Origin of the sequence: Catenovulum maritimum, from assembly GCF_001050375.1 — a bacterium.
Classification (GTDB): domain Bacteria; phylum Pseudomonadota; class Gammaproteobacteria; order Enterobacterales; family Alteromonadaceae; genus Catenovulum; species Catenovulum maritimum.
The window spans coordinates 57,672-173,014 of record NZ_KQ130483.1 but is presented as its reverse complement, the minus strand read 5'-3'; the positions used below and the strand labels follow the sequence as shown (position 1 = coordinate 173,014).

Sequence of the window (115,343 nt, the reverse complement as noted above, 5' to 3'; positions counted from 1 at the left end):
TTCATACAGTTCAGTACGATTTCACCAGCGCCCATCTCTTGAACTTTTTTGATCCAGTCAAAAGTGGTCCAGCTGGTTTTTTGAGTTCGGCTTTCATCACCTGTGAATTGGTAAACTTCGTATTGGTTCGTTTCTTTATTGTAAAAAGAATCGATACCAACCACGATGCATTGTTGGCCAAAACGTTGGTTTAATTCTGTAATTAAGCCTGGGTTAGCTAGTGCAGGGGAGTTAATTGAAATTTTATCTGCACCCATTTCTAAAATAAGGCGTGCATCTTCAATTGTTTTAATACCACCAGCGACGCAAAACGGAATATCAATTTTTTCGGCAATGCGAGACACCCAGCTTTTATCGACCACTCGGCTATCACTTGATGCCGTGATGTCATAAAAAACTAGCTCATCTGCGCCCATTTCTGAATACTTTTCAGCTAAAGGTACTATATCGCCAATAATTTCGTGATTACGGAATTTAACACCTTTAACGACTTTACCATCTTTTACATCCAGACAAGGGATTATGCGTCTTGCCAGCATGCAATCGCCTCCTCAATGGTAAATTTACCTTCTAATAAAGCACGGCCTAAAATCACGCCGCTCACTTCAGTTGGTTTTAAGGCTTTAATATCGTCAATTGAGCCGATACCGCCTGACGATTGCCAGTGTATATTTGGATATTCTTTAACGACTTCTGCATATAAGCTCACATTTGAGCCAGCTAAAGTACCGTCGCGGCTAATATCAGTACAAAGTACGTGTTTTAGGCCAACAGATGCATAATCAGCTAATAAGTCTTCAATTTTCACGCCTGAATTTTCTTGCCAGCCGTGTGTTGCGATAAACTTATTACCGTCTTCATCTATATTTAAATCAAGCGCTAAAACAATCGCGTCTGGGCCATAAGTATCAATCCAGTTTTTGACAACTTCAGGTTGTTTAACGGCAAGTGAACCTATCACAACACGCTCAACACCTGCAGCTAATAATTGTTCTACTTCTTGCTTACGGCGAATACCGCCGCCAGCTTGAAAACGCATTAAACCAGTATCAACCATAGTTTTGATTAATTCGATTTGGCGTTTATCTGTATCTTTAGCACCGGTTAAATCAACTATGTGAAGCCATTTAGCGCCACCTTTAGCGTAAGTTGTTAATACTTCAACTGGGTCTAATTTATATTCGGTCTTTTGGTTGTAGTCGCCTTGGTATAAACGAACGACTTTACCTTCGATTAAATCGATAGCAGGGATGATCATGATTTCATCTCCAAGAAATTTTTAATAATTTGAGCGCCTGATTTACCAGAACGTTCAGGGTGAAATTGTACGCCCATAAAATTGCCATTTTGTAGCGAAGCAGAAAAAGCTTGGCCATATTCACAAGTGGCAAGTGTGTATTCAGAAGGCGCAACACATAGACTATGAACAAAATAAAAGTAGTCTTGTTTAGTGATACCTGCAAATAAAGGATGATCTGAAATTTCAGTTAAGGTATTCCAGCCCATATGCGGTAAACGTAAGCCATCCGCTTTAATTGGTTTAACTTGACCAGGTATTAAACCTAAGCAGTCGACATTACCTTCAGCTGAAAATTCAGTCATTAACTGCATACCTAAACATATGCCAAGTACGGGTTGGGTTAATTCTTTAACGATTTCAGGAATGCCTTTGTCGTTGATAATTTTCATTGCCGCACCAGCCGCACCAACGCCAGGTAAAAATACTTTATCGGCGGCTTTAATCTTTGCCGGATCATCTGTTACCGATACTGCATAGCCAGCTCTTTCTACCGCAAATTTTAGCGACGATAAGTTTGCACAGCTGGTATCTATGATAACGCAATCAACTGTGTTAGAAATCGAGTCAGACATTATAAAACACCTTTACTGCTTGGTAATTCGTTGCCTTCAATTCTAATTGCTTGACGTAATGCTCGGCCAAATACTTTAAATAAGCTTTCAACTTTATGATGATCGTTATCGCCATCTGTAGACAAGTGTAAGGTAATTAACATGCTATCAGCTAAAGAACGGAAGAAATGAGGCACCATTTCAGTTGCCATTTCACCGACTTTTTCTGTTGTGAAATCAGCTTCAAATTTGCAGAAAGGGCGACCAGAAATATCTAACGAACACTGGGCTAAACATTCGTCCATAGGTAAGCTAAAACCAAAACGACCTATGCCACGTTTGTTACCTAAAGCTTGTTTAAGCGCTAAGCCTAATGCAAGTGCTGTATCTTCTACTGAGTGATGATCGTCTATATGTAAATCACCATCTACTTTGATATTCATGTAGAAGCCGCCGTGGGTTGAAATTTGATCTAGCATGTGGTCAAAAAAGCCAACACCTGTTGCTATATCTGCTTTAGCTTGTTTGTCTAAATTTACCTCAACCGTGATTTGAGTTTCGCTGGTGTTGCGCTCAATTTTAGCGGTTCTTGCTTTAACCGTTAATGCTTCAACTATGCTGTCCCAGTTAATATCAGGCTGACCATATTGGAAACTTTTTATGCCCATATTGTCGGCAAGCTGAATATCTGTTGCTCTGTCACCAATAACATATGAATTTTCGAAGTCTACTTTACCTTGTTGTAAATAGTCTTTTACCATGCCTAATTTAGGTTTACGGCAGCTGCAATTGTCGGCTTCAAAATGTGGGCAAATTAAAACGTCATCAAACACAACGCCTTGAGATGCGAAGATATCCATCATCTTGTTATGAGCAAGTTCAAAATCCGCGGTAGGGAAGCTATCTGTGCCTAAACCATCTTGGTTTGTAACCATTACAAGTTGGAAACCAGCTGCTTTTAACTTAAGCATGGCTGGTATTACATTTGGTTCAAAGACCAGTTTTTCTAATGTATCTAATTGATAGTCTACAGGTGGCTCTGCGACTAATGTGCCATCTCTATCAATAAATAATATTGCTTGTCTTGCCATTTTAGTTTCCTGAAAAATTAGTCATTACGTTAAGTAATGCTTGGGTTTCGGATTCGCTACCCACTGAAATTCTTAAACTGTCATCAAGCATAATTTGGCTTGAGTAGTCTCTAATTAATATGCCATTTTCAACTAAAGCTTTAAATAAAGCTTGCTTGGCTTTAGTGCGGAACATGACAAAATTGGAGTCACTCGGCACCTGCTCATAAACATAGTCAAGCGAGTCTAATGCATCGACTATAATTTGTTTTTGCGCGTTAATCTGTTGTAATTGAGATTGCATTCTGTCTAAGCCTTCAGCTGAAAGGGCTTGTGTTGCAATTTGCGCAACAGGCCAGCTGATAGGGTAAGGTGCAATCACTTTACTCATAGCGTTTATTATGTCTTTATTTGCTAATGTGTAACCGCAGCGAATACCAGCTAAGCCAAAGGCTTTTGACATGGTCCTAAGTACAGCTAGGTTCGGATAGTCGTTAACCCAGCCTGCCGTGGTGTTGTCTGCAGAAAACTCAATATAAGCTTCATCAACCGCAACAATTGCTTTGTCTTTAAAAATATCTAAAACTGCTTTAATTTGCTCATGGTCAACACTGGTCCCTGTTGGATTATTTGGTGAGCAGATAAATACCAGCTTAACCTTATCGGTCGCCTGAGTAATGGCTTCAAGGTCTAACGAAAAGTCAGGCTTAAGCGGCACTTTTTTGGTAGCTATATTACAAGTTTCAGCACTAATTGCGTACATACCGTATGTCGGTGGGCAAATTAATATTTGATCATCATTTTCGCAAAAGGTACGAATTAATAATTCAATGGCTTCATCTGCACCGCGGCTGGCTAAAACTTGATCTTTTGATACTTTTGCATAACTGGCGTAAGACTCAATAAGCTTACTTGGTTGAAAATCAGGGTAGCGGTTTAGCACGCTACTATCTAATTGATATTCATTAGCAAATGGTGATTCGTTAGCGTTTAACCAGATGTCGCCGCCAGACATGCTGCGACGAGCTGAAGCGTAAGGCACTAAACCTCGAATGTTTTCTCTGGTTAATTGATCTGCAAGACTCATAACTCTCTCTTTCAATGAGCAAATAATTTTCTTCGGCCTTAACGAGTTTGCATCAATAATTATCTGCCAACTCGTCTAATGGCCATTAATTTAGCTTATTTTAAACTATTTAAACGGACAGCGACGGCATTTTTATGCGCATCTAAACTTTCTGCTGCTGCTAAGTCCATAATCGCTGGACCAATTGCTTCTAACCCTTGCTTAGTTAACTCTTGCACTGTAAAGCGCTTAGAGAAATCCGCTAGGGTTAAGCTGCTATAGGTTTTTGTGTAACCATATGTCGGTAAAACGTGATTCGTTCCGCTTGCATAGTCACCAGCAGATTCAGGTGAATAAGCACCTAAGAAGATAGAACCTGCATTTTCTAGTCTTGGGAGTAAAGCACGAGCATCTTCAGTTTGAACAATTAAATGCTCTGGTGCATATTCATTGCTAACTTCGATAGCTTGGTCAATCGACTCAGTAATTATGATGCGGCTATGCGATAAAGCGCCAGCTGCAATTTCTTCTCTTGGTAGTTGTTTTAATTGTTTTTCAACCGCTTGCGCACAGGCTTGAGCTTGCGCTTGGCTCGTGGTTAATAAAATAACTTGAGAGTCTTTACCATGCTCAGCTTGAGATAATAAATCTGCAGCAACAAATTCAGGATTAGCTTGTTCATCTGCAATCACTAATACTTCTGATGGACCTGCAGGCATATCAATTGCTGCGCCCATGTGATCTTGGCTAACCTGTTGTTTAGCTTCGGTGACAAAGCTATTGCCCGGACCAAATATTTTATTCACTTTCTTAATACTTTGCGTGCCGTAGGCTAATGCAGCAATGGCTTGTGCGCCACCAACCATATATATTTCGTCAACACCACAAATTTTAGCAGCATAGCGAATTTCCGCTTTAATCTTGCCGTCTTTACCTGGAGGCGTTGCAAGCACTAAACGTTTACAACCAGCAATACGAGCCGGTGTAGAAAGCATTAATACAGTAGAAGGTAATGGCGCTGTACCACCTGGGATATACAAACCAACAGCTTCAATTGGTTGGTTGTGTAATTCGCAAATTACACCCGGTGTAGTTTCTACTTTTATTACGTCTTGCTTTTGCGCTTCGTGAAATACTTTAACTTGTTTGTGTGCCAGCTCAATGGCTGCTTTTATATTATCGCCTAACTCATTTTCTGAATTGTCAATTTCAGCTTTGCTCACTCTTAAGTCAGCTAAATCTAAACCATCAAATTTCTTGGTTAATTCAAAAATCGCTTGATCGCCATCTTGGCGAACTTGGCTGATGATGTCTTTTACTAATTCAGACAATTTTGCACTGTCACCAAGGGCAGGGCGTTGTAATACCGAAGCTTGCTGCTCAGGAGATAATGATTGCCAAACAAGTGTTTGCATTTAAAGCGTCTCCGTTATTTAACGTTTTATTTTAGTTGCCCGCTGACAACTTGATTATAAATATCTTTTAACTCGCTGATTGAGTTTTCAACAAATTGAAAAGCATCATCACGCTTGTAACTATCAGATGGGGTCCAATAGCGAGTTTTTAAACTGTATGGCCTCAAACCACGAACCGAATCTTGATGGCTACAGAAAATATCTTCGATTCTAGGTTTATTAATCCAACTATCGCCTAAGTTTTCTTGTAATGCATGATACCAATAGGCAAATTGTTCTAGTCTTTGCTGTTCAAAATAACCGACAGGTGCGAATGTGTCTAATAAGGCTTTAAGTGAATCTTCAGTGCCAGAGTTATATTTGTAGTAGTCAACCACATATAAACTCTCGGATAAAAACAAAGGCGCACCGAGTAATACTAAATTTTTACGTCTTAATGTAGAACCTGTTTGTACGATTTCTAAACCGACGTCGCCTGTTTCGCTATCGTTAACTGCATCTTCAACGTCATGCACAGGCTCAATATTTAATTTAGGATAAGATTTTCGTACTTTCTCTACGTATCTACCTTTAACAAATACTTTGTTCTTGTGCGTCTCTAAATGCTCTAAATAATCTTTAGGGTAGCCAGTGTTAGGTCCGCTACTTGGCCTTTGCTTAGCAATTAGGAAAAAGCCAACCATATCTTGGACTTCGCGAGAAACGACATCATTGTATCGGGTCAACATAGCAGAACCTGCAATGCGAACTTTATGTTCTTTTTTCAGGTTGTAGTTGTACATACCCCATTTAGTCGCAGACATACTTAACGAATTGTGGGTAACTGCGAGTAATTCATCCAAACCGGCAACTGCGATATCAGCTTCACCTAAGCCGACCAGTGAAGAGCAGTTGTGTGGCTCATCACCTTCAATTCGTACATTTAAGCCACCAATTTCGACATCTGCGCCTAAAAAACCGACACGATACGGTCTTTCTTCGCGTTTTCTGTCAATAAATAAGCCTAAATTACTGGCAACGGGAGAGCTTTGTAGTTCAGTTAAATACTGACTTGCAACTGCGTAATTTTGATCTTTACGTTTTTTACCTGCTTTAACGGCCTTGATTAAGGCTTCTGCATTAGGCAAATCTTGGGTTTGGCTACTCAGTTTGCTGATAAAATTTTCGAACGTTCGGCCACTTCTTGGAATAGCCATAACAGCGTCGTATAGGGACATCTGTTTTTCCTAATTTAATTGATAAAACAGTACGTTGCGATTTTCATTTTAGATATCTTGCGTACTTTGGTTTTATTTAATCTGGTTAATTCTGTTAATTATGCTTCAATCTTATTTTGCTTATGAAGTATAAAAAAACCCCCGGTTCACTTCCGAGGGTTTTAAAATGATTACATCGGAAGGCTACAATAGGGTAGTGCCTTCGATTACCTGAAGGCTATTGGTTATGATGATAATGATGGCCAAGTGTATTCAAGTAATTCATAGTATTCATTTAATATTCAACTTTTCAGTTTAAATTCGGGTTGCAAATTTACCTTATCTAAGCCTTATAATCAAGGGCTAGCGACCTGTTCATTTTGCTTGTACACGAAAATATGGCAATAGTGAATATCAAAACATAGACACCATTAAATTCGTCAATTTTATGAAACTTGTCTGCTTAATTAACAAGCTGAGATGAGTACTAAGTTTAGCATGTGTTAGGGGAAGTCTAGAAGCTGAACTGAGTGATTTTAACCACAGATATCGAGGTTGTTAATGAGCGTAAAATAATTTGATTTAGCTCTAAGTTTGAGTTTATAGTCTTAATTCTCGCCCAAACGCAGCCATGACATCTTTGTAGGCTTAAATTTTTCGTCGTAGAAATACGTGTTGCTCTAAATTATCAATCTAATACCAGTTCACCTAAATTTTTGATCTATATTTTACGTTGAAAAAAAGTGCGCTAACAAGGCATGAATTGCCGCTACTAGTAAACTAATAGCAAAATTCATAACGCAGTTTACGTGCTTTTTAACTAGTAAAATTGAGCAATAATTAGGATGGATTGGTATTACTTAATCCACTTTAATGTATAGCGTGTGGTAAAAAGTAGAATTTTAGCCTGACTTATTGAGTAGGTTGGCGTATTTATTGCGTTAGTGATACTTATCTTAGTTGTTCAAATTCTTGTGTCATTTTTTAGGTTGTGATTTAAATTGTTTAGTCGTTGTTATTTTGTTGGGTTAATTTGCTTATCATTATTGAGTTGCTCCTCGATGGATTATCATCAGCATGTGGCGAATCAATTTGCTTATTATGGCTATGGTCACCAAGTACAGCCTAATGCTTCAAACATGCCCGCAACCCCTAATTTTATTCCTAGTATGCCTGATTATTTACCTAAACAGCTGCCTGTTGTTGCGGAGCGAATCATTTATGAAATAGACAAACAACTCGGTCCATCAGCTTTTATTGCCGCTAAGCCTTATCAAGTTACTCATAGCCATCAATCTCTTAAGGGTTTATCGGAAGACTTAAGTCGGCTAATTAAACAAAAATTGGGAACTAGAGAAAAACATGGGCATATTGTTGCACATGCTCTTGTTAATAAAGCGGCAAGCATTAACCGCTTTGTTCTAGATGGACAAATTGAAATTGAAAATCAACGGCTCATTATTACAACATCAGTTAAGCCAGTAGCTAACAATAAACTGGCGGCTAGCTACCGAGTTTCATTGCCTTTTAACTAAATTTATAGCTGTTTATCTATGTGGCGCGAATTTTGCTGTTTAGATTATGGATAAAAAGGCGATAAGCCTGTCATATTATTGACAATTAAAAAATAAACTAGAAAGCGAGATGCAAATGAAAGCAAAAAAAATATTAAAAAAAGGTATTTTTACTGCTGCTTTACTCAATAGTAGTATGTTAGCAGCGGTTACATTATCCTTTGATGTCGGCTTTGTTACCTTACAAGACTTAAATATTACTCAGGTAAGCTCATTATCTTTTGGTCAGAATGTATTTGGCACGGCGAGTTCACAGTGTACTACTTCGCCTAGTTTTAATGACACGACTGGCACAGGTGCTGTGGCAAATGCAGATATCACAGATGGCTTAAGCGGAGCTGGTTGTATTAACATATCTGATTCAGTCACGAATAACTTCTCTGGGATATACGTTTTGAATGGTGAGCCAGGACAAACGGTTAACATCACAGTGAGTTCAGTTTCTGCGACAGATTTTAATTTTGATCCAGAAATTTTAGCGGTTGATGATACGGCTGCCTATTCAGCGGCAACGACGGTTACCCGTGATCAGCCAGAAACTATGACGTTAGATACCACTTCTGGCAATATTAATTTGGTTATTGGTGGCACTATTACGATAGGCTCAACGAGTTTAACAGCGAACACAACTTATACTGAGCAATTCGATATAACGGCGACATATTAAATGTTGTTGAAATTTCTATTTTCTAGTTTTATTTTTTGTTTGAGCATAACAAATTACTGTTATGCTCAGCCTAAAATGCATTTAACAGAACATAGGATATTATTGACTGAAGCGAATCCTAAATATGACTACCAGTTTTATAATCAAGGCACTTCGGCAGCCGAATGTACAACTCAGTTTATCGATTTTAATGTAACAGCCAATGGACAATTAAGAAGCGTCAAAAATGGAAATGGCCCGACAACTAGTGCCAAAGCTTTGCTACGAGCGTCACCTAAAAGAATTAGGCTAGAGCCTAATCAAGCTCAAAAAATCAAAGTTATAGCCCGTAACTTGCGCCGTCAACCTAATGCGGAGTGGGTTTCGTATTTAAGTTTAAGATGCAAGAATTTGGTCAAAGCAACAGATCAAAAAATGCAAATAACCCCCAATTTTGTCTTTAATATTCCGGTAATTGTTAGAAAAGGTCAGCTAGGCGCAAAAGTGCATTTTTCTGATGTCGATATTTTAGAACAGAATAATCAGCAAACTATACAATTTAATCTTAATCGAGAAGGTAATCGTTCTTTATACGGCCGAATCGATGTTTTAGACGAATCAGATAATATCCTTACTTTTGTCAAAGGCCTCTCTATTTATCAACAAACTCAGAGTTTACCAAAGTCGTTAACTTTAAAAAATAAAGCCAGCGGTAAGCTGAAACTTAGGTTTGTCGAATCCGAAAAGTTCGGTAACGCGAGCGCATCTTGGACTCAGCCTTAAATTTCATAAGACAGTTAATTCTTAGCTGTTTGATACTGCACTCAATTTGTATCACTAAGCTTAATGCAGAAGCGTTAAACCCAAGTGCGGCGAATTACGAGTTGTTTGATATTGAATTATCGGACAGAACCAGAATATTAGAGAGTATAGATGTCTTATCTTATCAGGGAGACTTCTATTTACCCGTTAACTTTATCTCATCTAGTCTGGAACTAAACCTTAATTTTAATCCTGAAAAAACCATCTTAGCTGGCAAAATTAATGGTCAAGTTTTGGCGTTAGACTTCAAACAACTAAAACAATACCATTACTTTATCACTTCAGAAGATCTGTGGTTGAATGTGAAAGATTTTGCAGATTTGATAGACGCAAGTATTCAGCTTGATTTTTCAGCTTTATTATTCAGCTTTAAAGCGAATACTGATGTGTTTCCGATTCAAAAACGTATTGCTAGAGCTAAGAGAAGTGTCGTTAGTCAGTCTAGAAATACAGAACCAAATTTTGAATTTGTCATTCCAGATAAATATCGTTTATACACACCACCCAAAGGGGCTGTAAGGTTAAATCTGAATCAGTCTGATAACACAGATTTGGGCTATCAATATAATTTACATAGCTACAACGACATTCTTTATCATTCCGCTAATATTAATTTAAGCCAAGTAAAAGGTGACGATTTAAATGCAAGAATGACTTTTTCTCGATTTAAACCTAGCCCGAATCAAAGCTTATTTGCTGGTTTAAGTCAGTATCAATTTGGTGATGTGACAGTAAATAATAACCGAGCGGGCGTCGCTTACTCTGGGGTTGGTTTCACTTTTAGTAGTTTAGAGCGTAGATACACTAATTATTATGGCGCAATTACGTTAGAGGAATTTGCACCAGCAAACTGGCAAGCAGAACTTTATAGTAATGGTTATCTAATCCAAACCGGTCAAGTTTCGACTGATGGCTTGATTAAATTTGAGCAAGTTGAAACTAGCTATGGTGTGAATAGGTTCGAGATTAAACTCTATGGCGAATTTGGTGAAGAAGACACCATAGTGCGTGAAATCATAATTGGCGGTAATCAACTTAAAGTCGGGAGTTTTAATTATACCGGAGGCGTATTTGATACTCGCCATAGCATGTTTAATGATTCGAGTATTTTTAATCGTGAAGAATCGTCCAATTTAGCAGGATATATACAAACTGAATATGGCTTAAGTTCTAGTACTACTTTGGGACTTTCAATATTTCAGCAACAGGCGACAGCAAGCGCTTCCGCTAATGCAGAATATATATTGTCATTAACGCAACAGCTAAATAATGCATTATTAGATGTAAATCTTAAGCATCAAGGAGAATCAGGATATGGTGCAGAGCTAGATTTACTCGGTAGTTTATTTAGTAATTCAATTCGTTATCAGCTTGGTGCTAGGCGGTTAAGTCAATATCAAAGTCTTAATAGCATTAGTAATAATGACGAGATTAGAACGGACTTCAGCGCTTCATTTTCCGGTCGATTTAAAAAATTAGCTTGGTTAATTAGTGGTAATCAAAGTCAAGTTGAGCAAACTGATTCGAGCTTAAACAATATGACTCGCTATGATAGTTTAGCGACTCGGTTATCATGGCGATATAGACGATTTAATTTTACCAACGTGACTCGTTATCGTTATGGACCTGATACAAATTCAGTGACAGACGACATTGCAATTTCTACTCGCTTAACGGACGATATTAATTTTAGAGCGCTCGCGAGTTTTGATTTAAAACCTAACGCGGGACAGTCGCATTTTGATTCGGCTAGATTAAATTTAAATTGGCGGATATCCCCCAAACTGAATAACCAAACTAGCCTGCAAGCTAATAAAGGGGATCATTATAATCTGACCAGTTATTTGAGTTGGCAAAGAGATGATTATAACTTAACCATGAGTGCTCAGGCGGATAATCAATCACATTGGCAAGTTGCGCTGGGCATAAGTTTTAATCTTGATTGGGATTATCATAAGGATCAAATTGATATCAATTATGGCTACAGTCCTGCGTCGGGTACTTTGGATTTGTTTAATTTTATCGATCACAATCAAAATGCTATTTATGATCGCTCTGATGAAGTCATTGAAAACCTAAAGTTTGGTGGAAAAAAACAGTGGATAGATAAAGTTTCTGGTGAAAATGGTGCTGTATATCTGACTGGGCTAACTTCGCAGGTACCCACTCAGATTTATGTTAATGCCCATGACACTAAAGCGAGTAATTTGACCCCAATTTATGCAGATTTTAAGGTGTTCAGCCACCCTGGTGGCATTATCGATCTGGATTTACCTTACAATTATGCTGCCGAGTTAATTGGTCAACTAGAATTTGAGTTGGATGATTCGAGTTATAAACCTCAATATTTACCAATAGAATTAGTTAGAGATGGAAAGGTCGTAAAGACAAGTTATAGCGAATTTGATCATGTGTTTATATTTGATAAAGTTTGGCCTGGCTATTATCAAGTTAGGATTGAGCAATCCTTTTTACATGAAAAAGGCTTAATCTCAGTACCTGAATTTATTGATGTCAAAATAGACGGCAGTCGAGATCTAGTTGAATTAGCTAGTTTCAGCTTACAGCGGTTAGATGTTGAACAGGTTGAACAAGCATTAGAAATAGTAGCGCCGAGCACAACTGAGCTAATTTCTGCCAAGCCCCCAGCCAAGCATTCGGTCCAGCAGCCGATTAAGCGATCTGTCCAAAACAATCTAACTGAAGTAACTATTTTAAAACAAAACGAGCATGTAAACTCTCACGCTATATATGCAATCCAATTAGCGGCGGCACAAAGTAATACTTCCTGCGAAGCGATTAAACGTAAAGAACAAGCTGAATTTAGTTTGCCTGTGTTTGTTATTCGTAATCATGCTTGGTGTCGAGTTTATCTTGGTCGTTTTAATAGCCATCAGCAGGCCAAGCTTATTCTTGAGCAGTTAGGTGCAAAAAAACCTGCGGGGGCTTATGTTAAAAAAATATAACCTGACTCAGTATTTAGTATTTATAGCGCTCGTATTCAGTTTTGAAACCAATTGCGCTAGCCTAACTCAAGTACAAAATTTGTCTTTTGGCAGCCTAGTGCCGAAGTCGGGCAGTTGTGAAATGGACCCTAGTAATGGGCAAATTATTCTTGGTGCTAGCTTTTGTTTAAGAAATTCAAAACAAGGGCAATATCAGCTTATTTCAGGGGCGAATGAAAGATTTAGGATTAGAATTTATACCTCCGTCGATGCTGATTATGATATAGCCTTTGAACAAAAATTTATATTATCCAATGATTATGGCACTAGCATAGATGGAATCGCTGGAGTGGCTGAAGAGATTATCACAGGTAGTGATGGTATTATAAATATTGACATAGGAGGGATACTTAATATTAATGAGACGATACCAGCCGCGCTATCAATCAGCTTTAGTTTTGATATTGAATACCAAGCCTTATAGTGAAGTTAATGAAGAGAATGGCTTAGCATTCTTGGATAAAAAGACTAATTTGAAACCTTTGGGTACTTAGATAAGTCAATACCATCTTTAAATCCAGTATCTTGGATTTGTTCAAACATAGAGACTTGAATTAAACGCTGCGCGGTAGATAAAATTTGACTGTTTGCTTGGCTAATTTGGGCAGTCAGTAGAATCCCTTGATCCATATTTAGACTTGACGTTGATAGAAACAGTTGGTTATCTGAACTTAATGAATCCAGCCTATTATCTGTATATAGATTTAAACCAAATTGCTTAGCTTGATGCAAAATAAAATTATCAAACATGTTCGATGTGTGAGTTTGTTGATTAATCGTTTTTAGGCTGGTTTGATAAATTATATTTGCTTGTAATACTTGATTACTGAAGTCATTGGTAACCAGATCCATAATCAAAAAGCGTATTTCTCTTGAGATTAATTCATGTGAGCTTTTTATTGAGGGTAGGTTATATTGACTTTTCGACAGTCCAGAATTTAACCGAGTTGGGTTGTGTAATGTATCCTGGTTATGACCTTGTGTAAGATTAAGTTGAGCAAGAGTAACTGGACTCGAGATTAGATTCGTTTTTGGTAAAGCACGGATAACCCCAAGCTTTTTGGGCTTGTTTATATTAGTTGAGCAGCTAATTAAGGCTGTGCTCAGTATCATTGAGGTAATAAAGGCTTTATAAATCGGCATGCTTAAGTCATTAATTTGACAATTTTAGTTAGATTAATTTAATTTCAATTGAATTAATCTAACTAAGCAAGCAAAGTGCCATATCACCAAAATAGAGATAACACTCGCTAGTTTATTTTGAATCTGAACTCTTTATACAAATTCATTTATAAAGTCAGGTTAATTATCCGGTTTATCTCTTTGTTAACATGCTCAGCAATCAATGGCTGTGCTTTTTCGTTTGGATGGATACCATCTTTTTTCATTAAATCCGGATTTAATGCTATTTCCTCAAGGTAGAATGAAAAATATGGGATATTTTCTTGTGCTGCAATGAGTGAAAATTGCTTAGTAAAGGTTTCTGTATACCTTTTACCATAATTTGGTGGTATTTTGATTGAGGTCATAATTGGCAGGGCGTTATTTTTTTTAATTAATTGAACTATATTAATTAAATTTTGTTTAATTAGATTTAAGTTAAAACCTCTAAGTGCATCATTACCACCTAACTCTATTAATACCCATTTAGGTTGATGTTGTTTTAACAGGTTCGGCAATCTATTAAGACCACCATCAGTTGTTTCACCACTGACACTGGCATTAATAATACTTAGGTTAGGGGCCGATTTTTGCCATTTTTGGGCTAGCAGGTGTGCCCAAGATTCTTCTATTTGCATAGAATAACCAGCAGACAAACTGTCACCTAATATCATTAACTTTTGTTGTTGGGTTTGTTCGGAATTAGAGGTCTGGTTATTTATTTCTGCATTAGATTGAACTGAAAAGCCAACAGTTAGTATAAAGATTAATAAAATTTTATTTGAGATTAAGGATGTTATTTTCATGAGTTCAGAAATTCTTCGAGTTAACCAATTATCTAAAACAGTAACCGCTAATGGCAATGAACTCAAGATATTACATGAATGTGATTTGACTATTTTTCAAGGTGAGACAGTTGCCATTATTGGTCGCTCTGGCTCAGGCAAATCTACCTTATTAAGTTTATTAGCCGGTTTAGATACAGCCACTTCTGGCGAGGTTTATTTAGCGGGTCAGGCAGTTCATCAATATAATGAAGAGCAAAGAGCAAAACTTAGAGCGGATAAAGTTGGCTTTGTGTTTCAGTCTTTTATGCTAGTGCAAAGTTTGACAGCGCTTGAAAATGTGATGTTGCCGCTTGAGTTAAGTTTTCAAAAAGATGCACATGCGCAAGCTGTTAAATTGCTCGATGAAGTAGGTCTAACCGATAGAGCCAGTCATTACCCAAATCAATTATCTGGTGGTGAGCAGCAAAGAGTTGCGATTGCCAGAGCTTTTGCTAGTCGTCCTGCTTTGTTGTTTGCTGACGAACCAACGGGAAATCTAGATTCAGAAAATGCAGATTTAGTTGAAGATTTGTTATTTAAATTAAACCAAGAGCAAGGCACAACTTTAGTAATAGTGACGCATGATCCTGAGTTAGCCCAGCGTTGTGAAAAGCAATTTAAAATGCACTCTGGCCAGTTGAGTATAGTGGAAGCGTTACAGCCTGCTTTAGTTGATGTCCCCTCTAAATCTAATCAAGCAGTCAATACCAAAGAAAACCCAGAATCATCTGATACAAACCTTCTAGGTGTAAATCAAACAGAGGTTGACTATGCTGGCAATTAATCAAGTGGTGGCGTCATCCTCCTTTGCATTTAAACTGCTATTTCGAGAATTTAAACGTGGCGAGTTAAGCATCATACTATTTGCTATGGTGTTAGCGGTTTCGGCTGTTTTTTCGCTGGCGCTATTTAGTGAAAAACTGCAAGCAGGGCTTCAGCAACAATCGAGTAATTTTTTAGCCGCGGATAGTGTATTAACCTCTTCGAGAAATATATCTGAAGATTGGATTAGTCAGGCTAAAGCTACTGAATTAAATACGGCTACACAGGTTAGATTTTCATCTATGCTCTTCTTTCAAGATGAAATGCAGCTTGCGAGCATTAGAGCAATCGATCAGGCTTACCCCTTACGAGGTGAGTTACTTGTCACTCAAGTACCATGGGGAAAATCCGAAGTTGCGGAAACTCGGATCCAACCTGGTGAAATATGGTTGAACAGTAAACTTGTTACTAACTTAAAATTAGAGAAAGGCGATTTAGTTGAAATTGGTGATATCCAATTAAAGTACACCGAAATTTTATCAAGTGTCCCGGATGCTAACTTAAATCCATTTAACTCGAATAGTTTGGCTTTAATACATAAAGCGGATTTAGCTGCAACAAATTTGGTCCAACCAGGCGGGCGATTTCAATTTTTACTTGGCTTAGCTGGCGATAAGCTTAAATTATCTGAATACGAAGATTGGCTTTTACCAAAATTAAATCGAGATGTGCATAAATGGACATCCTTAGAAAGTGGCGATAACCGAATTTTAAGAAATGTTCGCCGAGCCGAAAAATACTTTTTACTTGCTAGTTTACTTGGCATTATTTTAGCCTCGGTTGCGATTGCGGTCGCAGCCTCAAGATATTGTCAGCGTCATTTTGATTTAGTTGCCATTTTAAAAACTTTAGGTGCTTCCAAAGCACAAATTCAGTCTGTTTTTATCATCCAACTTGCTTGGCTTGCCCTTGTCGGTATTGGTATAGGTTTACTGATTGGATATCTAGGCCAGCAGTTGGTGCTAGGCTTGTTGGCAGATTATTTACCAGGTGAATTACCCAATGTAGGCTATAGGCCTTGGTGGCTGGCAATATCAACTGGGTTATTAAGCTTGTTACTATTTTCAGTTTACCCTTTGATTAAATTGTTTGATATTCCACCGCTTAGAGTTTTACGCCGACAATTAACTGGCGGTGACAACAAAGATTGGCTCAATTGGATTTTTTCCGGTTCAGCAATATTTGTGCTTATGTGGTTGTATAGCGGTAATTTAAAATTAAGTTTGGCATTATTTGTTTCTGCTGGTGCTGTGACTTTAGTTTTGCTTATTTTATCTCGAAGCATTATTTGGAGCGGGCGCGTGGCAGGTGCTCAAGCTGGGAGTGCGCTTAAATTGGCTATTGCTGGTTTGTATCGTCGAGCGCAAGCTAACAGTGTCCAACTAATTAGCTTTACCATAGCATTACAGCTTTTAATGATAGTGTTAGTACTAAAAAATGATTTGTTAACTCAATGGCAAGATCAAATACCAGAAGGAACGCCTAATTATTTTGCCGTTAATATTCCAAATCATCAGGTAGATAATTTTAGCCAAGCATTTGCTCAACAGGGGATAAGTTTAACGGATACTTATCCAGTTACCCGTGGGCGATTGATTGCGGTTAATGACATCCCAGTGCGTGATCAAGTTTCTAAAGAAAAGAAAAAGAAAGACTCAGAAGTTGAACAATCAGCACCTCGTTCTTTTGGTCGAGAACTCAACTTAACGGCTTACCCAAGTGTGCCTATTGATAACGAAGTTGTTGCTGGTAGTTGGTGGCAGGCAGAGGAGACTAAACCTCAAGTTTCGATTGAATCTGGTGTGGCTGAAAGAATGGAGTTAAAACTTGGAGATAAGTTAAGTTTTAATATAGCAGGTTGGGAGTTTTCAGCCGAAGTCACTAGCATTCGCTCAGTTAAATGGGAAAACATGAAGCCTAATTTCTTTATGATATTTAATCCACCTGTATTTGAGTCTTTGTCCCCTAGTTATATTGCGAGCTTTTATGTGGATCAAAACCAAAAAGCTGAACTGAGTCAGTTAATGAATCAATTTCAAACCACGAGCTTGATTGATATAGATGCGATTATTAACCAAATTAGAGAAATAACATCTCAAGCTTCGTTGGCCGTTGAATTTATCTTAGTACTGGTCGTGATTGCGGGTGGCTTAGTTTTAATCGCTCAAATCCAGTCTAGTTTCCATGAACGTAAGCAAGAGTTAGTTATTTTAAGAACCTTAGGGGCTAGCTCTAAAGTACTTAGGCTCAGTGTTGCATATGAGTTTATTTGTTTAGGGTTAATCGCGGGGTTATTTGCGGCTTTATCTAATGAAATAGCACTTTATATCATTCAAACACAAGTATTTAATATGCAGGCTAGTTTTCACTGGCAGTATTGGTTATTGGGACCTGTGGTTGGTGCAACTGTCGTTGGCAGCTTAGGCTTATTAACTTGTTGGCGTTTATTAACCATAAATACGCAAGCTTTGTTAAGAAGTTTAGCCTAGCGGATTCACTTGGCGGTTTTGCTTTATATTGTTTAATTAACTAATTTGCTTTAGCGACTCTGTAATTTTGTTAGAATGAGGCATCAAAATTACAGGGTCACTTATCAAACATGAAGTTCATCATAGTTATAGCCGCATTTTTTATATTACTTTTCGTGGTTAAAATTCGCCAAAATCGAGCAGAGAAAAATAAGCTAGACCTTTCGCAATCGAGTAAAAAATTAACTCATATTCAGCTCAACCCAAAACAAAAATTACATCTAATTTTACAAAAAATAGCGGCCAATTCATTTGATCTGCATTGCCGTGTGCCTTTATCAAATCTCATTTTACCTGCGCAAAAGCATCTAGTGCGTAAAGCTAACGAGAAGATAATGGATTTCGTTTTTACTGATAAGCAGGGCAAGACGACTTTAGTCATCGAATTTGATGTTACAGATCCGAATGAAAGAAAGAATGATTGGGTACTGAATTGTTTGAAAGGTAATCATGCTTTTATCAGAATAAAACCACAAAAAGAATATGATTTAGAGCAGATTGAGCAGGCTATAAAGCCTTTTTTAGTGACTGATTAAATTATCCGTTTGCTTGTGCTTGGTTTTCCTAAATGTGTAGGAAAACCAAGATTTAAGGATTAATTGAGTTTAGTCATCTGTATTTTGACCAAAGTCAGGAAAGCCATTTTCATCCCATTTAATCTCTTTAACTCTGGCATCTCGGTTTGGATCTGTTAACGGCGTGCCTTTTAATTCTAAATAATCACGTGAGTGATAAATGAGTAAGTCTGTTACGCCATCTTCCGCGACAGTGAAACTGTTATGGCCAGGGCCAAATCTTTTTTTATCCGCATTCATATAAAATACAGGCTCAGGTGATTTACTCCAAGATGCTTTATCCATTAAATCCGCATCTTCATCTGCCCATAATAATCCCATTGCATAATTATGATCGGTTGCGGCCGCAGAGTAAGTCACAAAAACTTTGCCGTTTCGAATTAACACAGCAGGGCCTTCATTTACTTTGTAACCAATAATTTCCCAAGGCAATTCTGGCTCAGTCAAAGCGATTACCTTTTCTTTATTGATTGTCGTTGGACTGGTCATCTCTGCCATCCATAAAGCTGTATTGTAGGTTCTTTCTTTATTAGACTGTGCCCAGATCATATAGCGCTTGCCTCTATGCTCAAAGCTAGTCGCGTCAAGTGCAAAGTTTTCCCAGCCACTATCAACTTGACCTTCTTCTACCCAATCGCCTTCCATTGGATTTGCTGATTCATTAGAAAGTGCATACATAGAGATGTGCCAAATGTCTTCGGCTCTTGAAGCTGCAAAGTAGACATACCATTTACCATCAATTTTATGTATTTCAGGAGCCCAAATATGGTAACTCATAGGACCCGTTTCGTGTTTGGTCCAAATTACCTTGGCATCAGCATTTGTTAGTCCATTAATGGTTTTAGACGATCTTAGTTCTATACGATCAAACTCGGGTGCAGACCCTATGAAATAATAAGTGTCATCAGTATCCTTCCAAATCCAAGGATCGGCTCTTTGCTTAACGAGGGGATTGTTATATTCAACTTTTTGTTTTGTCATTGGCTGCACCTTGATTTTAGCTTCGGAAGATTGCTCTTTACAACCCGTTAAACTCAGGACGGCTGTCATAACTAAGCCTAATAGCATATTACCAAGTCGTGACTGAGAATTGATACTTTTGTTTTGTTTCATATAAAACCTCATTTAATAAAACTTAAAATCATATAGTACTACTATAGCATTTAAATTTTTGTGTGCTATTATATTTTATTAATTATTTTGATTTATTTCTTTTCAATTAAGTTAAATGTTTGAGGTGTGTGTGAAAAAACTATTAAATTTCATTGTTATAGCTTTAGGTGTTACGTCTTTAATGTTAACACTTCAGTCTAAGCTTCATGCATCTGAAGTGCATGCACATGATCCGGTTATGGTTAAATCTGATAATAAGTATTACTTATTTACTACAGGTAAAGGGATCAGTTTTTATGAATCTACAAATATGCTGGATTGGAAACCATTAAAACCTGTATTTGATTCGTCACCTAAGTGGATCGAGTCTATTGTGCCTAACTTTGATGGGCATATGTGGGCCCCCGATATCTATTTCGAATCAGGTACTTATTACCTTTACTATTCGATTTCTGCTTTTGGCAAAAATACTTCTGCTATCGGGGTTGTTACCAACAAAACCCTAGATTCAAGTTCAGACAATTATAAATGGATTGATCACGGTAAAGTGATCCAATCTATCCCTAACAGGGATTTATGGAATGCAATTGACCCTAATATCATCAAAGATGAGAAAGGCGATACTTGGATGTCTTTTGGTTCATTTTGGTCTGGTATTAAGCTGGTTAAATTAGCGCCTTCCTTAACCCAAATTAGCACGCCACAGATTTGGCATAGTACAGCAAAAAGAGAACGCTCAATTTTAACTAATGATTTAGACGCTTACCCAGGTGCTATCGAAGCGCCATTTATCTTTAAACGTGGTGAATTTTATTATCAATTTGTGTCTTGGGATTTTTGTTGTCGAGGTGTCGAGAGTACTTATAAAGTCGTAGTTGGCCGGTCTAAACAAGTTGAGGGACCTTACTTAGATAAATCTGGAAAATCTATGGATCAAGGTGGCGGCAGCATAGTTTTGCAAGGTGATAAAAATTGGTATGGCTTAGGGCACAACAGTATTTATGAATTTGATGGGGTAACTAAATTGGTTTTTCATGCATACGACGCCAATGATAATGGCGCGCCTAAATTAAAAATAATCGACGTTGATTGGTCAGTTGATGGTTGGCCAAAAATAAATAACCAAGACATAGTTAATTATAAAAGTCGTCTAACTAAATAATTTTTCGTAAAAGCTTTAAAAATAAAAGAGGGTAATATGAGTTTTTTCTCGTTAATCAATAGACATAGCCAAGCTGGTTTTGTGTCTTTAATTAAATTATCAAGGCAACTTGGCTTGTCATTGATGTGTGTTTTCTTGATTGTAGGCTGTAGTGTTACACAAAAAACTAGTCAAAATACGGCTCTTCAAATTGCCGATGATACATTTGCAAATCCAATTATTAGAAATGGTGCTGATCCTTGGATGCATTATTTTGACGGAAATTATTATTTAACAACGACAACTTGGACTTCTCAATTAGTGATGAGAAAATCCCCTACAATTGCTGGGTTAGCAGATGCACCTGCACATTACATATGGTCAGGTTCAGATCCATCCAGAGCCTACAATTTCTGGGCTTTTGAATTCCATCCAATAGAAAGACCTGAAGGATTACGTTGGTACGTGATTTTAACTTCTGGGGTTAAAGAGCATTTTGGTGGCCAAAGAAATCATATTTTAGAATCTGAAGGCTCAGATCCTATGGGTCCATATATGTATAAAGGTACGCCAATGCCAGATCACTGGAACATAGACGGTAGTTACTTTGAACACCAAGGGCAATTATATTTTACTTGGTCAGAGTGGGACGGCCCAGAACAAGTAAATTTAGTCTCAAAAATGACTAACCCGTGGACGTTAGAGGGTGAAAGAAACATTATTACTCGTCCAGTATACGAGTGGGAACATTCAGGCTTAAAAGTGAACGAAGGCCCTGAAATTATTAAGCATAATGGTAGAGTATTTTTAACCCATTCATCTAGTTTCTGTAATACTGAAGATTATAAGTTAGCTGTCGTTGAGCTAATTGGTGATGATCCTGTTAAACCAGAATCTTGGAAAAAATTTGATAAACCTTTCTTCTCTAAAGCGAATGGTGTTTATGGCCCAGGCCACCATGGTTTCTTCACTTCACCGGATGGAACAGAGGAATGGTTGATTTATCATGGCAACTCATCTCCGTCTGATGGTTGTAGTGGGACACGCTCTGCGAGAGCTCAATCTTTTACATGGACTGAAGATGGATTACCAAATTTTGGTGAGCCTGAAATGGATAAAAAACAAATTCCAGTCCCTAGCGGTGAGCAAGGCCCATTAAAAGCCAAAGTTCAAGGTGTTCAGTATAAATTGGTTAACCGTACATCAGGCTTGTGTTTAACCAGTGATAGTTCAGGCAATGCGAGTGTAGATAATTGTGCCGCTGATAACACTGCTTGGGTTGTTGACCCTGCAAATGACGGTTTTTTCCGCTTAGCGAACAGTGAACTTGGTACCTTTTTAACTCATGATGATTGTGCTTCAAGCTCAGTTGCTGTAAACGCATCTGATTGGGTTTCGTCAAATTGTCAACGTTGGTCGGTTGATCCATCTAGAGATGGTTGGGTAAGGTTTGCCAATGCTGAATCAATCTCTCATTTACAAGTTGCTGAGTGTGCGATTGTTGCAGGAACGAGTGTGTCACTCGGTGGTGATCGTTTTAATGAATGTACTGATTGGCGTTTAGAACCGATTTCTAAACTGGCTATCGTTAATGCAAATAGCGGTAAAGTTGTGACAGTTGAGCAATGTTCTAAAGAAGCGGATGCAAATATCAGCCAGCATGAATATAAAGACTTAGCTTGTCAAAAATGGCAAACAACACCTACTCAAAATGGTTTTTATCAATTTAGATCACTTAATACAGATAACTTATGTTTAGCTGTCAACGGTGTTAGTGATGGCAAGGTTGATATTGCTGATAATTTAGTACAAGCAGAGTGTAATGAAAGAGATAGCGAATGGCGTTTTGAGTATTTACCAAATGGCGCTTTAAGAATGGTTTCTCACTATGGATTAGCCATGAAAGTTTCAGATTGCTCTATTGTTAATGGCGACAATATCATTCAAGAAGTTTGGAAAGATACAATTTGTCAGCATTTCTATTTTAGAGTTGTGGATTAAATATCTTAATCAGTTTTCGTTTAAAAACCGCCTGAATTAAAGGCGGTTTTTTTATCTTTGAAATTAACCTTTTGTTAGTTATGTAGAAATACTCATACAGCTAATTATGTTTATTATAATTAGCCAAGCAATAATCTATATAGACTCGGGCAATACGTGACACTTGTTTTCTGCTCGGATAAACAAGTTGCAGCGAAAATTCGGGCAAAGGATGCTCTGGTAACAACTCTACTAGTTTTCCTGTTTTTAGTTCTTTTTTACAGAAGAAAGGAGGTACTTCAGTAAAATATTGATGATTTAAGGCTAAATCTTGCATGAATTTATAATCATTAGCCCTTATCTTGGGAGTTAAGTTTATTTTTTCGTCACCAACTTGCCATGTCACATCTGTCGACTTTTTAGCCCAAGCAGCACAGGGCAACAACTCTAAGTCACTCGGTTGTTTAGGTAATGGATATTTTTCTAAAAATCTAGGTGAGGCGACTATTCTATGCCGATAACTCGTAATTCTTCTTGCAACCACAGATAAGTTTTCTACATTTCCGACTCTTAATGCGACATCTATGCTGTCTTCAATTAAATCTAATTTTTTTTCACTTACGAATAAATCCAATTCAACATTTGGGTGTGCTAGCTGAAATTTTTCAATCAGGCGCATCCAAGGAATAAAGTTAGGTGGAATTGAGATCCTAAGCCGACCTTTTAATTCAGTTTCTTTTTCAGCTAAGGCGAGTAAACCTGCTTCCATTTCCTCTAAACCGCGTGAAATATATTCATACAGTGTAGAACCCGCTTCAGTTAATCTGAGGTGGCGAGTTGAGCGCTCTAGTAAACGTATATTTAATTCTAGCTCCAATTCAGAGACTCGGCGACTTACTGTCGATACTGGGATTTTTAAATATTCCGAGGCAGCTGAAAAGCTGCCTTTTGATGCAACGTAAACAAATATTTTTGCTGAGTCTAAATTCATAAGTCTTCTAAACCATATTTTAAGATATAGATTACTTTCCCATATTCGGGAATATCATTGCCAAATTAGCAGCTTATCATCCAAAAACAAAATATTTATAGTGCCACCTTCAAAAACTTATGGATAAAACAATCACAATAGAGAAATTATGATGAAAAAAATGATTAAATTTTTAACTATTGCGCTTTTGGTCAGTCAATCAGCATTTGCGACTGAACAGGCCGAAATTGTAAAAGTTATTAAGCAATATGAATCGGCTTTAAACAATAGTAATGCTGACAGAATAATTGATCTTTATAGCAATACGCCTACTTTTATGCCGCAACATGCGCCAGCACAAATCGGTAAAGATCAGGTGTATAAAGCATATAAAGGGGTATTTAGTGCAATCAAGTTAAAAATTGATTTTGCGATACATGAATTAGAAATTAATGGAGATACGGCATGGGTAAGAACCAGCTCAGCAGGTAAGACTCAAATTTTAGCCAATGAGATGACAATTAACGAAGGTAACAATGAGTTATTCATTTTCAAAAAAGAAGCAGGTAATTGGAAAATTCACCAGTATATCTTTAGTACCAATCAAGCCCGTAAATAATACAAAATATCAATATTAAAGGAGAAGATATGAAAGCTGCAGTCGCACAACAACCCGGTAATTTAGATGTACTTGAGGTGGTTGAACTTCAACCTGATGCACTAAAAACGGGGGAAGTTAAGATTAAAGTAAAAGCTTTTGGATTAAATAAGGCAGAAAGTTATTACCGTAGCGGTAACTACGGCACTTTTGTACCGAATCAAGCTATCGGAATTGAGGCGGTTGGTGAAGTAGTTGATGACCCGAGTCAACAATTTTCGGTTGGACAAAAAGTCGCTACTGTCATGGGCGGAATGATGTTTGCTCGTCATGGTAGTCATGCTGAGTATATTAATGTCCTTAGCAGTAATATTGTGCCTCTAGACAGTAATTTACCTTTCGATGAATTAGCTGCATTGCCAGAGGTATATTTAACCGTTTGGGGCGCATTAGATAAAAATCTCCAAATACAAAAAGGCGAAAGCTTATTGGTACGTGGCGCTACTTCTGCATTAGGTATGGCAGCTGTGACTTATGCTAAAGCTAGAGGGTTAAGTGTAATTGCAACAACGCGAAACCTTGATGCTAAGGCTAAATTAACCGCTCTAGGGGCTGATCATGTGGTTATAGATAATGGCGATATACATCAGGAAATATTGACAATATGCCCTGATGGCGTCAACAAAGTGCTAGAAGTTGTTGGCGCAGCAACAGTTAAAGATAGCTTAAAAGCGGTTAGTAAATGGGGTGAGGTGACGGTTGTTGGATTATTAGGTGGTTTACCTGTTATTGAAAACTTCAATTTAATGGGGGATTTACCAAATACGGTTAAATTGAGCTTTTTTAGTAGTGGTATGTTAGGTACGCCAGATATGCCTTTATCAGAGTCGCCACTTAATTGGATTGCTAAGCAAATAGAGCAGGGAATTATGCCGAGCATTATCGCTAAGAAATTTGACTTTTCAGAGATTAAACAAGCGCATGAGTTATTAGAGTCTAATACCGCAAATGGCAAAATTGTTGTGAGTTTTTAATAATTTAAAACAGATATTAGATTAAATAATTTCTCTCATTAGAGAGAAAAATATGTAAATAGGAAAGTTAATGTTAAATATAAATGAAAAACAACAATCGATTATTGAGCTTGTTTCTCGATTACTATTAGCCGCAATCTTTTTGATATCGGGGTTAAATAAAATATCTAATTATCAAGGCACAAGCCAATATATGGAAGCGATGGACGTTCCTTCGTTTTTGTTACCTTTAGTTATTGCGACTGAAGTTGTCGGAGCGTTAATGATTATATTAGGTTACAAAACACGATTAGTTGCGTTTTTATTGGCAGGTTTGTGTTTGAGTTCAGCTGTTTTATTTCATTTTCAGCTAGCTGATCAAAACCAGTTTATTCACTTCTTCAAGAACTTGGCAATAGCAGGTGGGTTTATCGCTGTTATGATTAATGGAGCAGGTCGGATAAGCATAGACAATAAACAACAATCTTAATTTAATACGCTTAAAAGTCTAAACATAAAAGTGACTCAATTTGAGTCACTTTTTTATGCCTGAATTATATTGATTCAGCTCTATGCATCACACTTGATACAAACAAAACCGATAAAGAATCGCTCAGGGCTTCTTTGAATCACAGATCCTAGCTTATATAAAAAAGAATAAGCCAATGCCAAGTGCTAAACGGTAAATCACGAAAGGTAGCATACCGATCTTTTCAATTAATGATAAAAATAAATAGATACAAGCATATGCACTCAAAAATGATAAACCCGTACCTATACTAATTGTTAACCAGTCAACCGCTTCACCTGATGTGGCTAATTTTAAAGTTTGATAACCGCCTGCAATTAAAATAATTGGAATTGAAAGTAAGAAAGAGAAACGGGCTGCTGCTACGCGATTTAAACCTAACATTAAGCCAGCTGTAATCGTAATACCCGATCTCGATGTGCCAGGGAGCATCGCAAGCGCTTGAGCTAAACCAATCACAATGGCATTTTTCCATGTAAGTTGGGTTAACTGTACATTTTCTTTAGCTCGGCTATCTGCCCACCATAATAATAAACCAAACACTATAGTTGTTGTCGCTATGACTGTCGTTGAACGTGCATAGTTTTCGATAATATCTTTAAAAGCTAGACCAAATAATAATGCTGGGATAGTTGCAATGATAATCCACCACGCGAGTTGGCTATTTTCAGTTTGTTGTTTGGTTTTCAGGCTGGTAAACCAAGCAGATAGAATATCGACTACTTCTTTGCGAAAGTAAATAACAACCGCTGCCAGCGAGCCAATGTGGACAGCCACATCAAAGGCTAGACCTTGATCCTGCCAACCTAATACCTGTGAGGGTAATATCAAGTGTGCGGAACTAGAGATAGGTAAAAATTCAGTAAAGCCTTGGATTAAAGCTAAGACGATAATTTCCAGTAATGTCATAATTTTTCCATTCGTTTATTTTTCCAATCAAAATTAATCGGCCAAAGTTTTTGGCTGCTTTGATCGTATGCTTGCCATAAATTCTGATAAGAAGTTTTTGTTTCTGGGTGTATTTTATCAGCAAAAATATCATTTAGAGGTTGTAAAACAAAAGCGTTTTTTAGAATTTCTGCTCTGGGTAATTTAACCGGTATTTCAGTGATGAGATCATCATAAAACAGTAAGTCTAAATCGAGCGTTATTTCGCTTTTATTCGTTGAAGTACGATCTCTTTGGTACTGACTTTCAATCGACTTTAACAGCTTTAGAGTTTGTTCTAAGGTTAAATCAAGTTCGCCGCCAAAGCATATGTTTAGAAAGTTTTCGCCAGAGAATTTAACCGGCTCGCTTTGATAAACTGGCGATATTAATAAATGCTTAAAATAAGGACGTAGTAGGTGGATTGCCGTTGTTAAATGATACTCGGCCGCGACGTTAGTTCCTAGAGAGACTGCAATTAACGCCATTAAGCATACTTCCTACTAATTGAAATACCTACTTCAGCTTCCGGAATTGCACCCGGCTTAGTAATTTTTAGTTCAATTGCCGAGAAAGAAAACTGAGCACGAAGTAGCTCACATAATGACTCTGCTAGTGTCTCTATTAATTCAAATTGGTTATTTTCGCAAAAAATGAGTACTAAATCGGCTACCTGACTGTAATCCAGTGCTAGCGTTAAATCGTCATTTTTTGCTGATAAATGGTTGGGCCAGTCAATTTTTATATCTAAAATGAGTTCTTGTTGGATCCTTTGTTCCCAAGCAAACACACCTATATAAGTTTTAACATTTAAATTTTGTAAAAATACTTGATCCATATTCACACTTTTGTCATCTGGTTAATGAATTCACTTCATAAATCAGGTAAGCTTTTATTTTCGCGCAGTTTAACCTTTTTTGCCCACGGATAACACTAGCTTTATGAGCACAGCCTTGGTAATCGCCATTATTGTCAGCTATTTAATTGGTTCAGTATCGGGTGCTCGGATTTCCAGTCGATTTTTTCATACCCAAAGTCCTGTTGAACATGGTTCAAAAAACCCTGGTGCGACCAATATGTACCGGATCGCCGGATGGAAGCCAGCCGCATTAACAATGTTTTTAGATGTGATTAAAGCGGTTATAGCGGTTTATGCTTGTTATTTTATCGGCTTTAGTCCGGTTGAGTTAGGCTTTATTGGTATTGCTTGCTGCATTGGCCATATATTCCCAGTGTTTTATCAATTTAAAGGCGGAAAAGCGGTTGCGACTGCCTATGGCTGTATGTTGCCTATCGGTTTGCCTCTGGCTTTATCGCTAATCGTGATTTGGATTGCAGTTGTCTATAAAACTCGTTTTTCTTCTCTGGCTTCTATTGTTGCAGTTAGTATCGCACCTTTAATGGTTTGGTTTTTAAAACCCAAATATGCGATTGCAGTACTTATGTTAGCTGGCTTGATTATCATTAGGCATATACCTAATATCAATCGGTTAATTGCGGGTACAGAACCGACAATAGACGAGAAAAAACGCAATGCAAAAAGGTTGAGCTAACACAGCTAAAGGCTGAAACTATTTTTTGTTAGCTTTACTTTTCGATTTACTTTATTAATTGTCGTCTAGTTGGATATAGAAACCATTGTCTGTGTTTTGTTGATTAATATGCTTCAACTCCACCAATTCATCGTTTAAGTGGTTAACTCGGTCAATTAAGCCTTCGATTATCTTATCTTTAAACTGATCTCTAATATTGGTTGGAAATCTGGACAATGAAGCTTGTTCTAATCTAAGCAGAATTGATTTTTCAACTGCAACTACATTGGCAGTTCTGGCTTGGTTTGTCATAAAACCAACTTCTCCAACAAACTCGCCAGGATGGATAACACTCAATTCATCGGCTTTATTTGTCCCTTTGGTGACTTTTAATAGCCCAGATAATAAAACATAAAAGTGAACACCTGTTTCACCCTCATGTATGATAAATTCATCTGCCTCGGCCACGACAAAATTTGCCTCGTCTTTGATTAAAAGCTCAGATTCTGCTTCGGATAAAGTGCTGAATAATGGGACGCGATGAACAATTTCTTTCAATAATTTTATATTTTTACTATCGACGTTTTTCATTGTTATGCTCGAACATCTAGTTGGTATATTAAATTTTAGGCCATTTATGGCACCATGGTTTATCTATTTTAGTTCTAATTTCTTCATTAGACGAAATATCTAAAAAATGCTTACCTGAATGTGGCAGATTAGTTATTTGAATATCTTGCCCTAGATAATTAAATTTTAGTGCATAGGCGTGTAAATAGAGTCTGTCTGCTGATTCACCTTTGTAAATTGTGTCTCCTAAAATAGCGGCGGAGAGCGATCGCATTGCAACTCTTAATTGGTGCGTTTTACCCGTATAAGGTTTAAGTAAAAATAATCTTAATTTATTACCTAATCCATACGAGTAAAAAAAAGTTTTGGCAGGATTTAGATTGGTTCTCGTTATTTTCCAAGCTTTATTGCGAGACTTCTCCATATCACCAATCACTCTACCTTGCTTTTGTTTAGGTTTATTATGGCTAATCGCAAGGTAATATTTTTCAATACCTGATTGTTGCAACGCTTGGTTAAAATAGTGCTCCGCAGCTAGTGTTTTGGCAAAAATGATTAAGCCAGAAGTGTCTTTGTCTAAACGATGAACAGGGTAGAGTTCTGTTAAATCTAGTTGAGATTTTACTTGATGATAAAACCCCAACTTATCTTGATTGTTGTGAAAATCAATTCCGGCTGGTTTATTTGCAATAATAAAGTCTGAATGCTGGTAGATTAACTCTATATTAGGCATCTTTTTTCAATTTCTTTAATCCTAACCCTAGGTATTGCCCTTGCCATTTTGCATAGTAGCAAGCGCCTAAAAACCAAGTGAGAGAGAAAACAAACTCAATGCCAGCTAACATTCTTTCGTGTTCTGAGGCATAGATTAAAGTCAGACTGTGTAAAAAATAAAACATACATACAAAATTAGACCAAGCATAAGTGTATGGTTTTCCTTGGACTAACCCTTTTAGTGGAAACAGCAGAGGCGTGAACCAGATCGCCATGACAAAAGTTTTTGACATGCCTTCCATAGGTGGCGCTAGCCATAAGTGCCATATAGGGACAAGTAGAAAAATACCAAAAAAGCCAATTAATGCGATTAGTTTTGCGGTTTTAATTTTTTGTAAATTAGGAGATGTTTTATCTGTCATTAAGCTAACTTCAAACTTGTTTCAGCAATGCGTTTACCCAGTGCAAATGCTAAAGCGGATTCATCTTTACTCAAACCTTTATCATTTGCTAAATGACTTGCTCCGTATGGCGTACCACCTGTTTGAGTTGTATGTAATTCTGGTTCACTATAGGGCAAACCGAGCAATAGCATACCATGATGTAGCAATGGGAGCATCATACTTAATAAGGTTGACTCTTGACCACCATGCATAGAGCCTGTTGATGTAAATACAGCGGCTGGTTTACCAGCAAGTTTAGATTTAAGCCAAATCTCACTGGTACCATCAAGAAAGTACTTGAGTGGTGCTGCCATGTTGCCAAAACGAGTCGGGGAGCCAAGTACGAGCGCGTCACATTCTGCTAGCTCTTGATAACTAGCATAAATGTCTCCAGTTTCAGGAATACTTGGCGTTGTTTGTTGATTCGTTGTTTGTACTTTTGGTACGGTTCTGAGTACGCTTTCACAGCCAACAGACTCAATGCCTAAGGCGATACTATCCGCAAGTGCTTTTGTTCCACCACTTTGGCTGTAATAGAGTACTAGTATTTTAGCCATTGATTAGCTCAAGTACGTTTTCTGGTGGACGGCCAATAACGGCTTTGTTGCCTTGTAGTACAATAGGTCTTTCGATTAGTTTTGGATATTCAACTAAAATAGGTGCTAATTCATCATCTGTCATAAGTTCAGATAAATCCAACTCTTTGTACAATGGCTCTTTTGTACGAACTAAGTCATGCAAAATATCTATACCGAGTAAGTCAACAAAGTCTTTTAATTCTTGTTCCGACGGCGGGGTTTTTAGGTACTCGATAACTTCAATTTCAACTTGTTTTTCTTCTAACAAAGCAAGCGTTTCACGGCTTTTACTACAACGAGGATTATGGTAAATGATAAATTTTGACATGCTTATAGTCTCTTCATGTTTTTCTGATCTTCACGGAATTGTTTAATTCGTCCGGAAATTCTTTTTTTATCAATTTCTGAATTCTTGTCAATGTAATTTGACGCTGTGTGCAATTCATCTATTGCTTTTGGATAAGCTAGTACGAGCGCATACAACTCTGCTTGTGCTTGATGAAATAATGCTCTGTTTCCAAGCTGTTTATATGCATCAGCCATTAATTGCCAAGCCAGATAATGATCTGGGTGCAGGATAATAAAATCTTTTAACAAATCAACTGCTTTTTGGTTTTCCGAAGCCTGAATTAGTGCGTTTGCATAATTAAGCAACAAAACTTGGTTGTTTGGCATCAACTGGAGTTTTTGCTCTAGTAATTGAGTGATTTCTTGATACTGTTTTAAGCCTAATACTATGTCTGTTTTTACATCTAAATAAAACAGGTTATTCGAGTCTGTTTCTAGCAATTCATCTACGACTTTGTTCGCGGCTAGGTAATTTTCATTGCGCATTAAAGCAAGCGCTAAACCGTATTTATTTAAAATATTCGAGGTTTGATGATGATTGGGATTAGCGATTCTGCTTTGATAAAAATCGACATGATATTCTGGAGTTTGATTATACATAACTGACGTTCTAATTTGAGCTAGATAAAAATTCAAACTAGATGGTGCATTAACTGGAGTCATGCCGTCTATTCTTGCACGTATATCGCTTACTCGACTATCTGGTAATGGATGAGAGTAAAGCATAGCGGGTAATTTGCTGGTATAACGAGACTGTTCAGCTAGTCTGACGAAAAAGTCTCGTGCACCTCTCGGATCATAGCCAGCATTTATCATAGTTCTTAAACCAATCCTATCTGCCTCTTTTTCATTTTGGCGAGTATAGTTTAAAGCCATTTGTTGCGACGAAGCTTGAGCCGTTGTAATCGCAGCCGCACCAGCACTTGGATCTGCCATTGCAATTAAAATAGCACCGAGTAACGCAGCGATAGAGAGCGGCGCGTTATTTTGTGTTTCTTCAATCGATCGTGCAATATGACGTTGGGTAACATGGGCAATTTCATGGGCAATTACTGAAACTAGCTCGCTTTCTGTACGAGCTTCTAATAAAGTTTGCGTATGTAAAGCAACTACGCCACCAAAAGTGGCAAATGCGTTAATTGATGGGTTTTTTATTAGGTAAAAATCAAAAGGATATCTTACATCGCTAGCTCGAGAAACGAGTTTGTTTCCTAGGGTATTTATATATTCATCCAATAAAGGATCGGATATGACGGGTGACGTTGCCCTTAGCTGTCGGCGAATAACCTGACCAATTAATTTTTCTTTCTCGATCGTTAAGGTTCCAGCTGCGACTGTGCCTATTGTCGGTAATTTATTGTGCTGGCTAACGGCTACAGCTGAATTTACAAAGCAAAACTGAGTTAAGCTTAGGATGGTAATAAAACAAATTGATTTTGAAAACTTAAACAAACTCATTAGTTCCTAACAGAATATTTGATATTAAGAGCCGCCATTTGATAAATCGTTCCCTTTTAGGCCACCTAATAATAGAGAATCCAATTCGCAGTCGTCTAGTTTTTTCTCCTGTGATTCAAAATATTGTTTGATTGAAACACCATCAACTTTGACCACTTCAACATGTTCACGCATATAATCGATTAATTTTTCGACTGACTTTATCGCGTATAAAATTAGAGCTCGGTCAGCAGCATCGCCGCGCTCAAAATAAAAATCGATAAATTTATGCATTTGATTGACTCGACACAACATTTTCATAGTGCCTGGATCCCAAGTTTCAAACTCCATCAATCTGTGACCTTTTACATATTGATCAATCTCTTTGGTTTTTGCATAAGGAAAACAATGTATCTCAAAACCTCTGTCAGTAATGACTTGATAAAGCGCTAATCTGGGTTTCTTTTCTACATGGATGATATTGTGGTCATCTATATAGCCGCCTAATAAATCTAAGTTCCAATTAGTTTTTTTACAGATTCGGTTTAACGCGTTATCGAATCCCATGGTTTGTAGTGATTCTAGCTCACTAACTGAAGAAGACATCATATGATAAAAGGACGGTAACTCACCCCAATTCATTTGTTTCTTATATTTATTAATATCCTTTAAAGTCGGATTTTTAGGTAGCACTGGTTTGTTGAGTGAACTGTTCATTTATAAATCCTTCTAATTTATCGCAGTAACTTAATTAAACCTAAATATCTTTGTTATAATTAAGTAACTCAGAATAAATGTAATTTTAATATGCGTTTCAGCTTAGATAGTACAGGGCAAATGTGCCCAATGCCTTTACTAAACCTTAAGTTATTACTTAAAAACTGTAAAACAGGCGATACCATTGAACAGAGCATAACTGATAAAACATCTCTAAAGGATATTCCAGCTTGGTTAGAAAATAAAGGACATCAAGTTGAAATCATTGAAAAGTCTGATGGCACTTATTTAATTAAAAGCTTAATCCTATAGATTTATGTGCCGATATAAATATATGGGCTTAATTTTAGTCGTTTCGATACTTTATTAGGTTTTAGGGTATAGCTTTTTAGCGTTCAAACATAGGAGGAATAAAATGAGTTTAGATCTGATCATTCCCTTTATTCCAAGAACAGTACAAGCGCCAATTAAACCAGTGAGGCTGAATGTTAAAAAAATAGATAAAGATCCCAAGTTGAGTGAAGATGAAGAAAAACCGGATCTGTTTAAACATAGTTATACTCAACTAGCTAAACGTGAGCTCAGCAATACAAATCAAGATATTGATCCAGATGAAAAGAAAAATGAAGCGGATGCTGAAAGCTTAGACGATGATCGGCCAAAGCATATAGATATTTTGGTTTAAGCTATTTTCATTGTCTAAATTTAGGCTAATTTATAATAAGCCCTAGCGTCTTGCGCTAAAAAACGGGATAATTCGCCGCTTTATAATTTCATTTTACGCTGTGGTGCATTTTTGAAGCTTGAACAAGTCTTTTCTGCTGACGGGGCGTTAGCAACTAATATCGAAGGATATCAACCTCGACAAGCTCAAGTTGAATTAGCCACAGCGTTCGCTAAAGCAATTCAGCAAAAAGAATTATTGGTTGCAGAAGCAGGGACGGGGACAGGAAAAACTTTTGCCTACTTGATTCCCGCACTCCTGAGTGAACGAAAAGTCATTATTTCTACCGGCACCAAAAATCTTCAAGAGCAGCTATTTCATCGTGATTTACCCATAGTTAAAAAAGCACTGGCAAGTAAAGCGCAAACTGCACTTCTTAAAGGCAGAAGTAATTACCTATGCTTATTTAGACATAAGCAGCATCAAAACCATGGCTATTTTAACGATAAAACTATCCTAGCTGATTTTAAAAAACTGTCTGATTGGGCAGTTAAAACTCACACTGGCGATATCGCTGAAGTTACCACTATAAACGAAGATTCAAAAGCCTATCCTTTGGTAACTAGCACAATAGATAATTGTCTTGGTAAAGAATGCCCTGATTATGCAGACTGTTATTTAGTTAAAGCACGAAAAAAAGCTGCAGAAGCTGACCTAGTTGTGATTAACCACCATTTGTATTTTGCTGATATGGCGGTTAAAGACACTGGCTTTGGTGAGATAGTACCTGATTCTAATATAGTCGTTTTCGATGAAGCACATCAAATTCCTGATATTGCCTGTGAATATTTTGGCGAAAAATTTTCGACTCGGCAGTTAGTGGAACTCGCAAAAGATATTGAACTGGCATATAAAACCGAAGTTAAAGATGCAAAACAATTAGGTAAAGCGTCGGAAATGCTAGATGCCAGCGCTAAACAATTTAGATTGGAATTTCCATTAGAAGCAGAAAAAGGTAATTGGCTAAAACAGGCTAAAACCAACAAATGCGATACAAGTTTAGCTGCCTTAAACCAAGCGATGGACTTTGCTTACGAAGTATTAAAACAAAATTTAAGTCGATGCAAATCGATAGATGCTTGCTTTGAAAGGCTGGTTATTATTAAAACTAGCTATACTCGAGTAAATGATTTTTCTCAACAAGATGCTAGTCTTTGGTATGAAACAACGGCCAGACATGCGAGTTTAAATTTAACGCCATTATCTATTGCAGATAAATTTTCAAAACTAAGAGAAGAAAAAAATCAAAGCTGGTTAATGACATCAGCTACCTTGTCGGTTAACAATAGTTTTGAACACTACACCAAGTTGTTGGGCTTAACTGAGTACCAATCGTTAGAATTAGGCAGCCCTTTTAATTACCCTGAGCAATCTGTTTTATGTATTCCGCGTTATTTACCAGAACCACAAGATAGAAATGTCATTAAAGTTTTGGTTGAAACAGCTGTTAAATTGATGACTGCGAGCCAAGGTAACTGCTTTTTCTTATTTACCAGTTATCGAGTGATGAATTTAGTTGCTAAATCATTAAGGACTAAGTTGGATTTTCCAATCTTAGTCCAAGGCGAAATACCTAAACAAAAAATATTAGATAAGTATTTAGCCGAAGATAATTCAATTTTATTAGCAACTGGGAGCTTTTGGGAAGGTATAGATGTTCGAGGCGACGCGCTAAAATGCGTAATGATCGATAAATTACCTTTTGCATCACCAGATGATCCCTTAACCCAAGCTAGAATTGAAAACTGTCGTAAAAAAGGTGAAGATCCTTTTAATCAAATACAAATTCCGCAGGCCGTCATTACTTTAAAGCAGGGCGCTGGACGATTGATTCGGGATGTAAAAGATAAAGGGGTTTTAGTGATCTGTGATCCTAGAGTCGTCAATCGAAATTATGGGCAAGTATTTGTGCAAAGTCTGCCAAATATGAAACGCACCAGAGATATAAACCTAGCTTGTGATTTTTTGAAACAACAAGTTAAAAACAAGAGTTAGAAACCAAATGAGTATTATTTTAGCATTGGACACTTCTACCGAAGCTTGTTCTGCCGCATTGATTAATCAAGGTGAAGTATTTACAGAGTATGCTGTGTGTCCTCGCGAACACAATAAACGCCTGCTGGCCATGATGGATTCAGTTCTAAAACAAGCAAGCTTAACCATAGATCAAGTTGACGCCATTGCATTTGGTCGCGGTCCAGGTAGCTTTACTGGGGTCAGAATTGCAACCGGTATTGTTCAAGGTGTTGCATTTGGCGCAAATAAGCCTGTTATTGGTATCTCTAGTTTAGCTGCGATGGCGCATGGTGTATTTCGTAGAACTGAAAAACAACAAGTGATTTCAGCTATCGATGCGCGAATGGGAGAGATTTATCTGGGCGTTTACCAAGTATTAAGTCTAGGGACAATCCAAGAGCTTGCGCCAGATACAGTTTGCAAACCTGTCGATAGCTTAATGAATTTAGACCCCGCGGTTAACTGGCATGCAATTGGCACTGGTTGGCAGACCTATCAAGATGTTCTAACTTCGCAAATTCCAGCTCAAATTGACAACGAGCAAGCTTTTCCTGAAGCATTAGATATTGCGTACTTAGCATTGCAAGCGTTTAACAATGGTCATTATGTTGAAGCCAGCCAAGCCCAGCCCATTTATGTGAGAGATAATGTTACCTGGAAAAAGTTACCAGGGAAGGAATAAGAGCCCACTATGTCTGAACCAGAAATATATGCAACATTAGTTGAATTGAACAAAGAACCAACCGAACTATATAAGATACTTAAATTTGAAAATTTAGTAATGGATGGCGCACAAGCAAAACAAGTTATAGCTGAAGGCTATGTCTATTTGAATGGTGTTGTCGAAACTCAGAAGCGTAAAAAGGTTTACGCAGGGGATCTGGTTTATTTTAATGAACAATATTTGCAAATTGCATTAGCAGGTGAAACCCAATCTTATGAGTTTGTTGATGAAAGCTTAGCTGAAACCAATGTATTCGAACCGCAAACAGAAGCTGTTCAAGTACAGCAGGAACAACCAGCGCAACCGGCGCCAATTACCCGAAAGAAAAAGCCTCGTAAGGCATTAAAGTTTTAAAATAAATGAGTTTATTTATGTCACTAAATCGAAAAATTTTATCTGTTATTGTATTACTGGGATTGAGCTTTAATTCAAATGCTATCGTCAATACAGAAAGCACTATACAGTCGCTAAAGCAGCCAGGTTTAAATAGTAAAGTGAGTTTTGAGTACAAAGGTAGCTCGGGTAATAACCAATCTAGTAAATTAGCTTTAGATGCCAGCCTAGCTTGGGTAGGTCAGGGGCACAAATCTGTTTTGGTTTTTGGTCGTGATTTTGGTAAATCTAACAGCCAGATCAATTTGGATAATAGTTTTATTTATGCAAAACATTTACAACAAGTATTAGATAATAGCTATGTTTCCATTTTTGCTCAAAATGAGAAAGATGAATTTCGAGATATAAAATCTAGAGTTCTAATAGGCTTAGGTTTTCGCTCTAAAATAAATCAAAATCATATCGTTGAAATTAGTGTTATGAACGAAGAAATTGACTCTACTTCTGTTCTTGAGATGGACAGATCTAGTGTTCGCCTTAATTTAATGTGGTTTATGTCATACGAATTAGATGACAATATAGCGTTTAAAAACACAGTTTATTATCAACCGAATGTGGATAGCTTTTCAGACAAGCAAGCAATAAATCAAGCCGGTCTGGATTTTTCTATTAACGAAAATTTGAATATTGAATTTTATCACAAGCTAACACATTTCTCTTTGCCAATTGGGGATTCAACCTCAACCGATACAGTTTACGGTAGTAAAATTAGTTATAAATTTTAGGATTATCATGTCAGAACAAGCAAAATTAACCGAGTTTCAGCAAGTCATTTTAGATGCACAAAACAATAAAATTTCACAAGAAGATTTTATCGCATTATTTTTAAACACTAAGTTTTATGTAGCCATTCATAAGCCTGAAGACAAAGATGCTCAAGGCTTTAATTATCATGTATATGATTCTCAGAAGGTTGAAGGCGGCTTGTGTGTTGTTGTTTCTGAAGACGATGACTACATTCAGAGAATTGGTGGTGTGGAACTGCTTTATTTAAAAGGTGGCGATATTATCAAAACCCTACATCCTAATTTAGAGTTGAGTATTGTATTTGATGGTGGTGGTATAGGTTTGCCAGTTGAAATGGTCAACTTTTTGAAAAAATCGATTGATTTAAGATAAGAGTGTCCATTGGAACTACTTAATATACCCATTGTTGGGAAAACATTATCGTTAAGATTAAGCCAAGAAGGCATGCAGGATCTATATTTAGATAATGAACTTGTTAGCCAAAGTGATCTTAATCAATTAGTTTCTCCTGAGCTAGTTCACAGATTCGAATTAACACATGATAATCAAACTCATTTAGTTAGTTTAAATCTACAGTTTGTAGAACAGAAAGTTCAGTACCAGCTTTGGCTTGAAGATCAAAGGCAAGAAGGCGGTGAGTTTTTAATTCCCGGCTTAAATGTTCAGGCTGAAAAACCTAAGACAAGTTTTCTAGGTATAGCAGCGCTTGCTTTAAAGCTGTTTAAAAGTGTTAAAGTCATTAAGGTTGCTTTGGCTGGTGCTTCTGTTGCAGGTTATGCTTGGTTATTTTCGCTGGAATTTGCTTTAGTGCTAGTTGCTTGTTTAGTCGCTCACGAATATGGACATGTTAAAGCCATGCAATATTTTGGGATTAAGACTAAAGGTATTTATTTAATTCCATTTGTTGGTGGTTTAGCGGTAAGCGACGATAAAATTAATACCAGATGGCAAGATGTTGTTATCTCGATTATGGGGCCATGTTTTGGCCTGATAATGTCTATTTTCTGTCTAGTGCTATACGGTTTAACTGAGCAAGAATTATTTGCTGGTGCTGCGGTAATCAGTTCTTTGCTTAATTTATTTAACTTATTTCCGATTTTGCCACTTGATGGTGGGCACGTTATAAAAAGCGTTACTTTTTCTATGCGGTCCTGGATCGGTTTGTCGGTTTGTATGTCAGGTTTATTCCTAGGCGGTTATGTTTCTTATGTCTTTGGTTTAAGTTTATTTGTTTTTTTCTTGTTTATTGGTGCGATTGAAACCATTTTTCAGTGGCGACAAAGGCATGCATCTGTATTAATTCCACTCGATCGTTATGGTCAGATATTTTCCATGATTTGGTATGTTTTACTTTGTATGGGGCATGTAGGGGTTATTGTGATGTTTGCAAATTCAGACAATCCAATACTCAAGTTACCACTACAAATTTTAAGTAATTAAGGCTGTTATGACGTATAAATTTTCAAGTTTAGATGAAGCTAAATTTTTAGCTGAATATTGGCAGAAAAAACCAGCCATCATAAAAAATGCGTTTAAAGATTTTATCGATCCTTTATCACCTGATGAGCTGGCAGGGCTTGCTGCAGAAGCTGAAATAGAGTCGAGAATAATAAATCGAGACAGTGACGACAATTGGCATGTTGAGCATGGCCCGTTTGACGATTATAGCGCTTATGGTGATAAAAATTGGACTTTGTTAGTTCAGGCTGTCGATCATTGGTGTGAAACCGGTGCAGACCTAGTAAGGCCATTTAGATTTATCCCTAATTGGCGTATAGATGATCTCATGGTTAGCTTTTCCACCCCCAATGGCGGTGTAGGCCCACATTTAGATCAGTACGATGTATTTATCATTCAAGGCATGGGGAAGCGCCATTGGCGTGTTGGCTTGCCTCAGAGTTTGAACAACGAAATACCTCATCCTGATTTACTTCAAGTAAGCCAATTTGAAGCCCTGATTGATGAAGTTTTAGAGCCAGGTGATTTGCTCTATATACCGCCTAATTGTCCGCATGAGGGTTATGCGATTGAGAATTCACTAAACTATTCAGTCGGTTTTCGTGCACCTAATCAGCAAGACTTGCTTTCATCTTTTGCCGATTTTGCTTTACAAGAAGAGAGCTTTAAGAAGCGATTCTCTGATCCTGAAAGAAGTCTAACTGAGCATATCAGTGAGGTAAGTGACGCTGATATTCAATCATTAAAATCACTGATGTTAGAACAATTTGAACAAGATGGTGTTTTTAATCAATGGTTGGGTTGTTACTTAACTCAAGCCAAACATGACTTAGCGATTGAATTACCTGAGTCTGAATTAACCGCAGAAGAGCTTGAATCTTTATTCGAAGAATATGAGTCATTAGTGCGTTTAGGTGGCTTAAGAGTCGCTATTATAAAAACACAGCTCTATCTAAACGGTGAAGCGGTATCGCTAACTTCTGACCAAATCGAATTAGCAAGGTATTTAGCTGATAATGATCTGTATGAATCGAGCAAATTAGATAGTTTGTGTGACTCAGATAACAGTAAACGCTTGTTATTGCTATGGATTAATTCAGGATATATATACCCGAAAGATTGTTAGTAACGTCCGAAGTTAAGTTGTGCCTTTGAGTACAAGTCGAGACTCAAAGGCAAATTTTTACCATTTCTTTTTAGGTTGAAATAGCACATCTAAATCATCTTTTTCAGCAGCTTCTTTTTTCAATCTATCTTTAGCGTTAGATGATTTTAATTTATCTGTAATCTCAGCCAATTCTGTCGTTATTTCAGCTTTACGTTTTAGTGCGTATTCGTCTTTGTTAGCTTGCGCATCAATTGTTGCTAACGCTTTCTCAAAATATTGACGTGCAGAGCCTAGCATTTGTGTTTGCTTAGCGGATTGGCCACGCTTCATTAAACTTTCTACATTAATTTGTAGTTGAAGTTTGTCTAATCTTTTGTCTTCATTCATGAAAAGGTGGGTGTCGACTTTACCTTTGGTATGCTCAGCTCTTAATGCAGAACGTAATTTTTTGATGCCTTGAATGAGTGCTATGGTTGCTCTGTCGTCATCTGGCAGGGTAAATTTTTCTTCAACTTGAACTTTTTCGTCAGTGGTAACCCCTTGAACACGGGTTTCTGCATCTCTAAGCCTTTGTCTTAATTCTGAGGAGTCAGGCGAAAGCAGAGACATAGCTTTTACGGCATCTAAAACTCTTTGATGTAAAACTAATATTAGCTGTTTACTGACTGGGATATTACCCACATTCATTAGCAAACTTTCAGTTTCTTCTATGATAACTTTATATTTTGCCATTTCTGTTCTTTTTTCAGCTTCTTGTCGTTCTTTATTTTGCTGAATGGCATTGATTATGATGGCTAAAATAACTAGTGCAATGACTAGCCCAATTACAATAGAAAAAATCATTCTAAATCCTGATTAAAACAAATATTTATACTTTTTATAAGCATCTGATACTACAAGAATAATAACAAATAGTCTATCTGCAAGCAGAATTGATAAAAAGTAACACTTTTATTTAACTAAATCATTTACGGAAGTATCAATTTGAATACGCTTCCACCTAATTCACCACCGTTTTCTAGTCTTATTTCACCTCTTTCGCCTTTGTTTTCATGAGCGGATGAAATGAGACGAGCAAAAAATAAGCCTAGGCCTGTCCTACCTGCATTCAAATCCAGTTGTTGCATTGGCATATCTACTAAATCTAGCATAGATTCTGGGTAACCTTGGCCATTGTCTTCAAGTTTTATATGTAGCTTACCGTTTTCTTCATAGCCGGAAATAATGATTTTTTCATTCGAGTATCTTAATGCATTGATAAATATGTCATTAAGTAGATTGCCGATTAGATCCATGTCTAAATACCAAGCTAAATCTTCATCAACATTGATCTCCACTTTTATTTCTCGGTTTTTAATATAAACCTCATTTTTTGCGATCAACTCTTCAACTATATCTACAATATAATGTTCTTCTATTGTTAAAGGCAGTTGATGTTTTTCTGCTCTATATAAAGAGAGTAATTGAAGCAAGTTAGTATTTAATCGGGATGCTTCATAATGAAGATGTGCCAAATCCTCAGCATCTTCTGGGCTATGTTTGGATGCACTTAAACTTAAATGATCAATAGATTGTATCAACATACAGAGTGAATTTTTCATATCATGTACAGCTGATGCCAGAACGGTAGAAAAGTCTATTTGTGGTTGATTTTTCACTTTGTTATCTCGCTAATATTGTTTTTATTGATTTCAGATGTTTTCTAAATAATGTGAACCTTTGGTCAGCAGGATCCAAATTTTTAACGGTTCTGACACTATGTTCAAATAGTTGCATATATTTATCAGCAGGTGCGCCAGCTTCAAATTCTTGAATGATTAAAGTCATTAATTTGAGTGCGATTGTAAGATTAAAGTCGGCTGCTTGGTATGCTTCGGAGATGATCTTAATAGCCTCTAAATTTTGCTTTTTTTGTTCGGCTTTTAAGCCTTTAATAAATTGTTCATTTGCCCACAGAATGTTTAAAGCTTTATTCTCATTGACTGAATTAGATACACAAAAATCGCTAATAGATTTTGAACTTTCTATAATCTGAGGGTAATGGGATTTACTATGGATTAGTTGATCCCGTAGAAAACCGCGAATGCTGTCAGACATTTTAGTTAGTTGGATAGCAATATCCGAAACTGTTTGGGCAAGTTCGGCTTCTTTATCAACTTCTATACAATAGGTGGCTTTAATTAAATTTAAACAAATCAAGAATTGCTGATTTTCTTTATTTAATTTTTTTTGTTGTAATAAATTTTGGTTAAATTCGGCTGTTAATTTTGTTTGCTGACTGCCTGTGGCTGTTGCTAAAGATTTGATTAACGCATTAAAATAATGCAGTTGGTCTTCTTCTTTTAAAACTACTGAGTTTTTACCTAGACTAAGAACTTTTTTGTAGCTTATTAATGCTTTATCAAACTGTGTTAGATCAACCGATAAATCACCATGCAATCTAAAGCGTGAAATAGATTTAGGGCTTATTTTACATGCCTGATCTAATGTTTCTAACGCTTTTTGTTTTTCCCCTAAAGCAATAAAAGCTTCAGCTTTTAAATCATATGCAGAGACTGCAGAATGGTTAATATTAATGATTTTGTCAAAGTCTGAAATTGCTAATTCATATTGGCCTAAACCTAACCAGGATTTTCCTCGGCCCATTAACGCCCAAATAATTTCTCTTTGTTGCAGTACTGTGTCATAAATCTTTTTGGCCTTGGTATATAAACCTAGCCTAAGCATACAGTCGCCTTTAATTCGTAAACAAGTGACAGTGTATTTACTTCTTGCTTTAATTAATTCATTACATTCGTTGACTGCACTTTCATGCTTTTGTTTATTGAGTTCTGTTAATACACTATTTAGTGCAGTTTTCTTCTGGTAAACCCTATCTAGTCGGGTTCTGAGCGTTTGCTTGGTAAATGGTTTAGTGAGGTAATCATCAGGACTATATTCAATAGCGCCCATGACCATTTCCATCGAATTCTCAGCCGTTACCATAATAAAAATGCTGTCTTTTCGGAGGATTTCTCGATAGTTGAGCTCTTCTAATAATTGTTGCCCATCTTTGCTATCGTCGCCCAAATTGTAGTCACACAGCACAACATCATGATGCTTCTGTTGATATTGCTCTAGACCTGAGTCAGCATTAACCGCAATATCAATATCATTAGCGCCTATACTGATTAGGATATTTTTGAGAGACGATCTAAATTCAGCAAAATCATCTATGATCAAGAAACTTTTATCTACATAACGATTTAGAGCATTCATTTTATTATGTTTATTTCGCTATAAAAATACAAAGCAGAGTTCAAAAATTTTAGCAAAATCTTTCCTTTTATAATGGGTATCGAAAAATATATTTGTTTATATCTAGTTAATATTGGCCTAAGTAGAGAAAAAATAGAAGAAAATTGTTAATTAATCATCGAATTTTCTTATTCCAAGGTATAAACTGGTTAAAAAGTAATAAAAATCTGATAAGGTATTCAGATAAAGTATAAGACGGAGTGTACAACCAATGAAACTGCAGCAGTTACGTTACATTGTAGAAGTTGTAAATCACAATTTGAATGTCTCAGCGACGGCTGAAAGTTTATACACTTCACAGCCTGGCATTAGTAAACAAGTTCGGATGCTTGAAGATGAGCTAGGTGTTCAAATATTTGGTCGAAGTGGTAAGCATTTAACTCATGTTACCGCTGCAGGCACTGAAATAATTAATATCTCTCGTGAGATATTATCTAAAGTTGAAAGTATTAAAAGTGTTTCGAGAGAACATACTTTACCTGATCAGGGTAAATTAAATATTGCAACAACTCATACCCAAGCAAGATATGCATTGCCTGATGTTATCAAAGGCTTTATGAGCAAGTTTCCGAAAGTATCTTTGCATATGCTACAAGGCACACCATCACAAATCAGTGACGCTGCTGCTAAAGGCGAAGCTGATTTTGCTATCGCGACTGAAGCGCTACATCTTTACAATGATTTGATTATGTTACCTTGCTATCATTGGAATCGTAGTTTAGTTATGCCACGGAACCATCCATTAACTAAAAAATCCCGAATCACTTTAGAAGATTTAGCACAGTTTCCGTTAGTGACTTATGTCTTTGGATTTACCGGTCGCTCGGAACTAGACAGTGCATTTAGCAATGCTAATCTAGAACCTAAAATTGTCTTTACCGCAACCGATGCAGATGTGATTAAAACTTATGTTCGTATGGGAATTGGTGTGGGCGTAATGGCAACAATGGCAGTCGATAAACGTAACGACAGTGATTTAGTGGCAATTGATGCTTCACACTTATTTAAGCCTAGTACGACTAAAATAGGTTTTAGGAAAGGCACCTTCTTAAGACACTATATGTATGACTTTATTGAACGATTTGCACCACATTTGACACGAGATATTGTTGATAAAGCCATTGCACTTAAAAATGCAGATGATATAGATGCAATGTTTAAAGATATCAAATTACCGGTTCGTTAAATCATTCACCAGTAGTTGTTGCTGCAGCTGTTTTAATATAGCTGCAGTTGCCCCCCAAATTAATAATCCTTGATAGCTAAAATGATAGATAGGGTGAACTGAGTTGTGCTGTTCAATCTCGATACAATCAATTTTCATATCCATGAGTTGAGTTAACGGCAGCTCAATTAATTGTTTTACTTCAGCTTGATTTAAGCTTAAATTACAAGGCACTTCTATAAGTCCTACATATGGTTTAATACTAAATTGACTTAATGTTGTATACCTTGAAAGTTGACTAACGATTTTTATTTTATCTGGTCGTATACCAATTTCTTCTTGTGTTTCCCTAAGCGCTGTTTGGCGTAAATTAATATCACTAGGATCAAGTTTACCACCAGGGAAACAAACTTGGTGTGGGTGATGTTTTAAATATTCTGGTCGTAAAGTTAAAATGATGTAAGGACTGTTTGCGCAAACAATCGGCACTAATACGGCTGAGTGTTTAACTTTAGGAAAACTAAGCTGGCGACTGAAAATGGGAGTAGGGAGTCTGGTTAATGATAACTGTGTTATTAACTCATATACTCTCATTTAGTGCGCTCATCGATACTTATTGTTTTAATACAGGGAGTATTTTGTTCAATTTATCGAGTGTTTCTTGATATTCATTTTTGCTAACGGAATCCATGACGATGCCGCCCCCAGCCCAACAGTGTATATTATCTTGTTCGGCGATTAAGCTTCTAATTGCAATGCTGCTATCCATATTGCCACGCCAATCTATATAGGCAATTGAGCCGCAATAAACCGAGCGTCGATGCGGTTCTAATTCTTCGATAATTTCCATTGCCCTAATTTTAGGTGCACCTGTAATACTGCCTCCAGGAAAACATGCCCTGAGTAAATCAAATGCATCTTTACTATCTTTTAATTTACCGGTTACTGTACTCACCAGATGGTGTACAGATGGGAAACTTTCTACTTCAAATAGTTTAGGTACCCTGACTGTCCCAGCTTGACAGACTCTACTGATGTCATTTCTGAGTAAATCAACAATCATTAGATTTTCAGCTCTGTCCTTAGCCGATTTTTGCAGCTTTTCTTTAAAAGCATTATCCTGCTTTAATGATTGTCCGCGTGGGAGTGTGCCTTTGATTGGTTTAGTTTCAACTTCTGAATCGATTAATTGCAAAAAACGTTCAGGCGAGATACTTAAAATTGAAAAGTCAGAGTCTCGCAAGTAAGCGGAAAAAGGTGCTTTGTTCGCTTCGGTTAATTGCAAATAAGCTTGCCAAATACTACCAGTGTATTTGGCTGAAAACCTTTGCGCCAAATTAATTTGATAGCAATCGCCATTTTCTATGTATTCTTTAATCGTGTTAAATTTATCTATGTACTCTGATTGAGTCATATTAGATTGCCAATCAGAGACTAATTTAAACTCAGCATGAGTTTGAGCAGATTGTTTATATTTATCAATCAAAGCACCAATGCGGTTGAGTTTGGGCTGGTAATCTACTCCAAACCATTTTCCGGTTTGGTTATCTTTTATAATAGCCCAGTCATAAATACCAAATTTCAGTAAAGGAATTTGGACATCATTTTTAGCTATAGTCGGAATTTTTTCTATTGAGCGACCTAAGTCGTAACTTAACCACCCAGCTGAACCACCAATAAAGGGTAAATCTGTTTCAATTAATTTGGCGGGCGAAAATTCTTTATGTAGCAGAGATAATACCCTGAATGGGTCCTCGTTAGTTTCACAGCTTAATGCTTTTGTTGGGCATTCAATCTGATTAGACTTTTCATCATGTGAAAAACGGCTTAATGGCTCAGATAGGATAATATCGAACCGGCTGTTTTCATGCTCTGAGCTGCTAGAATCGAAAAAAATTGCACCATCTTGATCTGCACAAGCAGAAAATAATAAGCTTGAATTTAATGAAGCAGGTAAGTCAATTTCGAATAAAAATAAATCAGGTGTCATCTAATATTAGGCTGGAGTTGATTGGCGCATATTGAAGAACAAGGTTATCATATACCCAATCTAGTTGGAAATATTGATTTGATTCACAGTCACTATTTCCAACTAATATTAGCTTAGGATTAAGCCTTTATTTAAGCTAGCAAAAATATCTATAAAATAGCCACAGAGGAATGTTATGAGTGTTATTCGTCAGCAAGACTTTATTGATAGTATAGAAGACTCGCTACAGTTTATATCTTACTACCACCCGTTAGATTTTGTGAAAGCTGTTGAGCAGGCATATCACAAAGAAATTAACCCAGCAGCAAAAGATGCGATGGCACAAATTTTAATTAATTCGCGCATGTCAGCACATGGTAAAAGACCTATTTGCCAAGACACGGGCATAGTAACCTGTTTTGTGAAAGTAGGTATGGATGTTCAATGGGATAAAACAGATTTAACGGTACAGCAAATGGTTGATGAAGGCACACGCAGAGCCTATCTTAACCCAGATAACCCGCTTAGAGCATCTATTGTTTCAGATCCAGCTGGAGCAAGAAAAAATACTAAAGATAACACACCTTCAGTTGTTCATATTGATATGGTTGCTGGAGATAAAGTGGAAGTCATGATTGCAGCTAAAGGCGGCGGTTCTGAAAACAAGTCTAAAATGGTGATGCTAAACCCAAGTGATTCCATTGCTGATTGGGTCGTTAAAACATTACCAACTATGGGGGCAGGCTGGTGTCCACCTGGCATGTTAGGCATAGGTATTGGTGGGACAGCGGAAAAGGCAGGTGTACTTGCTAAAGAAAGCTTAATGGATCCAGTTGATATCCAAGAACTAATTGAGCGAGGTCCTGAAAATGCTGAGGAAGAGCTCAGATTAGAAATTTATGACAGAGTCAATAAATTAGGTATAGGTGCACAAGGCTTAGGTGGTTTAACGACTGTTGTTGATATTAAAATTAAATCACAGGCGACTCACGCGGCTTCAAAACCTGTAGTTATGATACCAAACTGTGCGGCGACTCGTCATGCGCATTTCACATTAGATGGCTCAGGTCCAGCAGACTTGAAACCACCTCGTTTAGAAGATTGGCCAGAGCTTACATTTGAAGTGGGTGAAAATGTAAGACGTGTCAATGTTGATAGTTTAACTGCAGAAGAAATGCAAACTTGGAAAGCGGGCGATACAGTTTTATTATCAGGTAAAATATTAACTGGTCGTGATGCTGCCCATAAGCGTATTCAAGATTATATTTCTCGTGGTGAAGCTTTACCAAACGGCGTTGATTTTAAAGGTCGCTTTATCTATTACGTAGGACCAGTTGATGCTGTAGGTGATGAAGTGGTAGGACCAGCAGGTCCAACAACGGCAACTCGTATGGATAAATTTACTGACATGATGTTAAGCGAAAGTGGCTTAATGGGCATGATAGGTAAAGCCGAAAGAGGACCAGCAACTGTTGATTCAATTCGCAAACATAAAGCGGTTTACTTGATGGCAGTTGGCGGTGCAGCGTACTTAGTTGCTAAGGCGATTAAGAAATCTAAAGTTGTTGCGTTTGAAGATCTAGGTATGGAAGCTATTTACGAATTCGAAGTTGAAGATATGCCAGTAACGGTTGCGGTAGATTCAACTGGTAATAATGTTCATGAAACAGGTCCAGCTATTTGGAGCGCTAAGATTGCTGATTTAAGCTAATCATAGAAGACTTTATACAGACAGTAGAAAATTTTCTACTGGCTGTTCATCTAATCTAATTTATATTTTCAAATCAACAACTTCCCAACATGCAATTTAATTAAAAAGGGATCGTAGTTAACAGGCAGCAAGAAACGCTTCTAGACTAGGGTATTTTTAAAATATTTTACATTACAAGTATACATATGATGTTTATTTAAGTGATATGTTGGTGTATAGTTTCATTAGTAACATTTTGAAGTAAATATTTAACATTTGTTTTGCTAATGCAGCTAAACAATAGGAGAAAGAAATGAAACGTCATTTGTTAGCCGCAACCTTAGCGCCATTAGCACTGCTTGTGTCTGCTTGCACTAACCCAGAAGTTCAAACAGAAAATAATTCAACTATTTCGACAGCTAGTGAGTTACAAGTTAGTCCATTAGAGCAAGAAGCTCGAATTAAAATTAAAAAATTAAAAGGTATGATGGACGAAGCACAAGATAAAAGTATTGATGTGACGAGGGAAGAGACCATAGTTTGGTTCTCTGAACAATTTTTAAAATTCGCTAACTGGGATGAAGCAAATCCAGAAGCAATTGAAGCTGCATTCGGCTACGAAAGGTATTATGCACCTAATAAAAAACAGCTTGCGGCAGACCTGCCAACATTTGAGCGAACTAAAGTCATTGAAATATTAGATAAAGGAATAACTGTTTTACAGCAAGAATTAGATGGAGAAATTAAGCGTCGTCCGGTGCGTAAGGTTGATTGGCAAAATACCAAAGCGGGTGACAACATGTTTGTCAGTAATGGTAAGCCTATATTTCCATACGACTATTTCTCTAAAACGGTTGGTCAACCACTGACGAATAAAGATATTTATAACGATCATTTAGGTGCGCTTTATCATGGCGGTGAAGATCTTTATCCAGTTGATCATGATAGAGCAATTAATTCATTCTTATTAAAAGAAGATGGAAGTTTTGATCAGGAATTGATGAAAGAGTTAACCAGTATTCCAGACACTAACATTGGTTTTTTAGTTTACTGGATTATGGGTATTCCTGAATGGGTTGAAAAGCAAGAACCTGAGGTTAGAAAAGGGCGTTCTTTATTTACAGGTTTTGACATAGACAACCCGTTAGCTCGAGATGTTTGGGGTAAAATAATTCGTGAAACAGGCCGTTTAACGAAAGATAAGAAAGTGACTGAACTTGGTTTTGTATTAGCCAACGAACCGCACTGGTTTTCTGAAAAAGATCACTGGACAGGTAAGTTTGAAGAAATGACGAGTATTTCTTCTTACACATTGAACAAATTTCGAGTTTGGTTAACAAATCAATACGATAAGGATATTCAACAATTAAATCAAAATTGGCAAGCTTCGTTTGCTAGCTTTGATACAGTTGAAATTGAAATACCTATGGACAAGGCCTTGTTAGGTTCAGCTATTTGGTATGATTGGATGCGTTATAATATGGACCGCAGCACAGAGTGGTTTAAATTTATGCAAGATGAACTACATGCTGTGAACCCTGATGCTGATACTCATATTAAAATTATGCCACGAATGTTTATGGAAAATTCTCGTTCTGGTGGCATAGATACCGAGGCATTAGCTGAACTCACCACTATGGTGGGACATGATGCTAAATCGCTTGGTAGTAAAAATATTAGACCGCATAAGTCTTCCAAATGGTTAGAGCGTTATGCTTACTATTGGAGCGGCGTTAGTATGTTCCATGATTTTATGGAATCAGTTGCACCAAATAAAATTAATGTAAATTCTGAATCTCATTTTCTATCTTCTGGTCAATGGCGTGATCTAGATACCCGTACGAGTTATGTTAGGAGTGTTTATTGGCTTGCAACTCTAGGTGGGATGGACGCCAATATGGCTTGGTTCTGGGCACGCGATCCGGATGGTTCGCCAGAAGATCGCTTGGAAGGAGAACTCAATTTCTTTGATCCAGGACTAGCTGGTGCCTATGCAGGTTCTAACAATATGCAGCCACATGTTAGTAATGAATTTACCCAAGTCATGTTTGATATGAATAGTTTTTCAGAAGAAATTATTGCGCTTCGTGAGCAAAGACGACCGATTCGTTTATTCTACTCTGAAACCACAGCTATCAATACTAAAGATTATATGACGCAAGGTTACAAACTCTATGAAGCTCTACATTTTGAAGGTTTCCCTATGGGTTATGCGACTAAAAATATCATAGAAAAACAAGATAATAGCAACTGGGATTCTGTGGTTGTATATAAAAACCAATATGTAACTGACGAAGAATTTGAAACACTACAAACATATTTAAATAACGGCGGCACGATCTTATTAGATGATAAGGATGCTTTATCTCTTAATGAGTATGGTCAAAAGCGTACTAAAACTTTATCTAAAGGCAAAGGTAAATTAGTCGTCTTAAATACAGATAATATTGATGTGATTAAACAAGCTGCGCTAGCAGAACTTAAACCAAGCAGTCTACCTGAGTTAAAAGTTAATGAAGTCAATGGTAAAGACTATAAAACAACTTCATGGAGAGTGGTTGAAAAGCCTCAAGGCGGCTATTTAGCCATTCTATTTAATCTAGGGCATGATAGCGCTCAAATTGACTTATCACTACAAAGTGGTCAGAAATTTACCGCAACGGATATGATGACAAGTAAGACAGTTAGTTCGTCATTCGAACTTAAATCAGAAGATGTGTTATTACTAGATATCAGCTTAAATTAGGATCAAGTTTTATTAACCTGAACTCTGGATAACAAGTTAGCTAATACTTTGTAATTTATAACAAAGTTTATTCATAACTCTTCTAGGGAGGTAATTATTCTTAGAGCAAGGCGAATTTGTGTACGTAATAGCTGGCTATTACTAGCGAATTCAACGCAGTTATAAGGATAATTAGCTCCTAGAAAGCAAATTGTTATCCAGAGTTCAGGTTTATTAGCTGTATTAGCACTAGTGGGTCATTTATCTGCTAGTGCTGCTCTTGTATTTAGTAGCCAATTAAGGTGTCTTAAAGCGCTTAACTAAGACTAATTTAATTTAGCTTTAGGAAAGGTTAGCGTGAAACAGGTACCAAAGTTGAGCTTACTTTTCACATCGATTTTTGCTTGATGCTTTTCGATAATATTGAGTGAAATTGATAGACCGAGCCCAGTTCCTAAACCAACTGGCTTAGTGGTGTAAAAAGGGTCAAACATTTTGTTGATAGCAGAATCTTCAATACCGCAGCCAGTATCAGTTACCGTTAATTTGATAAAATCTTGATGCTCATAACTAATAATAGTTAAGCTTCCACCTTCCTCTCCCATAGCGTGCAGGGCGTTAATAAACAAATTGACTAAGACTTGTTCTATTTGCCCTTTATTACCTTTAATGAAAAGATCCGGCGCTATATGTTGGATGACTTCTACTTTATATTTCAATTGATTCCAACATACAGCAAGTGCTTGGCTAATTACCTCAGAAAGATCAAAATGAGTAAAAGTGTCTTCATCCATATGGCTAAATGTTTTTAGTCCAGCAACAATTTCTTTAACCCGTGTTAAGCCTTTTTTGGTTTCTTGCAGTAAATCATGGCTGTCTTTTGTTATGTATCCAAATTCTTCTTCAATTGAAACTTGATAAATTTGTTCTATTTGTTGTTGCAGCGCATCAGCATTATTAGCTAGGTTGTCTTTCAAACTAGGCACTTGGTTTGCGAGGCTTGTAAATAGGTCTAAATATTCAGACAAAGTGTCTAAATTACTTGCTACATAACCTATCGGATTGTTAATTTCGTGAGCAACACCAGCAGCTAGTTGGCCAATCGAAGCCATACGTTCAGATCTCAATAATTGCTTTTGAGTTTCATTTAGTGCTTTGTTCGTTTTATGAAGCTCGGTTACTCTATTATGGAGTGTTTGCTCGGTTAATCTTCGTTTGATTGCATCTGCAACTAAGGTTCTAATTGTTTCTATGGTTTGGACTCTAACTATTTGATCATTAAAACTCATATTTTGTGTCAGATGACAAAATAAAACACAACCATAAATCCCTTTTTCAAATACAATTGGAAATAATATCACCAACTCAAATTCAATTTGTGCGTCAATTAAGAAGTCATCACCCAAGATACATGTTTCAGCTTCATTTTGTTTAATCATACTTTTGATATGATTAATATTTATGTTGGTTAGATTGAGCTGTTTTAGTGGTTCTGATTGGCTTTCGATTAAAGCCAAATCTTGTACGTGTGTTGTCGGTTTTAGATATCTATAATCGTTTTTAAGCTGCAAGCTATGCTGGGCTATTGGCAGATAACAAGCCCAATCACATTGAGAAAATTCAGCGGTTCGGTTGATAAATCGACTAATTAATTTACCTATGCTAGCTTCTCTAAGTGCGACAGATGAAATACTCGTTATATATTCAAGTTGATGTTTGTTCTGTTCAGATACTAGCTTTTCGGCCGCCAGCTGATCTGCTAATTCAGCATTTTTAAATTTAGCCTCAATTAATTGCCTATTTAATATTTCGTTGTCAGCGGCCATGATATCCTTAGTTTTTATTTTCCTGTATAGCGACATTTAAGATAAATGATTGGCTTAAGTTTTTTTCTATTTGCAATAAATTAACCAAATGCGATTCAGCTAGTTTTGTTTCTTTGGTTAAGTAAACTTTACCTTTATCGTTTTCTACATTGTTGATGAGCACAACTTCTGTACTATCAGAGATAGACAGTAAACTAAGCACTTTATTGGCGCTGAGTAAATAATCTATATCAGGATTCATGTGTGATTCTATTTCATTTAACCAGTTAAAATATTGTTTGGCGATACTAAGATCATAATAATTTCTTTCATTATTTAGTATCCATTCTTGCGCACTGTTTGGCGTAAAGCGGCGAGGTAAAATTTGTCCTAATAATAACGCATCATAATCTATGATTATTTTTAATAATTTAGAGCCATAGCTAGGTGGCGCATGCTCATTATTGGGTAATGTTTGTATTCTTCTTATGATATCAGCACAGGGCTTTAATGGCTCAAATGCGGATAGCATGTTTGAACTCGTTTCGCAGTAATTTAGGTATTTCTTTTGCTCTGCATGATTGAGTGAATAAAAAGGTGTTTTACTCAATCTTAAATCGATGTTGAGTTTACCTAGTTCATGAAATAACCCTGCTAAGTATATGCTAACGATTTGGTTTCGAGGTAACCTTGTTTTAGCTGCAACGGCCTGAGCGTGATTAGCAACTCTGTTACTGTGTCCAGTATGCTGTTGTAATGTTTTACTCGAGATGCCAGACAACAAGGTGACCATGCTTTTATAAAACTTTTTAGTTTGGTTATTCGCAAGCTCAAGCTTATCTTTCTCTAATTTTAATTGCTGGGTTCTTTGTTTTACTTTTAATTCAAGCGATTCATTTAAGCTTTTAATTTCATCATTAGATTTGATTAAGTCTTTAGTCAGCTGTTCTTTTTGTTGAATGATCTCATGGTGTTCAAAAGCGTTCTTAACCAATAATTTTAACTGTTGGTTATCCCAAGGCTTTTGTACATAATTAAATATCTTTCCTTGGTTTATGGCTTTTACTGCACTGTCCATATCTGCAAAGCCAGTCATCAAAATTCGAATACTGTTAGGTGAAATAGTGACAGAGTTGGCTAAAAATTCAGCACCGTCCATTCCAGGCATTCTCATATCAGAGATGACTACAGCAGTTTTATGCTCAGCTAAATAAGCTAAAGCGGCTTCGCCTTCAGTAAAGGTTACCACTTCATATTCTTTACGAAATAGGCGTTTAACAGCGGTTAATATGCCCACTTCATCATCTAAAATAAGTAACTTGTTCTTATTCACAGTAGAGCCTTATGGCAAAGCTAATTTAAGTTGCCGGTTTTCAATCTTAAGTTGTTGGAGTTGGGTTACTAAATTAATTAGGTTTTTTAACTCAAATGTTTCCCAGGGCTTAGAGATAATAATTTGCGCTATTTGCTGATTGACTGCATTTTGACAGGTTTCCATATCTGCATATCCAGTCAGGGCTATTCGCCCCATATCTGGATATTTTTCTTGGCAGGTAGCGAGTAAATCTAAGCCATCCATTTCCATCATACGGACATCTGAAATTATCAAATCAAAGGATTCAGATTCAAGGATCTGTAATGCTTCATTAGCTGAAACGGTTGTGGTGATTTGATATTCTTTTCTTAAAGAACGCTCTAGCGCTCGCAAAATTTCGGCTTCATCATCCACCATAATTAATTTTGCTTTGTTATTCATCTTGTTAACCTTTTGATTGAACTAGCATTAGCCTTTTTAAATCATGGCATAAATGTCTAAAATTGCGAAATAATGGATGCTTGTATATTGCAATTAAATCAAAAATTAATGGAATTAATTTTTTTCCTTGCTCTCGGTAGTATTCAGCATACGCGGAATTTAATCTAGCGAGGGCGATATTTTTAGCATGTTTTGATATTCGGCACAGGATTGAATACTTATCAATGATATGTGACATAGCTTCTAACCTTGCTAATCGGTTACTCGTAATTGAGCTTGGTCGCATCAAGTAAGCAGTTGTAGAACGACTTGATAAGGCCACATCACCTAGCTGACTCAAACGTATCCACATATCCCAATCGCTAGCTGACTTTAGTTTTGTATCAAAGCCGTTGGTTGCTACCAAAGCTGATTTCTTGGCAACAACAGTGGACGTTCCAATCACATTTGTCGCAATAATGGATTCGCTAGCATTAAATAGAGTTTGGTAATTAGTGTCTTGTTTACGATAGATTTTTGATAAAAATTCAGGCCAATAACTAAAACAATCAATAATTTTTTGATTGTCCATATCTATGTGGTCGTAATTGCTAAAACTTAAACTGACTTTAGGATGTGATTGCATGTAGCTAAGTTGAGGACCGAGCTTATCTTCATACCAATAATCATCAGCATCTAAAAAAGCAATATATTCACCTTTTGCTTGGGCAATTGCGTTATTTCTAGCTGTGACAACCCCCAAGTTATGTTGTTGGATTACTTTAATGAAAGGGTATTTTTCAATAATGTTAGCTAGCCAAACTTGTGTTCCATCAGTTGAACCATCATCAACTACAATAATCTCCATATCTTTTACGTTTTGCTTAATGACGCTACTAACCGCAAAAGGTAGGTAATCTATACAATTATAGGTTGGGATAATCACACTAATCTTGATTGTCATAATTTATTCTCTTTAATCAAATAATTCTGAATATGCTTTATCAATTTCGATGCCGGAAAGATTAAGTTATTGAAATTAAATGTTTAAATCTTATATTTTTCATTATTAGTCTAATGATATGCCTTAAGTTTATCTATCTGCTGTTGATATTTGCATTTTGCTAATTTTATTTTCGATTCGTCTCTGCAGAATGCAAATATAAATAGATAAGTTTAATTTTTTATTTTTATATCAACAGGTTAACTAGTGGCTTGATAATTGTACTTAGCTAAGCATATAGATTATTAGTTAGGTGTCATTATGAATTTGAAGCATATTGGGGTTGTTGTTGGCGAATTTCCGGTTCCTTCAGAAACTTTTATTATTAATGAGCTCAATGGATTAGCTGAAATCGGTCATCCTGTAACTGTTTTTTGTTTTAAGCATCATGCAGATAGGCAAGTCATATTAGCGTCAGACATTAATGTTGTTGAGATTGGAGCTGTTGCTCATGCTGCGGCTTTTGCATTTTTTATCAATACAGTATATCGCTTGCATTATGCGATAAACCTAACTTTAAGGCTGACTTGTAATCCATCTCGAAGCTTATTTTGGCACGGGCTAAAACTTGCGTATTTATTACACAAGTTTAAGTGCGAGCATATACATTGTCATTTTTTTCATCATACGGCAGCACATGGTTTAGTGGCCAAAGCATTTGTCGATTTACCTGTCTCTATCATTGGCCATGGTCATGATATTTACCAAGACAAAACTAATTTAACTGAAAAATTAACAGAGTGTGATCTGCCAATTGCTGTGTGTACCGAGATGAAAAAAGACTTTGATAATTTAGTGACTAAATCAACGGCATTAATCCCCTGCGGAATTGATTTAACTAAATTTAATCAAGCTAATTACACTCATACAACCCAGAAAAAAATGTTGTTTGTAGGTCGTGTTGTCGCTAAAAAAGGATTGAATTATTTAATCGAAGCTTTGAGCTATATTAATCCAGATATTAGACCTAAATTGGATATCGTTGGCGCTGGTGAGATGTTAATCGAGCTAGAGCAAATGGTTGTAGATTCAGAATTATCAGAATATGTTAACTTTTTAGGCTTCAAGCCGCATTCCTGGTTGATCGACCATTGCCACGAGTATGACGTTTTTATCGCGCCTTTTTGTATTGCAATGACAGGTGATAGAGATACGGGACCATTGGCTTTAAAAGAGGCAATGGCTTTGGGATTACCTGTCATTACAACTTCTATTATGGGTTGCCCTGATATCGTTGGTACTCAAGCTGGTTTCTTAATACCTGAGAAAAATGCCCAAGCGTTGGCTAGTTGCATATCACAGTTTTACCGGATGAGTTATGAACAAAGATTTGCAATGAGTCGACAGGCTCGTAATCGAGTTGAAGCTAAGTTTAATGTGAAAGATCAAGTCAAAGCCTTGTCTAATAAAATAGAGGCAATCCACGTATGAATAGCTTAGTACAAATTAGCTTATATTTTATTGCCATAGCAAGCGCAAAGTTAGTATCAATTTTTATGATGCCAATCGTAACTGACTACTTAACTCCGGCTGAATATGGGCAGTTAAATTTGTTAGTTTCATTTATCGCAATTGCTGGTCTGGTTTTATCTATGGGAATAGCGGACACCATTTATAGATTTTCAGCAGGTCAGGGGCTGAGAGGAAAAATAAGCTGCATCCGAACGTGCATGTTTTTCTGTTTGATAACTTCTAGTCTATTTACCATTATTTTATTTGTATTTAGCAACTACATCATATTATTTTTTCCAGTTGAAATTAGCCAATGGCAATTTAAATTCATATTAATCAATTTAGTTGCTTCAACCTGGTTAAGTATTCCGTATTGCTATTTTAGATTAACCAACAAAGCCAAACACTTTGCTGTGTTCAATATCTGTCAGGTTTTATTGCAAGCAAGCGGCACTCTGCTCGCACTTTACCTAGGTTATGGTGTATCTGGCGTTGTGTTATCAGGCGCTGTGGCCAGCTTAATCATTTGCTTAGCTGTATTTATTAGCTACAGGCGTTTATTTGTTGTTAGGGCGGCTTTGCCATCGGCCAATATGTTCAAATATATGTTAGCGATTAGTGTTTCTTCTATATTTGTATATGGATTAAATGGTGCTGAAAACTGGGTGATAGCAACTTATCTTGGGGCTGAAGCACTTGCAGGTTATTTTATTGCCGTTCAATTTGCTCTAGCGCTCTCGTTTAGTTTTGAACCTTTTAGAATGTGGTGGTTCGCAAGGCGTTTTGCTGTGCTAAAAAATAAGCCTCAAATGGCTGCAGACTGTCCCGTTATTGGTATTCAAATTGTTATTTTGTTGTCGATTTTAATGGCTGTTTTAGGACCTAAACTCATCCAGTTACTATTACCGGAAGATTATCATGATGCTGGTATTTACCTGCCTTTGCTATGTTTAGCCTTTATTTTAAGAAGCCATTCAGATTTATTTAATTTGGGTTGTTTTGTAAAAAATAACGCTAAGACAGTTCCTCTAATAAATGCAATATCAGCGAGTTTCTTTATCATTTTTTCAATTGTGTGGGTTGAAGAACTTAAAGTGTGGGCGATTTTAATTGGGGTTAACCTAGCTTATTTCATTCGCAGTTTATTATTTTATAAATTGAGTCAGAAAAAAGTATGGTTGAATTATGCAAGACCGGTTTTAGTCTTGAATTGGCTTTCAATTGGCTTAATCATTTTAAGTTTATTGAGTTCGAGTCAATATCAAGTGCTCTACTTTAGTTTATCTATTGGTTTGTATCTTATTTTATTTGCCGCTTACAGTGGCGTTAAAATATTCCAAGTCTTAAATATTAATCGATTCCTTAACAAGATGAATTTGGCTTAAGGGGCAGATAAATGCTGAATGTACTTTTAAGCTTTGATAAGCCAAATCAAAACAAAATACATACCTTGGTTGCGAGTTTAGTGGTTGTCATTTTAGTCGCGGTATATTGGAAATTAGGCATGATTGCGGCTATTGCATTAACTTTTGTTCCTTTTGCGCTTGTGTTCGCGCTAAGAGCAGCTTGCGGCTTGATGATTCTTTTTATTTTATTTACCTATTTTCGTTTGCATGAAGCTTTTCCGTTTTTAATGCCGTTTAAAATTCCAAAGTTACTCGCTTTATCGGCTTTAATGGGGATAGGCTGGCACTTATTTATTACCCGAAAACTACAACCTAGTTGGCATACAGGACATGCTATTTTATGTCTGGTATTTGTTTGGATGACATTGTCTATGATATTTGCCAGTAACCGTGGTTTAGCTATGGCTTATTGGAGCGGTAACTTAACTAAGATGTTTATTATGGTATTTGCCATAAGTTGGTGGTTAAGAAAGATAAACGAATTTAATTGGGTACGATTAGGGATTATGTTATCTGGCGTCTCGATTGCTTTAGTCGCGCTACATAATAAAGCTAATGGCATAGGTTTAGTCGAAGGCTCAAGGGTCACTATTTCAAGGGAATTGAGATCTCAAATCGGAGACCCGAATGATTTGTCTTTAGTCTTATTATTCCCTGTTTCATTTTTGGCGGCTGAAGTTTTTTGTGAGTCTAGTTCTAAATTTAGACGCTGTTTAGCGCTTGTTGGACTGATTACAGTTATCTCAGGTGTTATTGCAACCCAGAGTCGAGGTGGCTTATTAGGAATTTGCGCTGTGTTAGGTTTGTTCATACACCAAAAGCTTAAAAATCCAATTTTAACTGCTGCTGTAGGAGGCGCTGCCCTTATGGTGCTGGCTGTTTTTGCAGGTATCAGTGATAGACAAAGTGGTGGTGCTGCGGAAGATGGTGTAGATGAATCTGCAATGGGGCGGATCTACGCTTGGCAAGCAGCATTTAATATGGCTTTAGCTAATCCTTTAACTGGAGTTGGAATAGATAACTTCTTTTCTAACTATTTTTTCTTTAGCCCACATTGGGATGGCAAGAATCATGCAGTGCATAGTACATGGTTTCAGGTGCTTGCTGAAATGGGCTTTGTGGGGCTGGTTATATTTATCATTATGTTAGTGATTATTTTTAGAACCCTACGAAGAGTTAAAACGATTAGCAACAGAATCAAGGATCCAGGCATTGAAATTAATGTTAAGTCATTAATTGCAGGTCTGACCGCATTTTGTGTATCCGGAACCTTTTTAACCCAGGCTTTTAACTGGCCTATTTACATTATTCTGGCGATGACAATAGCGCTAGATAACTTAGCAACTCAGTTAGAGCAAGCTAAAACAGATAAGGTGGCAAGATGAGTAAATTTACATCGAGTATGAGTATTAAAAATAGCATTCACTGGCTTAAAACAGATGATTCGCAATTTGCGAAAAAAGCGAGATCATACATTAAGTCTGTGTTCAATTTGCAAATACCTGTCATTCCTATTTTGCATATCAGTTTATATCGAATCCACTTGCTGGTGCTTAATTTTTGGCAAAGCTTGATTCGCATTTTTTATTTTACGCCCTTATTCAAAGCTAAGGTTAACCAAGCTGCCCCAAATTTATATTTATATTCTGGCATGCCGCAGATCTTAGGCAACCTAGATATTAAAATTGGCAGTCATGTGCGTATGTCTGGCATTAGCACTTTTTGTGGTCGAAGTGCTGCACAAACACAACCTAAACTCATCATAGGCAATAATGTTGATATTGGCTGGCAAAATGCCATCTCGGTAGGGACTAAGGTAGAAATTAAAGACAATGTAAGGTTAGCTGGTCGGGTTTTTCTGGCCGGTTTCCCTGGCCATCCTCTTAATGCTAAAGCAAGAGCTTCAGGTTTGCCTGAATTAGATTTTCAAGCCAAAGATATTGTTTTAGAACAAGACGTTTGGGTTGGCACTGGAGCCACAATTCTAGCTGGCGTCACAGTCGGAAAAGGCGCAATTGTTGCTGCAGCTAGTGTGGTTACTAAAAATGTTGAGGCTGGCACAATAGTAGCAGGTAACCCAGCAAAACCAGTAAAAAAATTAGACGAGGTGGATTATGTTTGAATTTATTGTTTTTGCTGAAGATTGGGGGCGACACCCAAGCAGCACACAACATTTATTTAGCCAATTATCTGAATTTTATCCTGTGACTTGGGTTAATTCTGTTGGCATGCGTAAACCAAGTATTTGCTACTCAGATACTAAACGGGTATGGGAAAAAGCTCAGCAATTGCTAACTCAAGCTAAACCTGATACTAGTCAAAAATACGCCACAGAATTTCCAGTTATCGCGCCAAAAGTTTTACCTTGGCACGACTTGAGTTTGGTTAATAAACTCAATAAAAGACAAGTTCACCAGCAGTTAGCTGACTTGTTACCCGAGCGAAAAACTTCGACTAAAGTACAGCGTGTTTATTGGCTATCTGTCCCTACTGCGATAAGTATGATAGAGCCGCAACCGGATGATTTAATTGTTTATTATTGTGGTGATGATTTTTCCGGTTTAGCTGGAGTTGATTACAAGCTAGTCAAGCCTTGGGAAGAGCAACTAATTAGACAGGCTGACTTAATTGTCATCGTTAATGAGTTATTACAGAATAAAATGCCCAAATACAAAACTTTGTTGTGTCGCCATGGTGTTGATTACGAATTATTTTCGCAACCTAAAGCTAAGCATTCTTATTTTACCCAGCTCGATCCTAACAAGCCCGTGATAGGCTTTTATGGTTCATTGTCTAATTGGTTAGATCAAGACATGCTAGTTTATGCTGCTAATCAAAGACCTAACTATAACTTTGTTTTTGTCGGAAATACTCACACTAATGTCGATAAATTGCTCGAACAAGATAATTGTTTTTTATTTGATGCGGTTGAGCATGAAGCTTTACCTCAACTGGCACAACATTGGGATGTTTCTGTTTTACCATTTAAACTCAATAAGCAAATAATGGCTTGTGACCCTTTAAAATTAAGAGAGTATTTGGCTGTTGGAACTGAAGTTGTGTCTACTGATTTTCCTGCTGCTGCTCGTTACTCTACTGTTAATATCATCCAAAACAAGCAAGACTTTGTCTTGGAATTAGATAGAATTATAAATGGGACACTAAAGCAAAAACAAGCCGCTAGCTTAACTAATCAGGCGAGTGTTGAACAGGAAAGCTGGATTAACAAAGCCGGCATTATAGTGGACCACCTAGACATGCTCTGTAAATTAAATCAGCTAAAACAAGCTTAACTCTAAGTCTATTTAAAAAATAGAATCTCAAAAACCTTTCTGATACGAGAAGGGTTTTTATTTTTTACACCTCTTGTAGCTAAATTATCACTGATTTGTTTCTTCTAGGCTGAACCGCTTAATTTATTCATTAATCAGCCATATATTCATAATTATAGGCCATTCTATTTAATCAGTTTGCATTTTACAAAACGCCATTTTGCAAAATACAAATAAATGAAATAAACATTTGTTAACCATATGATATTTAAGATAATTGTTTCGTTATTTAGTTGGCTTAATACCTGCAATATTAGATGTATCATTTAATATTGGAGTTACCCTATGTGTTACAGGTATCACAAAATTTTCAGTCTTGCATTAGTGCTATTGACGAGTCAGTCCAGCTTAGCCAACTCTTTTGAATCTTGTCCAACCGAAGCATTCTTGATTCAAGACAAAATCGCTAAGTTGTATAGCGTCAATCTGGCGACTGGCTTCTATCAAGAATTATCCTCTGATATGGGAACCAGCAATAAACTCAACGCTATGAGTTTTAATTTTCACGATAATTATCTATATGCCTATTCAAGCGAGTTTAGTACGCTCGTTAAAATAGGCGAAGATTATCAAGTTCAGCCGCTAGATGTTTCTGGACTGCCTTTAACTAGTTTTTACGTTGGTGATACTTCACTAACAGAAAATGCTTATTATGCTTATCGTCCAGGGGCTAACTATGGCTTGTATAAAGTTTCACTAGCTGAAAACACGCCTGATTATTTAGTCGCTAAGCGTGTTATAGATGGTGGCCAGTTAAATATCGCAATCTATGATTTTGCTTTTCATCCTGAAAATAATAATTTATATGCAGTCGATAAAATAGGTGATTTGTATCAAATTAACCTAGATAGTTTAATCGTTTCACGACTGGGCAACACAGGCCAAACAGGCGTTTTTGGCGCGGGTTACTTTGATGCAAGTGGTACTTTTTATATCAGCCGTAATTCAGATGGTTTTGTGTTTCGTATTGATCCCACAGCCGATGAGCCGACAGCTGAATTTTTTGCTTATGGGCCAGCTTCTTCCAATAATGATGGTGCAAGGTGTGCGATTGCTGAAATCGTGGATGAAACTCAAATGACAGTTGATTTTGGCGATGCCCCTGACAGTTATGGCATTTCGATTCAAGATAATGGCCCGAGGCATGAAATTTCTGAAAATCTTTATTTAGGTAAGCAAGCCGGCGGAGAAGATGATGGGATTAATATTGCAACCGGTGTTCAGCAAGGACTAGATGCAATCACAATTATTGAAGCCAATGGAGAAGGGTATTTAAATGCTTGGGTTGATTGGGATGCCAATGGAAAGTTCGATGATACAGATCAGGTATTAACCAATCATGAACTCAAGTCAGGTGACAATATTGTAGCGATCGATGTACCTGAAGATGCTATTGAAGGTCAAACCTGGGCGAGGTTTAGGTACTCTAGCACTCAAGATATTGGACCAAATGGTGGTGTTGCAGATGGAGAAGTTGAAGACATCGAATTAACCATTACTAAAGCTGGCGTTAGTGTAATTAGCTATCCATCGGCTAATAGTTTTACCAGTATAGCTTTTGAAGACAAATGGCCTGTGTTAGGCGATTACGATATGAATGACGTTGTTGTGTCATATCGAACCAGAAAATATGTTGATGATGCCGGCTTAGTAATTCGATACGATATCCAAGGCCAAGTATTAGCCTTGGGCGCTGAGTATAAAAATGGATTTGCAATTCAATTAGACGATATACCAACGGCATATGTTGCTCAATCGATTATGCGTTTTGAACTAAATGGCATACAACAGTTTTATTCAGCGCTTGAAGCTAATTCAGCTAACTCGGATGCTGTCGTCATTATTTCTGAAGATTTATGGTCAGAGCTTGAATCTAGTCCTGACTGTCGTTTTTATCGCACTGAGAAAGGTTGTGATGAAGTGAATCATCTTGAATTTTTTGTCAGTATCCCGCTAAAAACGCCAATTGAAGTGGCTGATGCACCAACAGATGTTTTAAACCCATTTATTTTTGCAACGCCTAATCATTATCATGGCATAGCCTTTAATCAAGCACCTGGCAGAAGTTTAGAAATTCATCTGAAAAATAAGAAAGTATCGTCTCGTTTTAATCCTGCGTTCTTTGGCATGTATGACGATAACTCATCATTAGAGCAAGCTACCAGCTTTACGAATCAAAATGGCATGCCGTGGGCCATTGAATTCCCTATATTGTGGTCTCATCCGATAGAGAATACAGATATCTTGATAGCTTACCCTGAGTTTAAAGGTTTTGTGGAAAGCAAAGGGCAAGTCAATCTTGATTGGTATCGTCAAAATAAAGCCATTACACATAAAATCATTCTGAATTAAGGGGCCTAATATGTATCAAGTTAAACAGTTAAATTCGACGATTATAATCCTAAGTCTAGCTTTATTTGGTTGTGGCAGTGGCGGTGACAGTAATGACTCAAACCAAGTTGGAAATACCGAGATTAGCGCCAATACAGCAACCACTAGCCAAACTCAATTAAATGAAACTAAGCAAGTTGAAAGCAGCAATTCAACTCAAAATATCATCAACGAAACTGAGCAAACTGTTAAAACACAAGATTTGATTGTGGAACAAAGTTTTGGCTTTAAATCGACGAGTTCACTACGAGTTAATATCGAATTGATTGACTTAGAAGGGATTCCAAGCTTTGCCAGCATTTGTCAGCAAGATGACACGGGTGAAATAGATAGGCGTAATTGCTTATATCAGGGTAATTTGAACCAAGGTAAATTAGCAATTGAAGTTAAATTAGCCAATCATGTTCAAGGCTTAAATGCTGAGATCTGGTTATTAGATGGGAGCGCTAAGCATTTAAAGTTTACTTGGAATAAAAACTTAGGGCAGGTGTGGTCGATTAATTAAATACCCAGTTAGGACAAGCTTTATCGGATTATTCTTAAGTGAGCCTTGATGTATCAATGTCGGATTAAGGCTCAGATTTCATACTCTCAAGTTGATAGAATTACTATTGCTATTACGTGAATTTAGAATCCAGGCAGGTATATAGTAGGTCAAACAAGTCGCTAAGAATATTTTTTAGTTTCTATTGTCATCATCTGAATTAGTAAATTAGCAAAATACGTGATAATAATTTGCCAAATTTGTGTTTCCTTAGTTATATTTTAGACTGTATCAAAAAGTGAAATGGAAAGGATGCAAATGAAAAATATTGTATTATTACCGGCCGTGTTATTAATGTCAGCATGTCAAATATCGATTGAAGAGGGTGAGGAATCTAGTCCGCTTGATTGGGAAAGTCTGGTTGCAGGCACATGGCAAAATTGCAGCGAATTAAGCTCAGGGTCTGAGTTGTACACGACAGTTCAAGATGGAGGGTATTGGCAAGATACCACGGAATATTTTACTGACAAAGACTGTAAAACTCCCGATGCTTCTAAAGCTAAGGATATTTATAGTGGCACTTATACATTAAAAAATACTCTGGTATTAGCTGATGGAATTAAAGCCGTAGAAGTGGATTGGACTTACGATCAAACTGATGTTTTTAATAATGGCGTGTGTTATTCCTTATATTCGGTTGTTGGAAATTTTTTGTATTTTGGTGACATCTATTCTGATGATATTGATTGTTCTACGCCTGAAAAACGCAGTGTTGGGCTAGACTATGATTTCCCATTAGTTAAGATCGCGAATATTTAGGCTTGTTATCGGTAATTGCTATACCTTCTATCTGTTTAATATGAAGCTACTTAAGATTTGATATGAGATATCTTTGGTCGTAACTGGATGTGGTTTTATTGGCTCATCACTTTATACTTTATATGTAAAGGATGAGCCTGTAATCTCTTATTTGCGCAAATACACAGATAGCTAAGGCTATTGAAGCTGTTTATTCAGATTCAGATGCGCCTGCAACTTCTTCTGAATATAAAACAGTTAATCTGTCTAAAAATTTAGTCAGCTCGCCTGTCATAAGTGCAAAATCAGCATCTAAACGGGCAAGTTTATCTTCGTCTGTAATATCTTCGTTTTGCTCTTTAATTACATCGCTAAATTTGATGCGTTTAACAGACAAGTCATCACTTAAAACACAGCTTAAGGTTTCAGCCCAATCAATACCAATTTTAGTGACATGCTTGCCATTTTTTAAGTGGTTTTGTAGGTCTTCTGAATCCAGTGATAGGTTTTTACACCTTACAACACCTTCATCTTCGGCAAAGTCTTTTAGTTCTACTTCAGTGCCTAATGTAATGTCTTGCGGGTGATTGCCTTTCATCCATTCATCAAAAGTGAACATAAGCTGGCCAGCTGTTTCTAATGGCACAACGGGCAAAGTACCTAAACATTTACGTAAGTACGAGAGAATTTCTTCGGCTTTTGTTGAGCTACTTGCTTCAACAACAACCCAACCAGCTTTAGGTGCTAAGTAAGCCTTAATAAAACTTGATTTTGTAAAGGCTTGAGGAAGCAGGGTATGAATGAGTTCTTCTTTCATTACTTGCTTTTCTTTGCCTTTTACTTTTCTACCTTCAGCCGCTTCTATTTCAGAAATTTTTTCATCTAAAATTTCTTTAACGACAGATGCGGGTAGTACTTTTTCTTGTTTTTTTAAGCAGACTAAAGTGTAGTCACCAGCTGTATGAGTTAGGGTGTTTGCTTTTGGCGTTAACGCAGGTGCCCAGCCTTGAGATTGTAGCTCTGTTTTACCACAAGGTTTAAAACTAAACTCTTGTAGCTTTTCTTCGATTTGTTCAGCAGTAAATTCAAAGGCTTGACTGAATTGATAAAAGAATATGTTTTTAAACCACATAAATATGTCTTCTTAAATTAGTTGGAAGTTAAAAAGGTTAAATTACCTTTAATCTATATTTTCAATTTCAATTATTAAATCAGATTTTGGAATGCTACAGCAGGGTAAAAATTCACCTCGTCTGATAAATGCGAGTGGTTCTTTTGGGTATTCTATTTCACCTTGTTTTAAGACGGTTCTACAAGCGCCACAATAGCCATCTCTGCAATGGTAGTGTAGATGAAACTCTTGTTGTTCAAGGTAATCAAGTACGCAGGTTTTATTTGATGTTACATAGTCTTCCTTGACTAAATTATAAACTTTGGTGCAAGACATTCTAAGCTAGCTTATAGCTCAAAATCGTCAAAGTCATCTGTATTTAATTCGCTATCAATTTGGCCAACTAAATATGAGCTAATTTCAGCTTCTTGTGGTGCAACTTGAACATTATCACTGACTAGCCATGCATTAATCCATGGAATTGGATTTTGGGTTGTTGGGAATTGAGTCGGTAAACCAATAGATGCCATACGGGTATTGGTAATATATTCTACATATTGACACAGTATATCTTCGTTTAAGCCTATCATAGAGCCATCTTTGAATAAGTATTTAGCCCATTCTTTTTCTTGCTCTGCAGCTTTAACAAATATATCGATTACTTGTTGTCTGCACTCTATTGCAATTTCAGCCATGTCGTTGTCATCTTGTCCATCGGCCATGATGTTTAGCATGTGCTGTGTACCAGTTAGGTGTAATGCTTCATCACGAGCGATTAACTTGATGATTTTGGCATTACCTTCCATTAGCTCGCGTTCAGCAAATGCAAAGCTACATGCAAAACTAACGTAAAAACGGATCGCTTCTAATACGTTAACTGCTGCGACACAAAGGTATGTTAGTTTTTTTAGCTCACGAATTGTGACTTTAACTTCTTTGCCGTCGACTTCGTGAATACCTTCTCCACGAGTGTAGTAAAGTTGGCAAGCTTGGATTAAATCATCATAGTAACGTGAGATATCATCCGCACGTTTAATGATTTGTTCGTTAACCACGATATCGTCAAACACGACACTTGGATCGTTTACTATGTTACGAATAATATGTGTGTAAGAGCGGCTATGAATGGTCTCACTAAAAGCCCATGTTTCTATCCAAGTTTCTAACTCAGGTAATGAAACTACAGGTAATAAGGCAACATTAGGCGAGCGACCTTGAATACTATCCAATAAAGTTTGGTATTTTAGGTTACTGATAAATATGTGTCTTTCGTGCTCAGATAATTTTTGATAATCACTACGATCACGGCTGACATCGACTTCTTCTGGGCGCCAGAAAAAACTTAATTGTTTTTCAATTAAACGCTCAAAAATAGGATGCTTTTGCTTGTCGTAGCGCGCTACGTTTACCAAGTTACCAAAAAACATAGGTTCATTTAAATAATCGGTATTATTTTTATTAAATGTTGTGTAGCTCATATAGGTCTATTTCACTTGCAGAGAAAGAAAAGGCCGCAAAGCTGCGGCCTTGTTTAAATTTATCTTAGGTTAAATCTTACATGCACCGCCGGCACAATCGTCTTCTTTAGCAATGTCTTGTTGCGCATCTTCAGCACCGTCACGTGTGTTGTGATAATACAGAGTTTTTACACCTAATTTGTATGCATATAACAAATCTTTAAGTAATTGCTGCATTGGTACTTTATTACCTGGGAATTTGCTTGGATCATAATTAGTATTCGCTGATATAGTTTGGTCAATAAACTTTTGCATAATAGCGACTAATTGAGTGTAACCTTGGTTATTCGGTATTTGCCAAAGTAACTCATATTGATCTTTTAATCTTTCAAATTCAGGTACAACTTGACGCAATATACCATCTTTACTTGCTTTTATACTGACATAACCACGTGGTGGTTCAATACCATTGGTCGCATTTGAAATTTGCGATGAGGTTTCTGATGGCATTAGAGCAGATAGCGTCGAGTTTCTTAAACCATGCTCAACAATATCTTTTCTTAATGTTTCCCAATCTAGTAATAGTGGTTGGTCACATATCGCATCTAAATCTTTCTTATAAGTATCTATTGGTAAGATACCTTCAGAGTATGTCGTTTCATTAAATTTAGGACAAGGACCTTGTTCTTTAGCTAACTCATTTGAAGCTTTCAATAAGTAATATTGGATTGCTTCGAATGTTTTATGGGTTAGAGCATTACCGCTACCATCAGAATATTTAACTCCATTTTTAGCTAAGTAATATGCAAAGTTGATAACCCCTATACCTAAAGTACGGCGATTTAAACTTGAGTTTCTTGCCGCAGCAACTGGGTAGTCTTGGTAGCTAAGTAAGCAATCTAATGCTCTAACTGCAAGCTGTGCTAGATTGTCTAGCTCAGATAAATCTTCAATCGCACCTAAGTTAAATGCTGATAAGGTACAAAGTGCAATTTCAGCATCTTCGTCGTTAATGTTATTTAATGGCTTAGTCGGCAAAGCAATCTCTAAACATAAGTTACTTTGCTTAATCGGCGCTATGTCTGCTTTAAATGGACTATGCGTATTACAGTGGTCAACATTCTGCAAATAGATACGACCTGTGCTAGCACGCTCTTGAGCAAAAATACCAAATAATTCAGTGGCTTTAATACGTTTTTTACGAATTGAATCGTCATTTTCGTATTTAACGTATAACTCTTCAAACACTTCTTGATTGGCAAAGAAAGCATCATAAAGACCCGGTACATCACTTGGGCTAAATAAGGTAATGAAATCATTTTTGATTAAGCGTTGATACATTAAGCGATTAAATTGAACGCCATAATCAAGGTGTCTAACACGATTGTCATCAACGCCTCGGTTGTTTTTAAGCACCATTAAAGATTCAACTTCTAGATGCCAAAGCGGGTAGAATAAAGTTGCCGCACCACCACGCACACCACCTTGTGAACAGCTTTTTACAGCTGTTTGGAAATGCTTATAAAATGGAATACAACCTGTATGGAATGCTTCACCGCCTCTAATTGGGCTGCCTAAAGCTCGGATATTACCTGCGTTCACGCCAATACCAGCTCTTTGGCTAACATATTTTACGATTGCGCTTGAAGTTGCATTGATTGAATCTAAGCTATCACCGCATTCAATTAGGACACAAGAGCTGAATTGTCTGGTTGGGGTTCTAACACCAGACATAATCGGTGTTGGTAATGAAATTTTAAATAATGAGATAGCATCGTAGAAACGTTTAACATAGTCCATACGAATTGCGGTGTCATATTTAGCAAATAAACAGGCTGACACTAAAACATATAGAAACTGCGGGCTCTCGTATATATCACCTGTCACTCTATTTTGAACTAGGTATTTGCCTTCTAACTGCTTAACCGCACCATATGAAAAGTTTAAATCACGTTTGTGATCTATATAGTCATTTAACTCATTAAATTCAGCTTCAGTATAATCTTCTAATAAATGAGTATCATACTTACCATCTTTAACTAATTTAGTGACATGACCAAAAAGATGAGGAGGCTCAAACTGACCGAATGCTTTTTTACGTAAATGGAAAATACTTAAACGCGCAGCCATATATTGATAATCAGGCGTTTCTTCCGAAATCAAATCAGCTGCAGATTTAATAATAGTTTCGTGGATATCTTCAGTTTTGATGCCATCATAAAACTGGATATGAGATTTCATCTCAACCTGAGAAACTGAAACATTATTTAAACCAGTAGCAGCCCACGAAACGACTTTGTGAAGTTTATCTAGGTCTAATGGTTCTTTAACGCCATCTCGTTTAGTTACAAAAAGCTGATCAGTCATGCGCTCTGTCTGTCCCGTTGGTGAATTATTAGCCCTCTTAAAAATTGTAATGGTTAAATTTTAATTGAATCAGGTTCAATCTTTAACCACTATATGTTGGGGCTTATTATAGAATCAACACAAGATAATGAGGTTTACCATTTAAAGCAAGACGATCTTTGTTAGTTTTTATTAAAAAACCAAAGTCATTTTTTAGCGTTAGTGGATACTAACTTTATAAAAACTAATTAGGCTTATATTTTCTATTTTCAATAATTAGTTCTAGTTAAATCTGTTTATATCTTTTATAGAGCTGATTTATTATTAAAAAGAATATGAAAAAGCTTGCTTGTTAAAACTGGTTAAAGGTTAACCAATTGTTAACCTTTATGGTGTATTTTTAAGCGGGGTAAAAATATACAGATATTGGTCATTTTTCGTATAGAGTTTTTACCAAGCTGCTAAGGTCAGCTGGTGTTTCAATAATTAGGTCTGCTGCCCATTCATTTATAGGTAATGAATCTTGGGTATAGCCCCAGTTTGCTATTACTGTATACATTCCGGCGCGGTTGCCTGCTTCTATATCTCGTTGTGCATCCCCTATATACCAACATTCTTCAGGTGAGAGTGTCATATGCTTGCAAGCTACATATAGTGGCTCTGGGTCAGGCTTTTTAACGGCTAGGGTATCGCCCGAAATATTAATTTGAGAGCTAGACATAATGTTATAAAAAGGTAACAGTTTGTCGGTGAGGAATTGAGGTTTATTAGTAACTATACCCCATTTTATTCCCAGTTTATTCAACAGCTCTAGACACGCTTCCATACCATCGAATAAATCAGTTTTTACCGCTATATTTTGCTCGTAGTAATTTAAAAACGTTTCTCTTAATGCTGCTTTATCTAGGCGGTTTAATTCGTCACCAAAACCCAATTTTAGTAAGCCGAGTGCGCCATGAGATGCAACAGGGCGATAGTCTTGATAATCCACGGTTGGCTTGGAATGTTGCTTTAAAATGTAATTAAGTGTTTCGCCGAGATCTTTTGCCGTATCAAGTAAAGTGCCGTCTAGATCGAACAAAATAGCTTTGGGTAATACTAAATTTTTTGTGCACATAATATATAGTTTACGCTTACGTCTGAATTCATTTTAAATGATTTATTGATTGGGTTGTAATGTATGCCTTGTATCACTCTTACTTTAAATCCATTAGCTTCTATCATGCCAATCAGTTCACTTGGGCGAATGAATTTTTGATAATCATGGGTACCTTTTGGCACTATATTAAGTATATATTCTGCAGCAATAACACCTAAAGCTAACGACTTTAAGTTACGGTTTAATGTTGATGCGAATAAAAATCCATTTGGTTTTACTAACTCACAAGCTGCCCTTATGACAGAAGCAGGGTCGGGCACATGTTCTAACATTTCTAGGCAGGTGACTACATCAAACTGCTCATCTGTTTCAGCCGCGTAAGGTTCGATTGTCGAGTTAATATAATTTATATTTAGGTTTTCGGTTTTTGCATGTAATTGTGCAACCTGGATAGACTGTGGCGCAGCGTCTACACCTGTTACATTAGCGCCAGCATTGGCAAGGGCTTCACTTAATATGCCACCACCACAGCCAATATCTAATACAGATTTATTTGCAACACCATTCGTATGGTTTTGAATAAAATCGACTCGAGTCGGATTCATTAAATGTAGTGGCTCAAATTCACCGTTTAAATCCCACCAATAACCAGCACTATTATTAAATTTATCAACTTCAGATTGGTCTATATTGGTCACTATTTGAACTCTTCTATCCTATTAATTTACAAGTATTATATGGTGTTTGATTAGATCAACAAGTATTGAGTGATTTTTTCAATGGTATGCGTCGTTGTTTGTGGTAGAATCATGGGCTAAAAAATAGTTTGGTAACAAATTATTTACCTATAACAAGTATTATCAGTAGGGATTGTCCGTTTTATGAGTGATTTGGCGAAAGAAATTCTTCCGGTCAATATAGAAGATGAGTTGAAAACGTCTTACTTAGATTATGCGATGAGTGTAATTGTAGGTAGGGCTTTACCAGATGTTAGAGATGGTTTAAAACCGGTTCACAGACGTGTTTTATTTGCGATGCATGAACAGCGTAATGAATTTAATAAGCCATACAAAAAATCAGCACGTATTGTTGGTGATGTAATTGGTAAATATCACCCTCATGGTGATACAGCTGTTTATGACACTATTGTTCGTATGGCTCAGCACTTTTCTTTGCGTTACATGCTAGTCGATGGCCAAGGTAACTTTGGTTCAGTAGATGGCGATTCTCCTGCTGCTATGCGTTATACCGAAATTAGAATGGCTAAAATAGCCCAGTCTTTGCTTGCTGATCTCGAAAAAGAAACGGTTGATTTTCACGATAACTACGATGGCTCAGAACAAATGCCTATCGTATTACCAACTCGTGTACCTAACTTATTAGTGAATGGTTCGTCTGGTATCGCTGTTGGTATGGCAACTAATATACCACCACACAACTTAACCGAAGTCGTCACTGCTTGTTTAGCTATGATAGAAAACCCGGATATTACAATTGAAGAGTTGATTGAAATTATCCCAGGTCCAGATTTCCCAACTGCTGCAATCATTAGTGGTAGAGCTGGTATTCACGAAGCTTACCGAACCGGTCGAGGAAAAATTTACTTGCGTGCCCGTGCTGAGGTTCAAGTTAAAGAGAATGGCCGCGAACAAATTTTAGTACATGAAATTCCTTATCAAGTAAATAAAGCTCGCCTGATAGAAAAAATGGCAGAGCTGGTTAAAGAAAAACGTATTGAAGGTATTTCAGCACTTCGTGATGCGTCAGATAAAGACGGTATGTGTATCGTTATTGACGTAAAACGTGGTGAATCAGGCGAAGTTTTACTAAACCAACTTTATTCTTTAACTCAAATGCAGGTTGTATTTGGTATTAATATGGTTGCGTTAGATAACGGCCAACCAAAATTATGTAATTTAATGGATGTGTTAAATGCATTCTTAAATCACAGAAGAGAAGTGGTTACTCGCCGAACTATTTTCGAATTAAGAAAAGCAAGAGAAAGAGCTCACCTACTTGAAGGTCTTGCGATTGCGCTAGTTAATATTGACCCTGTTATTGCATTGATTAAGAGCTCGCCAACGCCAGCTGAAGCAAAACAAGGTTTAATGAGTACTGCATGGCAGCTTGGTGATGTCGCAGAAATGCTAGCAAGAGCCGGTACCGATGCAGCTAGACCTGAATGGTTAGAGCCTCAGTATGGTATTCATGATGGTGTGTATCACTTAACTGAGCAACAAGCTCAAGCTATCTTAGAGTTAAGACTTCATAAGTTGACGGGTCTTGAACACGAGAAAATCTTAGACGAATACAAAGCTCTATTAGATGAAATTGCTGAATTATTAAAAATTCTTTCAAGTAATGTTCGTTTAATGGAAGTAATTACAGAAGAGCTTGAAAATATAAGAGCTGAATTTGGTGACGAGCGTAAAACTGAAATAACAGCAGCAGCGCACGACATCAATATGGAAGACTTAATTGCAGAAGAAGATGTAGTTGTTACCTTGTCTCATGAAGGTTATGTTAAGTATCAACCATTAACTGAATACGAAGCTCAGCGCCGTGGTGGTAAAGGTAAAGCTGCAACCAAGATGAAAGACGAAGATTTCATCGAGAAGCTTTTAGTTGCCAATACACATGACACTATTTTATGTTTCTCTGATAGAGGCCGTTTGTATTGGCTACGTGTTTTCCAATTACCATTAGCGACTAGAACCGCTCGCGGTCGTCCAATTGTTAATTTATTACCGCTTGAAGAAAACGAACGCATTAGTGCTATCTTGCCTATTAAAGAATATGTTGATGATAAATACATCATAATGGCAACTGCAAATGGTACGGTTAAGAAAACTTCATTGATGGAATATTCTCGTCCAAGAGCAAACGGTATTATTGCTTTAAACCTAAATGATGGCGATCATGTCATCGGGGTTGATATCACTAACGGCGACAGCGAAATTATGTTGTTCTCGAATGAAGGTAAAGTTGTTCGATTCAGCGAACAGCAAGTTCGTTCAATGGGCCGTACTGCGACAGGTGTTCGTGGTATGAAGTTTGCTGAAGGCCAAAGTGTTGTATCTATGATAGTGCCACAGGGTGAAGGTCAAGTATTAACTGTGACTGAAAATGGTTTTGGTAAACGTACTCCATTATTAGAATACCCTGCGAAAAGTCGTGCAACACAAGGTGTTGTATCAATTAAAGTTAGCGAAAGAAATGGCGCAGTAGTCGGCGCGGTTCAAGTTAATGATAATGATGAAATTATGCTTATCAGTGATAAAGGTACTTTAGTGAGAACTCGAGTATCAGAAGTTTCATCTGTAGGTCGAAACACTCAAGGTGTTCGATTAATTCGCACAGGTGAAAATGAACATGTTGTTGGTTTACAACAAATTGATGAGATAGATGAAGAAGATGTGATAGATGTAGTTGATTCTGAATCACCACAAGCACCAGATAATAGCCAAGATACTGAAGAGACACCAAATGACTAAACCAATTTTTAATTTTTGTGCTGGTCCTGCTATGTTACCAAAAGCGGTAATGGCGCAAGCACAACAAGAATTTGTAAATTGGAATGATTTAGGCTGCTCTGTGATGGAAATTAGTCACAGAAGCGCCAACTACATAGATGTAGCCAAACAAGCGGAACAAGATTTAAGAGACTTAATGAATATCTCAGGTGATTATGAAGTCTTGTTTATGCATGGCGGAGGCAGAGGTCAATTTGCTTCGGTTCCATTAAATTTATTGCCTGCTGGCGGCGAAGCTGATTATATCTCTACTGGCTCATGGTCGAATGCAGCTATTGCTGAAGGTAAAAAATTTGGCAAAGTTAATATTGCAGCTGAATCTCATTCTGAAAATGGATTCGCATCAATCTTACCGAGAGATAAGTGGAATTTAAGTGATAACGCTGCTTATGTTCATTACTGCCCAAATGAGACAGTTGATGGTGTAGAATTTGATTATATACCTGATGTAGATAAGCCTTTAATTGCTGATATGTCTTCTTGTATTCTTTCAAGTGAAATTGATGTTAGTAAATTTGGTTTAATCTATGCAGGTGCGCAAAAGAATATTGGTCCTTCTGGATTAGCAATAGTGATTGTGCGTAAAGATCTAATGGGAAAATCTAGAGAAGGCACACCGTCAATCTATGATTATGCTTTACAATCTCAAAGCGATTCAATGTTTAATACACCGCCAACTTTTGCTTGGTATCTTGCCGGTTTAGTTTTTAAGTGGCTTAAAGCGCAGGGTGGTGTTAAAGCTGTTCAGGCAATTAATAAACAAAAAGCTGATTTACTTTATAACTATATTGACGAATCAGAGTTTTATTCAAATCGAGTTGTAGCAAATTATCGTTCTAAAATGAATGTACCGTTTTACCTAAAAGATGAAAACCTGAATAAAGCATTTTTAGCTGAATCTGAAGCTAATGGCTTATTAGCTTTAAAAGGTCATCGCTCTGTTGGTGGGATGCGTGCGAGTATTTATAATGCGATGCCTTTAGAAGGTGTTCAAGCATTAGTAGAATTTATGCAAGATTTTGCACAACGAAATAGCTAATTAAAATAATATAAAGAGGTTAGGGATGGCGGACAATATTCCTGTCATAACTATTGATGGTCCAAGTGGGGCTGGCAAAGGAACAGTTAGTAAAGTTATTGCGGACAGATTAGGTTGGCACTTTCTAGACAGTGGGGCTATCTATCGCGTATTAGCGTTAGCGACTGTTCACCATGACATAGATCCATTAGACGAAGACTCAGTAGAACCTTTAGCGAGCTTCTTAGATGTGCATTTTAAATCTTCTCCTGATTCTGATGTAACGCATGTGATTTTGGAAGGTGAAGATGTTACAACTGCAATTAGAAATGAAAAAATTGGTGCCGTTGCTTCTAAAGTAGCTTCATTACCTAGAGTGAGAGAAGCTTTACTACGTCGACAACGTGCATTTAAAGAAGCGCCTGGATTAGTAGCTGATGGGCGCGATATGGGTACTGTTGTATTTAAAAATGCACAAATTAAGATTTTTTTAAGTGCTAGTGCCGAAGAAAGAGCTAAAAGACGCTATCTTCAGTTGAAAGATACTGATCCAAGCGTTAAAATTGAACATCTTTTATCCGATATTCAAGCTCGTGACGAACGCGATAGTAATCGCAGTGTTGCGCCTTTGATTCCGGCTGATGATGCTCTAGTGATAGATTCAACTAATTTATCAATAGAAGAAGTGGTTGATCAAGTCTTTAACTATATGCAAGAGACATTTGATCAAGCATAGTACAACTAAACCTAATAGGATTTTAGGTTATTTTTAACAACCCTAGATTAACTGGATGTGATCTAGATTATTAATTTAAGAAAACTTTATTTATGACTGAAAGTTTTGCAGAGCTTTTTGAAGAAAGCTTGAATGAAATCGAAACCCGTCCTGGTGCCATTGTTAAAGGTACTATCGTAGCTATCCAAAAAGATGTTGTTCTTGTTGATGCTGGTCTTAAGTCTGAAGCAGCTATCCCAGTTGAACAGTTCTATAACGCTCAAGGCGAAGTAGAAGTTAATGTTGGTGATGAAATTGATGTTGCTCTAGATGCAGTTGAAGATGGTTTCGGTGAAACAATCCTTTCTCGCGAAAAAGCTAAACGTCATGAAGCTTGGATCCGTCTTGAGAAAGCTTGTGAAGACAGTGTTACTGTTACAGGTTTAATCAGCGGCAAAGTTAAAGGTGGCTTCACTGTAGAAGTTGAAGGTATCCGCGCATTCTTACCAGGATCTTTAGTAGACGTTCGTCCAGTTCGTGATACTACTTATCTTGAAGGTTCTGAGCTTGAGTTCAAAGTAATCAAGTTAGACCAAAAACGTAATAACGTTGTTGTTTCTCGTCGTGCAGTTATCGAGCAAGAAACAAGTGCTGAACGTAGCGAATTACTTTCTAATCTTGAAGAAGGTCAAGAAGTTGTTGGTATCGTTAAGAACTTAACTGATTACGGTGCGTTTGTTGATTTAGGTGGTTTAGACGGTTTATTACATATCACTGATATGGCATGGAAACGTGTTAAGCACCCAAGTGAAATCGTTAATGTTGGTGATGAAATCAATGTTAAGGTTCTTAAATTCGACAAAGAAAAATCACGTGTATCATTAGGCCTTAAACAAATGGGTAGCGATCCATGGGCTGAATTAGCAGCTCGTTTCCCTGAAGGTGCTAAATTAGAAGGCCGTGTAACTAACTTGACTGACTACGGTTGTTTCGTAGAAATTCAAGAAGGTGTTGAAGGTCTTGTACACGTTTCTGAAATGGATTGGACTAACAAAAACATCCACCCATCTAAAGTTGTTAACTTAGGTGACGTTGTTGAAGTTATGGTTCTTGAAATTGACGAAGAACGTCGTCGTATTTCTTTAGGTCTTAAACAATGTAAAGGTAACCCTTGGGAAGAGTTCGCTAAGAACTTTGCTAAAGGCGACCAAGTTAGCGGTAAGATTAAATCTATCACTGATTTCGGTATCTTCATTGGTCTTGACGGTGGTATAGACGGTCTTGTTCACTTATCTGACATTTCTTGGAATGTTGCTGGTGAAGAAGCTGTACGTAACTACAAAAAAGGTGAAGAACTTACAGCAGTTGTTTTACAAGTTGACGCAGAGCGCGAACGTATTTCATTAGGTATCAAGCAAATAGATGAAGATCCGTTTACTGATTACCTGACGAATAACAAAAAAGGTGCTATCGTTACTGGTACAGTAACTGAAGTAGATGCTAAAGGTGCTACTGTTGAGTTAGCAGATACAGTTTCTGGCTATATTCGTGTTTCAGACATCTCACGTGACCGCGTTGAAGATGCAAGCACTGAATTTAAAGTTGGCGACTCTGTAGAAGCTAAGTTTATGGGTGTAGACCGTAAAAACCGTGTTGTTAGCTTATCTATCAAAGCGAAAGATGAAGCAGACGAAAAAGCGGCAGTTGAATCTGTAAATGCTAAGCAAGAAGATTCAGCGGTATTCAGCAATGCAATGGCTGAAGCATTCAAAAACGCTCAAAAAGGCGAGTAATGCATAGTAAGGGAGCTGTATAGCTCCCTTATTTTACTTACCCTTTAATACTTTGGCACTAAACCAATAAATCAACCGGAGTATGCACTATGACAAAATCAGAATTAATTGAAATCATGGCCACAAAACAACCGTCTTTATCAATTAAAGAAGTTGAATTAGGCATTAAAGAATTAATCGATCACATGGCTGATTCTTTAGCTAATGGTGAGCGAATTGAGATTCGTGGATTTGGAAGTTTTTCACTTCATTACCGAGCGCCTAGAGTGGGTCGTAACCCTAAAACTGGTGATTCAGTAGAATTAGATGGTAAATTTGTACCTTATTTCAAACCAGGTAAAGAATTGCGTGAGCGTGTAAACGCCTTTTAAACCTTATATTAGGTAATTTCTTTTGAAGATAGCTTTATCTTTATTCATATTTGCTATTATAGCTGGCATTTTGATGTTGCTTTCGTCTTATCATACACAGATAGTCCAGCTTAATTATTTATTTGCCAAAGCTGACCTAACACTTGCAACAGCTTTATCTATCTTTCTTTTTTTAGGATTTTTTATTTCAACCTTAGCTTGGGTTTTATACATAACAAAAGTTTCGTTAAAATTAAAAGCTAGTCAGCGTAAAATTAAAAAATTAAACAATGAGATAGAACTTCTTCACCTTCAATTAAAAGATAAATAATGCCTGAACTTCTTTTTTTATTGCTCCCACTGGCCGCTTTATACGGTTATATAATGGGGCGCAACAGCTACCGCCAAGCTCAACTAAAACAACACGAAAAAATTAACCAAGATTTTTTATCTGGACTCAATTTATTATTGAATAATCAGAGAGATAAAGCGATTAATGTGTTAATCGAAAATCTTGAAGTCAATAATGAAACATTTACAACTCATATTGCGCTCGGCAAATTATTCAGGGCTAAAGGTGAAAATGACCGAGCAATAAAAATTCACCAATTTTTGGCTAAACAAGATGTATTAACCCCAGAGCAAAGACGTGAATCTATTATCCAGCTTGCTAGAGATTATATAGATTGTGCGCTTTATGATAGAGCAGAGCAGTTGTTACTCCCTTTGTTATCTGAAGAAAAATGCGACAGAGAAGCTAGAGTGATGCTTTCTCAAATATATCAGGTATTTAAAGATTGGCAGAAAGCGTTTGATGCGATCGAACCTTTAGAGCCAAAAGATGGTGAAGCTTGTGATACTACAAAAGCTTATTTGTTATGTGAAATTGCGTCTTCTGAAACCTCAGATGCGACTAAACTGGGTATGCTTCACCAAGCGATTCAATATAAAAATGACTGCGCTAGAGCTTATTTAGATTTAATCGACCACTATTTATTAAACCAACAAATCGATCACGCTCAAGATTTATGTCATAAATTTGCTAAAAACTGTGCAAGTTATATCGCATTATTAATACCTATTCTAGAAAAAGTATTTACTGATGAAAACCAACGGTTAGCCTTTTTGCTAGAAGTGAGTTCGAGTATAAAAAGCTCTTCAGTAACCGCTGCTATTAGTCAAATTTATGAAAAACAGAATAAAAATACGGAAGCACGTAAATCAGTATTAGCCACACTAGAAAAGCATGCGACTATCTCCGGGTTTGCAAATTTACTTAAATTAAATGCAAATAAAATTGATAGTTCAGATTCACGTCAAATGATGCTTAATCTTGAGAAAATGGTTGTTACAAAAATTCAGCAACTACCGAATTATGAATGTGACCAATGCGGTTACCAAGGTAGTTTACTATTTTGGCAATGTCCTAGATGCAAGCACTGGGGTAGCGTCAAACCTATTATCGGTTTAACAGGAGATTAATTTGTCTACTACTTGTCTTTCGCCAGTTATCGTTGCGCTAGATTTTAATGATATAGAAGCTGCAAAAAACTTAGTTGAGCAGTTAGAGCCTTCACAATGTAGGTTAAAAGTAGGCAAAGAAATGTTTACTTTGTTTGGGCCTGAGTTTGTTCGCTTTCTGGTCGCTAAAGGATTCGATGTTTTTCTTGATTTAAAATTCCATGATATTCCCGCTACAACAGCTAAAGCTTGTGTAGCCGCTGCAAAATTAGGTGTATGGATGGTTAATGTCCATGCAAGCGGTGGATTAAACATGATGCAAACGGCTAAAAAAGCCTTAGCTGATAATTTTGAAAATCCGCCTATGTTGATCGGTGTTACTGTATTGACCAGCATGGATGATTCGGATTTACAAAAATTAGGAATAGCTAAGTCACCTGCAGAGCAAGTTGTTTCGTTAGCTACTCTAGTAAAAGAAGCTGGGCTTGATGGAGTCGTGTGTTCCGCACAAGAAGCTAATTTATTAAAGCAAGAACTAGGTAGCTCGTTTAAGTTAGTCACACCTGGAATTCGACCTGCTGGCAGTGATGTTGGTGACCAAAAACGAATTATGACACCTTCAGATGCGATCAATGCAGGCTCTGATTATTTGGTTATTGGTAGACCAATTACACAGGCTGAAAACCCGATGCAAGTGCTTAATCAGGTTAATCAATCTTTAGGTTTTAAATAACGTTTTTAGCTTTTTTGAGCATACATAGTGCTACTTTTGTCCATGAGTTAGCACTATGTTTTGTCCTTACATAAGCCTCTCATTTTAGTCTTATTTTTAATCCTTTGGAATAAATATAGGCGGCAATCATGTCTTCATCTCATTTAAGATTATTTTTATCTGCTTTTGTCTCTTTCGTTTTTTACTTTAGTTGGACTTTTTGGGCGAATTATTCAGAGGATATTCCTAGCTCTATCACATTAAGGGCGGCGTTGGTACAATCTTGTTATAGTGCATTTGTTACTTTATTCTTCACTTACATTTTGGAGACCTTGGTTAATAAATATAGAAAGCTTCGAGTATCCTTGCTTTTTGTTGTGCCAATTCTCTGCTCAATACACTCTAAAACTAAACAGAATATTGCTATTTTAAATACTATTAATAATGCAGTTAATCACTCAGCTGATTATTTTAATTCGAAAAAGTTTACCGTTAGTTTATTGATCCCTCTTATACCTTTATCAATACAATCAAGTTTGGTTATTATCGTCAACTTGCTCAATGCAACTCCTAATTTATTTTTGACTGTATTACCGAGTATTATTTTCACAGCGATTTATGCATATAGTTATACTTTGAGCTTACTTAAAATAAATTCAAAAAAATAAGTCTAGAAATCTCACATATTAAGAATATTTGTCTACACTTAAAGTGTCGAAAGATTTTCGATGTATTAAACAAAGTTTAATTATTTATTAAATTAGCACTTGTGTTTAGAAATTTCGTCCCAAGTTCTAGTTATGTAGTAAAAGAAAAATCGATAAACTATGTACTTATAAGGAATAGCCATGAAAATAAAAGTTTCAGGTCATCATGTGGAAGTAAGCGAAAATGTAAAGCAACATGTGGAAGAGAAATTTACAAAATTAGCTAGTCACTTTCCTTCATTATTATCAATAGAGGTTATTTTAACGAAAGAGCACGGGGGATTTGTCGCTGAATCTGTCACTAATTACGAAGGGGTTAGAATCGCCACATCAGGCAAAGATGATGTAATGTACCCAGCAATTAGTAAAGCGGCTAAAAAATTAGATGCTGCTTTAAGTCATAGAAAGGGCCAATTAAAAGGGGATTTACATAAAAAGCCAACTGTGACCACACCTGAAATTGCACATGAAATTGTGCAGGAAATGAATTTAAGTTAAACCTTCTTATAAGAGTGCAGTTAGTAAATTAACTGCACCCACAACAACTCTTATGCACCTAACCAATCTTTTATTTCATTAAATATTAACGAAATTATAATCTATCTGTATTGCTATGTGCCTAGATTAAACTGCTATGATAGCGAGGAAGGGCGTTTCAAAAACACGAGTTTAGATTATACCAGTAAACTATAAACCGTAATTCTACATTCTGTAGTTAAGCCTATACCCTATCAAATTAATTAACAGAACTAACCCTAGCTAATTAATATTAGTTAAGGTTAATTTCTATTATTCTAGAAGCTAGATAAATTACTTAACATCATCCGGTAAAGTCACATTTAGCTCAAGTACAGATAAATCATCTTCATTCTGTTCTAATTGTACTGAGATAGCGTCAGGATCAATATTTAAATAATACTTTCTGATTACTTCTAAAATATCTTTCTCCATCGCACTAAGCATATTGCCTTGATCATCTGCACGTCGTCTTTGTGCAACTATGATTTGCAATCTTTCTTTAGCTTGATTTGCTACCGTCGTTTTTTTAGGACGGAAATAATTCAATAAAGACATAATCCATTAACCTCCGAATAAACGTTTGAAAATACCTTTTTTCTCTTCAGATAAAAAACGGTAATCTACTTTGTTACCAAGTAACCTTTCAATTGTATCTAAGTACGCTTGACCAGCATCACTTTGTTCATCAAGTATAACGGGTTCACCGATATTTGATGCTTTTAATACAGCTTGTGATTCTGGTATTACGCCAATTAACTTAACGGCTAATATTTCTGATACATCTTCAACACTCAGCATTTCGCCTTTTTCAACACGACTAGGGTTGTAACGTGTTAATAATAAATGTTCTTTTACTGGCTCTAAACCTTGCTCTGAACGACGAGATTTTGAAGCAAGAATACCTAAAATACGATCCGAGTCACGTACAGAAGATACCTCTGGGTTAGTTACAACAATCGCTTCATCAGCAAAATAAAGTGCCATTAATGCACCTTGCTCTATGCCAGCTGGTGAATCACATATTATGTAATCAAATTTTTCTGACAGGTCATTTAATACCTTTTCAACACCTTCTCGGGTCAGTGCATCTTTATCACGTGTTTGTGACGCAGGTAGAATGTATAAGCCTTCAACTCTTTTATCTTTAATAAGAGTTTGAGTAATGTTTGAGTCGCCATTGATTAAGTTTACGAAATCATAAACAACACGGCGCTCTACACCCATAATTAAATCAAGATTACGTAGACCAATATCAAAATCGATAATAACTGTTTTAAAACCTTTTAAGGCTAAACCTGTTCCGATTGCAGCACTTGAAGTTGTTTTACCAACACCGCCTTTACCAGATGTAACAACAATAATTTGAGCCATTAATAAAACTCCCTACTTAAATTTCTAATTCTGTAGCGGAGAGCGAATCTCCGTCTAATGTAATATATCCAGCTTTACCCCAAACTGAATCTTGGAGTTGTTCGCTGGTCCAATAATTTCCATTGATACTAACTAGCTCTGCTTCTAATTTGTGACAAAAGATGCGTGCTGATTCGTCACCGCTTGCGCCTGCAATAGCACGGCCTCTTAATTGGCCATAAATATGTATACTGCCATCCGCAATAACTTCGGCACCATTACTAACCATACCTATAATGACTAAATCTGAATCTTTTGCGTAAATTTGCTGACCCGAGCGTAAATTTTGTCTCAGTATCTTACTTGGTGTGTAAGAGGGGACTTTAACTTCAACTGGAACCTCAACTCTTTCATAACGTACTTGAGTTGGACCGTCGCTGCTTTGCTTATTTGTCGGAGACTTAGCTTCATTTAAACAAGCCAAACCAGCTGCTTTTATGACACTTTTTTGTTTATCTGTCGCACCTGAGATACCCACAGGGACAACATCAAGGTCAGCCAATTTTTGTTTTAATTCGGTAAAATCTATGATCGCACCATCCAATTTTTCGATGTTGATGACAATTGGTGCCATTTTAAAAAATTGAGGGGCTTGTTTGATTTTATCTGCCAAAGCTTGGCAAGTTTCAGCAACATTGCTGGATTGAAGGTGTAAAACGGATAGGGTAAAACCACTTCCTTTTAATTCAATTGTCGAGTCGGACATATATATTATTTTTCTTAGAATTAGAGTCTAATTGTAGAACGCAAAGTACCAATATTTGGCAAACATGTTATAGTGCTGCTTATATGAACGCAAGTATTAATCTCTTTAATCTATGCGGCTTTAAGCTAATTTAACTGTACAGGCATTAAATTAATTAGAGCAAAACAAAAAATAGTCAGTTAGTTAAATATTTAAGCTAATTGGAAACTATTCTGTAATTTAAGATTCTCAATAATTTTCACTTAAACCATTCAAACAATTGAGTTTAAGAATAGGATATTAGTTCATGTTATGTGCTGTTTATAAAAGTAGTAAAAAAGACGAAACCTTCTTATATCTTCCAAAGCGTGATGATTTCTCTAAAGTACCGGAAGATTTTATGGCTGTCTTTGGTACACCCATATTTGTACTTATGATTGATATTTCCAAGCGTAAATCTTTAGCCTTGGTCGATATCGAGAAAGTTAAAAAAGAAATTGTAGATCCGGGCTATTTTATTCAGCTGCCACCACCAAAAGAAAATTTACATGACCAACATTTAGATAGGTTAAAAAAGCAAGGGAAGTTAAAAACAAATGATTAAACATTTTTTCATTAAAGCGAGCTTTATTGGTCTAACTTTATTTGGTCAAGTGAATGCAAATGATTTTACCGCAGATGAAGCTAAATTTGATAAATTTATAGCCGAGTTAAAACTAGAAGCAGTTGCTAAAGGTTATGACAAATCATTAATAAACCAAGCTTTCGAAGGGGTTAAGTTTAAACCTAAAGTTATTAAAGCTGATCGCAATCAGCCAGAGTTTGTTGAAACTTTAGAAACTTACCTACCTAAACGTGTACCACAATATAAGGTCGATAGAGCGCGCGCTGAGTATAAAAAGCATAAAGACTTGCTAGAGAAAATTGGTCAAGACTATGGCGTGCAACCTAGATTTATTGTTGCACTCTGGGGGCTAGAAAGCGCATTTGGCAAATACCAAGGTAAATTGCCACTGGTACCTTCATTGGTTACTTTAAGCTATGACGGCCGCCGCGGTGCGTTTTTCAAAAAACAGCTATGGCATGCTTTAGATATAGTTAAAAATGGAGAAGCTGATTTAAGCCAGCTAAAAGGTTCTTGGGCTGGTGCTATGGGGCAAGTTCAATTTATACCTAGCTCTTTTAAAGCTTATGCTGTCGATTATGATGGCGATGGCGTTAAAGATGTTTGGAAAAATCAAGCTGATGTATTCGCTAGTGCTGCTAATTATTTAAAATCAGTTGGCTGGAACAATGATTTAACTTGGGGTCGTCAAGTTAAGCTACCTGCTAATTTTAATTATGATTTAGCGATACCTACAAAAACTAAAGGTAGAAGTGACTGGTTAAAGAAATGGAATGAAACTGAAAGAAGTTTAGCTGATTGGCAAGCTATTGGCTTAAGACGCATGGATGGTAAAAATTTACCAATACGCGATCTAAAAGCAGCGCTATTATTGCCCGATGGAAAAAAAGGACGAGCTTACTTAGCTTATGATAATTATAAAGTATTAATGCATTGGAATCGTTCTTATTATTTTGTCACGACCGTTGGCTATTTGGCTGACAGAATTGGTTATCCGGCGGTTAAATAATGACTTATCAACACATAGATATTAATGGTCAATTAATTGATTTAACGGCTAGTAAAGCGGTTTGTATTGGTGCTAATTATCTTGACCATATTAAAGAAATGTCTTCTATCACAAATGAAGAAGCTGTTTTTTTTATTAAGCCATCAACGAGTTTAGTTCCGCTTGAACCTGGCTTTTCAATTCCCACTCAATATGGTGAATGTCATCATGAGTTAGAAGTTGCTGTTTTAATCAAAGATAAATTATCGAACGTGAAGGCTGAAGAGGCAAAAAGTGCGATATGGGGATTTGCCATTTCATTGGATTTAACCCTACGAGAAAAACAAAAACAGCTTAAACAGTTAGGTCGGCCATGGGAGCGAGCCAAAGGATTTGATGGCGCTTGCCCTGTATCAGGATTTATCCCTTATTCTCAAATCGAAAATATAGATTCTGCTAACTTCTCGCTTGAAGTAAATGACCAGATAGTACAAAGCTCAGATGCTAGTTTTATGATACGCAATATATACCAAGTTATTGCGCAAGCGAGTGAACAATTCACCTTGTTACCAGGTGATATCGTTTTAACTGGCACGCCAGCTGGCGTTGGGGCATTACATCCAGGCGACCAATTAGCACTTAAGTTTAATCAACATCAATTTAAGACAGAAGTTACTGAGTAATATGACAGAGCAAAAGCCATTTTGGGAAACGAAAAGTTTAGAACAAATGGAGCGTTCTGAGTGGGAGCAAATTTGTGATGGCTGTGCTAAGTGCTGCCTTCATAAATTTATTGCAGATGATACAGTTGAAGAGATTACAACCACGGACAAGTTTAACGAAGGTGAAACCATAGATTTCACCAATATCGCTTGCCAATATTTGAATGATAAAACATGTAGTTGCACTGTCTATCCCAAAAGAAGAGAGTTGGTCCCTGATTGTGTAGAATTAACCCCAGAAAACTTAAATGACATTTTCTATATGCCCCCAAGTTGTAGCTATCGTAGATTACAAGAAGGACGTGGGTTACCAAGTTGGCATCCTTTATTAAATAAAGGAAAAAAATCTAAGATGCATCAAGTTGGTATTTCAGCACGTGGTAAAGTTATCAAAGATAATCAAGTTGATATTGAAGACTTTGAAGATTACATAGTGAAGTGGCCGTTAAAAGATTTGGATTAGCAGAGAGTTAGCAAGAAGGCAGTTTAATTTTAAATAAAGTGCCTTTATTCATTTGGCTTTCAACTAAGATCTCACCTTCATGCTGTTTGATTATTTCTTGTGAGATAGCTAAACCCAAACCGGTTCCTTTGCCAACGGCTTTTGTACTAAAAAATGGATCAAATATTTTGGTCATTATTTCAGGTGGAATACCTTTACCATTGTCTTGAATTTCTATTATGACTAAATGGTTATCATCATAACTTTTTATTGTTATTTTTCCTTGTTTATCAATAGCATGAGAGGCATTTAATAATAAATTTAAAAATACTTGGCTCAATTTACCTGGAAAACCCAATATGTTTTGCGTTGATTGGAATTGATAGTCCAATTCAGCATGGTGCTTAATTTCATTTTTAACTAAATGTACAGTTTGTTTTAGCACATGATTGATATCGACTTGTTCTTTAGATTTACCGTCAGCATGCGAAAACTCCCTCAGGTCAGTTACAATTGTTTTGATTCGATTTAATCCCATTCTCGAATCTTTAATGAGTTCTGGCAAATCTTCAAATAAGTAATTTAATTCAAATTTTTGCTGTAATGCTTCTACAGTTTGGCTGAGCTGTGCATTTTGCTCTATGGTTTGTTTAATCTCAGGTATTTGATTAAATTCATTTAGGTAATCCAAGAGCTGTTGTACGTATTCGTTTAAGGTTTCCAAATTTGAAATTACAAATCCTGTTGGAGTGTTGATTTCGTGCGCAACGCCTGCGGATAACTGTCCAATAGAAGCCATTTTTTCTTGTTGAATAATTTGTACTTCTTGTTTTTTTAAAGTGTCATAAGCTTCCGTTAATTCTTTATTTAATTGAAATAAAGAGCGAGCTTTATCTTCCAATAAATTTTCAGCTTCGGCTCTTGCTGTTTTTTCCCTGACTAATTTTCGTTCTAATAACGCAATTCTTTTTTGCAAATCTTCTGTTGTCATTTGCTTTGTCCTTAGTCGGGAGGGGCTATTGATACTTTAAATTGAAGATGATTTTGGTTTCAGGATCACAGCTTAAGTTCTTAGTTTTTATATTTAAGTCTTCATTATAATATTTGGCCGTACCCTCTATTAAACCTAACGCGAGTTGTGAAAAGTCATGTTTAGATTGATAAGTCAGCTCTAGTTCTGTTTCAGATATTTGCTCATAGCTAAATCTAGGTAGATCTGCATCTGGGTAGAGTTTATGAACTTCGACATGAATATGATCATCTATGCGTTTAAATAAACTAAAACTATTTGGACATTCCTGATAGAAATGGGGAAATTTGGTATAGAAAGCAGATGCTAGATGCAGGCCAAAAGCTTTGACAAGGTCGGCTATAGGCATATCTACGGCCTTGCTGAGACTAGTGACTAAAGCGAGTAACTCTAAATAATTATATGTACCAACTGTAGTATAAGCACCGCCTGTTTCTAACTTATCGAAATTATCATCAATGATTTGATCAAGTATTTCTTCTCCAAATGTACTTTCAACCAGTTTAATAAATTCGTCAAAGATAATTCCTTTCATAAATACTCACTCTTAGGCAAAGTTAATAATAGTTTAGGTTAAATATAGCTAAATCTAGATAAATAAGCACATTCAATTCACCACCCCATCTTTTATCTTGGCAAGCCAATTGCAAACTCATTGACTAGTAGTGAAACAATTTCAGCCTGTTTGCATAATGCAAAAAAGGATTGATTTGGAGTTTAGATGTTAGTTAGAGATCAAATTAAAAGGTTAACCTATTTAGGCTTATACGCGATTGTTCAGCGTAGTCGCTTATTTTGGTTACCTTTTTTAATCACACCTCTAGTTATTATTGGAATGTCTTTATCCGCACCAAAGCAATATGTGAATCACGCCACTATCTTATTGGAGGAATCTTCATTATTAAACCCATTTTTAGATGATCTAAAATTTTCTTTTGAATTAGAAGAGCGTATGTCGGCATTAAACACGCTTGTCTTGAGCCGTAAAGTGTTGAATCAAGTTGCTAAAGATGCTGGTTTGGTTTCGCAAAACGCAAATGCAGCTGAATTATCTAAAATGCAACAGAAGCTAGCGAACTCAATTTCACTCAAATTAGTTGGAGACGAGTTAGTTAAGATCCATTTTAAATGGACAGATAAAACTCAGATGAAACCTGTCCTAGAAAGTATTGTAGAACATTTTATCGAGCGTTTACTGGCACCGACCAAAGCTTCTCTAGATACTTCAGAAAAATTCTTTGCAGAGCAGCTTGCAGTTCAAAGAGTTGAACTTGAATATGCTGAAGCCAAGTTATCAGATTATAAAAAACAACATAGTGATGTTTTGCCGGAACTATTTAGCGAAAACAGAAATACTTTACAGTCAATTGAAAAGCAGAAACAAATTAAAGGGGTTGAGCTTTCTGGTGCTAAAGCAAGATTAGAGTCATTGATTACTAAACTTGGCCGAGCTAACCCAATAGTGGGCATGTTAGAAGAAAAAATAGTGAGAGCAGAATCGGATTTAACTTTATTGAAGGCTCGTTACACCAACAAACACAGCAAAGTACAGGCTAAACAAAGAGCTTTGCAAAGTTTGAAAATACGCCAAAGTGAGTTAATGCAAATTGAACACAAATTGGACCCTGATAATTTAGAGCAGTTGTGGCAAATGGCAAATACCTTACCCAATAAAATAGGTGAGGATACAGGTTCCAACTTGCTTGTGTCACAAATTATTGCTTTGCAAGATGCAAAAAATAATGCAGAGCAAATTCAGCAAGAATTCGACATGCTGGTTGAACAAGCCAAATTATTAACGGAGAAAATGTATCAATCATCTGATATTAAAACTGAAATCCAAAAATTAGAACGAGACTACAAGGTTAAATCAGAGTTATATCAGGATATGCTTTCCCGCTACGAAATGGCTAAAGTCACAGGTAAACTCGTGCGTTACGAAGGCCCAGATAAAGTTAAAACCATAGAACGCGCCTATAGCCCAACTCAACCGATAAATATGGCAATTGGGGTCGTAGTTATCATGGCTATTTTCTTAGGCATATTTGCCGGATTTGCGCTTATTTTTATTGCAGAACTGCTGGATAGCAAATTAAAAGATAGCTTCCGAATTCGTCAATTCACTGGGCTTGAAGTCATTAGTATCTTACCCGTCATGACTATATCAGCCAGCGATCGTTTTAATCCTAAAGAAAATAGAGACAGTTCTGAAGTAAGAGGTAAATTCGGCACTGAGTTGAATAAAGATGACAAGGTTTTAAAGCCACAGGTTAATTGAATATTAAACAGAACTGCTAAGGAATGCATGTAAAGGTTAAATTTAAATAGAGTAAATCAGACGAGGCAATTATGAGTATTAATATCGATAAAAATAAGTCAGTTAAAGTATTGCAAGTGATCCAACATTTGAAAGTTGGGGGACTTGAAAAAATGGTTATCGACCTTTTTACAAACAGCCAGTTTAGTCAAGATATGATACTTGTTTCGCTCGAAGATGATAAAGAAAGTGTGTTAACTCGCTGGCCTGAATTAACCGCTCATCAGTCAAAGATAATTTGTTTGAATAAACCAGCTGGTTTTAGTTTAACGACGATAAACCAGCTAAGAAAGATTATAACTAGTCGTAATATTGACATTATTCATAGTCATCACATAGGACCACTTTTTTACGCATCACTTGCGAACTTTGGGCATTTAAAAGTCCGACATATTAATACAGTTCATGATGCTTGGTATTTAAAACATGGAAACCAAGCCTGGTTGACTAAATTTTCAGCCATTTTAGGCGGCGTTGAATTTATTGCGGATGCTAAGGTCGTTGCTAAGCAGTTCATAACGAGTTTTAAAGGCGGCGTAAAGACACCTATAGTGATTCATAATGGCGTAGATGAAGATAGATTTGTTGCAGGGAATAAACATCAAGCTAGAGAAATTTTTGATTTGCCACAAAACAAAATTTTAGTTGGTTGCGCAGCAAGAGTTGAGGTTGGCAAAGGTCACGATGCTTTGATTAGACAGCTATGCTTTGCTGATGAAAATATGCATTTAGTTATGGCTGGTAGTGGATCTGAAATGGCAAATCTACAAGCTTTATGTCGAGAGTTGAATGTTGAGAACAAAGTTCATTGGCTAGGTCGGGTTGACGACATGCCGAAGTTTTATCAATCACTTGATGTATTTTGTTTGTTTTCACAGCGCGAAGGGCTTCCACTAAGTGTTTTAGAAGCCATCGCTTGCGATACTCCGGTTGTTGCAACTCGAGTTGGAGGCATACCTGAAATAGTCACTAAAGCAAATTGTGTATTAATTCCATCATATGCAGAAGCTGAGTTAAGTTTGGCTTGGGAACAGGCATATAACTTGCGTTATCAAGTTAAAGGAAGTGAATTTGAACCGGATTCTGAAACTAATTCGCAGAATGCTAATTTAATTGGTGCGAAACGCAAACAGAATCAAGGTGTGATTAGACAAACATTAGCCGAGACAGGCAAATTAAAACAAATGGTTGCTAGTTACGATAAAAGATTTGCCAATATTTGATGTGAAATAGACATTAACAGACTAATAGAGAGGTTAAATTATGAATATATTACTTTGGTTTATTATTTTGACTGTGTTGTTGGCTTTTGTTTACCATCATTGGGTTTACCCTGTTGTGTTAAAAAAACTAGCAAAAGGTAAATTAGTTCAGTTAAGCCAACAACACTTACCTAAAAACCTACCAAAAATTTCTATTTTGGTGCCTGTCTATAACGAGGCTCAACATTTATTAAACAAGGTAACTAATTTAGCTGCTCTAGATTATCCTAGAGATAAATTATCAATACATTTTGGCCTAGATGGCTGTACAGATAATAGTGCTAAGCGAATAAAAGATGCGATGACGTTGGCTGAACAGAATGGACTGAATTGTCAATTACATGAATTTAAAGCGAATAAAGGCAAGATTCAAGTGATGAATAAGTTAATATCTAAATTAAAGCATCAAGCTGATATTTTAGTTATGACGGATGCAAGTGCACTTATCAGCATTGATGCCCTTAAAGTTAGTGTTATTAATTTACAAAATCAGAACATAGCAGTTGTTTCTGGTAAGTACTTATTAGCAGAAGAGGGTAACCAAAACGAGCAAGCTTACTGGACTATGCAAAATGATATAAGAATTAACGAGAGTAAATTAGGTTCTTCTATTGGGGTTCCTGGTGCTTTTTTTGCTATCAGAAATGAACTTGCATCCGAACTTAGTTCAAATGTTATAAACGATGATTTTGTTATGCCGATGATGGCTGTTATTAAAGGCTATAGAGCTATTATTGATGACAGAATTCAAATTGTTGAAATGCAACCAGATAGCACAGACTGTGAATTAAAACGAAGAATGCGTTTAGGGGCCGGAAATTTACAGCAATTATTTATTTGCAAGGCACTGATAAACTTTTCAACTACAGGTCTATGCTTTTTTTCGAGTAAATTTTTACGAGGAGCTTTACCCTTAGGTTTGTTTAGTTGTGGTATCAGCCTTATGTATTTGGCTGTGGCTGGCAGCGTGGTTGCTCTTGCTTTAACGCTCGTTATTTTAGCTGCGATTGTTTCCGGGTTTTGTGCTGAGAAACTAAATAAACGCATCCCGTTATGTACCATGGCCTATTATGCTTTTAGTCAATATGTTGCTAGTTTTGTTGGGCAAATCTTTTACTTTTTAGGTCGCTATGATAAGTCTTGGTCTGGCAGTGTAAATAAATTAAAGTCAAATGTAACAAGTAACAGAGAGTATTCAAGATAAGGCGTTTGCTTGAGAATTTTATTATTAAACCTTATGAGTATAAGTTTATTGCTTTAGTTTGAAGTAAAGCTGAGTAGGCCCATGGATGGGACAAGTAGGCTGAAATTTCAGTTAAACTGATCTAGCAAAATCGTACTGAATGAATAGCCTATTATTCATGGATAATACACGAATTAAGTCCCTCTAGTGTTTTTAGTTTCATACTGGCTTAAAGTACTTGTTGTGTTCAAACTCAAATATTGCCCTGTAACATTAGATTAATTAGCCCGTGCTGTGTTGTTACTATTAATTTCGATTGAATTTTTCCTAAAATCATTTGGAAAGATTGATAAAAGCATATTTGCAAAATGCAAAATAGCTACCATTCTCTAGTGTTGCAATTTGAAAATTAACCATTAATTTCCAGTAAGTTATTGATTAAATTTGTTTTTTAATTAAATTTAGACTTGGCATCTAACTTGTAACTCTCCCTGTAACTCGAAAATTACAGGTGTAGATTATGAAAATTAGAATCCTTGAAAATGATGTAGCAACAGGCAGCATGACAAAGATGGCAAACTTAGATTTAGCTACTGAGTTTGATGCACATGAAGTCGCAAATTATAGAAGCTTGTTAGACGAGCTGGCTGAAGCTGAATTGGATGTCGTTAATTTAGATTGTTCTAATATGAGGTTTATCGACTCATCTGGTATTGGTGCAATTGTTTACTTATATAAGCGATTAAACCGCCGTAATAGTCAATTAACTCTATCTGGTGTATCTGGTCAGCCATTAAAACTCATGACAATGTTGAGAGTTAATCAAACCATTCCCTTCATCGAGCAAGCAGCATAAATGCGACCTCTTCATTAATTTATCTTTAGGTGGGTTTGTCATGCATATTTATAAACTAAATCAAATTAAGCATTGTTTGTCTCGTATTTGTCTTGTTTCTAGCTTAGGTGTGTTGAGTGCATGTTCTAGCTGGCCTGAGGAAGGTAAAGGCGGTTGGGCTGAGGTTTACCCACCTGATCATGTGATGGCAAACGAAACTTGGTATTGGCAGAGTGAAGCTGTGTTATGGCGTGAATATCAACAACAAAAAATAGTCTTAGATATGATGATTAATCATGGTTTACATAATTGTTTACCGGGTCAAATGCACCAAGCTCAACTCAAAAGTAATCGAATTAATCGTGAGTTAGTTGCTGAGTTATTTATCGATGCGGAACAAGATTTAAAGATCTGGGCTCATCAATTAGTCAGTTTACAAAAAATGTTTAATCAAGTTCGCCAAGAAACAAACTGTGCAAGCAAGATGAATGTATCGAGTCAACTTAGCTATCAGTTGAAAACGGAAGTTGATGGATCTAACAAACAAGCTCTAGTTACTCCGCATTCAGGACAAAAAAGTGTGGTGCTAAATCCAATGCGAGAGTGGTTGAAAGTTCTACAACAAACATCTGAGTTAGAGGCTTTATTAAATAGCGATAACTTGTTTGCATTTGATAGTTCGGATGTAACGCCAAAATATCAAGTTCGTTTAGCGCAAGCTGTAGAGCTAATAAAACAATTAAGTCTAGAGTTAAATTTACTGGAGATTAGTTTAACTGGCTATGCCGATGATAAGGGGAAAAGTGATTACAACATAGAGTTGGGTTTAAAACGTGCGCAAGCAGTTAAGAATTTTTTACATTTAGCTGGAATTAATACTGAAATCTTAAATGTACAAATTAAAACGACTAGTATGGGGGATTTTAATTTAGCGAACGAATTATCTCAGCAGTATAAAATACATCCAGTGGCTAATGATGCTGTACGTCATTCTAATCGTCAGGTGATTGCTCAAGTTAGTATTTCAACTGAAAATCAACTCGCTTTTTTGAAGCGGTTTCAAGTAGATGAACTAAGCACTCTAACTTCAGAACACAGTCAAATAAAAGATGAATATTTAGAGCTAACCAAGTCTGAGAATAATCAAGAAAAGCTAAATAAACCGGCAGAACCAAAACAAGTTAAGTATTGGCAATCCTTATTAAATCAAGTGTCATATCAAACCCATGAATCAGGAGTTCAACATGAAAACCACTAGATTATTTTGGAAATTGTTACTGACGCTTTGTTTAGTTACTGGTTTCAACTCTAATAGTTTTGCAAACCAAGATGCATCGGAAAATCAGCTCTCTATAGGCGACAAGCTTTATTTACATTTACCTGGTGAGCCCGAGTTTGATGATTTATTTCAAATTGAATTGAGCGGCAAAATTAATTTACCAGAAATAGGTAAAGTTCATTTAGCTGGAAAAAATATTAAAGCGGCTGAACAGTCTTTAAAATTAGCTTTGTCAGTTGCTTATATAGAGCTATCACAATTTTATATTGAAGTTAGAAAAAGAGAAAAGATCGTCACAGTATTGGGTTATGTCAATGAGCCTATGCAGGTAAAAGTGCCTGAATATGGCAATGTACAAATGGTGTTAAACCAAGCGAAAGGCTTAAAGCCTGGCGCACAATTGGACAAGTTTCAGATCCGTCGCAACGGAGAGGTATTAGTTTTTAACTACAAAGCCTATTTAGACTCTGGAGATATTCAAATTTTACCAGATGTACAAAGTGGCGATGTATTATTCGTTCCTGCATCACCTTTAATCGGTAATGTACAAGTCGAGTTTGACTCACAGACACTTGCTTCTGGCGGTGATGCGAGTGCAAGCAATAAAGCGGTAACTTTATTCGGTGAGTTGCATAGTCCTGGTACCTTTTCATATAAATCTGGGATGAGTTTAATCGATGCTTTAATGCGAGCCGATGGTGTAACTCGCTATGCGGATGTAACTAAAATCCGTGTTATTCAAAATAACTTAGATAAAAATTCAGAGCCAAGCACATTTGACCTTAAAGCTTATTTAGACTCAGGCAATAATGATTTGTTACCTCAAGTATATGAGGGAACCACTATCTATGTACCTATTATGGTAGATGATGTCGATGTAACAGCTAGAACAGTTTATATCATGGGAGAAGTACAAAAACCGGGTTCGTATGAGGCACCCAATAATGTTTCATTTATGGATATTTTAGCCAATGCAGGCGGGCCTACGCGTTTTGCTGAAACGCGTCAAATACGTTTATTAAAAGAAAGCGGCGAAACGATACATATAGATTTACAAAAGTATAGTGAAAATCATAGCCAAAATATTTTACCGCCTATCGTACCTGGAGATGTGATTTTTGTTCCAGAAAAAACAGACATAAACGAAAAAAGTTGGTTAAAAATACCTTCAACTAGAGCAGTAAAAGTTATGGGCGCTGTACATCATCCTGGTCGCTATGAATGGAGTAATGAGATGGATTTAATGGACTTGTTAGCCCATGCAGGCGGGCCATTAAAAGGCGCTAATTTAACGGATATAAAAATAGTTAAAAAAGGCGATACTAAGCAAAGCATTATTTTCAACCTAACTCAGTTTGTCGAGACTGGTGGTGAGTATGCATTACTACCTGAGATTGTTGCCGGAGACACTATAGTGGTTGAAGAACTACCACATGATCCAAAAGATAATAAATCACAATGGATACGTCAAAGCTCTGAAAAATCAATTTATGTTATTGGTCAGGTTGGAGCCCCGGGGCGTTATGCATTTTCTTCTGAGCTGCATTTCCTAGATATTTTGGCCGCTGCTGATGGAACCAATAGTAATGCGGATATCCGCAATATCAGAGTAACGCATAGAAATGGTCATGGCACTCGGGTAAGTAAAGTCGACCTAGCTTTATATTTTGAAACAGGAGATGAAACTTTATTACCTAAGGTGCTACCTGGCGATACTTTGTATTTTCCTGAAAAACAAAAAAATTGGTTACAAACCTCTAAAAATCAGGTTGTTAGATTAATGGGGTCGGTACAGAATACTGGACGATATGATTTTGATGACTCTATGACTTTACTCGATTTGCTGGCTGAATCAGGTGGTCCTACTGCAGATGCCATGATAGATAAAATCGTGGTTGTCAATAATGGTGGTTTAAAAGAACAATCACGAGTATTTGATTTAGAGGACTATGTTAAGAATCCCGACCCGAGAAAAATGCCTTTATTAAGGGCAGGAGACACGGTTTATGTACCAGGGCAAGATGAAAATACTTGGCGTAACCGTTTTAGAGATGCTTGGGATGTTATTGCAATTGTAGCTTTGGTGGCGGGTTTATGAAACAGATACCAGAAAATTATCAAGAATTAGATGAGATATGCTTTGCGTTAGATAATGATGATGTCAAAACTATTGTGGTGACATCTGCACAAGGCGGGGAAGGGTGTTCGTCTCTCGTTGTCTCTTTGGCAAATCGATACTTAAACCTAAATAGAAATGTCTTGGTGGTTGACCTAAATCTTAAAGATCCAATCTTAGCCCAATGGTATGAAATGGGTGAACTAGCGCCATGGAGCTTTGCTGATATTAGCTGTCAGCTAGCTGTAACAGAAGTAAAAGGCTTGAGTGTTTTGTCTGCTAAAAGTTTATGTACTAAGGTCACAGTTAGGGAGCATCAGGTTATGAGGAATGCTTTATCCCGTTTGGTACAGGAATTCGACATTGTCATTTTTGATACATCACCCGTAAATGCGGTTAATAAAGAGAATATACCGCCTTCATTATTAGCCCAATGGAGTGATGTTGTATTAGCTTGCGTTAGTCTAAATTACACTCAAGACAGCGACCTAGCTAAAATGATGATTAACTTAGGCGAGAAAAATACTGAAAAGGTTAAAATAGTGATTACTCAACAAAATATGCCAAGCTTAGCTAAGTTGATCACTGCTAAATTAGAAAAAATGATATTGTCGACTAATCCTGTTACTGCTTGGATTGGACGATTTGTTATGACTAAATTAAGAACTAAGTTAAGCACAAGTACTTGGTTGAAAACGAATCCCTAAACGAGTCCGATATTGAATATTCTATATCATAAAAGCTTTAGCTTAAATACAGCTATATTATCAGAAATACGCTGTCTATTAGTTGCGATTTGCAAAAAGCAAAATATCGCCGATGCGGACATGGATAATCTAGGTACTGGCATTACTGAATATTTAGTGAACTTATTGGAACATGCGCGAGCTCAGGACACTTTAGTGACTGTTTCAATCGGCTTAAATCAGCAAAACTTATTTATTGAGATTATTGATGCTACCCCTCATTTTGCTGAGTTTTATCGCTACGCTAAACAAGGTGCTATCAATATAGCTGAAGGCGACTTGATGGTATCTGGAATGGGACTCGGTTTAATTATTACCTTGTTTCCAGACTGTGAATACGAAAAACAAGAGCAATTTAATCGTTTTTGTATTCAGCTTAATCAGAACTGGCAGTCAAAAAAAGTGCTCGTAATCAAGAATATAAATCCAGATTCACCACCAGATTTAGCTGACTTTTTGCGCTTAGTTGAACTCAGTTTAGAACCCAATTTTGCTTGTACTTTTATTGATTCCACCTCTGATACAAATCTTGAGGGACAACTGGATAAAAGCTATCGAGCCGTTGTTTATTTAGCAGATAAGAATCAAAGTTTGAGTCGTGAAGGGCTTGCCAAATTGTCTAAACTAAATCAAAAATTACAAGCTTTACCTATTATCTTGGTGAGTTCTAATAAAGATAATTTAGGTTTAGCTCAAACTAATATGCATGGTGTGACAGATGTGCTTTTAGCCAGCCAAGTCGAGATTGAATTATCAGCTCGAGTTGAAAAATCAATTTGTCGCTCCAGTATCGAATACTTAGGTTATGCTGAACTCAAGCAAAATAGAGATAGATGTTGGCATAATATTAGTGCTAACTATGTGATGAGCACCTTTGGCTCGATCAACCATAAGTGCGGTGGTGATTTTTTAGTTCATGTTAAAAAGCAAGATTACGACTGGGTTATTTTGGGCGATGTTATGGGACATGATGAGCTTGCCCGGCAAGAATCTATTATGGTTCAGGGATTTTTATTAGGTTGTTTACAGCAAGAGAATATGACAACGGCTTTACTCGCTAAGAAGTTATCTGATGCTTTGTATCAAGATGAAATTTTAGAGGCAAGCCTTCTGACCTGTCTTATATTAAAAATTTCGAATGAGGGCATAGACCTTATAAACCTAGGTCACCCTAAGCCTATTTTATTTAATCCAACTAATCAGTACCAAGAATTTGGCAATATTCAGCCGATGTTAGGCTTGAACCGAGACACAAATTATTCATCCGAATCATTTAAGCTGGAGCAAGGTGATAGGCTCATTTTAGTGACGGATGGGGTGTTTGAAAATAATGATAAACAATGCCTTGGAATACAATGGCTTGAGACTATACTTAAAAGAATAAAAAATAATCACAATCTTGCTGAGCAAGTTTGGTTAAAAGCACTACCTAAATTATCACAAGAAATTGATGACGCTAGCTTAGTTTGTTTAGAGCGGCATTTATAATGAATTTATAGATTAGGTTAGCGAGAAAAATATTATCGGGAAGGGAATTTAATGGCTAAATCGAAAGTATTATTAGTTGAAGATACAGAGTCTCTTGCGCGTTTGTATATGGCTTATTTGGTGCCGCTCGGCTTGGAGATTACTTGGGTTGCTACGGGTACAGATGCAATTTCTAAATTGGAGAACGAAATATATGAAATTGTATTATTAGATATTATGTTACCTGATATTAGTGGCATTAAAATACTCGAGCATATAAATCAAGAAACTATCCAAGCTCAAGTCATTGTTTTAACGGCTCACGGCACTAAAGATATGGTTATGACCGCCATGCGTTTGGGAGCTGCTGATTTTCTCGAAAAGCCAGTCGATGCAGAAAGAGTAAGAGTAACTGTAAATAATGCACTAAAAGTTAAAACCTTAACTAAAGAAGTTGATAGTTATAAACAAAAATATGAGAAAAATCAGTTTTGTAACCTAATTGGTAGTTCAACCGCTATGCAGTCTGTCTATCAAATTATCCGAAATGTTAGTCCCAGTACTGCTACGGTTTTTATCACAGGCGAAAGTGGTACAGGTAAAGAGTTAACAGCTCAGGCTGTGCATGAATGTAGTGGTCGAAAAGGTGAATTTGTTGCACTTAATTGTGCTGCGATTCCGAAAGATTTGATCGAAAGTGAAATTTTTGGTCATGTTAAAGGTGCTTTTACTGGGGCTACATCCAATCGCAATGGCGCAGCAGGGCAAGCTAAAAATGGTACTTTGTTTTTAGATGAAATTTGTGAGATGGATTTAAATCTACAAAGTAAACTACTTAGATTTATTCAAACTGGTACATTCCAAAGAGTCGGAAGTGATAAACTCGAAAAAGCAGAAGTTCGATTTGTATGTGCAACTAATCGAGACCCTTTGCTAGAAGTTCAAGCTGGACGTTTTAGAGAAGATTTATATTATAGATTGCATGTTATCCCGATTCAGTTACCTCCTCTTAGAATGAGGGATAAAGACGTTATTGAAATCGCGGATTATTTATTTTCAAAATTTGCTCAGCAAGAAAATAAAGCTTATAAAAAAATAGAAGCCTCATGTCAGAATTTTATGCAAACTTACCCTTGGCCTGGGAATATTCGTGAACTTGAAAACACAGTTAGAAGTATTTTGGTGATGCATCATTCAGATGTTATCACAACACAAATGTTGCCTATTCATATCCAGCAAAATAATACCAATCCAGCAGTACCCGTGTTGCATTCTGAAGTAGAAGTACCCCAATCACAAGTTGTGAATAGCCTAGCTAATCAGGTTAATTCACCGCATTCAAATCATAATACTGAGGTTGAACTGTCTCAGGCAGGCATGAATTTGAATGCTGCAGAAAATTATATACCTAGGTCATCGCCAGCTACTTTAAGTAATGCTTCTATAGACGTTGAAATTAATTATTCAGAGTCCAGCCTTAAAATTCAACCACTATGGCTAAATGAGAAAATATATATAGAAGCTGTTATTGAAGCTTGTGGAGGTAACATTCCTAAAGCTTCTAAATTACTTGAAGTGAGCCCATCTACCATATATCGCAAAATTAAAGGCTGGGAAGAAATGGCGTAAATCTAGCCCTTGTTTTTATCTCTATGCTAGACAGTAAGCTTGTTTTAACTGTTTAGCTTGATTCTGTCCTGAGTACTCTTTTAAAACAAGTTTGTAGGCGTTTCTAATCATATCTTGTTGAATGCAATTATCTAATCTGAGCCATTCTGAAATGCAATCTGCTAGCGCCAGTGCAGATATTTGCTCCGCGAGATAACCTGTTTTATGGCTTGTAATGAGTTTATCTAGTTGACCGACTTTGGTACTAACAACTAAAACTCCCGACATCATAGCCTCTATTGCAACCATAGGTAGGCCTTCTTCTCTAGAAGAAATAACTAGAATATCTGAATTGTGCCAAACTTTATCCATATCTGAAGTAAAGCCTCTAATATGGCAATTATTTGGTAGATTTTTTTCTAGTTTATGTCTTTCTGGCCCATCGCCGAATAAGTTAAAGGCTAGCTTGCTATTTTTTTGAAAATGACTAGCTAATTGGATAAAAATATCTGGACCTTTTTCACTCGAGAGTCGTCCGATAAAGCTGACTCGGGTGATTGCTTGGGATTTTTTGTCGTGAAAAGCTTTAGGCAAAACAAAGTTATTAAATAGGCTGGAGCTACCATTTAATTGAGGTTTTAGTTTATTCGAAACTACAAAGTTGGTTGACATAAATGCGGTATATTTATCTATATCATTATATAGTTTTAACTTTCCACTACCTTGTTCTCCAGCATGGTAGGTTGAGACACAAGTTTTGTTTAATAGCTTGCTGAGTGTACGACCTAAAATACCTGCTTTATATCCGTGTGTATGCAATACATCGCTTGTGTCTAACTTTTTAATAAACGTAAGTAAATTCATAAAGTTTTCAATAAATTGGTATTCAATATTTAACTTGTCTAGTTTGCTGTATAACGGATTTGATGGGTAATATTTAAAGAAAATGCATTTTACATTGATCTTTTCTGCTTGTAATAATTCACAGTGATTGACTAAACTTGATTCAATACCGGCAAAACACGAAGTGTCGACTAAGTGGTATATACAAGGACTCATAATGACCTCCAATGAAAAATATTTAGATGACACAATTTGTCAAAAATTGATTTATGACGTAGGCAATGATTTATTTCTTCAATTGCTTAAGGTTTACATTGAAGAAAGTCAGCAAATTTGCCAAAAATTAATATCTGCTATAGTGAAGCAAGATTTAAAAGCTTGTGAATTACATGCTCATAGTCTTAAATCTAGCTCTAAAACTTATGGTGCTGAACAGTTAGCGATTGTTAGTGAGCAAGCAGAGCAAGCGGCTAAGTCAGCTGATACCAAATTACTCTCCCAGCTGTCATGCGAAATTACTCAACTGCACCAAGCGACGATTACTTATGCTTTATCTCAAGTCAGCTATAGTCAAGCTCAACAGTTCTAAGCGGTTCTGACTGATTTTTGTTGTATTAAACCAAGCAAAATAGTCTCGATGGCGTTTGTTAGTTGTTTAATATTATGTTGCCCGGTTTGACTGGGTCTAACAGATTGCTTTGCATATAAAGCTTGAACTTTATCGGAGAAGTCGAACTTTATTTGATTATTTTTAGTCGCCAAATTCACTTTAGTGTCAGTCAAAACATGATCAAATGCTTGAAAACCTAGTTGTGAATACATCCAGTCTAATAACTTTGAATAGGGCACACTTGACGCAACACTTTTTTCATCTGATAGATTTGAAATTAGTATTTTATTAGCTTGGGTGTGTTTTAAGGCTTGTTGAATTTGTGGCACAAGTAACACAGGCATTATGCTGGTTAAGTTGCTACCGGGTCCAATTAAGATTAAGTCTGCATTTAAGATATCTTTAATATTCTCATGACTAGTTTTAACACTATGGGTTAAGCTCAAAGAAATGGGTAATTCGTCTAATTTATCTATCTGGCATTCGCCAATAATTTGTTTGCTATCTTTTGTGATTGCGATTAAATCAGTTGGCGTTTCGCTCATAGGTCTAATCTCATGTTTTATATCAAGCATAGCTTTAAAACTATCTATACTTTGTTGCGGCGTCATTTTAAGCTGTTCGCAACTTAGTAATAGTAGATTACCTACCGAGTGCCCTGAAAACTCGTTCACTTGGTTAAATCTGTGGCAAAGTATTTGATGCATTGGGTGTTGTTGGTCGGTTAAAGCGCATAAACAACGTCTAATGTCTCCCCAAGCTATATTATTGAAAGCTTGTCTGATTTTTCCTGTGCTACCGCCATTATCTGTAGTTGCCACTATTGCGGTTATCTCAACTGGCAAATGCTTGATGGCAGAGAGTACATTTGACAAACCATGACCACCGCCAATACATACAATTTTCATATATCACCTAAAAATTATTGTTATTAGTTATTTAAATTCAAATTTGAAGCCAAATTTTAACTGTATGATATATAGATGTTTATTGTGTTTTCTCGTGTGGTGCATTCGCATTTTGCAAATTAAGAAGCAGAATGAAAATGAGTTGTTGTATTTATTTGGCAGTCGGCTAAAGTTTAACTGTGTAGTTTAAAAGGACTATTTGATGGACACAGGCTATTTGTTGAATGCTCTTAATGCAATTTCTTCATCTGACAATAACACTGATACTTTAATTTGCTTACAGAGTTTACTCTCACCTATTGCTCAATGTGATAATGTGATTATTTTGTTAGAGCAAGCTGATAAAACCTATGTAGAAATAGCATCTACAGATGCTATTTATCATGACACTATTTGGTCACAGGGCGAATTATTTAATCAAGCTCAGAGCCAAGAGGCATGCGTGTTATCCCAGTCCAATTTCATTAATGAATTAATTAGCCAAAAAACGCCGATACAAGCTGCTATCGCATCTTTGATTGTTGTCGGTGTTAAGTTATCTAAACAAAATCTAGTTGTTTTACTGACGAGCAGTTGTATTAATAAATTCAATCTAGAGATGATTGATGAACTGAATTGTCTCTATCCACTTATTAAGCAGTGCAGCTTAAATATTTTGAATAGAGAAAACTTAACTAGGAAGGTTGCGGAAAAAACTAAAGCATTACAAACCAGCGAAAAAAGATTTAGAGCTTTTGCCGAATCAGCATCGGATTGGTTCTGGGAAACTGACAATTCATTATGTTTTAGTTATGTTTCAACCAACGACAATCAGAAAAATAAAAATTTATATCAACATTTTATCGGTAAACATATAGCTCAAGTCGCATCCGAAAAGGAGTTAAGCCAGCTTAAAAAGTGGAGTCAATTTGAATATCTACTTAAGTGCCAACAACAATTTTACGATTTTGAATTTGAGATGTTAGATAGTAAAGGTAACACTAGATGGATTGCACTAAATGGCTTTATTAAACAAGATGAATTTGGCTGTTTTTCGGGTTACATGGGGACAGGTAAAGATATAAATTACCATAAGAAAAGAGAGCGGGATCTACAAGTTGCTAAAGAGTTAGCTGAAACAGCAAACGCCGCTAAATCGGCTTTTTTAGCGACTATGTCACACGAAATTAGAACACCGATTAATGTCATATTAGGGAACTTAGAATTACTTCAAGATAGCGATTTAAAAGCGACTCAATTAAAATACATTAATGCTGCGCAAGGTAGTGCTAAATTATTACAAAACTTGATCTCAGATACTTTAGATTTAGCGAAAATTGAGTCTGGAAAGTTTGAACTAGAATCTATCCCGGTTAATTTGAATTCATTATTGGACAATTTAGAATTGCAGTTTGATTCCCAATCTGTAGTAAAAGGAATTGAATTTCAAACTGTGTATCACGATTTACCAGAAATAATCGAAAGTGACCCGACACGCTTGTCTCAAATATTATTCAATCTAGTTGGTAATGCGATTAAATTTACTGCAAAGGGGAAGGTTACTTTATCGCTAAGTTATCAAAATTCACGTATAACCATTAAAGTCAAAGACACAGGAATCGGCATCCCTGAAGATAAATTAGCCTCAATTTTTCAGCCTTTTACTCAGGCCGAAATACATTTAAATCGAAGATTTGGTGGTACAGGTTTGGGTTTAACTATTTGCAAAGCAATTATTGAGATGATGCGAGGGGAAATAAAATGTACGAGCCAAATCAATCAAGGCTCTGAATTTGTTGTTGAATTACCGATTAAGCAGCTGTTTATATCTAAACCGCAAGTTTCAGGTCAAAATATTCAATCGCAAATACATAGCCATAGGGCATATTCTATTTTATTAGCAGAAGATAACCTGTCTAATCAATTAGTAATAAAAGCTTTACTTGAAAAGCGAAACCATGAAGTGACCATTGCCGAAAATGGGCAGGTAGCCGTCAATATATTAAAAGAAAAAAGCTTTGATATTATATTGATGGATATGATGATGCCTGAAGTTGATGGCCTTACAGCCAGTAAATTGATACGCGGAAATTGGCCTAAAGATAAAACGCCAATTATTGCATTAACTGCAAATGCGAGCGTGGAAGATCAAAGAAATTGTTTAAACGCGGGAATGAATGATTTTTTAACAAAGCCAATAGATTCAGCTTTATTGGCAGATAAAATTAATTACTGGGTATTAAAAGCGCAAGATGCTAGTTAGGCTGAATATTAAGCCACCAAATGTATTAGCCTATTGCATAATGCAATAGGCTAAAGAGAGCTGATTAATCTCGTTTTACTTTGTGCTTTTGACCATTGTCATCAATCGCAACATAAGTGAATATACCTTCGCAAACCTTGAAGCTATTCTTGTTTTCTAGACCAGTTCTTAATACAGGCTCAACCCATACTTCCAGTTGAATTTTTAGTGATGTGTTGCCTATGTGAGCTACGCTACCATAACAGCTAAAAATATCCCCAACATGAACGGCTTGAATAAATCGAATGCTGTCTACAGCAACAGTTACAGTTCTGCTTTTTGCAACCGCTTTAGCCATCATGCCACCAGCAATATCCATTTGCGCCATTATCCAACCACCAAAGATATCGCCATTCGCATTTGTATCTGCTGGCATTGCTTGTGTTCTTAAAATTAACTCACCGTCTGGCTTTAAATCGCCCATATATCAACCTTTTGATTTTTTTATGGTTTATCTTAGATGCGTCTATTCTCCATTAAAATGGCCTTTAGCTAAAATAAAACATGATAATGATGAGTATTGTCGAATTTTTTGGAGAGGACAAATTTTTGATAAAAAAATAGGGCAGTTGTTGCCCTATTTTTACTGGTGTTTTTAAAGTGTTAATTTATTAGTAACTCTTTGCGTAACCAGTTGATCGTGTCGCTATATTGGCTTGGTAACAAAGGCTCAATTTGATCTAGCGCGGCTGAAATATTTTCAACTCCAGTTTTGCTAAAATTAATATGACCCACTTTTCGACCAGCACGTACACTTTTTTGATACCAAAATAGTTCGGAGCCTTCTACAGCTAGCCACCTTTTATCTAACTCACAACCAATTAGGTTAATCATAAAGTTAGTGTTGCGAATACTAGGGACTATCATAGGTAAACCAGTCACACATCTAACATGACTTTCAAACTGGCTAATATTGCTACCAGCTTGAGTCCAGTGTCCACTATTGTGAACTCTTGGTGCAATTTCATTAATGAGTAACTTATCTCCGACTTTGAAACATTCCATTGCCATAACACCGACATAATCAACTGCAGACATGAGTTTAGTCAGCATTTTTTCAGCTGTCTCTTGATAAGGTTTAAGTCGATTTAGTGGACTAATAGAAGCGGTTAAAATTCCATTTTGATGAAGATTCAAAGTTAATGGGTAAAAATAACATTTGCCTTGTTGATCGCGAACGCCAATTAATGAAACTTCTTCACAAAAATTAATCGCTTGTTCTGCAATGGCATTATTATGCCAATCGTCAGGAATTAAAGACTGCTCAGCTTTTTTTAACCAGTGTTGACCACGGCCATCATATCCGCCTTTGCGACGCTTCAATAATACTCGGTCACCCAGCTTATTGTGCAGGTCCGATTCAGTTGTTGCTGTTTCAACTAACTGCCATGGGGCTGTCGCTAATTCTAATTCATCTAGTAAAGATTTTTGCTTGAATCTATCAGCAATTGTTGCAAAAAATGCTTGATTTGCGAAGTTGCTGTGAGCAGCTAAAGCATCAGTAACAGGCGTTGAAGGCCATTCTTCTCTTTCTGCTGTAACAACATCATTTTTTGCTAAAACGGGCGCTTGAGCAGCGTCTATATCGATTGGCTTAACGTTTACGCCTAAAGGATAAGCCGCGTGTTGCAACATATTACCTAGTTGGCCTGCGCCTAACACCCATAATGTTTGCTCAAAATACTCAGACATTAGTTTGACTCTCTAGGATCCGGATTTGCTAATACTGTTTCAGTTTGTTGGGTTCTAAATGCTTCAATATTATCAGCGATTTCTGCATCAGTTACTGCTAAGATTTGAGATGCCATTAAACCAGCATTGAAAGCGCCAGCTTCACCAATTGCTAGTGTACCAACCGCAACACCTTTTGGCATTTGAACAATCGAATAAAGGCTATCTACACCACTTAGTGCTTTACTTTGTACTGGTACACCTAAAACCGGTAAACGAGTTTTAGCCGCAACCATACCTGGTAAGTGAGCTGCGCCGCCTGCACCCGCAATAATAACTTGGTAACCTTTTTCAACAGCAGTACTTGCAAAGCTCATCAATTTATCTGGGGTTCTGTGTGCAGATACCACTTCAACGTCGTATTTTACGTTTAGTTTATCCATAACATCGGCAGCATTTTTCATTGTGCTCCAATCACTTTGTGATCCCATAATAATTGCGACTTTAGCGTTCACTTTCAGCTCCTGAATTGAAAAGTTTATATAAACTTCTTTGTTGTTTTAAATAAATAAAAAACAAACAATTTACTCACCTAATGAGTAAATAATATGAATATCAAATTTGGTTTTGTTTGGTAATGGCCTGTTTAAATAATACAAGCTCAACCTAGATTTAATGCGTTTAATCGATTGGGAAACGAGAAGCACCCTAGAAAAGAGCCCTAACTGCTAACTCAAATAGCATTAAAGAGTAATAATAACATGTAATTTATAAAATGGCGTCATATAATCTCAAAATTGTAATTCGAGAAACAAATTTTAAAACAACTTATGGTTAAACTTTCTAACTTTGGTGAGCAACTCACTAATAATGCCAGCATAGTCGATTTAATGGATGACTTAGGCCAGGCATTAAATGTTAATCCAGATTTATTATTTTTAGGTGGTGGTAATCCGGGGCATATTCCTGAATTTGAAACTGAAATTGCTAAACAATTATCTGACATAGCTAATACACCAGAAGCACTACATAAATTAATTGGTATTTACCAATCACCTCAAGGCTCAGAGACTTTGATCAAACTACTGGTAGATTATTTTAATCAGCGCTTTGATTGGGGGATTAGTGAAAAAAACATCGCAATTACAAATGGTAGCCAGTCTGCTTTCTTTATTTTGATTAATATGCTTGCAGGGCCATCTAAACAAGGCCATAAGCACTTTCTATTCCCGTTAGTGCCTGAGTATTTAGGTTATAGTGACCAAGCATTAGGTAGTGAATATTTTGTTGGGTGTTTACCTAAAATAGAAAAGATAGGCGAGGATGAATTTAAGTATCATATAGATTTTGATAATTTAAATATTACCGATCTAACCTCTGCTATTTGTGTCTCTAGACCAACCAACCCAAGTGGAAATGTTATAAGTGATGATGAGGTTCAGCGTCTTAATGAGCTTGCACAACAAAATAACGTCCCTTTGATTATTGATTGTGCCTATGGCGCGCCATTTCCAAATATTGTGTATCAAGATGTTAATAATATTTGGAATGAAAACATCATTAATGTTTTTAGTTTATCCAAACTTGGTCTCCCAGCTGTTCGAACTGGGATAGTGGTTGCAAACGAGAATATCATAAACAAGATAGTCAATATTAATACTGTGATGAGTCTAGCAAACGGTAATTTCGGTCCTGAGTTAATGAGCCGTATAATTGAGCAAAATAAGCTTGAATACTTATGTGATAAGGTTATTAAACCTTTTTATAACCAGAAAAGAGATTATTTAATCGCTCAAATCAGACAAAAGATGAAAGGGATCAACTATCGATTTCATCAGGCAGAAGGTGCTTTCTTCTTATGGATATGGTTTGAAGGTTTATCCGTCACTTCAACTGAATTATATAATCAGCTGAAGCAAAAAGGGGTATTGGTTATGGATGGTAAACCCTTCTTTTTTGCAACTGACGCAATCTGGGAACATCAAAATCAGTGTTTAAGGCTTTCTTATTGTCAATCGGAAGATGTATTGTCACAAGCCGTTGATATTATCAGTGAAACAGTTAGTTCACTTTAAATTTTAATTATTATTGATAAGGCATTATGAATAAAAAAATTATCACATCTTTGGCGCTCTTATTATGGTTAACTGCTTGCTCAGAGAAACCGATAGAGTCAGTGGAAGAAACAAAAATAGGCAAGATTAATTTGGTTAACCTAAATTATTTTGCGGATGAAAAACCTTTACCTGATTTTAAAAAATATCCGGCAGGTAAACAGAGAAAGCAGGCTTTCTTTAAGTTCATTGCACCAATTATTAAATCTGAAAATGAGCGTATTGCGACAATCAGAGAGGCCAGTTTAAAGGTTGCTGAATTAGTACTAGATGGTAGTGCTACAGAACATCAAACACAATGGTTAGTAAATGTTTGTCAAAGATACAAAATTGACTGTGAGGCTGGGGTTACGAAAGAAACGATTGCTAGTTTAAATCGTAGAATCAATAAGTTACCAGCTTCTTTAGCAATTGCGCAGGCTGCAAATGAATCAGCTTGGGGAACATCTAGGTTTGCTGTGCAGGCAAATAACTTATACGGGCAATGGTGTTTTTCTGAAGGCTGTGGGTTAGCACCAAATCAAAGAAATGAAGGCGCTATTCATGAAGTTAGAAAATTTGATAGCCCAGTTGCGTCAGTTCGTTCATATTTATTGAATTTAAATCGACACCCAGCATATCAAGGGTTAAGAGGCATCAGAGCTGATTTGATAAAACAGAAACAAAAAGTGACGGGACATGCTTTGGCTGCAGGCCTTATCCAATATTCAGAACGGAAACATGAATATGTTGAAGAACTTAGACAAATGATTCGTTTTAATAAATTATCTAAATATGAAAGTTAAAATAGCGATTTAATTAATTTCACTAAATTCTAACTAGCCCGAGAAGCCAGAAGATCTAACTTCTCGGGCTTAATACTCAAATTAGTATTAAGCCCTGATATTTGATCCCACTCTGGAATTTACAAGAACAAGCCTAACAAAATTAGCATTAAGATAGGGAACAAACATATATTAACTAAGCTTTTAGTACTTAAGCTGGTTTTCACGGACAAACCATAAAATAGAATAACCAGTGACCATAAACTAAAGAAATCGAAACTTGTTAATAGGGTATACAGTTTATCTCCCGGCACTAGCCCAACTAACTGATTTATTGAACTAAACTGAAGTAAGGTTAAATCTATTTGGTTCGAAGGATAAAATAAAACAATAAGGCTAGTGAGTGAGAATTGTATGATTAGCGGGAATTGAACCCACCAAATAAAGCCAAACCAGTCACTAAAGCCATCTGTATTCTCTTCATCTAGTTTGGTTACTATATTGAGATAACCGGCTAGTATAACAGCTTGTAAAATGGTCATTAAAGCAGACGTTATAGTGTAAGTATAGCGAATCGACTCAGGCGTCATTTGCTGTCTTAATTGAGCTTGCTCCGCAGCTGACATATTACTCAATTGAGTATTTATCGTATGTTCTATTAGCCAAGTTAAATCAACCTGCTCTAAATAAGTAAACCAAAACAGCAACATGCTAAGAAAAATAAAGACAAATGGAAATTTACTTGAAACTTTATGCTCGCTAATTTGTTGAAAAGCAAACTTAGGTCTTAACACTAAGTTTTTGAAAATTGGTATTAAATAACTCATAAACTGATTTGATATTAATAAAACCTCAGTTTAGCATACAAAAATCATCTCAAACCATATGGAAATTCAATGCTTAAAGTAAACGCATTAAATAAACGCTTTGCATTAAAAGATGCGAAACAAGCTAAGCAAAATAATATAAGTGATTCAAGGATTAAAGGTCGTTATTTTTATGCGGTAAAAAATATGACATTTAGTTGCGAGGTTGGTGAAATTACAGGCGTGTTAGGTGCAAATGGCGCGGGCAAGACAAGTTTGTTGCGTCTACTATCGACTGCTTTACAGCCTGATTCCGGCGAGATTGAGTTTAATCAAAAGTTGATTGAGACAAACTTAGCTGATTATCGTAAGCAGCTTGGTTTTTTATCTGGCTCAACGGGGTTATATGAAAAGTTAACTGGCTATGAAAACTTAATGTATTTTGCCAATTTATATGGGCTAAACAAGAATGAAGCAGAGCAACGGATTTCACTTTTGTCTGAAGCCTTAAATATGTCATCGTTTCTACCGAGACGCTTTGGCGATTATTCAACAGGGATGAAGCAAAAACTTGCTATAGCAAGGGCTATGATACATCAGCCTAAATTAATTATTTTAGATGAACCCACGACGGGCTTAGATATTAAAGCGAGAGAAATTATTTTAGAGTTTATTGAAAATATAAGACAACAGGGTGTTTGTGTGATTTTTTCAACACATGATTTAGCTGAAGTTGAAAGGTTATGCTCTAAAGTTTTAGTCGTAGAGCAAGGCGAATTAAAATTTGATGGCAGTTTAGAGCAACTGAAATCCGTTGCGGATACGGCTAACCTTAACCAAGCATTATTCTCGTTTATGCAGGCTGACAATTTAAACTTGGCCCATCTTAGATCTGGAGAAGCTAATGCTTAGTGCTGTATATAAAAAAGAATTACTTGAATTAGTTCGTGATAAAAAAACACTCGTGTTTATGATTCTATTGCCGCTATTAATTTTTCCTGCTTTGTTTGGCTCCTTGGCGATTTTCTCAGTTAAAACAATTCAAAAAGAACAAGCTAGAGTACTATCTTATGCTGTAGTCGGCGCTTCCGACGATAATCCTATTCTTGACTTGTTAAAGCAAGAAGCTGGCTTTAAGTTATATTTAGGACAAACAGAAGGCCTTTCCAGCACAGAGATCCGAGAACTCATAAGACAAAATAAAGTTGATTTTGTACTGAAAATTCCTACCAATCATTCAACATTAATGGATGGCAATTTGCAAAGCGATTGGCAACTACATTTTTATAATGCGGATGGTATAAACTCTGTTTTCAATCGAGTTAAAAATATGACTAATCAGTTGAACCAAAACTTAACAGAGTCAAAATTAATCCATTTAGGTTTAGCCAGCGATCAAGTCCCAGGTGTTATCAAGCCCATCAAATTACTAAAACAAGATGTTGCCGAGAAAAAAGAAAGTTTAGGTAGTCAACTAGGTGGTTTAGTGAGTTATATTTTACTGCCATTATGCTTGATGGGTGCAATTTATCCTGCAATTGATCTTGCTGCAGGTGAGAAAGAGCGGGGTACACTAGAAACTTTACTGATAACGCCAGTCCCACGTACTACTTTAGTTTTAGGTAAGTTTTTAACGATTTTTACCGCATCATTCACTTCAGCTTTAATGGCTATTCTGAGTTTAGCTATATGGGGATTCATATTTGCCCAAGGCCTAGCGGTTGAAATAGTCATAAAGGTTATTGGTACCCTGGGTGTTTTGGATCTGTTATTAGCTTTATTTATGTTAGTACCTGTAGTTATGTTTTTTGCTGCATTAGTACTTTCAATTTCTATTTACGCCAAAAATTTTAAAGAAGCTCAAAATTTTATGGCACCACTTAGTTTAATGATTTTTATACCTCTCATTATTGCATTGTTACCAGGTATAAAACTGAATTGGCACCTTGCTTTAATTCCGATTAGCAATGTTGCTCTAGCAATTAAAGAGATATTAAAAGGACAAGCAGATCCTTGGATGCTAAGCGTTATATGGGGAAGTCAGTTAGGTTTAGCCTTACTTATGCTAACCGCTTGTATCTATTGGTTTAGTAAAGAAAAGGTACTGTTTCGCTAGAGGAGTAAATCTGGTTTTGTGTTTCTAACCCCAAGCATTAATTTGATGGGGTTAGAGGCTAAAATCTAAGATTAGATTTGGGTTATATCGACATGCAAATTGAGTTTTTGCCCAGGTTGTAAATACCGTTTACGAGTTATTTTGTTCCAAGTTTCAATTTCTTTGATTGAAACTTTAAATTTTTGGGCAATCAAAGCCAGAGAGTCACCACGTCGTACCGTATAATTTACTTTTTTAGTTGTTGGTGCCGAAGCTAGTTGAATGTCATTGTCGCTGAGCTTTATTTTTAGCTCTTGTCCTGGATAAATTGGATCGCCAGGTGCCATGTTATTCCATTTTGCTAAGGTTTTTACGCTAGTGTTATGTGCACGGCTGATATCCCAAAAAGTATCGCCTTTTTTAACCTTATAAGTAACAGAATTATTTTCTATTTTACTTTGCTTAGCTAAGGTTCTTTGGTTAAAGCTTAGCTGGTAATCTTTTGCTTCGATACTTGAGGCCGGGATCATCAAAAAGTCACCAATTCTAATTGTGTTAGTTGTCAATTTGTTCGCCGTTTTGATCACATCTATACTCGTCTTGTGAGTATTGGCAATTTTACCTAAACTATCGCCAGATTTTATTTTATAACGTACCCAAGTTAATAACTCATCAGGATTGAGTTGCGCAAGCTTACTTTCAAGTAACTTGGCATTATCTATTGGCAAAATAAATCTATGAGGGCCTTCCGGTGCGGTTGCCCAACGGTTATAACCTGGGTTTAATTTGTGTAAAGCATTAACATCCATTTCGGCCAAGTTAGCAGCTAAGGCTAAATCAATCTGACTTTTGGCTTCTACTGACGCGATTACTGGTTCGTTAGTAATAGGGTAGATACTAATATTGTATTTGTGCGGACGTTTTATTATATCGGCAAGTGCAAGTAATTTAGGCACATAAGCGTCTGTTTCTCTAGGTAATTCGAGAGACCAAAAATCAATATTTTCACCTGCACGATAATTTTTTTGAATTGCTCTAGCAACTCGTCCTTCGCCTGAATTATAAGAGGCAAGGGCATGTAGCCAGTTACCATCAAATTGTTGATGCAACTTCTCTAAATAATCTAACGCAGCTTTGGTTGAATCAATTACATCTCTTCTACCGTCAAACCACCAATCTTGTCTTAAACCAAAACGCTCAGCCGTGCCAGGTACAAATTGCCATAAGCCAGATGCTCGCCCTGGTGAATAAGCAAAAGGATCAAAAGCACTTTCTACAATAGGTAATAGTGCAAGCTCCATGGGCAATCCACGGTTTTCAATTTGTTCTACGATATAATATAAAAATGGTTCGGCTCTTTTAGCGACTCGGTTTAAATAGTCTGGATGCTTGGCATACCAAGCTCTTTGGATTTTTAAACGTCTATTCTCAGGAATAGGAAAAGTGAGCTGGGCTTGAATTCGTTTCCAAACATCGCCATAAACGGCCTGTTCGTGATTATGAGATTGGTTATCTGGGGTAACTTTAGCTATGTCATAATAGTCTGTAGGGTCATCAGCAGTAACAACTGCAGCGATAAACTGGCTATGGTCCGCTTTTTCTTCAACCAAATTTGTTGTTTTTTCAGTTTCATTCTGTAAAGGTGCAAGAGATTTACAACCTGTTATTGCTAAACTGATAAGGATTAGGGTGATTCTATAAAACATAAATTATCCAGACTTAATACCTAAATCAAATGGTACTTTTTTAGACTTGTTAAAGCAATTTTTATCGACTAGAAGTCATCTTTAAGCTGTCTAATTGTGGCAAATGCATCAACTTCACTATTTATCTCAAGTCTAGTGAGTTTGGATAGCTTTATCTTAATTGCATCTGAATTACATCTTAAATAGGGATTAATTAATTTTTCGAGCCGAATTGAGCTAGGTAGACTGGGGAGATTCAGTGCTCTTAAATCGACGACCTTTTTTTGGTAAGCGATAAGATCTTGGTTGTTAGCTTCTATCGTTAATGCAAATTCTATATTGGCTAAAGTGTATTCGTGAGTACAAAATAATTGAGCGTCTTGGTTCAAGCCGGTTAACTTTTTAATACTATCTAAAAACATTTGCGGGTTACCCTCAAA

At 36.6% G+C, this 115,343-nt stretch carries 112 protein-coding genes (2 of these 112 cut by a window edge); 63 read left to right on the top strand and 49 right to left on the bottom strand.

Annotation, left to right across the window (positions count from 1 at the left end; genetic code table 11):
* The 7 genes from hisF to XM47_RS03300 all read right to left on the bottom strand — a co-directional run.
* Positions 1 to 539, bottom strand: partial view of an imidazole glycerol phosphate synthase subunit HisF gene (gene hisF, locus XM47_RS03330; protein ID WP_048689627.1) — the 5' portion only. It extends 238 nt beyond the left edge of the window; only the first 539 of its 777 coding nucleotides appear in the window; its start codon is at positions 537 to 539; the stop codon falls past the left edge of the window.
* Positions 521 to 1,258 carry a 1-(5-phosphoribosyl)-5-[(5-phosphoribosylamino)methylideneamino]imidazole-4-carboxamide isomerase gene (gene hisA, locus XM47_RS03325; RefSeq protein ID WP_048689624.1) on the bottom strand — a complete coding sequence of 246 codons (738 nt, stop codon included), beginning with the start codon at positions 1,256 to 1,258 and terminating at the stop codon, positions 521 to 523. Before hisA ends, hisF begins: the two co-directional genes overlap by 19 nt.
* The gene (gene hisH, locus XM47_RS03320; protein WP_048689621.1) at positions 1,255 to 1,872 is read right to left on the bottom strand and encodes an imidazole glycerol phosphate synthase subunit HisH; all 618 of its coding nucleotides are present in this window, start codon (positions 1,870 to 1,872) and stop codon (positions 1,255 to 1,257) included. The genes hisA and hisH overlap by 4 nt, the downstream gene beginning before the upstream one ends.
* Positions 1,872 to 2,942: a bifunctional histidinol-phosphatase/imidazoleglycerol-phosphate dehydratase HisB gene (hisB, locus tag XM47_RS03315; RefSeq protein WP_048689619.1), complete on the bottom strand. Its 1,071-nt coding sequence runs from the start codon at positions 2,940 to 2,942 to the stop codon at positions 1,872 to 1,874. Before hisB ends, hisH begins: the two co-directional genes overlap by 1 nt.
* Before the next feature lies 1 nt (position 2,943).
* Positions 2,944 to 4,008 (bottom strand): histidinol-phosphate transaminase, encoded by a 1,065-nt coding sequence (gene hisC, locus XM47_RS03310; RefSeq protein ID WP_048689616.1) that lies wholly within the window; start codon positions 4,006 to 4,008, stop codon positions 2,944 to 2,946.
* A 95-nt stretch (positions 4,009 to 4,103) separates the two neighbouring features.
* Positions 4,104 to 5,402 carry a histidinol dehydrogenase gene (gene hisD, locus XM47_RS03305; protein WP_048689613.1) on the bottom strand — a complete coding sequence of 433 codons (1,299 nt, stop codon included), beginning with the start codon at positions 5,400 to 5,402 and terminating at the stop codon, positions 4,104 to 4,106.
* 26 nt (positions 5,403 to 5,428) lie between these two features.
* Positions 5,429 to 6,619, bottom strand: coding sequence for a hypothetical protein (locus XM47_RS03300; RefSeq protein ID WP_048689610.1), 1,191 nt, complete (start codon positions 6,617 to 6,619; stop codon positions 5,429 to 5,431).
* A gap of 1,040 nt (positions 6,620 to 7,659) precedes the next feature.
* On the opposite strand from XM47_RS03300, the gene XM47_RS03295 reads away from it, so the two are divergent.
* From XM47_RS03295 to XM47_RS03275, 5 genes are all read left to right on the top strand, one after another.
* Complete coding sequence (locus tag XM47_RS03295) at positions 7,660 to 8,133, top strand: hypothetical protein (RefSeq protein ID WP_048689608.1); 474 nt, start codon at positions 7,660 to 7,662, stop codon at positions 8,131 to 8,133.
* A gap of 115 nt (positions 8,134 to 8,248) precedes the next feature.
* Entirely contained in the window at positions 8,249 to 8,839 is a 591-nt protein-coding gene (locus tag XM47_RS03290; RefSeq protein WP_149865441.1) for a hypothetical protein, read from the top strand.
* Between the two features lie 102 nt (positions 8,840 to 8,941).
* A complete protein-coding gene (locus tag XM47_RS03285) occupies positions 8,942 to 9,601 on the top strand; it encodes a hypothetical protein (RefSeq protein ID WP_149865440.1) in 660 nt (219 codons plus the stop codon).
* Between the two features lie 29 nt (positions 9,602 to 9,630).
* Positions 9,631 to 12,606: a hypothetical protein gene (locus XM47_RS03280; RefSeq protein ID WP_048689594.1), complete on the top strand. Its 2,976-nt coding sequence runs from the start codon at positions 9,631 to 9,633 to the stop codon at positions 12,604 to 12,606.
* The gene (locus XM47_RS03275) at positions 12,590 to 13,069 is read left to right on the top strand and encodes a hypothetical protein (protein WP_048689591.1); all 480 of its coding nucleotides are present in this window, start codon (positions 12,590 to 12,592) and stop codon (positions 13,067 to 13,069) included. Before XM47_RS03280 ends, XM47_RS03275 begins: the two co-directional genes overlap by 17 nt.
* 44 nt (positions 13,070 to 13,113) lie before the next feature.
* Here XM47_RS03275 and XM47_RS19020 read toward each other — a convergent pair whose 3' ends face one another.
* Both XM47_RS19020 and XM47_RS03265 read right to left on the bottom strand, forming a co-directional pair.
* A complete protein-coding gene (locus XM47_RS19020; protein ID WP_149865439.1) occupies positions 13,114 to 13,788 on the bottom strand; it encodes a hypothetical protein in 675 nt (224 codons plus the stop codon).
* Positions 13,789 to 13,934: 146 nt separating this feature from the next.
* A complete protein-coding gene (locus XM47_RS03265; protein WP_078061826.1) occupies positions 13,935 to 14,612 on the bottom strand; it encodes an arylesterase in 678 nt (225 codons plus the stop codon).
* Between XM47_RS03265 and XM47_RS03260 the strand changes: the two genes are divergently transcribed.
* The 3 genes from XM47_RS03260 (at position 14,611) to XM47_RS03250 (ending at position 18,519) form a co-directional block, all read left to right on the top strand.
* Positions 14,611 to 15,417: an ABC transporter ATP-binding protein gene (locus XM47_RS03260; protein ID WP_048689587.1), complete on the top strand. Its 807-nt coding sequence runs from the start codon at positions 14,611 to 14,613 to the stop codon at positions 15,415 to 15,417. The two genes, XM47_RS03265 and XM47_RS03260, sit on opposite strands and share 2 nt — an antisense overlap.
* Entirely contained in the window at positions 15,404 to 17,944 is a 2,541-nt protein-coding gene (locus XM47_RS03255; protein WP_048689584.1) for an ABC transporter permease, read from the top strand. Before XM47_RS03260 ends, XM47_RS03255 begins: the two co-directional genes overlap by 14 nt.
* A gap of 110 nt (positions 17,945 to 18,054) precedes the next feature.
* Positions 18,055 to 18,519 carry a DUF2726 domain-containing protein gene (locus XM47_RS03250; RefSeq protein ID WP_048689581.1) on the top strand — a complete coding sequence of 155 codons (465 nt, stop codon included), beginning with the start codon at positions 18,055 to 18,057 and terminating at the stop codon, positions 18,517 to 18,519.
* A 69-nt stretch (positions 18,520 to 18,588) separates the two neighbouring features.
* Here XM47_RS03250 and XM47_RS03245 read toward each other — a convergent pair whose 3' ends face one another.
* A complete protein-coding gene (locus XM47_RS03245) occupies positions 18,589 to 19,671 on the bottom strand; it encodes a glycoside hydrolase family 43 protein (protein WP_245623414.1) in 1,083 nt (360 codons plus the stop codon).
* A 181-nt stretch (positions 19,672 to 19,852) separates the two neighbouring features.
* Between XM47_RS03245 and XM47_RS03240 the strand changes: the two genes are divergently transcribed.
* Entirely contained in the window at positions 19,853 to 20,833 is a 981-nt protein-coding gene (locus tag XM47_RS03240) for an arabinan endo-1,5-alpha-L-arabinosidase (RefSeq protein WP_245623413.1), read from the top strand.
* Between the two features lie 36 nt (positions 20,834 to 20,869).
* Positions 20,870 to 22,813: a family 43 glycosylhydrolase gene (locus XM47_RS03235; RefSeq protein ID WP_245623412.1), complete on the top strand. Its 1,944-nt coding sequence runs from the start codon at positions 20,870 to 20,872 to the stop codon at positions 22,811 to 22,813.
* Positions 22,814 to 22,913: 100 nt separating this feature from the next.
* On the opposite strand, the gene XM47_RS03230 is transcribed toward XM47_RS03235, so the two are convergent.
* Positions 22,914 to 23,783 (bottom strand): LysR family transcriptional regulator, encoded by an 870-nt coding sequence (locus XM47_RS03230; protein WP_048689575.1) that lies wholly within the window; start codon positions 23,781 to 23,783, stop codon positions 22,914 to 22,916.
* A 160-nt stretch (positions 23,784 to 23,943) separates the two neighbouring features.
* Between XM47_RS03230 and XM47_RS03225 the strand changes: the two genes are divergently transcribed.
* From XM47_RS03225 to XM47_RS03215, 3 genes are all read left to right on the top strand, one after another.
* Positions 23,944 to 24,381: a YybH family protein gene (locus XM47_RS03225; RefSeq protein WP_078061834.1), complete on the top strand. Its 438-nt coding sequence runs from the start codon at positions 23,944 to 23,946 to the stop codon at positions 24,379 to 24,381.
* Positions 24,382 to 24,410: 29 nt separating this feature from the next.
* Complete coding sequence (locus XM47_RS03220) at positions 24,411 to 25,394, top strand: zinc-binding dehydrogenase (protein WP_048689572.1); 984 nt, start codon at positions 24,411 to 24,413, stop codon at positions 25,392 to 25,394.
* A gap of 70 nt (positions 25,395 to 25,464) precedes the next feature.
* Entirely contained in the window at positions 25,465 to 25,863 is a 399-nt protein-coding gene (locus tag XM47_RS03215) for a DoxX family protein (protein WP_048689569.1), read from the top strand.
* A gap of 153 nt (positions 25,864 to 26,016) precedes the next feature.
* Here XM47_RS03215 and XM47_RS03210 read toward each other — a convergent pair whose 3' ends face one another.
* From XM47_RS03210 to folB, 3 genes are read right to left on the bottom strand one after another with little or no spacing between them, the layout of a single operon-like run.
* A complete protein-coding gene (locus XM47_RS03210) occupies positions 26,017 to 26,811 on the bottom strand; it encodes an undecaprenyl-diphosphate phosphatase (protein ID WP_048689566.1) in 795 nt (264 codons plus the stop codon).
* On the bottom strand, positions 26,808 to 27,317 hold the full coding sequence (gene folK, locus XM47_RS03205; RefSeq protein ID WP_048689564.1) for a 2-amino-4-hydroxy-6-hydroxymethyldihydropteridine diphosphokinase: 510 nt from the start codon (positions 27,315 to 27,317) through the stop codon (positions 26,808 to 26,810). The genes XM47_RS03210 and folK overlap by 4 nt, the downstream gene beginning before the upstream one ends.
* Entirely contained in the window at positions 27,317 to 27,667 is a 351-nt protein-coding gene (gene folB, locus XM47_RS03200) for a dihydroneopterin aldolase (protein ID WP_048689562.1), read from the bottom strand. The genes folK and folB overlap by 1 nt, the downstream gene beginning before the upstream one ends.
* 103 nt (positions 27,668 to 27,770) lie before the next feature.
* Between folB and plsY the strand changes: the two genes are divergently transcribed.
* On the top strand, positions 27,771 to 28,382 hold the full coding sequence (plsY, locus tag XM47_RS03195) for a glycerol-3-phosphate 1-O-acyltransferase PlsY (protein ID WP_048689560.1): 612 nt from the start codon (positions 27,771 to 27,773) through the stop codon (positions 28,380 to 28,382).
* A 54-nt stretch (positions 28,383 to 28,436) separates the two neighbouring features.
* Here plsY and XM47_RS03190 read toward each other — a convergent pair whose 3' ends face one another.
* From XM47_RS03190 to XM47_RS03160, 7 genes are read right to left on the bottom strand one after another with little or no spacing between them, the layout of a single operon-like run.
* On the bottom strand, positions 28,437 to 28,952 hold the full coding sequence (locus XM47_RS03190; protein WP_048689557.1) for a cyclic nucleotide-binding domain-containing protein: 516 nt from the start codon (positions 28,950 to 28,952) through the stop codon (positions 28,437 to 28,439).
* A gap of 28 nt (positions 28,953 to 28,980) precedes the next feature.
* The gene (locus XM47_RS03185) at positions 28,981 to 29,664 is read right to left on the bottom strand and encodes a TIGR01621 family pseudouridine synthase (protein WP_048689554.1); all 684 of its coding nucleotides are present in this window, start codon (positions 29,662 to 29,664) and stop codon (positions 28,981 to 28,983) included.
* Entirely contained in the window at positions 29,657 to 30,067 is a 411-nt protein-coding gene (locus XM47_RS03180) for a DUF2069 domain-containing protein (RefSeq protein ID WP_048689551.1), read from the bottom strand. Before XM47_RS03180 ends, XM47_RS03185 begins: the two co-directional genes overlap by 8 nt.
* A complete protein-coding gene (wrbA, locus tag XM47_RS03175; RefSeq protein WP_048689549.1) occupies positions 30,067 to 30,645 on the bottom strand; it encodes an NAD(P)H:quinone oxidoreductase in 579 nt (192 codons plus the stop codon). The genes XM47_RS03180 and wrbA overlap by 1 nt, the downstream gene beginning before the upstream one ends.
* Complete coding sequence (gene arsC, locus XM47_RS03170) at positions 30,638 to 30,994, bottom strand: arsenate reductase (glutaredoxin) (RefSeq protein ID WP_048689546.1); 357 nt, start codon at positions 30,992 to 30,994, stop codon at positions 30,638 to 30,640. Before arsC ends, wrbA begins: the two co-directional genes overlap by 8 nt.
* Positions 30,995 to 30,996: 2 nt before the next feature.
* Positions 30,997 to 32,472 carry a beta-barrel assembly-enhancing protease gene (bepA, locus tag XM47_RS03165; RefSeq protein WP_078061825.1) on the bottom strand — a complete coding sequence of 492 codons (1,476 nt, stop codon included), beginning with the start codon at positions 32,470 to 32,472 and terminating at the stop codon, positions 30,997 to 30,999.
* A 24-nt stretch (positions 32,473 to 32,496) separates the two neighbouring features.
* Positions 32,497 to 33,168 (bottom strand): hypothetical protein, encoded by a 672-nt coding sequence (locus XM47_RS03160; RefSeq protein WP_048689543.1) that lies wholly within the window; start codon positions 33,166 to 33,168, stop codon positions 32,497 to 32,499.
* Positions 33,169 to 33,258: 90 nt separating this feature from the next.
* Between XM47_RS03160 and XM47_RS03155 the strand changes: the two genes are divergently transcribed.
* The 9 genes from XM47_RS03155 (at position 33,259) to XM47_RS03115 (ending at position 40,356) form a co-directional block, all read left to right on the top strand.
* Positions 33,259 to 33,480, top strand: a complete 222-nt coding sequence (locus tag XM47_RS03155) for a sulfurtransferase TusA family protein (RefSeq protein WP_048689539.1) — start codon at positions 33,259 to 33,261, stop codon at positions 33,478 to 33,480.
* Positions 33,481 to 33,583: 103 nt separating this feature from the next.
* Complete coding sequence (locus tag XM47_RS03150) at positions 33,584 to 33,853, top strand: hypothetical protein (RefSeq protein ID WP_048689536.1); 270 nt, start codon at positions 33,584 to 33,586, stop codon at positions 33,851 to 33,853.
* 111 nt (positions 33,854 to 33,964) lie between these two features.
* Complete coding sequence (locus XM47_RS03145; protein ID WP_048689534.1) at positions 33,965 to 35,887, top strand: DNA repair helicase YoaA; 1,923 nt, start codon at positions 33,965 to 33,967, stop codon at positions 35,885 to 35,887.
* A gap of 7 nt (positions 35,888 to 35,894) precedes the next feature.
* Complete coding sequence (gene tsaB, locus XM47_RS03140; protein ID WP_048689532.1) at positions 35,895 to 36,590, top strand: tRNA (adenosine(37)-N6)-threonylcarbamoyltransferase complex dimerization subunit type 1 TsaB; 696 nt, start codon at positions 35,895 to 35,897, stop codon at positions 36,588 to 36,590.
* Positions 36,591 to 36,599: 9 nt separating this feature from the next.
* Positions 36,600 to 36,986, top strand: a complete 387-nt coding sequence (locus XM47_RS03135; RefSeq protein WP_048689529.1) for an RNA-binding S4 domain-containing protein — start codon at positions 36,600 to 36,602, stop codon at positions 36,984 to 36,986.
* 17 nt (positions 36,987 to 37,003) lie between these two features.
* On the top strand, positions 37,004 to 37,750 hold the full coding sequence (locus XM47_RS03130) for a DUF481 domain-containing protein (protein ID WP_172656495.1): 747 nt from the start codon (positions 37,004 to 37,006) through the stop codon (positions 37,748 to 37,750).
* A gap of 7 nt (positions 37,751 to 37,757) precedes the next feature.
* Positions 37,758 to 38,144, top strand: coding sequence for a hypothetical protein (locus XM47_RS03125; RefSeq protein WP_048689524.1), 387 nt, complete (start codon positions 37,758 to 37,760; stop codon positions 38,142 to 38,144).
* Positions 38,145 to 38,153: 9 nt separating this feature from the next.
* On the top strand, positions 38,154 to 39,212 hold the full coding sequence (locus tag XM47_RS03120) for a site-2 protease family protein (protein ID WP_053084502.1): 1,059 nt from the start codon (positions 38,154 to 38,156) through the stop codon (positions 39,210 to 39,212).
* A 7-nt stretch (positions 39,213 to 39,219) separates the two neighbouring features.
* Complete coding sequence (locus XM47_RS03115) at positions 39,220 to 40,356, top strand: ribosomal protein uL16 3-hydroxylase (protein WP_048689522.1); 1,137 nt, start codon at positions 39,220 to 39,222, stop codon at positions 40,354 to 40,356.
* A gap of 57 nt (positions 40,357 to 40,413) precedes the next feature.
* Here the strand turns inward: XM47_RS03115 and XM47_RS03110 are convergent, their stop codons facing one another.
* The 3 genes from XM47_RS03110 to XM47_RS03100 form a co-directional block, all read right to left on the bottom strand.
* Entirely contained in the window at positions 40,414 to 41,181 is a 768-nt protein-coding gene (locus XM47_RS03110; RefSeq protein ID WP_048689520.1) for a hypothetical protein, read from the bottom strand.
* Positions 41,182 to 41,306: 125 nt separating this feature from the next.
* The gene (locus tag XM47_RS03105) at positions 41,307 to 41,939 is read right to left on the bottom strand and encodes a sensor histidine kinase (protein ID WP_077066455.1); all 633 of its coding nucleotides are present in this window, start codon (positions 41,937 to 41,939) and stop codon (positions 41,307 to 41,309) included.
* Positions 41,940 to 42,000: 61 nt separating this feature from the next.
* Entirely contained in the window at positions 42,001 to 43,596 is a 1,596-nt protein-coding gene (locus XM47_RS03100; RefSeq protein WP_048689516.1) for a response regulator, read from the bottom strand.
* Between the two features lie 250 nt (positions 43,597 to 43,846).
* Here XM47_RS03100 and cysB point away from each other — a divergent pair, with 250 nt between their 5' ends.
* Positions 43,847 to 44,821, top strand: a complete 975-nt coding sequence (gene cysB / locus XM47_RS03095; RefSeq protein WP_048689513.1) for an HTH-type transcriptional regulator CysB — start codon at positions 43,847 to 43,849, stop codon at positions 44,819 to 44,821.
* Here cysB and XM47_RS03090 read toward each other — a convergent pair.
* Both XM47_RS03090 and pabB read right to left on the bottom strand, forming a co-directional pair.
* Positions 44,807 to 45,394, bottom strand: a complete 588-nt coding sequence (locus XM47_RS03090) for a CoA pyrophosphatase (RefSeq protein ID WP_048689511.1) — start codon at positions 45,392 to 45,394, stop codon at positions 44,807 to 44,809. The two genes, cysB and XM47_RS03090, sit on opposite strands and share 15 nt — an antisense overlap.
* Before the next feature lie 19 nt (positions 45,395 to 45,413).
* Positions 45,414 to 46,790 carry an aminodeoxychorismate synthase component I gene (pabB, locus tag XM47_RS03085; protein ID WP_048689510.1) on the bottom strand — a complete coding sequence of 459 codons (1,377 nt, stop codon included), beginning with the start codon at positions 46,788 to 46,790 and terminating at the stop codon, positions 45,414 to 45,416.
* 175 nt (positions 46,791 to 46,965) lie between these two features.
* On the opposite strand from pabB, the gene XM47_RS03080 reads away from it, so the two are divergent.
* Complete coding sequence (locus XM47_RS03080; protein ID WP_048689507.1) at positions 46,966 to 48,480, top strand: fumarate hydratase; 1,515 nt, start codon at positions 46,966 to 46,968, stop codon at positions 48,478 to 48,480.
* Between the two features lie 292 nt (positions 48,481 to 48,772).
* On the top strand, positions 48,773 to 51,205 hold the full coding sequence (locus tag XM47_RS03075; RefSeq protein ID WP_048689504.1) for an alpha-amylase family protein: 2,433 nt from the start codon (positions 48,773 to 48,775) through the stop codon (positions 51,203 to 51,205).
* A gap of 305 nt (positions 51,206 to 51,510) precedes the next feature.
* Here XM47_RS03075 and XM47_RS18970 read toward each other — a convergent pair whose 3' ends face one another.
* Genes XM47_RS18970 through XM47_RS03055 form a run of 4 tightly spaced genes read right to left on the bottom strand, consistent with a single transcriptional unit; the run spans position 51,511 to position 55,688 of the window.
* Complete coding sequence (locus XM47_RS18970) at positions 51,511 to 53,010, bottom strand: sensor histidine kinase (protein WP_048689502.1); 1,500 nt, start codon at positions 53,008 to 53,010, stop codon at positions 51,511 to 51,513.
* Positions 53,011 to 53,017: 7 nt separating this feature from the next.
* On the bottom strand, positions 53,018 to 54,322 hold the full coding sequence (locus tag XM47_RS03065; protein WP_048689499.1) for a response regulator: 1,305 nt from the start codon (positions 54,320 to 54,322) through the stop codon (positions 53,018 to 53,020).
* Between the two features lie 9 nt (positions 54,323 to 54,331).
* Positions 54,332 to 54,745 carry a response regulator gene (locus XM47_RS03060; protein ID WP_048689496.1) on the bottom strand — a complete coding sequence of 138 codons (414 nt, stop codon included), beginning with the start codon at positions 54,743 to 54,745 and terminating at the stop codon, positions 54,332 to 54,334.
* A 4-nt stretch (positions 54,746 to 54,749) separates the two neighbouring features.
* Positions 54,750 to 55,688, bottom strand: coding sequence for a glycosyltransferase family 2 protein (locus tag XM47_RS03055; RefSeq protein WP_048689493.1), 939 nt, complete (start codon positions 55,686 to 55,688; stop codon positions 54,750 to 54,752).
* A gap of 300 nt (positions 55,689 to 55,988) precedes the next feature.
* Between XM47_RS03055 and XM47_RS03050 the strand changes: the two genes are divergently transcribed.
* The 8 genes from XM47_RS03050 (at position 55,989) to XM47_RS03015 (ending at position 65,611) form a co-directional block, all read left to right on the top strand.
* A complete protein-coding gene (locus XM47_RS03050) occupies positions 55,989 to 57,158 on the top strand; it encodes a glycosyltransferase (protein WP_048689489.1) in 1,170 nt (389 codons plus the stop codon).
* Positions 57,155 to 58,564, top strand: coding sequence for a lipopolysaccharide biosynthesis protein (locus XM47_RS03045; RefSeq protein ID WP_048689486.1), 1,410 nt, complete (start codon positions 57,155 to 57,157; stop codon positions 58,562 to 58,564). The genes XM47_RS03050 and XM47_RS03045 overlap by 4 nt, the downstream gene beginning before the upstream one ends.
* A gap of 11 nt (positions 58,565 to 58,575) precedes the next feature.
* The gene (locus XM47_RS03040) at positions 58,576 to 59,970 is read left to right on the top strand and encodes an O-antigen ligase family protein (protein ID WP_048689485.1); all 1,395 of its coding nucleotides are present in this window, start codon (positions 58,576 to 58,578) and stop codon (positions 59,968 to 59,970) included.
* Positions 59,967 to 60,707 carry an acyltransferase gene (locus XM47_RS03035; protein ID WP_245623411.1) on the top strand — a complete coding sequence of 247 codons (741 nt, stop codon included), beginning with the start codon at positions 59,967 to 59,969 and terminating at the stop codon, positions 60,705 to 60,707. Before XM47_RS03040 ends, XM47_RS03035 begins: the two co-directional genes overlap by 4 nt.
* Positions 60,700 to 61,878, top strand: a complete 1,179-nt coding sequence (locus XM47_RS03030) for a glycosyltransferase (RefSeq protein WP_048689482.1) — start codon at positions 60,700 to 60,702, stop codon at positions 61,876 to 61,878. The genes XM47_RS03035 and XM47_RS03030 overlap by 8 nt, the downstream gene beginning before the upstream one ends.
* Positions 61,879 to 62,202: 324 nt before the next feature.
* A complete protein-coding gene (locus XM47_RS03025) occupies positions 62,203 to 64,269 on the top strand; it encodes an LruC domain-containing protein (RefSeq protein ID WP_048689480.1) in 2,067 nt (688 codons plus the stop codon).
* A 10-nt stretch (positions 64,270 to 64,279) separates the two neighbouring features.
* Positions 64,280 to 64,813, top strand: coding sequence for a hypothetical protein (locus tag XM47_RS03020; RefSeq protein WP_048689476.1), 534 nt, complete (start codon positions 64,280 to 64,282; stop codon positions 64,811 to 64,813).
* Positions 64,814 to 65,110: 297 nt separating this feature from the next.
* Positions 65,111 to 65,611: a hypothetical protein gene (locus tag XM47_RS03015; RefSeq protein ID WP_048689473.1), complete on the top strand. Its 501-nt coding sequence runs from the start codon at positions 65,111 to 65,113 to the stop codon at positions 65,609 to 65,611.
* A 190-nt stretch (positions 65,612 to 65,801) separates the two neighbouring features.
* On the opposite strand, the gene rdgC is transcribed toward XM47_RS03015, so the two are convergent.
* From rdgC to ubiG, 6 genes are all read right to left on the bottom strand, one after another.
* Positions 65,802 to 66,722 (bottom strand): recombination-associated protein RdgC, encoded by a 921-nt coding sequence (rdgC, locus tag XM47_RS03010; RefSeq protein WP_048689471.1) that lies wholly within the window; start codon positions 66,720 to 66,722, stop codon positions 65,802 to 65,804.
* A 48-nt stretch (positions 66,723 to 66,770) separates the two neighbouring features.
* Entirely contained in the window at positions 66,771 to 67,037 is a 267-nt protein-coding gene (gene yfaE, locus XM47_RS03005) for a class I ribonucleotide reductase maintenance protein YfaE (RefSeq protein WP_048689468.1), read from the bottom strand.
* 11 nt (positions 67,038 to 67,048) lie between these two features.
* A complete protein-coding gene (gene nrdB, locus XM47_RS03000) occupies positions 67,049 to 68,179 on the bottom strand; it encodes a class Ia ribonucleoside-diphosphate reductase subunit beta (RefSeq protein WP_048689465.1) in 1,131 nt (376 codons plus the stop codon).
* 69 nt (positions 68,180 to 68,248) lie between these two features.
* On the bottom strand, positions 68,249 to 70,525 hold the full coding sequence (gene nrdA / locus XM47_RS02995; protein WP_048689461.1) for a class 1a ribonucleoside-diphosphate reductase subunit alpha: 2,277 nt from the start codon (positions 70,523 to 70,525) through the stop codon (positions 68,249 to 68,251).
* 409 nt (positions 70,526 to 70,934) lie between these two features.
* Positions 70,935 to 71,621: an HAD family hydrolase gene (locus XM47_RS02990; RefSeq protein WP_048689455.1), complete on the bottom strand. Its 687-nt coding sequence runs from the start codon at positions 71,619 to 71,621 to the stop codon at positions 70,935 to 70,937.
* Positions 71,603 to 72,301: a bifunctional 2-polyprenyl-6-hydroxyphenol methylase/3-demethylubiquinol 3-O-methyltransferase UbiG gene (gene ubiG, locus XM47_RS02985; RefSeq protein ID WP_048689452.1), complete on the bottom strand. Its 699-nt coding sequence runs from the start codon at positions 72,299 to 72,301 to the stop codon at positions 71,603 to 71,605. The genes XM47_RS02990 and ubiG overlap by 19 nt, the downstream gene beginning before the upstream one ends.
* Before the next feature lie 183 nt (positions 72,302 to 72,484).
* Here ubiG and gyrA point away from each other — a divergent pair, with 183 nt between their 5' ends.
* The 10 genes from gyrA (at position 72,485) to hpf (ending at position 82,390) form a co-directional block, all read left to right on the top strand.
* A complete protein-coding gene (gene gyrA, locus XM47_RS02980) occupies positions 72,485 to 75,097 on the top strand; it encodes a DNA topoisomerase (ATP-hydrolyzing) subunit A (protein ID WP_048689449.1) in 2,613 nt (870 codons plus the stop codon).
* Positions 75,090 to 76,175, top strand: coding sequence for a 3-phosphoserine/phosphohydroxythreonine transaminase (serC, locus tag XM47_RS02975; protein ID WP_048689447.1), 1,086 nt, complete (start codon positions 75,090 to 75,092; stop codon positions 76,173 to 76,175). Before gyrA ends, serC begins: the two co-directional genes overlap by 8 nt.
* Positions 76,176 to 76,200: 25 nt before the next feature.
* A complete protein-coding gene (cmk, locus tag XM47_RS02970; protein ID WP_048689444.1) occupies positions 76,201 to 76,890 on the top strand; it encodes a (d)CMP kinase in 690 nt (229 codons plus the stop codon).
* A gap of 92 nt (positions 76,891 to 76,982) precedes the next feature.
* On the top strand, positions 76,983 to 78,662 hold the full coding sequence (gene rpsA / locus XM47_RS02965) for a 30S ribosomal protein S1 (RefSeq protein WP_048689442.1): 1,680 nt from the start codon (positions 76,983 to 76,985) through the stop codon (positions 78,660 to 78,662).
* A gap of 89 nt (positions 78,663 to 78,751) precedes the next feature.
* Complete coding sequence (ihfB, locus tag XM47_RS02960) at positions 78,752 to 79,033, top strand: integration host factor subunit beta (protein ID WP_048689440.1); 282 nt, start codon at positions 78,752 to 78,754, stop codon at positions 79,031 to 79,033.
* A 22-nt stretch (positions 79,034 to 79,055) separates the two neighbouring features.
* A complete protein-coding gene (locus XM47_RS02955; protein WP_048689437.1) occupies positions 79,056 to 79,343 on the top strand; it encodes a lipopolysaccharide assembly protein LapA domain-containing protein in 288 nt (95 codons plus the stop codon).
* A complete protein-coding gene (locus XM47_RS02950) occupies positions 79,343 to 80,494 on the top strand; it encodes a hypothetical protein (RefSeq protein ID WP_048689434.1) in 1,152 nt (383 codons plus the stop codon). Before XM47_RS02955 ends, XM47_RS02950 begins: the two co-directional genes overlap by 1 nt.
* 1 nt (position 80,495) lies before the next feature.
* Positions 80,496 to 81,206 carry an orotidine-5'-phosphate decarboxylase gene (pyrF, locus tag XM47_RS02945; protein ID WP_048689432.1) on the top strand — a complete coding sequence of 237 codons (711 nt, stop codon included), beginning with the start codon at positions 80,496 to 80,498 and terminating at the stop codon, positions 81,204 to 81,206.
* Between the two features lie 128 nt (positions 81,207 to 81,334).
* Positions 81,335 to 81,853 carry a hypothetical protein gene (locus XM47_RS02940; RefSeq protein ID WP_172656494.1) on the top strand — a complete coding sequence of 173 codons (519 nt, stop codon included), beginning with the start codon at positions 81,335 to 81,337 and terminating at the stop codon, positions 81,851 to 81,853.
* Positions 81,854 to 82,033: 180 nt separating this feature from the next.
* On the top strand, positions 82,034 to 82,390 hold the full coding sequence (gene hpf, locus XM47_RS02935) for a ribosome hibernation-promoting factor, HPF/YfiA family (RefSeq protein ID WP_048689429.1): 357 nt from the start codon (positions 82,034 to 82,036) through the stop codon (positions 82,388 to 82,390).
* Between the two features lie 312 nt (positions 82,391 to 82,702).
* Here the strand turns inward: hpf and minE are convergent, their stop codons facing one another.
* Genes minE through minC form a run of 3 tightly spaced genes read right to left on the bottom strand, consistent with a single transcriptional unit; the run spans position 82,703 to position 84,527 of the window.
* Positions 82,703 to 82,966: a cell division topological specificity factor MinE gene (gene minE / locus XM47_RS02930; protein ID WP_048689426.1), complete on the bottom strand. Its 264-nt coding sequence runs from the start codon at positions 82,964 to 82,966 to the stop codon at positions 82,703 to 82,705.
* 6 nt (positions 82,967 to 82,972) lie between these two features.
* Entirely contained in the window at positions 82,973 to 83,782 is an 810-nt protein-coding gene (gene minD / locus XM47_RS02925) for a septum site-determining protein MinD (protein WP_048689425.1), read from the bottom strand.
* Between the two features lie 16 nt (positions 83,783 to 83,798).
* The gene (gene minC / locus XM47_RS02920; RefSeq protein ID WP_048689422.1) at positions 83,799 to 84,527 is read right to left on the bottom strand and encodes a septum site-determining protein MinC; all 729 of its coding nucleotides are present in this window, start codon (positions 84,525 to 84,527) and stop codon (positions 83,799 to 83,801) included.
* Positions 84,528 to 84,813: 286 nt separating this feature from the next.
* On the opposite strand from minC, the gene XM47_RS02915 reads away from it, so the two are divergent.
* The 4 genes from XM47_RS02915 to XM47_RS02900 are packed head-to-tail and all read left to right on the top strand — an operon-like array spanning position 84,814 to position 87,304.
* Positions 84,814 to 85,110: a YcgL domain-containing protein gene (locus XM47_RS02915; protein WP_048689419.1), complete on the top strand. Its 297-nt coding sequence runs from the start codon at positions 84,814 to 84,816 to the stop codon at positions 85,108 to 85,110.
* Positions 85,103 to 86,140 (top strand): lytic murein transglycosylase, encoded by a 1,038-nt coding sequence (locus XM47_RS02910; RefSeq protein ID WP_048689416.1) that lies wholly within the window; start codon positions 85,103 to 85,105, stop codon positions 86,138 to 86,140. The genes XM47_RS02915 and XM47_RS02910 overlap by 8 nt, the downstream gene beginning before the upstream one ends.
* Positions 86,140 to 86,802: a fumarylacetoacetate hydrolase family protein gene (locus XM47_RS02905; RefSeq protein WP_048689413.1), complete on the top strand. Its 663-nt coding sequence runs from the start codon at positions 86,140 to 86,142 to the stop codon at positions 86,800 to 86,802. Before XM47_RS02910 ends, XM47_RS02905 begins: the two co-directional genes overlap by 1 nt.
* A gap of 1 nt (position 86,803) precedes the next feature.
* Positions 86,804 to 87,304, top strand: a complete 501-nt coding sequence (locus XM47_RS02900; RefSeq protein WP_048689411.1) for a YcgN family cysteine cluster protein — start codon at positions 86,804 to 86,806, stop codon at positions 87,302 to 87,304.
* A gap of 7 nt (positions 87,305 to 87,311) precedes the next feature.
* On the opposite strand, the gene XM47_RS02895 is transcribed toward XM47_RS02900, so the two are convergent.
* Positions 87,312 to 88,274 carry a sensor histidine kinase gene (locus XM47_RS02895; RefSeq protein WP_048689408.1) on the bottom strand — a complete coding sequence of 321 codons (963 nt, stop codon included), beginning with the start codon at positions 88,272 to 88,274 and terminating at the stop codon, positions 87,312 to 87,314.
* Positions 88,275 to 88,299: 25 nt separating this feature from the next.
* Positions 88,300 to 88,848 (bottom strand): heme NO-binding domain-containing protein, encoded by a 549-nt coding sequence (locus tag XM47_RS02890; RefSeq protein WP_048689406.1) that lies wholly within the window; start codon positions 88,846 to 88,848, stop codon positions 88,300 to 88,302.
* A 186-nt stretch (positions 88,849 to 89,034) separates the two neighbouring features.
* Here XM47_RS02890 and XM47_RS02885 point away from each other — a divergent pair, with 186 nt between their 5' ends.
* The 9 genes from XM47_RS02885 (at position 89,035) to XM47_RS02845 (ending at position 101,147) form a co-directional block, all read left to right on the top strand.
* On the top strand, positions 89,035 to 90,591 hold the full coding sequence (locus XM47_RS02885) for a GumC family protein (RefSeq protein WP_077066454.1): 1,557 nt from the start codon (positions 89,035 to 89,037) through the stop codon (positions 90,589 to 90,591).
* A gap of 71 nt (positions 90,592 to 90,662) precedes the next feature.
* Entirely contained in the window at positions 90,663 to 91,853 is a 1,191-nt protein-coding gene (locus XM47_RS02880) for a glycosyltransferase (protein ID WP_048689403.1), read from the top strand.
* Between the two features lie 40 nt (positions 91,854 to 91,893).
* Positions 91,894 to 93,096, top strand: coding sequence for a glycosyltransferase family 2 protein (locus XM47_RS02875; RefSeq protein ID WP_048689401.1), 1,203 nt, complete (start codon positions 91,894 to 91,896; stop codon positions 93,094 to 93,096).
* Between the two features lie 499 nt (positions 93,097 to 93,595).
* Entirely contained in the window at positions 93,596 to 93,931 is a 336-nt protein-coding gene (locus XM47_RS02870; RefSeq protein ID WP_245623410.1) for an STAS domain-containing protein, read from the top strand.
* 40 nt (positions 93,932 to 93,971) lie between these two features.
* Entirely contained in the window at positions 93,972 to 95,168 is a 1,197-nt protein-coding gene (locus tag XM47_RS02865) for an OmpA family protein (RefSeq protein WP_048689398.1), read from the top strand.
* Positions 95,155 to 97,287: an SLBB domain-containing protein gene (locus tag XM47_RS02860; RefSeq protein WP_048689396.1), complete on the top strand. Its 2,133-nt coding sequence runs from the start codon at positions 95,155 to 95,157 to the stop codon at positions 97,285 to 97,287. Before XM47_RS02865 ends, XM47_RS02860 begins: the two co-directional genes overlap by 14 nt.
* Positions 97,284 to 98,012: a tyrosine-protein kinase family protein gene (locus XM47_RS02855; RefSeq protein ID WP_048689393.1), complete on the top strand. Its 729-nt coding sequence runs from the start codon at positions 97,284 to 97,286 to the stop codon at positions 98,010 to 98,012. The genes XM47_RS02860 and XM47_RS02855 overlap by 4 nt, the downstream gene beginning before the upstream one ends.
* 12 nt (positions 98,013 to 98,024) lie before the next feature.
* Positions 98,025 to 99,539 carry an ATP-binding SpoIIE family protein phosphatase gene (locus XM47_RS02850; RefSeq protein ID WP_048689391.1) on the top strand — a complete coding sequence of 505 codons (1,515 nt, stop codon included), beginning with the start codon at positions 98,025 to 98,027 and terminating at the stop codon, positions 99,537 to 99,539.
* 51 nt (positions 99,540 to 99,590) lie between these two features.
* Positions 99,591 to 101,147, top strand: a complete 1,557-nt coding sequence (locus XM47_RS02845) for a sigma-54-dependent transcriptional regulator (RefSeq protein WP_048689390.1) — start codon at positions 99,591 to 99,593, stop codon at positions 101,145 to 101,147.
* 21 nt (positions 101,148 to 101,168) lie between these two features.
* Here XM47_RS02845 and XM47_RS02840 read toward each other — a convergent pair whose 3' ends face one another.
* Positions 101,169 to 102,185 carry a glycosyltransferase family 4 protein gene (locus tag XM47_RS02840; protein WP_048689387.1) on the bottom strand — a complete coding sequence of 339 codons (1,017 nt, stop codon included), beginning with the start codon at positions 102,183 to 102,185 and terminating at the stop codon, positions 101,169 to 101,171.
* Position 102,186: 1 nt separating this feature from the next.
* Here XM47_RS02840 and XM47_RS02835 point away from each other — a divergent pair, with 1 nt between their 5' ends.
* Positions 102,187 to 102,558, top strand: a complete 372-nt coding sequence (locus XM47_RS02835; RefSeq protein ID WP_048689386.1) for an Hpt domain-containing protein — start codon at positions 102,187 to 102,189, stop codon at positions 102,556 to 102,558.
* Here the strand turns inward: XM47_RS02835 and XM47_RS02830 are convergent.
* Positions 102,555 to 103,487, bottom strand: coding sequence for a gluconeogenesis factor YvcK family protein (locus XM47_RS02830; RefSeq protein ID WP_048689383.1), 933 nt, complete (start codon positions 103,485 to 103,487; stop codon positions 102,555 to 102,557). The genes XM47_RS02835 and XM47_RS02830 overlap by 4 nt on opposite strands.
* A 202-nt stretch (positions 103,488 to 103,689) precedes the next feature.
* On the opposite strand from XM47_RS02830, the gene XM47_RS02825 reads away from it, so the two are divergent.
* Entirely contained in the window at positions 103,690 to 105,729 is a 2,040-nt protein-coding gene (locus XM47_RS02825) for an ATP-binding protein (protein ID WP_048689378.1), read from the top strand.
* 64 nt (positions 105,730 to 105,793) lie between these two features.
* On the opposite strand, the gene XM47_RS02820 is transcribed toward XM47_RS02825, so the two are convergent.
* From XM47_RS02820 to purE, 3 genes are all read right to left on the bottom strand, one after another.
* Positions 105,794 to 106,192 carry an acyl-CoA thioesterase gene (locus XM47_RS02820; RefSeq protein ID WP_048689375.1) on the bottom strand — a complete coding sequence of 133 codons (399 nt, stop codon included), beginning with the start codon at positions 106,190 to 106,192 and terminating at the stop codon, positions 105,794 to 105,796.
* A gap of 179 nt (positions 106,193 to 106,371) precedes the next feature.
* Positions 106,372 to 107,460, bottom strand: coding sequence for a 5-(carboxyamino)imidazole ribonucleotide synthase (gene purK / locus XM47_RS02815; RefSeq protein WP_048689372.1), 1,089 nt, complete (start codon positions 107,458 to 107,460; stop codon positions 106,372 to 106,374).
* Positions 107,460 to 107,954, bottom strand: coding sequence for a 5-(carboxyamino)imidazole ribonucleotide mutase (gene purE / locus XM47_RS02810; RefSeq protein ID WP_048689369.1), 495 nt, complete (start codon positions 107,952 to 107,954; stop codon positions 107,460 to 107,462). The genes purK and purE overlap by 1 nt, the downstream gene beginning before the upstream one ends.
* 315 nt (positions 107,955 to 108,269) lie before the next feature.
* Between purE and XM47_RS02805 the strand changes: the two genes are divergently transcribed.
* Both XM47_RS02805 and XM47_RS02800 read left to right on the top strand, forming a co-directional pair.
* Entirely contained in the window at positions 108,270 to 109,514 is a 1,245-nt protein-coding gene (locus XM47_RS02805) for a valine--pyruvate transaminase (RefSeq protein WP_048689367.1), read from the top strand.
* 26 nt (positions 109,515 to 109,540) lie between these two features.
* Entirely contained in the window at positions 109,541 to 110,338 is a 798-nt protein-coding gene (locus XM47_RS02800; RefSeq protein WP_053084501.1) for a glucosaminidase domain-containing protein, read from the top strand.
* A gap of 119 nt (positions 110,339 to 110,457) precedes the next feature.
* Here XM47_RS02800 and XM47_RS02795 read toward each other — a convergent pair whose 3' ends face one another.
* Positions 110,458 to 111,144 carry a YIP1 family protein gene (locus XM47_RS02795; protein WP_048689364.1) on the bottom strand — a complete coding sequence of 229 codons (687 nt, stop codon included), beginning with the start codon at positions 111,142 to 111,144 and terminating at the stop codon, positions 110,458 to 110,460.
* Positions 111,145 to 111,213: 69 nt separating this feature from the next.
* Here XM47_RS02795 and XM47_RS02790 point away from each other — a divergent pair, with 69 nt between their 5' ends.
* Both XM47_RS02790 and XM47_RS02785 read left to right on the top strand, forming a co-directional pair.
* A complete protein-coding gene (locus XM47_RS02790; RefSeq protein ID WP_048689362.1) occupies positions 111,214 to 112,035 on the top strand; it encodes an ABC transporter ATP-binding protein in 822 nt (273 codons plus the stop codon).
* Complete coding sequence (locus tag XM47_RS02785) at positions 112,028 to 113,239, top strand: ABC transporter permease (protein ID WP_048689359.1); 1,212 nt, start codon at positions 112,028 to 112,030, stop codon at positions 113,237 to 113,239. Before XM47_RS02790 ends, XM47_RS02785 begins: the two co-directional genes overlap by 8 nt.
* 71 nt (positions 113,240 to 113,310) lie before the next feature.
* Here XM47_RS02785 and XM47_RS02780 read toward each other — a convergent pair whose 3' ends face one another.
* Together XM47_RS02780 and gloB are read right to left on the bottom strand one after the other, a co-directional pair.
* Positions 113,311 to 114,924 (bottom strand): LysM peptidoglycan-binding domain-containing protein, encoded by a 1,614-nt coding sequence (locus XM47_RS02780; RefSeq protein ID WP_048689358.1) that lies wholly within the window; start codon positions 114,922 to 114,924, stop codon positions 113,311 to 113,313.
* Between the two features lie 68 nt (positions 114,925 to 114,992).
* Positions 114,993 to 115,343 carry the end of a hydroxyacylglutathione hydrolase gene (gloB, locus tag XM47_RS02775; protein WP_245623409.1) on the bottom strand. Its footprint extends 492 nt past the window's final position, so only the last 351 of its 843 coding nucleotides appear in the window; its start codon lies beyond the right edge, outside the window; it ends in the stop codon at positions 114,993 to 114,995.

Coding starts and splice junctions, on each gene's coding strand:
- hisA (WP_048689624.1), bottom strand. CDS start 1,258: ATGATCATCCCTGCTATCGATTTAATCGAAGGTAAAGTCGTTCGTTTA.
- hisH (WP_048689621.1), bottom strand. CDS start 1,872: ATGTCTGACTCGATTTCTAACACAGTTGATTGCGTTATCATAGATACC.
- hisB (WP_048689619.1), bottom strand. CDS start 2,942: ATGGCAAGACAAGCAATATTATTTATTGATAGAGATGGCACATTAGTC.
- hisC (WP_048689616.1), bottom strand. CDS start 4,008: ATGAGTCTTGCAGATCAATTAACCAGAGAAAACATTCGAGGTTTAGTG.
- hisD (WP_048689613.1), bottom strand. CDS start 5,402: ATGCAAACACTTGTTTGGCAATCATTATCTCCTGAGCAGCAAGCTTCG.
- XM47_RS03300 (WP_048689610.1), bottom strand. CDS start 6,619: ATGTCCCTATACGACGCTGTTATGGCTATTCCAAGAAGTGGCCGAACG.
- XM47_RS03295 (WP_048689608.1), top strand. CDS start 7,660: ATGGATTATCATCAGCATGTGGCGAATCAATTTGCTTATTATGGCTAT.
- XM47_RS03290 (WP_149865441.1), top strand. CDS start 8,249: ATGAAAGCAAAAAAAATATTAAAAAAAGGTATTTTTACTGCTGCTTTA.
- XM47_RS03275 (WP_048689591.1), top strand. CDS start 12,590: ATGTTAAAAAAATATAACCTGACTCAGTATTTAGTATTTATAGCGCTC.
- XM47_RS19020 (WP_149865439.1), bottom strand. CDS start 13,788: ATGCCGATTTATAAAGCCTTTATTACCTCAATGATACTGAGCACAGCC.
- XM47_RS03260 (WP_048689587.1), top strand. CDS start 14,611: ATGAGTTCAGAAATTCTTCGAGTTAACCAATTATCTAAAACAGTAACC.
- XM47_RS03265 (WP_078061826.1), bottom strand. CDS start 14,612: ATGAAAATAACATCCTTAATCTCAAATAAAATTTTATTAATCTTTATA.
- XM47_RS03255 (WP_048689584.1), top strand. CDS start 15,404: ATGCTGGCAATTAATCAAGTGGTGGCGTCATCCTCCTTTGCATTTAAA.
- XM47_RS03250 (WP_048689581.1), top strand. CDS start 18,055: ATGAAGTTCATCATAGTTATAGCCGCATTTTTTATATTACTTTTCGTG.
- XM47_RS03245 (WP_245623414.1), bottom strand. CDS start 19,671: ATGAAACAAAACAAAAGTATCAATTCTCAGTCACGACTTGGTAATATG.
- XM47_RS03240 (WP_245623413.1), top strand. CDS start 19,853: ATGTTAACACTTCAGTCTAAGCTTCATGCATCTGAAGTGCATGCACAT.
- XM47_RS03235 (WP_245623412.1), top strand. CDS start 20,870: ATGAGTTTTTTCTCGTTAATCAATAGACATAGCCAAGCTGGTTTTGTG.
- XM47_RS03230 (WP_048689575.1), bottom strand. CDS start 23,783: ATGAATTTAGACTCAGCAAAAATATTTGTTTACGTTGCATCAAAAGGC.
- XM47_RS03225 (WP_078061834.1), top strand. CDS start 23,944: ATGATTAAATTTTTAACTATTGCGCTTTTGGTCAGTCAATCAGCATTT.
- XM47_RS03220 (WP_048689572.1), top strand. CDS start 24,411: ATGAAAGCTGCAGTCGCACAACAACCCGGTAATTTAGATGTACTTGAG.
- XM47_RS03215 (WP_048689569.1), top strand. CDS start 25,465: ATGTTAAATATAAATGAAAAACAACAATCGATTATTGAGCTTGTTTCT.
- XM47_RS03210 (WP_048689566.1), bottom strand. CDS start 26,811: ATGACATTACTGGAAATTATCGTCTTAGCTTTAATCCAAGGCTTTACT.
- folK (WP_048689564.1), bottom strand. CDS start 27,317: ATGGCGTTAATTGCAGTCTCTCTAGGAACTAACGTCGCGGCCGAGTAT.
- folB (WP_048689562.1), bottom strand. CDS start 27,667: ATGGATCAAGTATTTTTACAAAATTTAAATGTTAAAACTTATATAGGT.
- plsY (WP_048689560.1), top strand. CDS start 27,771: ATGAGCACAGCCTTGGTAATCGCCATTATTGTCAGCTATTTAATTGGT.
- XM47_RS03190 (WP_048689557.1), bottom strand. CDS start 28,952: ATGAAAAACGTCGATAGTAAAAATATAAAATTATTGAAAGAAATTGTT.
- XM47_RS03185 (WP_048689554.1), bottom strand. CDS start 29,664: ATGCCTAATATAGAGTTAATCTACCAGCATTCAGACTTTATTATTGCA.
- XM47_RS03180 (WP_048689551.1), bottom strand. CDS start 30,067: ATGACAGATAAAACATCTCCTAATTTACAAAAAATTAAAACCGCAAAA.
- wrbA (WP_048689549.1), bottom strand. CDS start 30,645: ATGGCTAAAATACTAGTACTCTATTACAGCCAAAGTGGTGGAACAAAA.
- arsC (WP_048689546.1), bottom strand. CDS start 30,994: ATGTCAAAATTTATCATTTACCATAATCCTCGTTGTAGTAAAAGCCGT.
- bepA (WP_078061825.1), bottom strand. CDS start 32,472: ATGAGTTTGTTTAAGTTTTCAAAATCAATTTGTTTTATTACCATCCTA.
- XM47_RS03160 (WP_048689543.1), bottom strand. CDS start 33,168: ATGAACAGTTCACTCAACAAACCAGTGCTACCTAAAAATCCGACTTTA.
- XM47_RS03155 (WP_048689539.1), top strand. CDS start 33,259: ATGCGTTTCAGCTTAGATAGTACAGGGCAAATGTGCCCAATGCCTTTA.
- XM47_RS03150 (WP_048689536.1), top strand. CDS start 33,584: ATGAGTTTAGATCTGATCATTCCCTTTATTCCAAGAACAGTACAAGCG.
- tsaB (WP_048689532.1), top strand. CDS start 35,895: ATGAGTATTATTTTAGCATTGGACACTTCTACCGAAGCTTGTTCTGCC.
- XM47_RS03135 (WP_048689529.1), top strand. CDS start 36,600: ATGTCTGAACCAGAAATATATGCAACATTAGTTGAATTGAACAAAGAA.
- XM47_RS03130 (WP_172656495.1), top strand. CDS start 37,004: ATGTCACTAAATCGAAAAATTTTATCTGTTATTGTATTACTGGGATTG.
- XM47_RS03125 (WP_048689524.1), top strand. CDS start 37,758: ATGTCAGAACAAGCAAAATTAACCGAGTTTCAGCAAGTCATTTTAGAT.
- XM47_RS03115 (WP_048689522.1), top strand. CDS start 39,220: ATGACGTATAAATTTTCAAGTTTAGATGAAGCTAAATTTTTAGCTGAA.
- XM47_RS03110 (WP_048689520.1), bottom strand. CDS start 41,181: ATGATTTTTTCTATTGTAATTGGGCTAGTCATTGCACTAGTTATTTTA.
- XM47_RS03105 (WP_077066455.1), bottom strand. CDS start 41,939: ATGAAAAATTCACTCTGTATGTTGATACAATCTATTGATCATTTAAGT.
- XM47_RS03100 (WP_048689516.1), bottom strand. CDS start 43,596: ATGAATGCTCTAAATCGTTATGTAGATAAAAGTTTCTTGATCATAGAT.
- cysB (WP_048689513.1), top strand. CDS start 43,847: ATGAAACTGCAGCAGTTACGTTACATTGTAGAAGTTGTAAATCACAAT.
- XM47_RS03090 (WP_048689511.1), bottom strand. CDS start 45,394: ATGAGAGTATATGAGTTAATAACACAGTTATCATTAACCAGACTCCCT.
- pabB (WP_048689510.1), bottom strand. CDS start 46,790: ATGACACCTGATTTATTTTTATTCGAAATTGACTTACCTGCTTCATTA.
- XM47_RS03080 (WP_048689507.1), top strand. CDS start 46,966: ATGAGTGTTATTCGTCAGCAAGACTTTATTGATAGTATAGAAGACTCG.
- XM47_RS03075 (WP_048689504.1), top strand. CDS start 48,773: ATGAAACGTCATTTGTTAGCCGCAACCTTAGCGCCATTAGCACTGCTT.
- XM47_RS18970 (WP_048689502.1), bottom strand. CDS start 53,010: ATGGCCGCTGACAACGAAATATTAAATAGGCAATTAATTGAGGCTAAA.
- XM47_RS03060 (WP_048689496.1), bottom strand. CDS start 54,745: ATGAATAACAAAGCAAAATTAATTATGGTGGATGATGAAGCCGAAATT.
- XM47_RS03055 (WP_048689493.1), bottom strand. CDS start 55,688: ATGACAATCAAGATTAGTGTGATTATCCCAACCTATAATTGTATAGAT.
- XM47_RS03050 (WP_048689489.1), top strand. CDS start 55,989: ATGAATTTGAAGCATATTGGGGTTGTTGTTGGCGAATTTCCGGTTCCT.
- XM47_RS03045 (WP_048689486.1), top strand. CDS start 57,155: ATGAATAGCTTAGTACAAATTAGCTTATATTTTATTGCCATAGCAAGC.
- XM47_RS03040 (WP_048689485.1), top strand. CDS start 58,576: ATGCTGAATGTACTTTTAAGCTTTGATAAGCCAAATCAAAACAAAATA.
- XM47_RS03035 (WP_245623411.1), top strand. CDS start 59,967: ATGAGTAAATTTACATCGAGTATGAGTATTAAAAATAGCATTCACTGG.
- XM47_RS03030 (WP_048689482.1), top strand. CDS start 60,700: ATGTTTGAATTTATTGTTTTTGCTGAAGATTGGGGGCGACACCCAAGC.
- XM47_RS03025 (WP_048689480.1), top strand. CDS start 62,203: ATGTGTTACAGGTATCACAAAATTTTCAGTCTTGCATTAGTGCTATTG.
- XM47_RS03020 (WP_048689476.1), top strand. CDS start 64,280: ATGTATCAAGTTAAACAGTTAAATTCGACGATTATAATCCTAAGTCTA.
- XM47_RS03015 (WP_048689473.1), top strand. CDS start 65,111: ATGAAAAATATTGTATTATTACCGGCCGTGTTATTAATGTCAGCATGT.
- rdgC (WP_048689471.1), bottom strand. CDS start 66,722: ATGTGGTTTAAAAACATATTCTTTTATCAATTCAGTCAAGCCTTTGAA.
- yfaE (WP_048689468.1), bottom strand. CDS start 67,037: ATGTCTTGCACCAAAGTTTATAATTTAGTCAAGGAAGACTATGTAACA.
- nrdB (WP_048689465.1), bottom strand. CDS start 68,179: ATGAGCTACACAACATTTAATAAAAATAATACCGATTATTTAAATGAA.
- nrdA (WP_048689461.1), bottom strand. CDS start 70,525: ATGACTGATCAGCTTTTTGTAACTAAACGAGATGGCGTTAAAGAACCA.
- XM47_RS02990 (WP_048689455.1), bottom strand. CDS start 71,621: ATGTGCACAAAAAATTTAGTATTACCCAAAGCTATTTTGTTCGATCTA.
- gyrA (WP_048689449.1), top strand. CDS start 72,485: ATGAGTGATTTGGCGAAAGAAATTCTTCCGGTCAATATAGAAGATGAG.
- serC (WP_048689447.1), top strand. CDS start 75,090: ATGACTAAACCAATTTTTAATTTTTGTGCTGGTCCTGCTATGTTACCA.
- cmk (WP_048689444.1), top strand. CDS start 76,201: ATGGCGGACAATATTCCTGTCATAACTATTGATGGTCCAAGTGGGGCT.
- rpsA (WP_048689442.1), top strand. CDS start 76,983: ATGACTGAAAGTTTTGCAGAGCTTTTTGAAGAAAGCTTGAATGAAATC.
- ihfB (WP_048689440.1), top strand. CDS start 78,752: ATGACAAAATCAGAATTAATTGAAATCATGGCCACAAAACAACCGTCT.
- XM47_RS02950 (WP_048689434.1), top strand. CDS start 79,343: ATGCCTGAACTTCTTTTTTTATTGCTCCCACTGGCCGCTTTATACGGT.
- XM47_RS02940 (WP_172656494.1), top strand. CDS start 81,335: ATGTCTTCATCTCATTTAAGATTATTTTTATCTGCTTTTGTCTCTTTC.
- hpf (WP_048689429.1), top strand. CDS start 82,034: ATGAAAATAAAAGTTTCAGGTCATCATGTGGAAGTAAGCGAAAATGTA.
- minE (WP_048689426.1), bottom strand. CDS start 82,966: ATGTCTTTATTGAATTATTTCCGTCCTAAAAAAACGACGGTAGCAAAT.
- minD (WP_048689425.1), bottom strand. CDS start 83,782: ATGGCTCAAATTATTGTTGTTACATCTGGTAAAGGCGGTGTTGGTAAA.
- minC (WP_048689422.1), bottom strand. CDS start 84,527: ATGTCCGACTCGACAATTGAATTAAAAGGAAGTGGTTTTACCCTATCC.
- XM47_RS02915 (WP_048689419.1), top strand. CDS start 84,814: ATGTTATGTGCTGTTTATAAAAGTAGTAAAAAAGACGAAACCTTCTTA.
- XM47_RS02910 (WP_048689416.1), top strand. CDS start 85,103: ATGATTAAACATTTTTTCATTAAAGCGAGCTTTATTGGTCTAACTTTA.
- XM47_RS02905 (WP_048689413.1), top strand. CDS start 86,140: ATGACTTATCAACACATAGATATTAATGGTCAATTAATTGATTTAACG.
- XM47_RS02900 (WP_048689411.1), top strand. CDS start 86,804: ATGACAGAGCAAAAGCCATTTTGGGAAACGAAAAGTTTAGAACAAATG.
- XM47_RS02895 (WP_048689408.1), bottom strand. CDS start 88,274: ATGACAACAGAAGATTTGCAAAAAAGAATTGCGTTATTAGAACGAAAA.
- XM47_RS02890 (WP_048689406.1), bottom strand. CDS start 88,848: ATGAAAGGAATTATCTTTGACGAATTTATTAAACTGGTTGAAAGTACA.
- XM47_RS02885 (WP_077066454.1), top strand. CDS start 89,035: ATGTTAGTTAGAGATCAAATTAAAAGGTTAACCTATTTAGGCTTATAC.
- XM47_RS02880 (WP_048689403.1), top strand. CDS start 90,663: ATGAGTATTAATATCGATAAAAATAAGTCAGTTAAAGTATTGCAAGTG.
- XM47_RS02875 (WP_048689401.1), top strand. CDS start 91,894: ATGAATATATTACTTTGGTTTATTATTTTGACTGTGTTGTTGGCTTTT.
- XM47_RS02870 (WP_245623410.1), top strand. CDS start 93,596: ATGAAAATTAGAATCCTTGAAAATGATGTAGCAACAGGCAGCATGACA.
- XM47_RS02865 (WP_048689398.1), top strand. CDS start 93,972: ATGCATATTTATAAACTAAATCAAATTAAGCATTGTTTGTCTCGTATT.
- XM47_RS02860 (WP_048689396.1), top strand. CDS start 95,155: ATGAAAACCACTAGATTATTTTGGAAATTGTTACTGACGCTTTGTTTA.
- XM47_RS02855 (WP_048689393.1), top strand. CDS start 97,284: ATGAAACAGATACCAGAAAATTATCAAGAATTAGATGAGATATGCTTT.
- XM47_RS02845 (WP_048689390.1), top strand. CDS start 99,591: ATGGCTAAATCGAAAGTATTATTAGTTGAAGATACAGAGTCTCTTGCG.
- XM47_RS02840 (WP_048689387.1), bottom strand. CDS start 102,185: ATGAGTCCTTGTATATACCACTTAGTCGACACTTCGTGTTTTGCCGGT.
- XM47_RS02835 (WP_048689386.1), top strand. CDS start 102,187: ATGACCTCCAATGAAAAATATTTAGATGACACAATTTGTCAAAAATTG.
- XM47_RS02830 (WP_048689383.1), bottom strand. CDS start 103,487: ATGAAAATTGTATGTATTGGCGGTGGTCATGGTTTGTCAAATGTACTC.
- XM47_RS02825 (WP_048689378.1), top strand. CDS start 103,690: ATGGACACAGGCTATTTGTTGAATGCTCTTAATGCAATTTCTTCATCT.
- XM47_RS02820 (WP_048689375.1), bottom strand. CDS start 106,192: ATGGGCGATTTAAAGCCAGACGGTGAGTTAATTTTAAGAACACAAGCA.
- purK (WP_048689372.1), bottom strand. CDS start 107,460: ATGTCTGAGTATTTTGAGCAAACATTATGGGTGTTAGGCGCAGGCCAA.
- XM47_RS02805 (WP_048689367.1), top strand. CDS start 108,270: ATGGTTAAACTTTCTAACTTTGGTGAGCAACTCACTAATAATGCCAGC.
- XM47_RS02800 (WP_053084501.1), top strand. CDS start 109,541: ATGAATAAAAAAATTATCACATCTTTGGCGCTCTTATTATGGTTAACT.
- XM47_RS02795 (WP_048689364.1), bottom strand. CDS start 111,144: ATGAGTTATTTAATACCAATTTTCAAAAACTTAGTGTTAAGACCTAAG.
- XM47_RS02790 (WP_048689362.1), top strand. CDS start 111,214: ATGCTTAAAGTAAACGCATTAAATAAACGCTTTGCATTAAAAGATGCG.
- XM47_RS02785 (WP_048689359.1), top strand. CDS start 112,028: ATGCTTAGTGCTGTATATAAAAAAGAATTACTTGAATTAGTTCGTGAT.
- XM47_RS02780 (WP_048689358.1), bottom strand. CDS start 114,924: ATGTTTTATAGAATCACCCTAATCCTTATCAGTTTAGCAATAACAGGT.